The following is a 111,124-nucleotide window of genomic DNA, read 5'->3' as shown; positions in this document are numbered from 1 at the left end:
TGACGATGACCATGATCGGATTGTCGGTGAGCCGCGCGAGCATTCTGTGGAATTCGATGTGCCTCTCTGCGCGGCCCGCGAAGTCGCCCCGGCGCCGGGCTTCCTGCGCTTCGTCGATATTGCGGTTCAGCATGTCGATGTCTGCTGCCGTTGCGCGCCGGCAAGCTTCCCGGACCACGACCGATTCGAGCCAGATGCGGGCCTCGGTCAATTGTGCGGGCTGGATGGTACCGACGTGGTACATGTCCATCAGCCCGGTCGCGATAGCCTCATCGCTGTGCTGGCTGATGAAAGCGCCCCCGCGGGCGCCCTTCTGCAGGCGGATCAGACCGGCATGCTCGAGCGAGCGCAAGGCCTCACGAAGGGTATTGCGAGAGACGCCAAATTGCTCCGACAGCGCCCGCTCGGATGGCAGACGGTTGCCGACCGCAAGCCTGCCGGAGGAAAGCTCCGTTCGGATCTGAGCGGCAATCTCGTCGAACGCGCGGGACGATCTAATTCGTTGGAACTGCGCTATCGGCGCAGCCTCTGTCTTGGATTTGGCCGGCAATTGTGAAGGGCTCATATCCACCCGGATGGTTCGAAGCTGCAACGACATATAGGCGAAGCTGACGATTCTCGCCATAGCGCGTTGGCGTTGACCCGGACTTCTTACAAAAGTAGAATGGTAGGACCAAACTGAAGGGAATGGCCACCAGAATGCTGCGAGAGTTGCCGTCGGACGAGGATCGCCAGATCCTGCAAGAAGCTGTCCGGGGATTCTTTGAGGACCAGTCGGAAAAGGCCGCTCAGGTGACCCCACGGCTCTGGAAGCAACTGGCCGCTCAGGGCTTGACCCAGATTGCTGCGTCTCCTGCCGAAGGGGGCTTGCGCGAGATCGTGCTGGTCCATGAAGAGGCCGGCCGCGCCGCCTGCCGTGCACCGCTCGCGGATGCAGCCTTGATCAACCTCATGCAGCTTCGAGCCCGTGGCGATGCCGGTGTCTTAAGGTCGCTTGTAGATGACCTCCATAGCGGTGACGCGGTGGTCGCCCTGTCTTTCGGAGGCTTCGACCATGACGGAGCCGCAGGCTGGGCGAAAATGGAATCGGACCGCCTGATTGCGGAGTTGGGCTTCGTCGAATCCGCGGACATCGTTACGCATCTGGCCGTATTCGTACCCGGCCCGGCGCTGGCCATCGTCGAGACCAGCGACGGGGTTGCCGCTGAGCCGGCCCCGATGATGGGAAAGGCTGGTTGGTGGCGGGTTCGGATCGATGCAGTTCCGATCGTCCTGGTGCCGTTCACGGATGCCGAGGTCCGGGACCTGCTCACAGTCGCGGCGCTGGGTGAGACCGCGCGGGCGCTCGGTGCAGCCCGGCGCGCATTCGAGCAGGCCGTTGCCTATGCGGGCGAACGTCGGCAGTTCGGGCAACCCATCGGGCGCTTCCAGGCCATCCAGCACAAGCTCGCGAACTGCCACATCGCCTTGCGCGCGGTTCAGCTCACGATTGCAAATGCCGCCGCTCAATATGACCTGGAAGCCGGGCAATGGCACTGGTTCGCAGCCTCAGCCCAGGCTACCGCGGCTGGTTCTCTTCGCCAGGTATCGCTCGAGACCCAGCACGCCTTCGGCGCGATCGGCTACAGCGAGGAGCATGAGGCCCCGCGGCACTTCAGGCAGGTCCATTTCAGCATGCTTCGCCATGGCGGCCAACGCCCGCCGGTCGAGCAACTCGCGAGCCATTTTCTCGATCACGACAGCGGTGCGTTTCCCGAATACGATTTGGGGGCGTCCGGAAATGCCTTCCGCGACGAGGTTCGCACTTGGCTCGACGGGTATTGGTCAGGCGAGCGCCGCGCGCGCCACGAGCAACTCTCCTTTCGCGAACGGGAATATGACCGTGAATTCGCCAGGGCGCTCGGCCAGACCGGCTGGATCGGACTCAACTGGCCGAAGCGGTTCGGCGGACAGGAGCGTGGCGCCTTCGAGCAGCTTGCCTTCATGGAGGAGATGGAGCACGCCGAAGCCCCGCGTGCCGGCGCGCCCGTGCAGGCGGCCATGCTCCAGGTCTACGGCACGCCGGAGCAGCAGCAGCGCTACCTGCCGGAAATCCTGCGGGGGGAAGCCATCTACGGCATGGGCTACAGCGAACCCCAGGCCGGCTCCGACCTAGCGTCGCTGAAGACCCGCGCGGTCCGCGACGGCGACCACTATGTGATCAATGGACAGAAGATCTGGACCACGACCTATTGGGGCGAGTACATGCTGCTCGCGACCCGTACCGATCCGAACGCGACACCGCCTCATGCAGGCATCACCATGTTCATCGTTCCGATGATGACGCCCGGGATCACGATCCGCCCGTCAGAGACGATGTATGGCGGCACCTTCGCCAACATCTTCTATGACGACGTGCGGGTACCTGCCGAAAATCGGATCGGTGCCGAGGGCGAAGGCTGGAAGGTCCTGACTGGGGCACTGGCGACCGAACGCGGCTTCATCGGCGGCGGCATCGTCTTGAAGGTCGCCCACATGTTCGAACTGCTGTGCGAGCATATCCGGACCGCCGAGCGCCGCGGCAGCCCAATGCGGCAGGATCCGCTCGTGCGCGCCAGGATCGGCACGCTCGCGGCAGAAATCGAAGCCGGCCGGCGCATGATGGTCTATTGCGCCGAGCAGGTCGACAAGGGCGAGACGCCGCCGGACGAGGCTGCCGTCAGTAAGGTCTATTCCGGCGAGCTGATGGAGCGTTTCGGCGAGACTGCGCTGGACCTGCTGGGGCCGGAGGCGCTGCTCAGCGAACACAGCCCGGGCGCAGTCTTGCGCGGGCGCATTGAACAGATGCTCCGACATTCCCTGATGTGGGTTATCAGCATTGGCACCAATGAAATCCAGCGCAGCCTGATTGCCCAACGCGGGCTCGGACTGCCGCGATAGCTGTTTGCCCCGGAGGTGACATTTGACCGCGACAGGCCGTCCCCAGCTTCCGCCGCCGCGCCCGAGAGCGCCTGGCGCGCCCTCCCCGCTTCAGGGGTTGCGTGTCATCGACTTTTCGCACTTCATTGCGGGACCCATGTGCACGCTCTTCCTTGCGGATATGGGCGCCGACGTGATCAAGATCGAGAACGCGGCGAACGGGGACGATTTTCGCCGTTTCCAACCCCACCTCGGCGGTGAAGGCGTGCCGTTCCTCTGGGTCAATCGTAACAAGAAGGGCATTGCGCTCGATCTTACGAACGAAGCTGCGCAAACAATCGCAACTGAACTCGTCGCGTCAGCCGACATCCTGGTGGAGAATTTCTCGCGCGGGGTGATGGAGCGGTTCGGCCTCGGCTACGATGCGATGCATAAGCTCAACCCTCGCCTGATCTACTGCAGCGTCTCGGCCTATGGCCGCGACGGCGCAATGGCCGATCGTCTGGGCTTCGATCCGGTGATCCAGGCGGAGACCGGTTTCATGTCGATGAACGGTTTCCCGGACCAGCCAGGTGTCCGCACCGGCCCCGCGATCATGGACATCTCCACCGGCATGACGGCGGCCATCGGCGTGCTCGGCGCGTTGACCGCACGCCAGAGCACTGGACTCGGGCAGCGTGTCGAGACAGCGTTGTTCGATACCGCCGCGTTGATGCTCGGCTTTCACGCGATGAATTATCTCGCGACGGGTCGCAATCCGACCCGCGCCGGTAACCGCAGCGCCGATAGCACTCCGACCGGCACCTTCCAGACGGCAGACGGCCCGCTCTACATAACCTGCGCAAATGATCGAACTTTCCGTCGCCTTGTCATCAACGTGCTGGAACGGCCTGAGCTGGCCGAGGATCCTCGTTTCGTGAACAACCGCGACCGGATGGCGCGTCGCGACGAGTTGACCGCCATCATCGAACGGATTCTTGCGGGCGACTCCAGCGAACGATGGGCCGCCAAGATGCAGGCCGCAGGCGTCCCGGCCGGCGTCGTCAGAACGATCGAAGATGCTTTCAGCTCCTTTGAAATGGCCGAGCGTGCGCTCGCGTCGTCCATTCCGCATCCGACAGCAGGCGAGATACCAAACATCGGATCCCCATTGCGCTTCAGTGAAACGCCTGTTCTCGACCCGGTCGCCGCCCCGACTCTCGGGCAGCACACGACCGAGGTGCTGGAGCACGTTCTCGGTTATGGGCCCGAGCGCATTGCTGAACTGAGAACGGCGGGCGCGTTCGGATCGTCAAGCTGACCCGCTCTCGCCGATGCGCAATGGCTTCCGGTCACAGCCAAGCAGGAACACCAATATCCGAGAAGCGATGCGGCCGCAGCGTGCTGCGGAAAGATAGCCGTCAGATGCGCCGGCCCGTGTCCTTCCAGAAGGGTTCCTTGAGCCGGCGCTTGAATATCTTTCCACTTTCCTCGCGCGGAAGCGCTGCATGGAAATCGATCCGCCGCGGCACCTTGTATTTGGCGATACGTTCGGCGAGATAGGCGCGCACCTGCTCCGTCGTGAGTTCACAACCCGGTTCGAGCTCGATTGCGGCAGCCAGGGACTCGCCGAACTCATCGTCGGGAATGCCGAACACGGCACAGTCGCGGACGCCGGGACATTGAATCAAAGCCGATTCAATCTCGGCAGGATAGATGTTGACCCCGGCCGAGATCACCATGTCCGACCGCCGATCGCACAGATACAGCCGGTCGTTCTTGAGATAGCCGACGTCGCCGACGCTGATCAGCCCGTCCCGCTCGACTGATTTTCGCTTCGCGGCGTCGTTGAGGTAGACGAAGTCCGCCAGCGAGTCCTGACGAACGTAGATCTCGCCCACCTCGCCCGGCGCAACCGGCTTGCCATCGTCGCCGTAGAGCGCAATCCGGGCGCCCGGCGTGAGCCGCCCGACGCTGCCAGGGTGAGCCAGCCAATCTTCCGGCGTGCTCAGCATGACGGCTCCAACCTCCGTCCCGCCGTAGGTCTCGTAAATGACCGGCCCCCACCAATCCATCAGCGCCTGCTTGATCTCCGGCGCACAGGGCGCGCCCGTGTGGATCACCCAGCGCAGCGAGCTCACATCGTATCGGCGGCGGGTCTCCTCCGGCAGACGCATCAGGCGGACAAACATGGTGGGAACCATGACCGCATGCGTGATCCTTTCCCGCTCGATGAGCGCCAGCGTTTCTTCCGGCTCGAACTTGGATTGGAACGCGATGATATCGGCCTGCACGATGGCCTGACGCAAACAGGCGTTCGGAGATGCGTGGTAGAGCGGACCGCCGATCAACACGCGCACGCCGGGTGCTATGCCGTAGACCGCCCGCATCAGCTCCCCATAGGCCTTGGCCTGCTCGGCCGTCGCAGGTTCGCGCTTCACGCCTTTCGGGTGTCCCGTCGTGCCCGACGTGTAGATCAGCGTAGCGCGGCTGCGCGGCGGAGCGCTGCTCCAGGGCTGGAATTCCGCCAGCCAAACCGGCCCACTGCGGTCCGATACACTCGGCTTCTCGGCACCTGGTGGAACGCCGAACTGCCGAACGAGCTCGGGCGGCGTCGGTACGCTCAGCACGAGAATGCCGTCCAAGGTCTCCTTGAGCTCGTCGCGGACGGCCGCGAGCAGATCGGCATGAGCCACCAGGACCTTGGGCTTCGCGTCCTTGAGAATGTAAGCGATTTCCTGCGCCCGACCGTGCCAATTGATCGGCACGCAATAGGCGCCGATCAGGGAGGCCGCCTGAGTCGCCTCGACAAAGACGAAGTCGTTGCGCAGCAGAAGCGCAATAGTATCCCCTTCGGAGACCCCAGAAGCATGCAGCCCGCTGGCCGCACGAGCGGCGTGGATCAGCACCTCTTCGCGCGCGCGCGCCGTTCCATCGAGAAAAATCAGTGGCGAAGTCATCATTCCTCTAACTATGTTCTGCCTGGGGCGTGGGATCGCTTCTGGTGAAGCGATTGAGTTTTCGCGGCCGGCTGCCCGATGATCATTCTGCAAACGAGCGGCTACTGCATTGTCAGCTTGCAGTCTGGATTTGCAGCCTCCGACATCAACTCTTCGGCTTTCATACGCCGGACGATCTTGAAATAGTCCCACGGGGCATTCGATTCCTCCGGCGATTTGACCTGAACCAGGAACATGTCCCGCAGGACGCGGCCATCGGCCCGAATCCTGGCCGAAGACGTCGTGAGGTCCGAAATCGGCAGTTCGTGCATCTTCTTTGCTACCTCAGGTCCGGATGTCGAGCCCGCCGCCTTGACGGCCTTCAGGTAGTGCGTGACCGAGCTATAGACTCCCGCCTGCAGGGCGGAAGGCGGTCGTCCCATTTTGTCACTGAACCGCTTTGCAAACCTGCGGGTGTTGTCGTCCGTATCCCAGTAGAACGCTGTCGTCGTATAGATGCCTTTCATGCGATCCAGCCCCAGGCTGTGCACGTCGGACTCGAACAACATCAGGCTCGCGATGCGCATCCCGTTCTGCAGCAGGCCGAATTCGACGGCGTTCTCGATGAGAAGCACCCCGTCGTGGCCGGCAAAGGACGAGGCAATCGCGTCCGGTCGCGCTTCCTGCGCGGCCAGAAGGAGCGAGGCATAATCCGACGTCCCGATCGCCGCGCGCCGCGTGCCGACCAGTTGTCCACCGGTCTCCTTCACCATGTCCGCGACCGCCCGCTCCATCTGGTGTCCGAAAGAATAGTCGGGGCCGACCACGAACCACTTCTTCACGCCGGATTCCGCTGCGCTCAGAACGGGGGCGCGCGGAAGCACGCTGGTGTCGAAGGTCCACACGAATCCCGTCGGCGAGCACGACTTGCCGTAGAGATCGAAGGTCCCGGCACCCGAGATCAGGGCGATCTTTCCCTTTGTATGGGCGAGATTTTGGATTCCGAGCGCGATGGTGGACACGGGTATGTCGGCAATGGCCTCAACATGCTCCTCGTCGAACCACCGTCGGGCGATGGTCAGGCCAACGTCCGGCTTCAGTTGGTGGTCGGCCGAGACGATCTCAATCGGTCGGCCAAGGACGGTGCTGCCGGCGTCGCTGACCGCCAGTTCCGCGGCAACGACCGAGCCGCGACCGACCGTATCGGCGATGACTCCGGACATGTCGGTCAAGACACCGATCTTCAACGGCTCGCCAACCGCCAGCCCGCTCCACAGGAATAAGCCCAGTCCCGCGGCCACGACTCGCCTTGCCATGAGCAGCTGCCTCCCACTTATTGGTTGTACCATTGATACACGGTGGCCATGATGACCGCAAGCCCATTCGGCCGAACATTCGGCCAGGCCTTTTGCCAGCCTCCGCCGGACGAAAAGGGGAGAAGACGTCGAGCGCAACCGGCATATTCCCGGCCTTTGGGCAGGCGGAACCCACAATTGTTATCGCGCCGAGGTTCTCCGCTGCAGGCCTCCCCTCGTCACCTTCGGCGAGCTGTGCGACCAATACCTAGCCCATATAAAGGCTATCGACCCGCGCACCGGCAGGCCCCGCAAGAGCAGTTGGAAAAATGACGAAGGTTACCTGAAGCGCCCCAAGGCGAAGTTCTGCAAGCGCGCTGTCGGATCGATTACACGCGGTGAGATCAGGGAGTTCCTAGAAGAGATCGCCAAGGCCTCGCCGTCGTCGGCGAACCGGACCCAGTCCGTTATCCGCACCATGTGGGGATATGCGAACGACCGGGAGATTCTGACGGAAAATTTCCTGCACGGCATGAAGAAGGTTGGCGGCAAGGAAATCGAGAAGGACCGCGTTCTAACCCTCGACGAACTGAAAGCCTTCTTTGGCGTCCTCGATGACGAAAAGGCGGGCATCACGGACGCGACGCGCTTGGCGCTGAAAGTCGTTTTGCTGAAAGCCCAGCGCCCGGGCGAAGTCGCGGGCATGATGCGTTCCGAGCTTCACGACCTCGAATGCGCCAAGCCGCATTGGATCATTCCGGCAGTGAGGACGAAGAACAAAAAGGCTGAACATACCGTCCCGCTCTCCCCGACTGCGGTCCGATTGATTGAGGCGGCCTTAGAGGCGGGCAAGCCCGAAGGTGAGGACACGAAGGACAGGCCGGTGTTCGCGAGCCGCTTTGAAAGCGTCGAGACGCTCGCGCGTCACTCCATGAGCCAGGCCGTCCGCCGCCTCTTGGGGGACGACGAAGAGGAAGGCATGGACCAGGCGGAAGACGGCGAGCTGGCCGCCTTCACGCCCCACGACCTGCGGAGAACAGCCGCGACAATCGTGCAGGCGGCGCGGCTGCCGGTCGATTACGTGAAGGCCCTATTGAATCACAACGACAAGGGCGTAACCGGCATCTATGCCCGTTGGCATATGTTCGAAGAGAAGCACGAAGCCGTGTCAGCAATTGAGCCTGCACTACTGCCCATCTTGGAGTGAAAGCCGGGAACAGCCGAAGCTTGAATATGACAGCTTGCGCGCCATGAAGCTGTCAAACTGTTCGGGCACGCAAGCACACAGGCTCCCTCGCACGACGGTGCGCGCACACACTGTCCGAAAGAGCCTGACAGGTTGGCCCGCCCAGCCGGGTACTAAATGGGTGTGTAGCACCCAGCCTGTCGTTCACGCTCCCACCCGCCTAGGCAATGCCAGCATGTACGAAAGCGTCCACTGCGATCACTGCAACGAAGAGTTCGCGCCAGAAGAATTGACCGTCATTGACCCACCGGCCGGGAACGGCGAGTCTATCTGCGTTCGGTGCATCGAAATCATGCTCCGTCGAGCCGTCGCGAAGCTACCGCTTGAATATCGGTGAAACCGTCTACTACCTAGGAAAAGGCGATTGCACCCCGCGCGTCGGAATGCCTGCGCGCTCGTAGGCTTTTCGGCCCGCCTCGAACACTTCCTGTTCTTTCGGGTCTGCGCGATCAAACCAAGAGCCGGGAGCATACGTCGCGATGCGCTTCGCAAAGAACGATTGCGGCTCCCAATCTTGCCCTTCGCGTTTCTCGAAAATGATGATTCCGTCACGGGTGAAATAGGTAGGCCCCGGAATCTTGCAGTCGACCGAAAGCTGAACGCGCCACAGGTCGCCTTTCGCGGTCTGCTTCTCGTCTATCTTCGGCAAGTAATCCACTCCGACCGGATCACCGATTGTGCAACGGCCGCGCCGCAGAAGATCGCCCAGCTTGCCTTGCGCAGTCGTCACGAAGTTGAAGTTAGCGGGATCATGCAGAAAGCGAAGGTTCACGCCCTTTTCGTCGTTTGTTGCTTCGTCAGCAATGAGCGACAGCGCGAACGCTTGCCAGCCTAATTCCATCGGCTTCGCGTACGGCGGCCCTAGCGTCATTTTGCCGTCCGATGCAACATCCCAACCGATAGTGTATTCGTCGTCCGCCTTATCTTCGCGGCGTTTGGCCCACGAAAAGAAAACTGGTTCGCCCGTGTCTGTCTTTTGACCGACCTCCCATCCCCTCGGAACGAAGTGGGCCACCTTCGAGGCCTTGGCGAATATTTGCTCTGCCGTCTCGCCGTCCTGCGCTCGCCAAGTTGACTTGATCATGTCAATAAGGGCGTTGTTGTCTGCACGGACTTCGCGGCTCGTAATGGCTGGCGCGCCAAAGCCGGTCAGCGCTAGAGCGAGCCCGAACCAAAGCGGACGCCTTCCCATCGTTTTCATCGTCATCTTGCCCCCACAATGCGAACTAACTCGCATCAGTTCGAAACCGGAGAACCTTTTCCAGTTTGCTTTTCGCTGCGGCCCTCTCGCCGCCGTAGCGGTGCAAAGTGTTTGAGACCGCGAGTAGCGCGGTGCTGGCCGACATTGGATCGAATTTCCAAAAGCTGACAAGCCGAACAGCGAAAGCTTCGTTAAGCGCAAAGGCGCGCATTCTGGCATCGCGTTCGGGAGCGGCGATCCGACCCGCGCGATCTGCTCGACGTTGATCGCGGAAGCCTTTCAGGCCGTACAATATCCGGTCCTTCCCGCGGTCGAGTATCGCGCGGCAGCGACCGAAGATTGTCCTGGTTGCGTCGACGAGATCATGCATATCCGTCACCACTCTCTGTTCGTTCCGCGCGATTTCGACGTATCGCCCTACTTTCGCATCATCAAGCCGACGATCGAAAGCAGCTTCGATTTCAGAACGCTCAAATGGGACTGAAGGGAACCGCGACGCCAGCCGGCTAAGCAGGCAACTCTGTCACTTCGCCGCGCGCCGGGTAATTATTCTTCAGGACATAGTCGATTGCGGCAAGAATGTCGGAGAAGTGTGGGCGCGCAAATGGCATGGTTTGCACGCTGCCAAAGTACAGCGTGCCGTCCGGTCGGATCAGATAGAGCGCCGGCTCAGAGAAACGCGCGGGCTCTTCGACGCCCGTCGATGTCATTCCACGCCCCGTCGAGATGAACAATCCCCAGCGGCGCGCCGAAGCGAGGTCGAGACCATAGCCGAGACGCAGCCGCGTCAATCCCCAGGCCTGCCTGGTCTGCTCCGCGCGCTCCCTCGAGTCGGAGGATACGGCCACCACCGCAACGCCGCGCTTGTCGAATTCGCCGAGCTTGGACTCGAGCTCTCGGAGCTGGGTCTTGCAAATGGGGCAGTGAAGGCCGCGATAGAACACGATGAGCGTGAAGCTTACGGGCTTCTCCGCTGCGATATCGAAGGTTCCGCCGTTAGCCAGTCCGACATCGAGCGGCGGAACGGGTTGTCGCGGAAACAGTGTCACGAGATCTGTCATGTCGGTCATCCTCTTTCGTCTTTCTCCTGGATCAGAATCGCGTCGTGAGCCGAGTGAGCCACATCGGAGAGATGTCGACCAGCAACGCTTCGAGTTCCCTGTCGAGCCCGGTCAGGATCAAAAACCCCACAGCGAACAACAGGACACCAAGGACAGTCACCCCGCCCTGGCCTGCTCGCTGCAGCTTGTCTTTCCATCGCAACATCGCCTCCCGGGAAACGAGGCCCAAGAGAAGCAGAGGCAGCGCCGCGCCCACGCCGAACGCGACCATGACGATTGCGACTTCTCCGAGGTTCTTGCCCTGAGCTGCCAGGACCGAAGCCGCGCCAAGCGTCGGACCGACACAAGGGCTCCAGACGGCGCCGAGCAACAGTCCAACCGCGAATTGGCCTTTCAGTCCGGTTGTTGCAGCACCGCCAAGGCGACTGTCGGTCCAGCCGCTCACTGACCCCCCTGCGACCGCCAGTCGAACCTGTAGCCGCGGGACCATGAGGACGAGGCCGACCGCCAGCAAGAGCAGCGCGGCAACGCCGCGGAAGATGCCCGCATCCATTCCGATCGAGAATCCGATCGTTGCGACGAACAGTCCGACGGCGACGAATGAAACGGCGAGGCCCGCGGCCAGCGCTGCCGGCCCCAGGCGGTGCTCGGAGACGGCGGCGCCGAGCACAAGCGGCAACAACGGCAGGACGCAGGGCGACAGCGTCGACAGGACGCCAGCCAAGAGCGCGAGTAAACTGGCACCATTTGCCATTACGCTGTCCTCATTTGCCTGAGGTGGACTGGACGAGGGCCGCGATCGAGCCCGGGTCGGTATCGCCGACCGAGCGAGCCGTCTCGGTCTTGCCCCGGTACGCGATCAAGGTGCTTTGACTCTGCGCGCGGAGCTGTCGGACGATCGGCTTCTGGCTGTCGAAATCGACCGAGAAAATCACGAGATCCTTGTTCGCTGGCTGCTGGGCGAGCGAATCGATGATCGGCTTCTGCGCTTTGCAGGTCGGGCACCACGTCGCCGAAATATCAACGAGAATACGCGCACCGCGTTGCTGCGCCGCCTCGAAGCTTGCAGCGTCAAATACCTTGCGTTCCGCCGCACTCGCCGCGGACACCATCAACCAGGAAACCAAGGACCCGCCGAGCGCTAAAATGAGGAACAGTCGTCTTTGCATCATTTTCTCCTGCTGCAGGCTGCGTAAGTGGTCGTGCGCCGATCAGCGACACGTTGCTTTATCTGACTCGCACTGGATCCTTTTGCCCACGAAGTGCACTCCTGCGCCCTTCGGGGCTTCAGTCTCTGGCATCGAACGTCCGTGGCGCGACCCATCGGAACATTGTTCGGCCGAACACGCCCGCCAAACTGACGAACAGGACCGCCGTTCCGAGATTCCACATCAGGATCATCACCGTGGCATCGATGGTGTGAAACAGCGACAGCGCCGTCGCTGTAATCGCAGCCACAGCCAGACTACCCATCAAGGTAACGGCCGTTGGACGGAGCGGAGCCGCGTAGCGCAACATGACGAGCATCGCGAGCGACAAAGGCAGACTGGTGAGCACGAGCGTTGCAAAGCAACGCGCGGCCTCTCCGAAGCTAACGCCGTTGGGTCCGATGTCGATCCATTGAACCAAGCATTGATAGCCGATGTTCGACAGCCAGAGGACGAGAGCTGGCATGGGCACAAGCAGCCAAAGGCGCGACCGGTCCGGGAGACTTAATAGAAACGCAGCGTTTGCCGCCAGCACGCCGGTGAGCAGCGAGGCCGCCATGCTGATGGCAAAGACAGGGTCCTGCAGTCGCTGTGCCAAATCGGGGCGAAGCCCTTGGCTGATTGCCAGCAGCGTCAGTATCGCAGCCGCGAGCACAAGCCAGCAAGCTGCCCGCATCCCGGGCGGCCGCAGCCGCCGTACCGGCGTTACATTCGCGGCAAGTGACGCGATGAGGTCCGGTGTCTTGATCACGGTTCGCTCCGATCGACCAGCATTTTACGCAGGCTCTTCAGGGCGCGGTGTGTGTTGACCTTGAGAGATGTGATGGACATCCCGCTCGCCACCGCGGCCTCCTTCAATGACATCTCCTTGAGTTTGAGCAACCGGATGGCCTGCCGTTGCCTGGGAGGAAGATTGTCGATGGCTCCCTCGAGCTCGTGCCGATTGGTGCTCTCTTCCAGGTTCGCTCGGGCCTCGCAAAAGGTTTCATGTTCGGTGGTCAAAAGCGTCTCTTGGGCCCGGACGCGGCCCTGCCGGCGCAGCCGATCGATGAATCGCCGGTTGGCGATCGTGACCAGCCACGGCCCGAACGGCCGAGCCGGGTCGTAGGTCTGCCGGATGGAATGAATGGTCAGAAGAACGTCCTGGACCGCGTCTTCCACGTCGCTTGGATCACGGTGCCGCCGCGCCGCGAGCGAACGCAGGTAGGGCACGATGTCCTGCAAAAGCCGGTGATAGGCGGCTCCGTCGCCATCCTGGGCGCGGGCCATGAGAATGCTCCAATCAACGTCTCGGATGATCGGTTCCGCACGATTTGCGCCGCATGCGCCGCCGCTGCTGTCACTCTCGACGAGCTTCAGCGACGGCGGGGGGCTGCGCGGGTTCTGGGTCATCGGCAACAGACTCCGCATTGCAGCCCGGCAAGAACGTGCATGTCGGTATCGCCACGCCGCTCGAAGCGAGCAGGCATTACGTGCCTCCTTGCGCGATTCGAGGGCGACGTCGCATGTCGATCAGATGGTCGAGCGACAGCGTGCCTGGGCCGAGGGCGATCGTGGCGACCGCGAGCGCCGCCCATGGCAGATGGAAATTCGCCCAGCCCTCCGGGACGACGAGCTGTATGACGCCCGTCATGATCAAAAGCCCGAGCGCGCTGAAGCGGGTCGCCAATCCAATGACCAGCAGCACGGGGAGAACGATCTCGGCAACTCCGTCGAGGAATGCGACTGCCGTGGGCAAAGGGAACTCGTAGGCTTGGCCGAAGATGTGCAGCTTGAACTCGTCCTCGAACAGGAAGACCGCGGCCGGCGACAGCGACAGGAAGCCGTCCCACTTGGTCAGCCCGGATTTGAAGAAGGGCACGGCCAGCGCCAGACGGAGAAGCGGCGGCGCCACGATCAGGGCCACCCGGCCGAGCCACCCGGCAATATCCTGTATGGCGCGTTCCACGTTGGTCACGTTCACAAACGTTTTGACCGCGGTCATGATCGCCTCGCCGATCTCGATGATATCTCTTCCTGGGCGAAGGTGTAACCGACCAGGGCGCCCGCCTGCATGAGCCCCGAAAGATTGGCCGACAGGTCGAAGCCGGGATCAACCGCAATCGCCGCCTTCAACGCGGCAAGGACCGTCGTGCCCACGGCCAGCGCTCGAATAAACTCCAGACCACCCCCGGGAATAGACCGGACTTCAACGTCGGCCTCAGGGCGCGCGATGAGCACATCCTCGCCGCCCGCGGCGAGGTCGACCGGCGCCGGGACGCCGTCCCCGACATTCATCCGCCAGATCGTGAGCGCTGGAAATTGCGACCGGACGACACGGACGGATGGGTGCAGCAGGAGACGGATCCCGGGAAGCTGCTCGGGCTCGACAGCCTTGAACGCTCTGGGGTCGAGCGGCGCCGCCTCGGGCGAGTGGTAGGCCTCCGTCCAGGCTCGCTCGATGCGTGCGACATCCGCCAGGTAAGGCAGGCTCGCAGCTGGTTCGAAATGTCTGATGAAATCCGGGAAGCCAGCTCCATAGTCCAAAAGGATCGGCGATGGCGGCGGTTCGATCACGACATAGGTACGCGCCATGGCTTGGAAGAATTCTGTCCCGACGATGCGGTGCACCGCCGGGAAGGCGTCCTTCAGAGTTTCCGTCAGGCCGACCACGACATTGTTTCTGTAGACGGCAAACCGCTTTGGGCTTGATTCTCCGTCCGGACCGACAAGACCTTGCGGCACTGGCAGCGCGGCATCCAGAATCGCCGCAGCAAAGCTTCGTTGCCTCTCAGAGAGCGGCTGCATGACGCTTGGGCTCCGCTTGAGGGACGAGCATGATTGCTTCGGCGCGTAGCGCTTCCTGTTGCAGCGTCATCCAGGTTGGCAAGTCGGCGTCCCACTCGATGAGTGTGGGAATCGGGCCGATCCGCGCGAGGGTATGCGCGAAGAGATTCCAGACGATTTCGTCGACCGGGCGATTATGGGTGTCAATCAGAAGCGGCCGCCCCTTTTCGTCGGCTTCCCTCGTATGACCGGCCAGGTGAATCTCCTGGACATGGGCCAGCGGGTAGGCGTCGATATAGGCGATCGGATCCCAATTCTGATTGGTCGACGCGACGTAGACGTTATTGACGTCGAGAAGGAGCCCACACCTGGTGCGTTGCACCACTTCAGCAATGAAGTCGATCTCCGAATAAGTGCTTTCGGTGAAAGTAAGATAGGTTGACGGATTCTCCAGCAGCATTGGCCGGCCAAGAAATTCCTGTATCTGATCGATGTGCTCCGAGACGCGCGCGAGCGTCTCCGTGGTGTATGGCACCGGCAGCAAATCGTTCAGAAACCCGGTGTCATGGGATGACCAGGCCAGATGTTCGGAGAATAGGCCCGGTTCGTAACGTTCGATGAGTTGCTTGAGGCGCTGAAGATGATCGAGATCGAGCGGCCGATCGGCGCCGATCGACAATCCGACGCCGTGGAGTGACAGCGGATAGTGTTCCCGAATGGCAGACAAATAGCGATGCGGCGGGCCGCCCGCCCCCATGTGGTTTTCCGCATGAACCTCGAAGAAGCCTATGTCGGGCCGGGTCTCGATGATCGTGCGGTAGTGCTCGGCCTTGAGGCCGACGCCCCCACGCGGCGGAATGCGATGGTTTGCGAAAGAGGATGAAAGCGACACTGCGGCCTCCCACCGACGTGAGATGCGGGCAGGCTGCTTGCGCGGCCTGCCCGATTCAATCCGTAATCAAGCCTTCTTCGCGGTCAGGCTTCCCGGCCCTTTTGGCGTCTGCATGGTCGTGCAGGTGCCCTTGGCCTCGAGTTTGAACGCGTTGCCCTGATAGTCGGCCGTGCTGGTCCCGGCGCAGCTGGTGCCTGCTCCCGCATAGCAGTCGTTCTGGCCCTTCAGCGCTACGCCGTAGCACTTCTCCATCTTGCCGCCTTCCAGCGCCTTCATCGTCTTTGCTTGGTTTTCCTTCATCATTTTTTCCATGTCGCCCTTGCTCATCTGGGCCGTGGCCGACGTTGCGGCGAGCGTTCCAATGGCCGCGGTGAAGGCGCCGGCGACCAGTGCGGATAGCATGCGATTGGACATTTGTTCCTCCGATTGCGGGTTAGCTGTGCGACTGACGCAGTCGCCCCTGAGGCGGGCCGATCAGCCCACCTGACAGCAAATTCGCCCCAACGAGCGGAAAGGTTACGCCTCGGCAAATCGGGTTCCGGCGGCGATCTCCAGAATGGCGAGCCAATCTGGAGCCCGCACCCCATAACGAAGCTTACGCTCGGCTTCGCGCCGCCAGAGTGCCAGCTCAACCGGCGCAGCAAGACAGCTTTGCGACGTCCTTGCCGAACGACAACGCCGCCAGCTTCAACCCCTCGACGGTGGTGAGATAGGGAAAGATCGTTTCCGTAAGGTCTGCGATTGTAAGTCCCTGCCGGATCGCCAGTGCGGCGGTCTGGATGCTGTCGGCACCTTCCGGCGCCAGGATATGCGCGCCAAGCAACCGTCCGGTGTCTGCGTCGGCCACGAGCTTGATGAGCCCGCGGGTGTCGCGGGCGGCCAACGCGCGCGGCACCTGGTCGAGACCGATCGTCGAGACCTGAACGGGATATCCGGCATGACGCGCCGCAGCCTCCGTGAGCCCGACGCTCGCCACCTGCGGGTCGGTAAACACGACGGCCGGCATGGCGCTATTGTCGTAACGCAGGCTGTCGCCATTGAGAGCGTTCTTGGCGGCGAGCTTGGCGCCGTGGGCGGCCATGTAGACGAACTGGTCGCGGCCGGTGACGTCGCCGGCAGCATAGACGCCGGCTCGTGTCGTACGCATGCGGTCGTCGACGACGATGCCGCCTTTCGGCGAAAGCGCGATGCCGTGCTCGGCAAGCCCAAGGCCTTCGATGTTGGGCGCACGCCCGGTGCTAATCAGCACCTGATCGGCCTCTATCGTCGTGTCACAGCCGTCGCGTGCAACGTCAAGCGCAATGCCGGTTTCGGTTTTGCGGATCGCACAATAGGCGATGCCGGAGATCACGGTAATGCCTTCGCCATCGAAATATCCCGTCAGCGCCTCACCGATCTCGGGCTCGGCCTCCGGGAGCAGGCGGGTCCGGCACACGAGCGTCACCTTGACGCCGGCCCGGGCGAACATCTGGGCAAGCTCTGCTCCGATATAGCCACCACCGATGACGAGCAGCGACCGCGGCAGTTCTTCGAGGTCAAGCGCCGTCGTGCTCGTCAGATACGGGACGGTCGCGATACCGGGGATGGCGGGCACCGCTGGCCGCGCGCCGGTCGCAATGATGATCTTGCCGGCGGGAATGCGCGCGCCATCCGCTTCGACGCCGCCGTCCACAAGGCGCGCTGGGCCCTCGCGGTAGCCGATGCCGTTGTAGGCCCGCAGCAGGTTGATGTACTTGGCCTGGCGGAGCTGCATGACCAGCGCATCCTTCTGACGGACGGTTGCCCGCCAATCGGTTACTGCGGCCCCGGCCGAGATGCCCGCGAAGCGTGCTGCCACGCGCGCGTTGTGGAGCGATTCCGCAGCGCGGATCAAAGTCTTTGACGGAACGCAACCGATATTGACGCAGGTACCGCCGATCGTGCCGCTGCCGATGAGCGCCACCTGCGCGCCTTGCTCGGCCGCCGCGATCGAAGCCGAGAAACCCGCCGAGCCGGCGCCGATGACAATGAGGTCGTAGGCGCCTCCGCCATTGGGACCGCTCGCGCGGAACGGGCGGTCCGCTGATGAGCCGATCTTCGATGCCGAGCCGACCGACAGTCGTGAGGCCGTATCGAGGCCAGCAAGGCTCGGTCCGAAGAGCGCCCGACCGGCCTCGAGCCCTTCCTCGATCGACAGCCGAAATCCGGGCTCGTCTGCGGCACACTCGCGGCGCCAGGCGGAAAGATGGTCGTCCGAACAGAAGAAGGCGGTCGTCGCGCACAGTGAGTTGGCGGCGCACGCGCCTTGATAGCGAACGCTTTGCCACATGACGGCCGTTGCCGGCTCGATCTGGGCGAGCGTCCGCCCTCGATCCCGCGTATTGATCCGGATCGGCGCGCCGCAATGACGGCAGCGCGACGCGATCGCAATATCGCGATCGGTCATGGCGCCGACGCCGAGCGCGTCAACGGCGCACATCGCATTGAGAATACGCCCGTCCAGTGTGACCCGGTGCCCTGTATCCCGATCAGCGAAGGGATAGGCGCCGACGATCCGTTCATTATCGAGCACGACGAGGTCGCGCCGGCGGAGCTCTTCGAGCAGCGGATGAATGGCTGTCTCGCTCGACCCTGCACGCTCTGCAAGCGTCTCTGGGGTCGGGGCTCGTCCGTCCTCGGTGTAGAATCGGAGCAACGCGACGCGAACGCGGTCCGTGGCGGGATCGTAGCCGCTCCAGCGATCGAACACATGGTCGGAGCCGACCATGGCCTGCAAGGCGTCCCGAACCGCCGGCGATATGACCACTGACCAGTCTGGAAACGTCACGCCTGGCCGCACAGCGTAGCTCGGCAACGTCGCGGATGTGGAAGCCACAGCCTCGGTCCCGGACGACGAAGATGCGCAGCAATCGTTCATGGCTTCACGCTCTCCCTGTGAACCTTGGTCTCATGGGCCGCGCCTGTTGCCTGGCGATGATGGCGCCCCACGCGACGAGACCGAGAGCCGCGAGTAACAAGGGAAGCATCGCCAGACCCGCGCCCGCCGGCCGCGCGCCAACACCGGCCAAGGGCAGGCCCACGACGAGGAGCGGCGCCGCGCACCAGATCGTGGCGAGGATGGCACCCGCCGCGCCGACGCGAATCGGCGCGCGGTCATTCATCTCAACTCCCCTCTCTCAGGTGCGCGGGATAACCCGCATTCATGCTGGCGGCTGCGATGGCGTCGGAGGTTGTCTTCGCGTCGTCGAACGTTACGGTTGCGGTCTTGGCTTTGAACGAGACAGCCACGTTTGAGACACCGGGCACCGCCGCCATCGAGGTCCGCACAATGTAGGGACATGAGGCGCACGTCATGTTGTCGACTGCGAGGGTGATCGTGCGCTCACCGGCGAATGCGGCCGGCGCGGTGGTCAGCGAGGCGATCAGGGCGAACGCGCTCAAGGTCGTCTTCATGATAAGTGGTCTCCTCTTGATCTCAGGCGCGAAGCAGCAGCGGGGCGATGTACTCGAAGGCGAAGGCGGACATGACGATCACCGTCGCGATCCAGAGCGCGAGTTGAACGATGCGGCTGGGAATGGGACGTGCGCAGGCAGCACCGTCGGCGCAGGCGCGCCTAGTCTTCCAGTAGACAAGATAGAAGCCATAGCCGAGCAGGCCTGCCGTCCCGGTGACGAAGAACGGCTTGTAGGGTGCGAGCGCGGTCAGATTACCGATCCAGGCGCCGCCGATGCCGAGGCTGAACAGAATGAGCGGGACGATGCAGCACGAAGAGGCGGCGAGCGCACCGAGAATGCCGCCGACCGCGACCAGCCGCTGCCGTCCCACCTCGCCCCGCTCGGAGGAAGGAACATCAGCCGCGCCTACCACCGGAGTTTGGAGTTGCGATGCAACCATGTCCGCACTCGCTTTCCTTGCCGAAATCGATCGTGAGGGGTAGGATGAAGTCTGTAGTAGCTACAGGCTCAAGTGGAACGTTGTGATGCGCGATCAAGCTGTTGTGAAGGGCATGCAGCGGGCAGAACTGGCCCGGCGGACCGGCAGCAATCTGGAGACCGTGCGCTACTACGAAAAGGTCGGTCTCCTGCCGGAGCCGCCGCGCACCCCGGGCGGCTATCGCAGCTACGACACGACGCATGAGCGCCGTCTTCGCTTCGTGCTGAGGGCGCGCGAGCTTGGCTTCTCCCTGGACGAGATCCGAGCGCTGCTGCGTCTCGTCGACGAACGTGATCAGCCCTGCGCCGAGGCACTTGCGGTTGCAGCGACCCACCTCCAGGAGATCCGCGCGAAAATCGCCGATTTGAAGCGCTTGGAGCGCGTCCTCAAGGACGTGGTCGTCCAATGTGGCGATGGCACGCTGCCTGAGTGTCCGCTGATCGAGACGCTCTTCGGCGATTGAGCTGCCATCCTGGCAGTCGATCGGTTCGTCGTAATAAGCTATGCAGCACACTGGTGCTCCCCGCGTGCAGCTTGTCCGGCCTCCCATTTGAGGACGATATCGCCACTTCGATCGTGCCTCGCCGTCTCAACAGCGGCAGCGACCAGGCTTCGTGGAAACCCGGCTTGGTCTCGACCGCGATCACGCGTTCCATCGGCCCGATGCCGTCAGGCAAGAAGCTGTCGTACAGGAACGGCTTTTGCCCTCTCGCGTCATCTCCGACATACGGATTGGTGCCGTAGTTGCGTGCGGCGGGTTCGTTCGGGATCAGCACTTGCCCGTGGGGGAAACGTTGACGGAAGCACCGTCACTTGGATGCAGCTTCGGAATCTCAATAGCTCTTCTGCAGAGGGCCTTGTTGCCTCAGCACCTCCGACTCGCGATCTACTCGAATTCTCTATTCGCTCGATCGCCCGAAAAGGTTACGAGCCATGGGTCGGCGAGATCCCCTACATCGCGGCGAAGAGTACCCTGAAGACCGGCACCGCCATCAACCTGTTCGTCGGCGACCTCCAGCTGTGCCACACCTCGATGCCCTCGCGACGCATGTTCCCGCTTTTCGAAGTCCAGTTTGCGTGGCACCATTCCTTTGAAACGACGGGAGAGCTGCCATGCGCTGGTGTGTCTCGATCGGGGCGGCGCTGATCGTGGGGACGATGGCCGGGGGTGCCGGCAGTGCCGCGCCCAACACAAGATCGCAGCTGGCGGACGTCAACAACAGTCCGCCATCCGTCGATGTTGAACTCGTTATCGCGGTCGACGTTTCCTATTCGATGGATCTGGACGAACTCGCGGTCCAGCGCGAGGGCTATGCGCAGGCCATCGTCTCGAAAGATTTCCTTCAGGCGCTGAAGAACGGTCCGACCAGCAAGGTAGCCGTAACCTATTTCGAGTGGTCGGCATCGACCGACCAGAAGATCATCATTCCCTGGCGAGTGATCGACGGCCCGGAGACGGCGGACGCCGTCGCCGGCGAAATCATGAAGGCGCCGGTTCGTCGGGGCTCGCGCACCTCGATCTCTGGCGCGATCAATTTCGCGGTGCCGCTATTCGACGAAAATCCTTATCGGGGCTTAAGGCGCGTCATCGACATTTCCGGCGACGGCCCGAACAACAACGGCGAGCCTGTCACCGGCGCTCGCGATGTGGCACTAGAGAAGGGCATCATCATCAACGGACTCCCGATCATGGTGAAGGAGCCGTCCTATTCGACAATGGATATCGACAACCTCGATTTTTATTACGAGGACTGCGTCATTGGTGGACCGGGCGCTTTCGTCGTGTCGATCAAGGATCGTGATCATTTCAAGGAAGCGATCCGCGCCAAGCTTGTGCTCGAGGTTGCGGGCCGAACGCCAGAGCACCGGATCGTTCCGGCCGCCGAGAAAGAGCCGCGGATACCTTGCCAGATCGGTGAAAAAATGTGGCAGGACCGTTGGGGGCGATAACCGTCGAAATCTAATGAGAGCAACAATCCACGCGGCGCAATGAAGGGGCCGAACCGCCGCCGGGCGAGCGATGGGACATAGCCTTTGAAAGAGACTGTGAGAAAATCTGCAGCAATGAACTGAGCGCTGCTGATCGAGAGCGAGGGTTTTCAGTCAGAAAACAAGAGATTGCAACTAAAAAAGCCGGCTTCGACTAAAGCTCATAGACTTCGCGCCGCGGCGATGCGCGCCCTAAGTTTCCGAAGGATTTTTTGAGGGTCTCTACTTCATACCCTAGCGCTGATGTTCGAGCGCGCCGCCCCCTGTGGCGCAGAATGCCGTACGCCGTCACTAAACTAGACTAAGACTAGCATGCCAATTCAAGGCCGACGCGCCCGGCTCGCATCCGCGCTGGCGGCGACCGGCCCATGACGCGAATTCCGCATCGGGGTGCGTGCGTTCGACCCGCTGGCTAACCCGCCCGGCATGCTGCGTTGCAACCGCGCGTTGCCCCTTTGAACAAAAGGGTCCCCCCTCGTTTTTATCATTCCCACGAACTGCGCCGAGAGACCGGCGTGGCAATGGGAGACAAGGAAACGGAGGGGCAACAATGACGAAAATCGCAATGTTCGCGGCTGTGGCCGGCCTGCTTCTCGCATCCGCATCGACTGCCGATGCGCGTAGCATGGGTGGCGGAGCCAGCTTCGGAGCTTCAGCTTTCGCTCCCGGGCAAGAGTTCCGCGCGCATGGATCCGTCGCTGGACATCTGGGCGCATCCGGCTATGCGCCGGGTCACTTGATGAGAGCGCACGGTAGCTTGCGCGGGCATCCCGGCGCTTCGGGCTTTGCCCCGGGACATCGGTTCGTCCATCGGATGCGCTAGGACCTGATCCGGAACAATGGCAACCGGCGCCGCAAGGCGATCATCTGTGCAACAAGCCAAGGGCTCGGTAAGGCATCCCTGCGATTTGGAAAAGGAAAACCGCCCTAGTTTGGAAACCGAGGCTAGTTCGCCAAGCGATTGTAATGCTTCTTAAAATTGGTCGGAGCGAGAGGATTTGAACCTCCGACCCCTAGTCTCCCAGACTAGTGCGCTAACCGGGCTGCGCCACGCTCCGAATGCCGTTCCATTAGCTAGGATCGCCGCTTTGCGCAAGGAGCGATACCAAATTGGTGACGGCTCAAATCTCCGGAACTCACCGTAAAGACGACGGAATGCGGCGTCAGCCGTCCTTCAGCGCCAAGTCCAGCATCTCCCGGCAGGCAACGAGGTCGCCGAGCGCCCGTCCCAGCCGTTCCCGGTCGAGGGCGCTGGGCCCGGCCGGCGGTGCGGTGCCGCCCTTGCGGTAGGTGGTGAGGATTTCCTCGTCGTCGGTCTCTGAAAAGCGGAAGTCGATGCCTTCCGCTTCCTCGCCCTGGTAATCGTCATCGTCGGTGTCGAGGGTGCCGCGGACGCCCGTCTCTCCCTCGGGCTCCAGCAGGCTATGTCCGATGGCGTCCTCGATCGCCCCGAACGAGACGGCGGCCGAGCTATCGGCCAGGCCCTGCACCGACTTGATGCCGTGCTCTTTGAGGATCCGCTGCACCCCGCGGATGGTGTAGCCCTCCCCGTAGAGGAGACGGCGGATGCCCTTGAGCAGGTCGACGTCGTCGGGGCGATAGTAGCGGCGGCCGCCGCTGCGCTTCATCGGCTTGATCTGGGCGAATCGGGTCTCCCAGAACCGCAGCACGTGCTGCGGAATGTCGAGTTCCTGCGCTACTTCGCTGATGGTGCGGAACGCATCCGGCGCCTTGTCCAAATGCAAAATCCTTTGCGAGGGCGGTTACGCCTCCGGTTGTACCTTGCTGCCGTCGCCATTGGTGCGGTGCTGGGCGTTGATGCGTTGCTTCAGGATCGCGGATGGCTTGAACACCATCACCCGGCGCGGCGAGATCGGCACCTCGGTGCCGGTCTTCGGGTTGCGGCCGATGCGCTGGCCTTTCTTTCGCACCATGAAGGAGCCGAACGAGGACAATTTCACCGTCTCGCCCTTCTCCAGGCAGTCGGTGATCTCCTTCAACACGAGTTCCACGAACGCGGACGATTCCGTGCGCGACAGGCCTACCTTCTGGTAGACGGCTTCGCACAGATCAACACGCGTTACGGTTTTGCTTGTATCGGTCATCGCCCTGCCCCACATCACGGCGAACAATTGTTGTCTGAAATTATGAGGTTACGATACTGCGGTCAACACCGCTCATCAATGCAGACGCATCGATAATCGTCGCTGATTCGGGCAAAATTTTATCGACTGTGGCTTACCAGCGCACCAGCGCCGAACCCCAGGTGAAGCCGCCGCCCATCGCTTCCAGCAGAACCAGGTCGCCGCGCTTGATGCGGCCGTCCTTGCGCGCCACCGACAGCGCCAGCGGGATCGAGGCCGCCGAGGTGTTGCCGTGACGGTCGACCGTCAGCACCACCTTCTGCGGCGCGATATGCAGCTTGTGCGCGGAGGCGTCGATGATTCGCTTGTTGGCCTGGTGCGGCACGAACCAGTCGATGCTTTCGGCATTGAGCCCGGTCGCCTCGAAGGCGTCGACGATCACGTCGGTGATCATGCCAACCGCGTGCTTGAAGACCTCGCGGCCCTCCATGCGCAGATGACCGACAGTCTGGGTCGAGGACGGCCCGCCGTCGACGAACAACTTTGCCTTGTGCCGGCCGTCCGAACGCAGATGCGTGGTCACCACGCCGCGATCGGTCGCGGCTTTGCCCGGCTGCTCCTGCGCTTCCAGCACGACCGCGCCGGCACCGTCGCCGAACAGCACGCAGGTGCCGCGATCGTTCCAGTCGAGGATGCGCGAGAAGGTCTCGGCGCCGATTACCAGCGCACGCTTGTAGGTGCCGGTGCGCAGGAAATTGTCGGCGGTGGCGAGCGCAAACACGAAACCCGAACACACCGCCTGGAGATCGAACGCCACGCCATGGTTGATGCCGAGCGCGTGCTGCACGGCAACGGCGGTTGCAGGGAACGTGTTGTCCGGCGTCGAGGTCGCGAGCACGATCAGCTCGATCGACTGCGCGTCCACGCCGGCATCGGTGAGCGCGGCCTGCGCCGCCTTGATCGCCAGATGCGAGGTGAACTCGCCGTCGGCCGCGATGTGCCGCTGACGGATGCCGGTGCGCTGCACGATCCACTCGTCGGACGTGTCGATGCGCGTCGCCAATTCGGCATTGGTCACCACCTGCTCCGGCAGATAGGCGCCGCAGCCCAGCACGACCGAACGAATTTTGGTCACGAAACAGCCTCCTGCGCGGTTGGCGCGGAACTAAGCGCACCTCCGTCGCGGTTGAGCATCTGATTGATCTTGTTCAGGAGATCGAATTTGACCATTTCATAGCCAACATCGATTGCATAGGCAAAGCCTTCGGCGTTGGTTCCGCCGTGGCTCTTGACCACCACCCCGTTCAATCCCAGGAACACGCCGCCATTGGACTTGTTGGGGTCCATTCTCTCACGCAGGGTCTGGAAGGCGCGGCGTGCAAAGAGATAGCCGATCCTCGACATCCAGCTTTTGCGCATCTCGTCACGGAGCAATGCCGCGATCTGCCGCGCGGTTCCCTCGGCGGCCTTGAGCGCGATGTTGCCGTTGAAGCCCTCGCTGACGATGACGTCGGCCAGCCCCTTGCCAATGCCGTCGCCCTCGACGAAGCCGATATAATCGAGCTGCGGCAGGTTCATTGCACGCAGGATTTCCGCGGCCTCGCGGATCTCCTCGTGACCCTTGATCTCCTCGACGCCGATATTGAGCAGGCCGACGGTAGGACGCGGCTTGTTGAACAGCACGCTCGCCATCGCTGCGCCCATCACAGCGAGCGAAACCAGATGGTGCGCATCGCCGCCGATGGTGGCGCCGAGGTCGAGCACGACGGAATCGCCGCGCATCGTCGGCCATATCGCGGTGATCGCCGGACGGTCGATGCCCCGCAGTGTACGCAGGTTGAAGCGTGCCATCGCCATCAGCGCGCCGGTGTTGCCGGCGGAGACCGCGACATCCGCCTCGCCCTTCTTCACCGCGTCGATGGCGAGCCACATCGAGGAGGTCTTGCGGCCGCGGCGCAGCGCCTGGCTCGGCTTGTCCTCCATGCTGACGGCAACGTCAGTATGGACGATCCTGGAGGCGGCCTTGAGCGCGGGGTGCTTCTCGAGCTCGGGCTCGATTTTGGCGCGGTCGCCGACCAGCAGGAATTCGGTCTCGCGGTGCCTGCCGAGCGAGATGGCGGCGCCTGGAATGACCACGGCGGCGCCGACATCGCCCCCCATGGCGTCAAGCGCGATGCGAACCTTACTTGGCATAAAAGTCCTGGAAACCTGGTCTGATGCGGTCGTCAACTAGCGGGACCGCGAAATGGATTCGCCATGGATATGGCGATCGGCGAAAGCGCCACGCTGCGCCCCGACCGGGGCGCGACAATAGCGTTTTGTCATCCCGAAACAACCTCTTGCCCCCAGCCTTTTGCATTCGGGGCGATCCGGTCCACGATGCCAGATTTGCGGCAAAATGCATATAAAACAAACGGATAAGCCAGTCTCTCAAACCATCGAGGCAAACGCTTCGCGTCCCGTCGCAGAAACGACCCTGCCCGGAATGGCCGCCTATTCGTCTTTCTTCTTGTCCTGAAGCGCTTTTAGCACTGCGAACGGATGATCCCCGGGATCGGAGGTCGTGACCTCAGCCTCGAACACTGCGCCGGACTTGCGCGGATAGGGATCGATCGCCAGGAACAGGGCATCGGTGGCGAGCCGGCCAAGGTCGATGACGCCGCCAACGATCGCCTCCGGCGGATCGGCAATTTCGGGCGGCTCCTCGTTGTCCTGCCCCTCCTCGATCAGGTCGGCCAACCGCCGCACCTCGGCTTCAGGCGCGAACATCAGGTCGATCTCCTCGTCGATCTCGTTCTCGATCGGATCGAGCGTCACCACGCAGGTCTGGCCGACTCGGGCCCGCACGTACCCCGTGACATGGACGCGGCCTCCGCTTTTCGGCGTGACGTCAAAGGCGGCCTGGGCGGACAGGATCTCGCGCAGCCCGGCGAGTTCAGCCATCGCCCGCCGCTCGGCGGCGGAAGCCTCGAGCTTGCGATGCAGGCCGGTGTCGGGGACGTGTGCGACGGTAATGGGGACCCGCCAAGGGTCTGGTCCGGCAGTGGGTCGGTTCATGGCGTGACATCCTCGGGAAGCGCCGGTGGAAACGCAAAGGTGGCGTCCAGAAGCGCCACCTCACTGGTCCGGGCCAGATCGCCCCCCGTTGCCTGGGCGTAAGCCGCCAGCTGCCGCGCCTGATCCATTCCAGCACCATTCAAGATATTCTTGCAGATGGCCGTTGCCAGCGCCTCGCCGCCATCCTCCATCGCCTCGTCATAGGCCTTCGCCCGGCCATAAAAGGCCTCGCCGAAGGCCCGCATCCGCTTCGGCACGGTTTGGTCGCCGACGCCCATCTCGCGCAGATTGTCGTCCATGTCCTCGCAAAAGCGGTCGAACAGCACCTGTGACAGCTCCGCACCGCCCGAAACAGTGCGCAGGCGTCGCAGCAACAGCCACAAATGCAGCAGCAACAGGTCGAAACGCCCGTTAACCGTATCCGGCACGCCCAAGTCGCGGTAAAATATAGGTTCTCGCGCCTGGGTCACGATCATGCCATAGATGGCCTCAATGGTGCCGCGCGGGGCGAGCCGGGGTTTCCTGAAGTGATTGAACGGCCAAAGCATTGTGGTTTCCGCAAGCGGGCGCGCGCGTGTTGCATTCTGAGCCTCCGCCCGGTACTTCAGCGCCTCGCGCGACGCAAGGGGACGGAATCGGTTCCGCAATGACGATAGCTAATCAGAACAGCCAGCGCGCGGACAAGCGCTGCGGCCTTGTTGCGCGGTGGCGCGTGGTCGTGGCCGCAGCCGTGATCGGGACGGCGCTCGCGGGGTGCACCGGCGAGCAATTCCAGAAGGGCTACATCCTGCCGCCCGGCGCGCTCGAGCAGATCCCGATCGGTGCAAGCCAGGATCAGGTGCTGATCGTGATGGGCACGCCCTCCACCGTCGCGACGCTCGACGGCGAGGTGTTTTACTACATCTCGCAGCGCTCGGAGCGCATGGTGGCCTTCATGAACCAGAAGGTGGTCGACCAGCGCGTCATCGCGGTCTATTTCGACAAGAACCGGCGTGTGCGCCGGCTTGCGAATTATGGCCTCCAGGACGGCAAGATCTTCGACTTCATCAGCCGGACGACGCCAACGTCGGGCCAGGAGATGAGTTACCTCACACCCATCTTCAAGCTGCTCAGCTTTAACTGAGCCATCAGCCTGCGGCGTCGTGCCGCCCCGCCCGACTTGCCGTCGCACGCGGCGTTCCCTACGCTCGCTGCAAAGCAAGAAGCTGGGGAGTGGATTCGTGCCCAAAACTTTGATGTCCCGTCGTCGCATACTCACCGGTGTCGCCGGCCTTTCGGCAGCGGCCGTCCTGCCGCGCGCGAGTCTTGCTGACTGGAAGCCCACCGAGAACGTGCGCATCGTCGTGCCGGCCGCGGCCGGCGGTTCGACTGACGTGATGGGCCGGCTGCTGGCCGCCCATCTGCAAACTGCCTGGGGACAATCCGCCGTCGTGGAAAACCGCTCCGGCGGCGGCGGCACGATCGGCACGGCAGAGGTGGTCCGCGCCAGGCCTGACGGCCACACCATCCTGATCGGCAATCCCGGTCCGAACGCGATCGCCTACAGCATCTTCAAGAACCTGAACTACAAGCAGGACCAGCTCCAGCCGGTCTCCAACATGATCCGGATCCCGAACATCGTCTCGGCGCATCCGAAGACCGGCATCAAGTCGATCGCCGAGCTGATCGCCTTCCTCAAGGCCAACCCGGACAAGCTCAGCTACGCCTCCTCCGGGGTCGGCCAGAGCCCTCACCTCACCGGTGCCTGGTTCTTGCAGCTCACCGGGCTGAAGATGACGCACATTCCATTCCGCGGCGCCGGCCCGGCGCTCCAGGCCGCGCTGGCCGGCGACATCCAGATCCTGTTCGACAATCTCTATCCGAGCCTGCCACAGGTGCAGAACGGCACGCTCAACGGCCTCTGCGTCACCACGCCGGAGCGCAGCGACCTCGCGCCGAACCTGCCGACCATGCGCGAGAGCGCGCCGGAACTGGCCAATTTTGACGTATCGTCGTGGTTCGCCGTGTTCCTGCCGAAGGGCGTCCCCGCTCCGGTCCTCGAAGCGCTGAACCTCCAGGTCAAGGCGATGCTCGAGCGCGACGACATCAAGAAGAATATCCTCGCGATGGGCGCCCGCGCCGACTACGGCACCCCGCAGCAGTTCGCCGACTTCGTGGACGCCGAGACGAAGAAGTTCGCCGGCATCATCCAGAAGGAAGGGCTGCAGATGGACGTGCAGTAGCGCGCTCGGTCGTGGCGCGCCAGACGGCTTGACCGCACGTATCGACCGAACGTGCGTGCAACGTCGCTCCCGATCGTCCCGACGGGAGCCTGCTTGCTTATTGTCTCGATCAGCCGGCTCTCCGGCACGGCTGCGTTGCCGACGGCGCAAAAGCTCGCATCGGCAGGCCCAAATGTCTCTTGACTTAGAGTGCGCTCGAACTCGTAGTTTCCGTGCGTCGTGATGAGAGACAGGCATGAAGATCGGCGAACTCGCGAAGCGTTCCGGACTGACTGCCCATACGATCCGCTACTACGAGCGGATCGGACTGTTGCCTTACGCCGACCGAGATCGATCCAGCCGACGTGACTACGATGCCTCGATCCTGGTGTGGATCGAGTTTCTCGGCCGACTGAAGACGACTGGTATGCCGATCCGGGACATGCTGCTTTACGCGGAACTCCGGGATCGAGGCAGCGGCACCGAAGCCGAGCGGCGCGCGCTGCTGGAGCGGCACCGTGAAAGCGTGCGTGCCCACGTCGACGAACTGAATGCCTGTCTTCTCGTCCTCGACACCAAGATCGGCGGTTATGCCGAAACGGAACAGAGGATGAAGGATTATGATGCAACACTTCCCGAACGCCGGCGAAAGCCGGTTGGAGCGCGGTCGCCGCGCACTCGCTGAGATCGACGGAGAGGCCGGCCATAAGGTCGTGGCGGCGCTTGGTGACATCGCCCCGGACTTCGCCACCTATATATTCGAATTTCCATTTGGTGACATCTACTCACGGCCCGGGCTCGACGTCCGTTCGCGCGAAATCGCAACGATCGCGGCGCTCGCGGCCATGGGAAACGCCGCACCTCAGCTCAAGGTGCATATCGAGGCAGGTCTGAATGTCGGGCTCGGCCGAGAGGAGATTATTGAGATCCTCATGCAGATGGCCGTCTATGCCGGCTTCCCGGCTGCCCTCAACGGCCTGTTCGCAGCGAAGGAGGTATTTGCGCAAAGAACCGTGGACGGATCGGAGCCGAAAGCCTGAAGCTCCACCGTCGAACCCTGTTTTGACGTGCAGCCGGATTGCGCTGCCCCTGACAAAAAGCCCCGCGGCTCGCGCCGCGGGGCTTTGTCTTGTCTCGTCTGCGCCGTTCAGTGCGCGAGGATCGCCAGCAGCAGCAGCGCCACGATGTTCGTGATCTTGATCATCGGGTTCACTGCCGGTCCCGCCGTATCCTTGTAGGGATCGCCGACGGTGTCGCCGGTTACCGCCGATTTATGGGCGTCAGAGCCCTTGCCGCCGAAATGGCCGTCCTCGATGTACTTCTTGGCGTTGTCCCAGGCGCCGCCGCCCGAGGTCATCGAGATCGCAACGAAAAGGCCGGTCACGATCACGCCGAGCAGCATCGCGCCGACGGCGGAGAACGCCGCCGACTTGCCGGCCGCACCGCCGCCCGCAATCGCGTAGATCAGGAAATAGACGACGATCGGCGACAAGACCGGCAGCAGTGACGGGATGATCATCTCCTTGATCGCCGCCTTGGTCAGCAGGTCGACCGCCTTGCCGTAATCCGGCTTGTCGGTGCCCTGCATGATGCCCGGCTTTTCGCGAAACTGACGCCGCACCTCCTCGACGATCGCGCTGGCCGCACGGCCCACAGCGGTCATGCCCATCGCGCCGAAGAGATAAGGCAGCAGACCACCGAACAGCAGGCCCACCACCACATAGGGGTTGTTGAGCGAGAAGTCCGGATTGACGCCGGCGAAATAGGGGTGATGCGCCGAGTCCGCAACGAAGAACTTGAGGTCCTGGTTGTAGGCCGCGAACAGCACCAGCGCACCGAGACCGGCGGAGCCGATCGCATAGCCCTTGGTCACCGCCTTGGTGGTGTTGCCGACCGCGTCGAGTGCGTCGGTCGACTTGCGCACCTCCTTGGGCAGGCCCGCCATCTCGGCGATGCCGCCGGCATTGTCGGTCACGGGCCCGAACGCATCGAGCGCGACCACCATGCCGGCGAGCGCCAGCATTGTGGCGGTCGCGATTGCGATGCCGAACAAGCCGGCGAGGCTGTAGGTGACGAGGATGCCGGCGATGATGACGAGCGCAGGCAGCGCGGTTGCCTCCATCGAGACGGCGAGGCCCTGGATCACGTTGGTGCCGTGGCCGGTCACCGAGGCCTGGGCGATCGACTTCACCGGGCGATAGTCGGTGCCGGTGTAGTATTCGGTGATCCAGATGATCAGCGCGGTGACGACGAGGCCGACGATACCGCATTCGAACAGCGACATGCCGGTATAGTCGACACCAGCGAGCTTGCCGAAGCCGATCAGGCTGTAGATCACGCCGGCGATGCCGATCAGCGACAGGACGCCGGTTGCGATCAGGCCCTTGTAGAGCGCGCCCATGATCGACTGGCTCGGCCCGAGCTTGACGAAGAAGGTGCCGATGATCGAGGTGATGATGCAGATACCGCCGATCGCGAGCGGCAGCGTCATCATGTTCATGAGGATCGGCGTCTTGGCGAAGAAGATCGCCGCGAGCACCATGGTAGCGACCGCCGTCACCGCGTAGGTCTCGAACAGGTCGGCCGCCATACCGGCGCAGTCGCCGACGTTGTCGCCGACGTTGTCGGCGATGGTTGCCGGATTGCGCGGATCGTCCTCGGGAATGCCGGCCTCGACCTTGCCGACGAGATCGCCGCCGACGTCCGCACCCTTGGTGAAGATGCCGCCGCCGAGACGGGCGAAGATCGAGATCAGCGAGGCGCCAAAGCCGAGCGCCACCATGGCGTCGACGACGACACGGCTGTCAGGCGCGAGCTTCAGCGAATAGACCAGGAAGCCGAAATAGAGGGTCACGCCGAGCAGCGCGAGACCCGCCACCAGCATGCCGGTGATCGCGCCCGCCTTGAAGGCGAGTTCGAGGCCGCCGGCGAGCGACGTCGTCGCGGCCTGGGCGGTGCGCACATTGGCGCGGACCGAGACGTTCATGCCGATGAAGCCGGCCGCGCCCGACAGGATCGCGCCGATGGCGAAACCAATGGAGACATAGATCCCGAGGAAATAGGCAAGCAGCAAGAAGATGACGATGCCGACGAGACCGATCGTGGTGTACTGACGCCGCAGGTAGGCCTGCGCGCCTTCGCGCACCGCTCCCGCGATCTCCTGCATGCGCGGTGACCCCGCATCCGCGCTCAACACCGAAGACGTCGCCCAGATCGCGTAGACGACGGAAAGCACTCCGCAGAGCACAATCAACCATAATGCTGTCATGTGATTTTTTGCCTCAGATCCCTTGATGTACCCCCGGCGCCTTTTATTGTCCGTCGTGCGGTGCGGCGCCTTGATTTCGAACAAGGCCGCCCCTTTGCCCGGAGGGGCGGCCTTGTTCGGCAGCGACCTTGCCAAAATCAGAATGCCGGTGCAACGCCGTAAGCAGCTGAAAACACCGATCTTGGCAGGTATTTAGGCCTATCCTAAGAGCCCAGGCGCCGGTTTGGCGGAATTGCTAGAAATGGCTGTAGGACAGCCGCTTCAAAGTCAGTTCCCGGCCGTGCTCATCAAGGAAGCGCGGCCGCGCGTCGCCCTCGACGATCGTGCCGATCGCCGTAACGCCGAGGCCCACAGCCCGCCCTGCGGCGATCAATGCGTCGCTTTGCGCGGCCGGAACGGTGCACAGCACCTCATAGTCGTCGCCCCCGGCCAGCAGCGTCTCAACGCTGACAGCGTTGCGCGCGACCAGGCTTGCCGCCACAGCCGAGAGCGGCACACTTGCCACGTCCACTGTGGCCGAGACGCCCGATGCCGCACAGAGTTTTGTCAGATCGCCGGCGAGCCCGTCGGAAACGTCCATCGCAGCCGTCGCGCGGTTGCGCACGGCCTGCGCAATCACGTTGCGTGGCTGCGGCACGCGATAGCGCGAGACCAGCATCTCTCGTGCGTGCGGGTCGGAGGCCAGCGCTCCAGCCACCGCACTGCCCGTGAGCACGTCGAGGCCGAGCGCGGCATCGCCGATCGTGCCCGTCACCAGGATGCGGTCGCCCGGCCTTGCACCGGTGCGGCCAACCATCCGGCCGTGGGGTACGCGGCCGAAGGCGGTGATCGAGATCATCTGCGGCCCCGGCGTCGACACAGTGTCGCCGCCAAGGAGCGGGCATCCGAAGGCCTTGGCATCCTCGCCCAGCGCGTTCGCGAACGGACTGAGCCAGGCATCGTCCCTGCTGCGCAGTGCCAGCGTCAGCACGAAGCCGGCGGGCACAGCGCCTTTGGCGGCAAGATCGGACAAATTCACCCGCAGCGCCTTGCGCGCGATGGTCTCGGGCGGATCACCGGCAAGATAATGCACACCCTCGACCACGGCATCGGTGGTGACAACGATGTCCTCGCCGAGCGATTGCAGGATGGCGGCATCGTCGACCAGCCCCAACGCGCCGGGATCAGTCGCCAGCGGCTTGAAATAGCGCGCGATGAGGGAGTCTTCGCCGGAAGTTTCTGGTGCGTTCGTCATCGGCGCTAGCCCCAAACTCCACTGTCATCGCCCGGCTTGACCGGGCGATCCAGTACGCCGAGACGCCCGATATCAATAACCGCTGCCGCGGCGTACTGGATCACCCGCCTTCGCGGGTGATGACAGCGGAATGTATGACTACCCCCGCCCGAACTCGTCACCGCGAAACTGACGGCCGATCTGGTCGAGCACCGCATTCACCATGCCGGTCTCCTCACGGTCGACGAAGGCGTTGGCGACGTCGACATATTCGGACACGACGACGCGGCCCGGCACGTCCTTGCGGTGCTCCAATTCATAGGCCCCCGCCCGCAGCACCGCGCGCAAAATCGCTTCGATGCGCTTCAGCGGCCAGCCCTTCGACAGCGCCTCGTCGATCAGGGGATCGAGCTTCTTCTGGTCGCGCACGACACCCGAGACGACGTCGCGGAAAAAGGCCGCTTCCGCAGGCAGATAAGTGTCGCCCTCGACCTCGTTGCCGAGCCAGTGGCTCTCGAACTCTGCGAAAATGTCGTTGATGCCGGCGCCCCCGATGTCCATCTGGTACAGTGCCTGCACGGCCGCGAGCCGCGCAGCACCGCGCCGGTTCGCTTTTTTCTCGGCGCCAGCCGGCGGCTTTTTGCTGTTGTCGACCATGATCAAACCCGCGCCAGCCGGCGTTTGATGCGCAGCATCGCAAGTGCCGCGCGTGCGGCATCGCCGCCCTTGTTGAGCTCGCTGGCGCGCGCCCGCGCCCAGGCCTGTGCCTCGGTGTTGACGGTGAGGATGCCGTTGCCGAGCGGCAGTTTTCGCGACACCGCGAGGTCCATCAGCGCGCGGGAGGATTCCTGCGAAACGATCTCGAAATGGATGGTATCGCCGCGGATCACGCAGCCGAGTGCGATCACCGCGTCATAAGGCTTGCCGCTCGCCGCCGCGGCATCGATCGCGATCGCGACCGCCGCTGGAATCTCCAGCGCGCCGGGAACCGTGATGACGTCGTGCGTCAGGCCGGCCGCCTTCAGCTCGGCCACCGCACCGTCCAGCAGCGCGTCCTGGAGGTCGTCATAGAACCGTGCCTCGACAATCAGCGCGCGCGCGCCGGAGATGTCGGTCTGGTCCTTCAGGGGTGCGCGCCGCGCGTCTGCCATCGTTCAACCTTACTTTGTCATTGCCGGGCTTGACCCGGCAATCCATCGGGCCAAGCACCTCTTAAGAGCATGGATGCGCCGGTCAAGCCCGCGCATGACGAACTTTCTCCGCCGTCACTTCATTTCAGTCAGCCGCGCTGCGTAGCGGGCCATCAGGTCGACCTCGATATTGACCTCGGCACCTGCCTTCCAGCCACCGATCGTTGTGACTGTCAGGGTGTGCGGTATAATCAGCACCGAAAAGGTCACGTCTTTCACCGTATTGATCGTCAGCGACACGCCGTCGAGCGTGATCGAGCCCTTGGTGGCGACGAACCGCGCCAGCTCCCGCGTCGTGCCGAGCTCGAACCGCGCCATGTCCGGCAAATCCTCGCGGCTGATGATGGTCGCGATCCCATCGACATGGCCGGCGACAATATGGCCGCCGAGCTCGTCACCGATCTTGAGCGCGCGCTCGAGATTGAGCCGCGTTCCTGCCCTCCAGTGCTTCGCCGTGGTCAGCGCCAGCGTCTCGGCCGCGGTATCGACATCGAACCAGGTTGTGCCGCTGTCCACGCCCGAGGCAACCACCGTCAGGCAGACGCCGTTGCAGGCGATCGAGGCGCCGTCGGCAATGGTGGCGCGATCGTAGCGGCAGGCGATGCGCAGACGATGCAATTGGCCCTGCGCCGTCGGCGTCAGGCTGACGATCTCGCCGATATCGGTGACAATGCCGGTAAACATGTTAGGTGCGCTCATAGGTGGTGAGAGTATCGTGGTCGAATGTCTCGCTAGCATGAACGCGGAAGCGCTGCGACTGCGTGATTTTCGACAGGGGCAATGCATCGAGCGCATCCACGCCGTCGCTGCCCACCTCTTCCGTTCCGCGGAACAGCCAGATCTCGTCAACCAGATCGGCGGCCACAAACGACGCCGCAATACGGCTGCCGCCCTCGACCATCAGCCGCGTAATGCCCTTCGCGGCGAGCGCATGCAGAACAGCCGGAAGATCGAGTCCGGATGCGCGCCCCGGCGGTACGCGGATCACCTGCGCGCCGGCAGCGCCGAGCCGCATAGCAGCTGCAGCTTCGGCGAGCTCAGAACCCATCACCCAGAGCGGCGCCTCGCGCGCGGTACGCAACAGCTGGCTCGAGGCCGGAATGCGCAGGCTCTGGTCGAGCACCACTCGCACCGGCGAGCGCGCCGCCATCCCGGGCAGGCGGCAGGTGAGCTGCGGATCATCCGCCAGCACCGTGCCGATGCCGACGAGGATGGCGTCACTCTGCGCGCGCAACAGGTGCACGCGATTGCGGGCGGCTTCACCCGTGATTGCGACCGGCTTGCCACCGGCGGCGCCGATCTTGCCGTCGGGTGAGACCGCGAGCTTCAGGATCACATGCGGGCGCTTTTCGCGGACACGGCTGAAATGCCCGGCATGATCAAACGCGGCCTCCGCCGCGCACAGGCCCACATCCACCGTGATACCGGCGGCGCGCAAGCGCGCATGGCCCTGCCCCGCCACTTCCGGATTGGGATCCTCGATCGCCGCCACCACGCGCTTGATGCCGGCTGCGATCACCGCATCGGCGCATGGCGGCGACTTGCCGAAATGCGAGCAGGGCTCGAGTGTGACATAGAGCGTTGCGCCGCGCGCTGCCTCTCCGGCCCGCCGCAGCGCCTCGGGTTCGGCATGCGGCCGCCCGCCTGCTTGAGTCCAGCCGCGGCCCAGGATCACCCCGTCCTTGACGATGACGGCGCCGACGGCCGGGTTGGGCCAGGTCCGCCCCTGCCCGCGCCGTCCCAGCGCGAGCGCAAGCTGCATGAAGCGGCGGTCGGCGTCCTTGGACTCGCGCGCCTTCTGCGCGAACTGATCCTCCAGGATCCGAAAGATCATTTGCGGATCGCGGCGAGCCGCGCTTCCTCCTCACCGGAGAGCTCACCGAGCACGTCGGCGAAATCCTTCGCCTCGCGGAAATTGCGATAGACCGAGGCGAAACGCACATAGGCGACGTCGTCGAGCGTGCGCAGATGCTCCATCACGGTCTCGCCGATCACCTCGGAGGAGATTTCGGCTTCGCCCCCGGTTTCAAGTTCGCGCACGATGGTGGAGACCATCTTCTCCACCCGCTCCGGCTCGACCTGCCGCTTGCGCAAGCTGATCGACACCGAGCGCATCAGCTTGTCGCGGTCGAACGGCACGCGGCGGCCATTGCGCTTGATCACGGTGAGCTCGCGCAGCTGCACGCGCTCGAAGGTGGTGAAGCGGAAATTGCAGGCGACGCACACGCGCCGCCTGCGGATCACGGAAGAGTCCTCGGTCGGACGCGAGTCCTTTACCTGCGTATCGAGACTGTTGCAGTTCGGACAGCGCATCCGCTTGGCCCAGCCTTACTGATAGATCGGAAACCGATCGGTGAGCGCCTTGACCCGTTCCTTGATCGCGGCTTCGACCAGCGGCGCCTTGCCGTCGGACGACTGCGCGATCGCGTTCAATACCTCGGCGATCATGCCGCCGACCTGCTGGAATTCAGCGACACCGAAGCCGCGAGTGGTCGCAGCCGGTGTGCCGAGCCGAATCCCGGAGGTCACGAAGGGCGATTCGGGGTCGAACGGAATACCGTTCTTGTTGCAGGTGATGGCGGCGCGGACCAGCGCCTTCTCCGAGGCGTTACCCTTCAGGCCCTTTGGCCTGAGGTCGACGAGCATCAGATGATTGTCGGTGCCACCAGAGACAATATCGAACCCGTGGCCCTTGAGCGTCTCGGCCAGCGCCTTGGCGTTCTCGACGACGTTCTTCGCATAGACCTTGAAGTCCGGCCGCAGCGCTTCGCCGAAGGCCACCGCCTTCGCCGCGATCACATGCATCAAAGGTCCGCCCTGGAGGCCCGGGAAGATCGCCGAGTTGAGCTTCTTAGTCAGCGTCTCATCATTCCACAGCATCAAACCGCCGCGCGGGCCGCGCAGCGACTTGTGCGTCGTCGTGGTGGTGACGTGCGCATACGGCACCGGCGAGGCATGCGCGCCGCCGGCGACGAGGCCGGCAAAGTGCGCCATGTCGACCAGCAGATAGGCGCCGATGCTGTCCGCGATCTCGCGGAAGCGCTTGAAATCCCAGGCGCGCGAATAGGCCGAGCCGCCGGCGATGATCAGCTTCGGCTTGATCTGCTCGGCCTGCTTCGCGACCGCGTCCATGTCGATGATCTGGTCCTCGCGGCGCACGGTGTAATGCGCGGCCTTGAACCACTTGCCGCTCATGTTGACGGGCGAGCCGTGGGTGAGATGGCCGCCGGCCGCAAGGTCGAGGCCCATGAAGGTGTCGCCGGGCTGCAGCAGCGCCAGAAACACCGCTTGGTTCATCTGGCTGCCAGAGTTCGGCTGCACGTTGGCGAAGTTCGCGCCGAACAGCTTCTTGGCGCGATCGATCGCGAGGTTCTCGGCGACGTCGACCCACTCGCAACCGCCGTAGTAGCGCGCGCCTGGATAGCCCTCCGCATATTTGTTGGTCATCACCGAACCCTGCGCTTCCAGCACGGCACGGCTGACAATGTTCTCGGAGGCGATCAGCTCGACCTCATGGCGCTGCCGGCCGAGCTCGCCCTTGATGGCGGCGGCGATTTCCGGGTCGGCCTGGTCGAGCGGGGCGGTGAAAAACGAATCGGGCGCGGAGGCGGACGCTGCAGAGTTCTTGGCGAAGGTCATCTTGCGAATATCTCCACCGCCGCAGCCTTTTAGCGGGCTACGGGCGGTCTGGTGTGGCGATCGGAAGCGGCGAGCGCGATCTACCACATCGCCCGCCCCCGGCCAAGTAGTTGCGGGTCGGGACTGATATTTATGCAAGATATGGTGGGGGCTCCGAGAATTCGGAGGCGCCAGGCGGTCCTGTCGAACACCCGGTCGCGCACCGTCCGAAAAGGTCCGCTTTGGACCTTAAACGCCGCGCGGCAGCCGATGGCCCCGGCCAAAGCCCATTACAGGCCGGTATACCCCGCCTTCACCGGGTCCACGCTGCCGTCGAGCTGGCGCAGATAGGTCAGGCCGCACACCGTCAACCTGTGGGTGTCCTTCTCGCCGGCTTCCATCAATGTATTGAGGTAGTTCGTCACCTTGGCCCGCGCCTCCTCGCTCGCCGCGGACGTGCGGTTTGCGAGCAGGTCATAGGTCTGCATGATGCGGTCAATGGCAGCTTCCATGGCACCCTCTGGTTCTTGCCGAGTTTGGGAATTTTGATCAGGCAACCGCTTTGGCCTCGGATTGCGCCTCGAACCTGACGATGGCCTTGTTGGCCAGCCTGATCTTGTTGAATTCGCCGTTCTGGAACAGTTTGACGACGATCTCGAGCAGGTATTCGTCGGTGATGAGGGTGTCGGGAATCGCGCCGGAGCGGCGAAGATAGTTCGCGGCGATGGCATAGGCCTCGCTCACGAGTTCCACGTTCATCGCCCCCAAGCCACGCTCGACCAGCATCGTCAGCCTCCGATCCGGAGGGGATAAGCGCCGGGCCGGGAACTCGTTCCTCCTGGCCAGTGATTTTTTTCGCAACCGCGAAAAGACAAAACGCACCGGTCCGGGCAAAGCCGGCCGGCGCGCTTGGGGAAGTGAGGCACGTTCGGGAGGTTTGCCGGTCTTGTATGGGCCGGCTTGGCCTTACCGTCGACAAGAACTCAGAGACGATACAGGATCTGGTCGGTCCAGAAGCGCTCGAGGCGGTGCAGCGACTTGTTGAGGGTCGAGAACTCCTCGCCCGAGATGCCGCCGACCTGCTCCACCGTCTTGACGTGCTTCTGGTAGAGAGAGTCGACGATGCGGCGGACTTCCTGGCCCTGCGGGGTCAGGCGGATGCGCACCGAGCGGCGATCGACGCGCGAGCGCTGGTGATCGAGGAAGCCGAGCTCGACGAGCTTCTTCAGATTGTAGGAGACGTTGGAGCCGAGATAGTAACCGCGCGTGCGCAGCTCACCCGCGGTCAGCTCCTTGTCGCCGATGTTGTAGAGCAAGAGCGCCTGCACCGAATTGATGTCGGCGCGACCGCGGCGATCGAACTCGTCCTTGATGACGTCGAGCAGGCGGCGATGCAGCCGCTCCACCAGAGTCAAAGCTTCCAGATAGAGCGTCTGCACCGAGCCCTGCTGGCCGGAGACGCGTTCTGCGGTATCTGCCGCGGTTGCGACGGCTTTCATCATGACACTTCCCCTGTTGTCGTTTTTATCGACACTTATTCGACGAAACTTGTGTCCCGTCTGATAGGTGCAACTTAAGGGGGCCCGTTTGAAGATCCGCTTAAATAAGAGAATAAAGAGATCATGAATTTAAGACAGTGAATTGCGGATTAAGCCTGTCCCGCAAGGACTTTTCGCAACCCTCTGTTGACCGTCGCAAGGTCCTGTTCACCCTCCGTCCGCCGCCTCTGTCGCATTCCAGTACAGGCCGCCCCGTTTCGAAACGCGCGCGTAACAGCTGTGGCGGAATCCACGAGGTCAATGAAAAGTTACCACGAATTTTAGGCAACCAACGGTCAACCAAGAGCAACACTCTCGTGTCCCGGACAAGCGGAGCGCACAGCCGGGACCCAGATGCCATACAACGGATCGTGGAGAGAAATGGGCCCCGGCTCTGCAGCGCATCACGCCGCAAATACGGCGCGCTGCGCTGCGTCCGGGGCACGAGAGAGTTTGCGTCGAGCGATCAACAGGCGCTACGGCGGTCGCTCGCGCGCGGCCATCCAGGCGAGCGCGAGATAGGCAGCGAGCATGAAGGCTTCCACGCCGACGACGATCAGGCTGCCACCATAGATTCCCGGGAACATCAGTTCGATCACCGCCATCGACACGACCGTCGTCAGCCAGACCACTGCGCCCCAGGGCGTTGCCAGCCACAGCCCGACGGCGGCCACGAGTTCGATCACGGCGAAGTAGATGGTCGAGGCCTGCCAGGCCATCGCCTGGTTCTCGAACGCCTCGTCCTCGCCGCCAACGAAGCCGGTGACCTGTGCCCAGTGATAGAGGCCCTTGAGGATCGACAGCAACGCCATCACCCGCAGGAACAGCACCAAGCGGCGCGTCCAGACATTGTCGTCGGATTCCTGGCGCTCCGACGAGATCGCAGCCACCGACATTGCGCTGTCTCTGGCATTGTCTCTGACAGCGTCCCTGGCATTGGCGCTGTCGCGGGCCGCGTCGCGGGTTGAGATCTCGGACATGGCCCCTTCTGGCTGCTTCGCCCCGCAAAATCAATCGGCTGCCATCCCTTGCGGCAGGTCAAGCCGCGGTGACGGGAACCATGTGAGCTGGTATAAGAATAATTCCAGTCGGAGGAAGTCTAATGGCGATCAAATACGGGCGTCCGATCGAGCTCCGCGAGATTTCGCGCCGGGATGGCGCTGCAGCCTCCCCTGCCCTCGATCTGACCGTCCGGCCGCGCCGCAACCGCAAGGCCGAATGGGCCCGGCGCATGGTGCGGGAGAACGTGCTCACCACCGACGACCTGATCTGGCCACTGTTTTTGATCGATGGCAACGGCAAGCGCGAACAGATTGCCTCGATGCCGGGCGTCGACCGGCTCAGCGTCGACCAGGCCGTGCGCGAGGCCGAGCGTGCCATGAAGCTCACCATCCCCTGCATCGCGCTGTTTCCCTACACCGACCCTTCCTTGCGCGACGAGGAAGGATCGGAAGCAACCAACCCGGACAATCTGGTCTGCCGGGCCGTGCGCGCGATCAAGAAGGAGTTTCCCGATCTCGGCATTCTCTGCGACGTCGCGCTCGATCCCTTTACCAGCCACGGCCATGACGGCCTGATCGCCGACGGCAAGATCCTGAACGACGAGACGGTCGCAGTGCTGGTGCGCCAGGCCTTGATGCAGGCCGAGGCCGGGTGCGACATCATCGCGCCGTCGGATATGATGGACGGCCGCGTGGCCGCGATCCGCGAAGGGCTGGATCGCACAGGGCTGCTCGACGTGCAGATCATGGCCTATGCGGCAAAGTACGCCTCCGCCTTCTATGGCCCGTTCCGCGATGCCATCGGCTCGGCCAAGACGCTCACCGGCGACAAGCGCACCTACCAGATGGACAGCGCGAACACCGACGAAGCGCTGCGCGAGGTCGAGCTCGACATCTCCGAGGGCGCCGACATGGTGATGGTGAAGCCCGGCATGCCCTATCTCGACGTGGTGCGGCGCGTGAAGGATACATTTGCGATGCCGACCTTCGCCTACCAGGTCTCCGGCGAATACGCGATGATCGCGGCAGCCGCAGGCAACGGCTGGCTCGACGGCGATCGCGCGATGATGGAGAGCCTGCTGGCCTTCAAGCGCGCCGGCGCCGACGGTGTGCTCAGCTATTTCGCGCCGAAGGCTGCGGAGAAGTTGAGGACGTTGGGCTAAGGTACTTCGCCGGGACGGCACGGGATGTAGCGGCAACAGGACGCCCCCTTTCCTTCTCACGTCCCCGCCCCCGAATCGCCGGAATATTTCGGCTTGTTAATCCCGGCGCCCTTGGCACGCGGACGGCCTGTCACCATGTCCTGCCATGGGAGTTTCCCTTCGGGAGGACGGACCATGTCGTATTCGGACTCGGGCAATTCAGGTCCCCAAGCGGACGCTTGGCGCAGTGACGGCGGGGTTCACGCCTACGATCCCTATTTGCATCCGGAACTGTTCCGCGGCGTCGCGACCCGGCGGGTGTTTGCATTCCTGATCGACATGGTCGTGATCTCGGTGCCGGTCATCCTTGGCTACCTCTTCATCGCCGTGTTCGGCGTGGTCACGCTCGGCCTTGGCTGGATGTTGTTCTGGCTGGCCTGGCCGGCCTCCGTGATCTGGGCCATCGTCTATTACGGCGCCTGCATCGGAGGTCCCCACTCGGCGACGCTCGGGATGCGGGTCATGGATCTGGAGTTGCGAACCTGGTACGGCGCACCCGGCTATTTCGTGCTTGGCGCCACGCACGCCGTGCTGTTCTGGGTGACGGTCTCGTTCCTGTCACCCTTGGTGGTCCTGGTCGGGCTGTTCAACGGCCGCCGGCGCCTGCTGCATGATTTCGTCCTGGGAACGGTCATCATCAACAATTCCGTTCGGGCGCCCCTGCCTCAGGCCGCCAGGAGCTACTGAGTAAGCGCTACTGATCAGGAGCTACTGATCAAGGACCTATCAACCAGGACCGACTAAACTGACTGATCTGACCTGCTGAGCAGACCGATTGACCGAGAGCTTTCGTAGCGCGATGCTGATACCCATTTTGGAGGCCCACGACGTCCCTTGACCCAGCACTCGCGCGATACTCCGCAGTTTTACCTCACGGCGCCGTCCCCGTGCCCCTATCTGCCGGGCCGGCATGAGCGCAAGGTGTTTACGCACCTCGTAGGGGAGCGTGCCGGCGACCTCAACGACCTGCTGACCCATGGCGGCTTCCGCCGCAGCCAGTCGATCGCCTACCGGCCCGCCTGCGACCAGTGCCGCGCCTGCGTCTCGGTCCGGGTAATTGCCAACGAGTTCCGCCCCTCCCGCAATTTCCGCAAGGTGATCGCCCGCAACGCCGACATCATCGGCGAGCAGCGCAGCGCGGTGCCGACTTCCGAGCAATATTCGGTGTTCCGGGCCTATCTCGATTCCCGCCACCGCCACGGCGGCATGGCCGACATGACCGTGCTCGACTACGCCATGATGGTCGAGGACAGCCACGTCGAGACCCGCATCATCGAGTACCGAAAGCGCGGTCCCGACAGCGGCATCACCGGCCGCGGCGAGGAGCTCATCGCGGTCGCGCTCACCGACGTGCTCAGCGACGGCCTGTCGATGGTCTATTCGTTCTTCGAGCCAAGCCAGGTGAGCCGCTCGATGGGCACCTTCATGATCCTCGACCACATTGCCCGCGCGCGGCGTCAGGGCCTGCCTTACGTCTATCTCGGCTATTGGATCGATGGCTCCAAGAAGATGGACTACAAGGCCCGCTTCCTGCCGCAGCAGCGCCTCGCGCCCTCAGGCTGGCTGCGCGTCGACGCGCAAGGGGATGCTGCGTCCGAGCCGCAGGATTGATCGGCGCGCCAATCTTTCTGGCGTCGAATCATCGCCAAGGCCGAAGGCGCGAGCGGATAAGGAGGCATCCTTGTCGAGCCAGACCTACGACTTAATCGCCCAAGCGATTGTTGAACGATTCCAGGTACTCTGCTTCTATCAAGGGTATCCGCGCGCAATCTGTCCCGCGTTACTGGGGCATACGAACGGCGAGGAATACACACTCGCCTTTCAGTTCGCTGGCGGCTCAAGCAAAGGCCTTCCTCACACGGGCGAATGGAAATGCTTGAAGATCGGCGAGATGAGCAACGTCGAGCTTCGCGCTGGAGAGTGGCACGCTGGCTCGAGCCATCGCGAACGTCAGCAATGTGTGAAGGACGTGGATCTCGACGTGAATCCGCTCAGCCCCTACGACCCGCGACGTCGCCACAGGCGTTGATCGCTCACCCGAACAGCGTATCCGCCAGAAGCTTCAGGTTGAGAACCACGATCACGCCCGCCACGATCCACGCGATCCCAGCGACCCACGCGGGAATCGCGAACTTGCCCATCTTGCGGCGGTCGGAGACGAAGCGGACCAGCGGGACGACCGCGAAGGGCAGTTGCATCGACAGCACGACCTGGCTGAACACCAAGAGATCGGCCGTGCCGCGTTCGCCGTAGATCGCCGTGACGACGATCACGGGAATGATGGCGATGCCGCGCGTCACCAGGCGGCGCGCCCAGCTCGGCAGGCGCAGGTCGAGAAAGCCCTCCATCACGATCTGGCCGGCGAGCGTCGCAGTGACGGTTGAGTTGAGGCCCGAGGCGAGCAGCGCAATCGCAAACAGCGTCGAGGCGATGCCGAGGCCGAGCAGCGGCGAGAGCAGCTCGAAAGCCTGGCCGATCTCGGCCACATCCGAATGGCCGCTCCTGTGGAAGGTCGCGGCCGCCACCACCAGGATCGCGGCGTTGATGAACAGCGCCAGCATCAGCGCGATGGTCGAATCCGTCGTCGCCCATTTGATCGCCTCGCGCCGGCCGGTGTCGCTGCGCTCATAGGCGCGCGTCTGCACGATTGACGAGTGGAGATAGAGATTATGCGGCATCACGGTCGCGCCGATGATGCCGATCGCGATGTAGAGCATCTCCGGATTGGTGAAGATCTCCGTCGATGGCACGAAGCCCTTCAACATCGCGGCAACCGGCGGCGCGGCCGCGGCAATCTGGATCGTGAAGCAAACCGCGATCACGACCAGCAGCGCGATGACGAAAGCCTCCAGGAAGCGGAAACCACGATTCATCAGGATGAGAAGCAGAAAGGCGTCCAGCGCGGCAATCAATGCGCCGCCGATCAGGGGAATACCGAACAGGAGTTTGAGCGCAATCGCGGTACCGATGACTTCGGCGAGGTCGCAGGCGATGATCGCCGCCTCGCAGGCGAGCCACAGCATGAAGTTCACGGCCGGCGAATAGCTCGCGCGGCAGGCCTGCGCGAGGTCGCGATCGGTGACGATGCCAAGACGAGCCGCCAGCGACTGGAGCAGGATCGCCATCAGGTTCGAGAGCAGGATGACCGAGAGCAGCGTGTAGCCGAACTTCGATCCGCCGGCGAGGTCGGTGGCCCAGTTGCCGGGGTCCATGTAGCCGACCGAGACGAGATAGCCCGGACCGACGAAGGCGAGCAGCCGCCGCCACCAGCGCCCGGCGGCGGGAATGGGGACCGTGCCATTCACCTCGGCGAGGCTCTTGGTGGTGGGGGCATCGGAGCGCCAGCCGGCGCCGTCACGGGTCAAGTCGGGAGATAGGGCATCCATGGGGCGAGAATACCGAAATCGAATCTTATTGCAACTCATTTGCAACTGCATCTAGCGTTATCAGCTTCCCTCGCGGACGCACTGTCGGGAAGCGGGTGGGTTTGGCCGGGCTCGGAGGTTGATACTGGCGCAAACGCGACTTTGCAGGATATGCGCCATGTCAACGACGCCCAGTCTTCCCGACACCTTCAACCGCCTCGCCTGGTCCAACCTCGCGGCACAATCGGCCGAGCAGATCGCACTGGCCGCAGCCCCGATCGTCGCCGTGCTGACGCTCGGCGTTGCCGAGGGTCAGACCGGCCTGTTGCAGACCGCCCTCACGCTGCCCTTCGTGCTGTTCGCCATTCCGGCCGGCCTGCTCGCCGACCGCATCTCGCGCCGCTCGCTGATGGCGGGCGCCGAGGCACTGCGGGCCGCCGCGCTCGCGGCTATCGTGTTCTTGCTTGCACTGGGTGCCCTCAACCTGCCGCTGCTGGCGCTGCTCGGCTTTGCCGCCGTGTGTGGCACCGTCGTCTACAACGTGGCCGCGCCGGCCCTGGTGCCCTCGCTGGTGAGTTCGGACCTCTTGCCCGCGGCCAATGCCCGGATCGAGCTGGCGCGCACCATCGCCTTCGCCAGCGGGCCCGCGCTCGGCGGCGCCTTGGTCGGCTGGTGGGGTGCCAGCCCCGCCTTCAGCTTTGCTGCGGCCCTCTCGGCGATTGCGGTGGTGCTGCTCTCCGGCATCTACGAGCCTGCCCGCGCACCGACGCCGCGTCGCCATCCGTTGCAGGACATCCGCGAGGGCGCGGCGTTCGTGTTCCACCACAAGCTGCTGCGGCCGGTATTCATCACGCAGTTCATCTTCAACACCGGCTGGTTCCTCCAGATCGCGGTGTTCGTGCCCTACGCCGTCCGCCATCTCGGTCTGACGGCGGCCGGGGTCGGCACGGTCCTGACCATGTACGGCGTCGGCATGGTGATCGGCGCGCTGTTCGCAACGCGGGTGATGCAGCGCATCGCCTTCGGCACCGTGGTCGGACTTGGCCCCGTCACCGGCTTCGTCGCTTCCGTCGTGATGGCACTGACGGTGCTGGTCCCCTCGCCCTGGCTCGCGGGCCTCAGCTTCTTCCTGCTCGGCGTCGGCCCGATCCTGTGGGTGATCTCGACCACCACCTTGCGCCAGTCCGTGACGCCGCCGCGCCTGCTCGGCCGCGTCTCCGCCATCAACATCATGAGCTACGGCGCCCGCCCGCTCGGCTCGGCACTGGGGGCCATCGTCGGCGGTTTCTGGAGCGCGGAAGCCTGCCTCTATCTCGCGGCTGCCGTGTTCGGCGCACAGGCGCTGGTGATCCTGCTGTCGCCGGCGGTGGCACTGGACCGGCAGCCGGAGATGGTGGAGGACGCAGTGCCGGTGCGGTGCTAGCTGAAGCCTTCTGCCGTCGTCCTGGATTTCGCCAGGACGACATTGGTGGCGCCTAGCCCGCCAGATACCGCTCGTAGCTCCCCGTCACCGGCTCGTTGCTGTCGACGTCCGGATCGAGCGTGTAGAGATCCTGCGCGCGGCCGATGCCGCGGAGCGCGTAGCGGCCGGTCGAGACGAGATAGCGCCGGCCGGCGGCGTCGAGCCCCCTGTAGAACTCGGCCGATGCCAGCAGTTCGCGATCGACCGAGCGGCTCATTGAGGCAATGCGGCTGACCTCGTTCACGGTCGGCCCCACCACCGTGAAGTCGAGCCGGTCCGCGCTGCCGATATTGCCATAGAAGACCTCGCCGACATGCAGGCCGATATAGGCCGACGTGGTCGGCCGGCCGGCGGCCTCCCGCCGCGCGTTCAACGCCGCGACGTTCTTGCGGAACAGATGCTCGGCGCGCAGCGCAGCGCGCCGCGCATCCGCCATATCCTCGCCCCAGAACATCGCGAGCACGCCGTCGCCGATCAGTTTCAGCACGTCGCCGCCGGCGTCGTGGATCGCATCGATCACGGCCTGCGCATAGTCGTTCAGGAACGGGATGATCTCGTCGGGCCCGATGCTCTCGCTGATCCCGGTCGAGCCGCGCAAATCCGAGTACCACAGCACGGCGTTGATGCGCTCGGTGACGCCGCGCGAGATGCGTCCGCGGAGCACCTGCTCGGAGGCATCGCGCCCGAGATAGACGCGCCCCAATGTGCGCGCGATGTCGACCTGTTGCGCCGACTTGATCGCGAGCCCCAGCACCGGCACGAGATCGCGCAGAGCTTCGAGCTCGGCCTCCGCAAAGCCGTCGGCGCGCCGCGTCGTCCAGTAGGAATAGAGGCAGTCCATCTGCCCGAGCGCGCCGTTCTCGCCGAAGCGATGCACGAAGGCGAGAAAATGCCGATGGCCCTTCTCGGCGAGCTCGCCGATTTGCGAAAAATCAAGCGAAGCAACGTCGGCGAGATCGATCACCATCTCGTCCTGGCCGTGCTCGAGCAGATGGAAGAACACCGAACGGCGCCAGTTCTTGTTCGGATCGCCCTCGGCAGTCGAGCCGTACTCGAAATTGTCGCTCTCATTACTGGAACGATCGGTCCAGCGGAACCCTCGGCCTTCATAGATCGGATGCAGCGTATCGATGAAGACCAGCCCGCGCGACAGATCGAGCCCTTCGGCACGGCAGCGCTCACAGAAGCCGCGGAGCAGTTCGGCTTCAGGCAGGCCGGTGAGCCCTTGGCTGGCCAACCAGTTCATCAGCGCCAGGCGCGAGGACAATTGCATACGCCATTATGGCGTGCATTCGTGACGAACGAAAGGCCGCACGGACCGACTGCAACCAAGGCTCCCGGCCGCGGCAGGTCGCGTATGCCGCGGACGCTGTTGACGTGCTCTCGCCGCGGCTGCAAATGGAACCGATGACACCGCCATCGAGCAGAAATACGAGGACATGAGCCAGCGCCAGCTTCCGATCATCCTGGCGCTCGGCACCACGCAGACCCTGGCCTGGGCCTCTAGCTACTATCTGCCAGCGCTACTCGCCGACCCCATGGCGCGCGACCTCGGCGTCTCCTCGAACTGGATCTTTGGCGCGTTCTCGGCCTCGCTCGTGATCTCGGCGATGCTCGGCCCACGCATCGGCCGGCAGATCGATCTCGTCGGCGGCCGGCAGGTGCTGTCGGCCTCCAATTTGACGATCGCGGCCGGCCTCGTGCTGCTCGGCTTCTCGCAATCGGTGGCCGTGATGACGATCGCCTGGCTGGTGCTCGGCATCGGTATGGCGATGGGCCTCTACGATGCCGCCTTCGCAGCGCTCGGCCGCATCTACGGCACCGAGGCGCGCCGCTCGATCACCGGCATCACGCTGATGGCGGGCTTCGCCTCGACCATCGGCTGGCCGCTCACTGCCTGGGGCCTGTCGCATATCGGCTGGCGCGACACCTGCTTTGCCTGGGCCGCCGCCAATATCCTGATCGGCCTTCCTCTCAACTTCTTCGTGCTGCCGACGATCAAGGGTGCCAGGCAGGCCGCGGCGACGGCGGAAAAGCCGCACGTGCCGCTCGACCGCGCCATGATCCTGCTCGCCTTCGTCTTCGCCGCGGTCTGGACCGTCACCGGCGCGATGGCCGCGCATTTCCCGCGCATCCTGGAGACCACGGGCGCGACCCCGGTCGAAGCGATCGCAGCCGGCGCGCTGATCGGGCCGGCGCAAGTGGGCGCGCGCATTCTCGAAGCGGGCTTCCTCAGCCGCTTCCATCCGCTGTGGTCGACGCGGCTCGCCTGCCTCACCCACCCGATCGGCGCGGTGGTCGTCGCGATCTTCGGGGGTGCCGCGGCCAGCGCGTTCGCACTGTTCCATGGGTCGGGCAACGGCATCCTGACCATCGCGCGCGGCACGCTGCCGCTGTCGATCTTCGGCCCGAAGGATTTCGGCTATCGCCTCGGCGTCATCGGCGCGCCGGCGCGGATGGCGCAGGCTGTGGCACCGCTGGCCTTCGGCCTGCTCATCGATGTTATGGGAGCCAAGGTGTTGATCGTCTCGTCCGCGCTCAGCCTCTCGGCGCTGGCCGCGTTGTTTCTCGTCCGCGCGGAGCGGCGACCGGATTGACCGCGCTGCCGCTTTCGCGCACAAGCCGGCCATGAGGAACGACGATACCGGCCCGCCCCGCACATTCAAAGGCCTGCTGCGCTGGGCAACCACGCCGCCGCAGGCCTGGGGCGTCTATCTCCTCGCCATCATCCTGGTCTGGCTGCTGTCGTTCTACGCCGGCACGCTGAAGCCGAAGAAGACACCGGAAGGCGGACCGCCCACGGCGACCGCGCCGAAAGGCTGAGGACATGAGCCGCGTCGCGGTGCTGCGGCTGATGCCGCTGGATCTCAACCAGGTGCACGTTGATCGTGCTCGATCGCTACCACGGGGCGCCGAGAAATGAGCGAAAACATCCGCCTCGAGGATAGACGTTCCCTTACGAGCGTCGTTCGCCTGCGTTTTCTGGAGGTATCCGCGGATCGTACTCTAAAGGCTGCCCTGCGGTGATCTCCTGAATAGGCAATTGCGCGGCAGCCTTTAGAGCTGCTCCCCGGGCTTCTTCAATCCGTGGCAGCAAAATACGCTCAAGCATCAGCCCTGAGAGACGATGCCATTGCTCCATCTGAGAGGGATCGAACAGGACTAATTGTGCACTGAGAGTGGAAATCCCGATGACCTTCTCGTCGCGCACCAGAACTCCGGCCTGTGTACGTTCGAATGGATTAACGGAATGAGCGATCAACTTGTTCGCCTGGTTGATCAAGTAATCATGCATCTCAAAAACCCTGCCGTCGAATAGCGCCAGATCTGCACGTTTGACGCTGTTTCTGACGCCCGAATTGAAGCACCTCCTGTAGCTTATTAACCCGCTCGAAAACAGTGATCGCATCACCAGCATGTCTTTCTCACCGGCTATCAGGCGGCGCGTAATGTCTACGACCATCCGCAGATCATTCGCGACACTCTCAAGGTCGGCCAGAGCAATGAACTGTGGCAACGAACATGCGTGAATGGGAACTTCGCTCATGTCTTCGCCTCCTCACCGGATAATAGTATGGACCGGCGGTAGTCGCTTGGCGAGCGCGCTCCCGCCGTGAGCACGCTTGAACCCCGGCGGAGGCGCCACCGCTCGCGCGGATCACGTCAATGCGGACAGGTCTCGACTTCGACTGTGACGTGGCTGAGGCCCTTCAGGCCCGCGAGCCGCTTCTTGTAGACGGCCGGTTGCTTCGGCTTGTCCGACACCACCGAGACCAGCACGGCGCAATGGCCGGGACCGACCTGCCAGAGATGCAGATCGGTGACGCGGTCGTCTCCGACTTCCATGCGTGCGCGAATGGTGCGCTCGAGCTTCTCGTCGGCGCGCACGTCGAGCAGTACCGCGCCGGAGCTCTTGATCAGCCCGAACGCCCAGCTCGCGATCACCGCGCTGCCGATCAGTCCCACAGCGGGATCGGCCCAGGCCCATCCCGAAGACATCGCGACGGCGAGCGCTGCGATCGCCAGCACCGAGGTCGCGGCATCCGCCATGACATGGACGTAGGCCGCGCGGAGATTGTTGTCGTGATGAGGATGGTGATGATCATGGTCGTGATGATGATCATGGTGGTCATCATGAGCATGCCCGTGACCATGCCCGTGGTGATGATCATGGCTGTCGCGCAACAGCCACGCGCTGGCGAGGTTGACGCACAGCCCGAGCGCGGCGACCGCAATGGCCTGTCCATAGACGATCGGCACCGGCGTGATCAGCCGCAGCACGCTTTCGTATGCGATCTCGACCGCGATCAAGCCCAGAATGACTGCGCTGGCGAAGGCGGCGAGATCGCCGAATTTGCCGGTGCCGAAGGTGAAATGCGCGTTTCCCAGATGCCGGCGCGCAAAGCGGTAGGCGAACGCGGCGATGCCGAGCGCCGCCGCATGGGTTCCCATGTGCCAGCCGTCGGCGAGCAGCGCCATCGAGCCGAACAAGGAGCCGGCGACGATCTCGCCGACCATCATGACCAGCGTCAGGACGACGACCAGCCAGGTGCGCCGCTCGTTCTCGTCGTGCTTCTCGCCCAGAAAGGCATGGTCGTGGGTCCACTGTTCGATGGAATGGGAATGCATCGAAAATTCTCCGATAGGTCCGGCTCGTTGACCCGCAATATAGACCTGCGGGTCTTCCAGGCAAAATCAGCGAAACGAGTCGATTGACAGGTCGGTGCCGATTCGGTGTAATGAATCTCATGGGGATTTGAGCGATCTCCCCACGAGGCGACATGCCCAAGTATCGCGTCCCGTTTGATTTTACGAGGGCGCATCATGTCTTCCTACACGACGATATCATCTGACAAACTGGTACGGCTGATCGGCACGGCGAATGCCCCTGCCCTGATTGACGTGCGCACGGACGAGGATTTTTCCGCCGACCGGCGGCTGATCCCCGGTTCGATCAAGCTCAGCCACGAGAAAGTCTCGGACTGGGGCGCCGGCTTCGCCGGCCGCTCCGCGATCGTCTCATGCCTGCGCGGCGAAAAGCTTGCGCAGGGCACCGCGGCCTGGCTCAGGCAACTCGGCATCCGCGCCGAGACGCTGGAAGGCGGCTTCGAGGGCTGGAAGGCGGCAAAACTGCCGCTGCTCGACACCCGCAAGCTGCCGCCGCGCGACGGCAGGGAACGCACCGTCTGGGTCACGCGGGCGCGGCCCAAGGTCGATCGCATCGCCTGCCCCTGGCTGATCCGCCGCTTTGTCGATCCCAATGCGGTGTTCCTGTTCGTGGCCCCCTCCGAGGTGGTCGCCGTCGGCGAACGCTTCAACGCGGCGCCGTTCGACATCGAGAACGTGTTCTGGAGCCATCGCGGCGAGCTCTGCACCTTCGACGTGATGATCGAGGAGTTCGGGATCGCCACCCCGGCCTTGCTCCGGCTGGCAACACTGGTGCGCGGCGCCGACACCGCGCGGCCAGATCTCGCGCCGGAAGCCCCCGGCCTGCTCGCAGCCTCGCTCGGGCTGTCGCGGATGTATGACGACGATCTCGAACAACTCGAGGCCGGCATGCTGCTCTACGACGCCTTCTACCGCTGGTGCCGCGACGCCACCGGCGAGACCCACAACTGGCCGACCAACAAGGCGAAGGCGTAATGGATACCCGTACTATCGAAACAGGAGCTGATGCCGGTCACGGCATCAGCTTCAGCGAAGCGTTTCGCGTCTGGCTCCGCGTCGCCTGCCTGAGTTTCGGCGGGCCCGCGGGCCAGATCGCGGTGATGCACCGCATCCTGGTCGAGGAGAAGAACTGGATCTCCGAAGGCCGGTTCCTGCATGCGCTGAACTACTGCATGCTTCTGCCGGGACCGGAGGCGCAGCAGCTTGCGACCTATATCGGCTGGCTGATGCACCGCACCGCCGGCGGGCTGATGGCGGGCGGGCTGTTCATCCTGCCCGGCATCATCGCCATCATGGGCCTGAGCTACATCTATGCCGCCTTCGGCAATGTCAGCTTCATCGAGGCGCTGTTCTTCGGGCTGAAGGCCGCCGTGCTCGCCATCGTCGTCGAGGCCGTGGTGCGTGTCGGCAAGCGCGCGCTGAAGAACCGCATCATGATTGCGCTGGCCGCAATCGCCTTCGTCGCCATCTTCTTCTTCGCCGTTCCCTTCCCGGTCATCATCATTGCCGCCGGCGTGATCGGCTATGTCGGTGCCAAACAGGGCCGCCCCGAGTTCGCGCCGGCCGGTCACGGCAACGGCGGCAACGGCGCCTTGGTCGACAGCATGCTCGGCGAAGCCGTGCCCGATCACGTCCGGCCCGACACCGGCCGCACGATCCGCGTCGGCGCGTTGTGGCTGGCGCTCTGGCTCATTCCGGTGATCGCGCTAGTTCTGGTGCTCGGACAGGCCAACGTGTTCAGCCAGATAGCACTGTTTTTCTCCAAGATGGCGCTGGTCACGTTCGGCGGCGCCTATGCGGTGCTGGCTTACGTCGCCCAGCAGGCAGTCGAGCATTATCACTGGCTCAAGCCGGACGAGATGCTCGACGGCCTCGGAATGGCGGAGACCACGCCCGGCCCGTTGATCATGGTGCTCCAGTTCGTGGGCTTCATGGCGGCCTATCGCGATCCAAGCGGGCTGTCACCGATGCTCGCCGCGACGCTCGGCGGATTGCTGGCGACCTGGGTCACATTCATCCCCTGCTTCCTCTGGATTTTCGTCGGCGCTCCCTATATCGAGCGGCTGCGCGGCAACAAGGGCCTCGCTGGTGCGCTCAGCGCCATCACGGCCGCCGTCGTCGGCGTGATCCTCAACCTCTCGATCTGGTTCGCGCTGCACACGCTGTTCCGCGAGACCGCCCCGGTGCACGCCTTCCCGTTCGCCTTCGACATGCCGGTGCCGACGAGCGTCGACGCTCCTGCGCTCGTGCTATCGATCGCGGCTGCGACCGCGATCTTCCGGCTCAAGCTTGGCATGCTCACCGTGCTCGCCGGCAGTTGCGCGGCCGGCGTGGCGCTGCGGCTGGCCGGCGTGATCTAGGACATGGACTCATAGGTTCGTCGCGTCCGGTTTGCTATTGGAAGACGATGTTGAAGCCGACACGGCTGCATGGCGGCCGTGGGCCAAATGCCGGCATGCAGCAGCTACTTGCGGCGATAGCGAAGCGCATCGACAAGTAGCGAGAACGCCGGTGAGGGTTGGCGGCGGCTCGGATAGTAGAGGTGATACCCCGAGAACGGTGGGCACCAATCTGACAAAACCCTGACTAGCTTTCCGCCGGAGATATGAGGTTGCACGTTGCCCTCCGTGAGATACGCGAGCCCCAATCCGTTCAAGGCTCCTTGCAGGAGCAACCCCGCGCTGTTGAGCACCAGTTGCCCCTCCACCCGGACATTGAGCTCTCGCCCGTTCTTTTCGAACTCCCAGGCATATAAAGTGCCGCCGTGGGTCGGCAGGCGAAGGTTCAGGCAGTTGTGGTGTGTCAGATCCTGCGGCGTCTTTGGCCGCTTGTGTTCGCTGAAGTAGGACGGCGAGCCAACGACGGCCATCCGGAGGTCGGGGCTGACGCGGACCGCGATCATGTCCTTGGCAACGAGTTCGCCGGGGCGAATGCCCGCATCTACCTGCTGCGCGACGATGTTGGTGAGCCCGTAGTCGATGATCACCTCGACGTGGATGTCCGGGTACTGGGGAAGAATCTTCCCCAGCGCCGGCAGCAGGATCTCGGCGGCGGCATACTCCGTTGCGGTCAACCGCACGATTCCGGCGGGTTTTTCCCGTAGCTCGCTGAGGGCAGCGAGATCGGCATCCATCTCGGTGAATTTGGGCCCGACGCTCAGGAACAGCCGTTCTCCGGCCTGAGTTGGAGTGACGCTCCGGGTCGTTCGGTTGAGGAGGCGGACGCCTAGCCGTTCCTCCAAGTTTCGAATGATCTGGCTCAGCGCCGATTGCGTCATACCAAGCTTGGCTGCGGCACGCGTGAAGCTGCGTTCCCTCGCCACGGCGAGGAACGCCAGGATATCGCTGGCGTCTTCCCGGTTCATTGATAAGCCTGTCTAATGACTGCATTCGGATTTTATCACCTAATCGGACGGACGCGGAAGCCTTAGTTTCCCATCAGCAATCAGGCGGCCCGTCTAAGAGACGAGTGGACCGGTAGCCCGCGTCGACGGCAAGGAGGATGGGGCAAATGAGAGACGCATTTGATGGCCTCACCAGGCGTCGATTTGCCGCCGCTCTGGCGGCCCTCGTCTCCGCAACGTCATCGGCCTCCGCGCAGACGAAATTCGATGACGAGAGACAAGGAGGAAGGGCGCCCATGCGTATTCGCTGCCGTTTCGAGGAGAAGGCTTTCACGGTTGGCTTGCTGGATAATCCCTCCGCTCGCGATCTGGCGACGATGCTGCCACTTGATCTCGTCGTCCAGGATTTTTCGACGAACGAGAAAATCGCCTACCTGCCGCGAAAACTGACGGAAGAAGGCAGCGGTCCGTTCTCGAACGAAGCAGCAGGCGATCTCTGCTACTACGCGCCATGGGGCAACCTCGCCTTCTTTTATGGCGGCTACAAATATTCGAGCGGCCTGATCCGCATCGGCCGCCTCGATGATGGTCCACAACCGCTGCTCACGCGAGGCAAGTTCGCGCTGCGCATCGAGCTTCTTCCACCAGCCTGACAGGAGAAATAGTCATGTTTGCCACAGTCATGTACGGGCCGGGAGACGTCCGTTGCGAACAAGTCGACGACCCGAAGATCCTCAAGCCGACGGATGCCATCATAAAGTTGTCGGCCACCTGCATCTGCGGGTCCGACCTATGGCCGTATCGCGGATTGCAGCCGACGGACGGTCCGGCCCACATGGGTCACGAATACTGCGGCATCGTCATCGAGGTCGGCAGCGAAGTCAGAACCGTCCGCCCTGGCCAGTTCGTCGTCGGCTCGTTCTGCCTGTCCGACAACACCTGCCCGCACTGCAAGTTCGGCTTTCACTCCTCCTGTATCCAGCGCGAGTTCATGACGGGAGCGCAGGCGCCGTACGCGCGGGTGCCTCTGGCCGACGGAACGCTTATCGCCACCGCCGAGGTGCCGGAAAAGCACCTCGTTCCGCACTTGCTGGCGACGTCCGATGTTCTCGGGACGGGCTGGTACGCCGCCGATGCCGCCAACGTTCGGCCCGGATCGACGGTAGCCGTCGTCGGCGACGGGGCCGTAGGGCTGATGGGCGTTCTGGCAGCCAAGGAGATGGGGGCTGAACGCATCATCGCGATGAGCCGGCACAAGAGTCGGCAGGAATTGGCACGCGAGTTCGGTGCGACGGACATCGTCGCCGAACGCGGGGGTGCGGGCATCGAGCGCGTGAGAGAGCTTACGCGAGGTGTCGGGGCGGACTCCGTTCTGGAATGCGTCGGCACTCAGGAATCCATGACTCAAGCCATCGATTCCGTGCGTCCGGGCGGCTCGATCGGTTATGTCGGGGTACCTCACGGCGTGACTTTCGACGGTCAGGCGATGTTTTTCGCGCAACGTCGAATGCTGGGCGGACCGGCGCCGGTCCGTCGCTTCCTGCCCGATCTGATGGATCGCGTTCTGAAGGGCAGGATCAAGCCCGGCAAGGTGTTCGATCTCACGCTGCCTCTGGCCGACGTCGCGGAAGGCTACCGCGCGATGGACGAACGGCGTGCGATCAAGACGATGCTCACGGTGTGAGCAGAGGCGTCATTGCATGCCGGTAACAACGCTCCGAACGCGCGCCACGGTGCAGAGCCTCGCGGCAACCTTGCTGCCGATCATGGGGGTGGTCTTCGTCGCCTTCCTCGTCATCGGCATCGCGATGCCGGTCCTTCCCCTTCACGTTCACGGTGGATTGGGGCAGGGAACGTTCGTGGTCGGCCTGGTCGCCGGCAGTCAGTTCGCGGCGTCTCTGGTCTCGCGGCCCTGGGCCGGCAACTTTTCGGACAGCAAGGGCGCCAAGCGCGGCGTGATCGTCGGGCTGCTCGCTGCCGCTGCTTCGGGGTTGCTGTACCTCGCTTCGCTTTATTTTACTGCGGTCCCCCTGGCCTCCGTGGCGATACTGCTGATGGGGCGAGGACTTCTGGGCGGCGCCGAGAGCTTCATCATCACAGCGGCGGTGAGCTGGGGGCTGGCGCTCGTCGATTCCGGCAGCACGGGCAAGGTCATTGCGTGGATAGGCATGGCGATGTTCGCAGCGTTCGCGATCGGCGCGCCCGCTGGCTCCGCCCTCTACGCGAATTACGGCTTCGCTGCGATCGCGGCCGCGACCATCGCGGCGCCTCTTGTCCCTTTGATGCTCGTTGCGCGGCTTCCTGCTGTTGCCCCCACGCACCACGCCCGCTTCTCGTTCGTCGAAGTGATCGGCGCCGTCTGGGTGCCGGGCCTCGGCTCGGCTCTCGGGAGCGTGGGATTCGGAGCCGTGACCACGTTCGTCGCGTTGCTGTTCGCGAACCACGGATGGGACAACGGATGGCTCGCGTACACTGCCTACGCGGTTGCCTTCATCACGGCCCGGATATTCTTCAGCCATGTGGCTGATACGGTCGGCGGCGCCAAAGTCGCGCTGGTGTGTACCGGCATCGAAGCCGCAGGACAGGCGCTGATCTGGATGTCCTCTAGACCCGAGATGGCGTTGCTGGGCGCCGCGCTGACCGGCTTCGGCTTCTCGCTGGTCTATCCGGGGTTTGGCGTCGAGGCTGTCCGCCGCGTTCCGGCGCACAGCCGCGGCCTGGCCATGGGCGCCTACACTGCATTTCTCGATCTCGCCCAAGGGCTCGCCAGCCCTGCGCTCGGATTGATCGCAGCCGGGGCGCGATTGAACGTCGTGTTTCTGGTTAGCGCGGGGGCCGTGCTCTGCGCAGCACTCGTCGCTTGGTGGCTGATGGCGCACCCGACAGATCTGGAAGGATCCACGCAATGAGAACGGCCGCAGCGGCCTTGTTTTCGTTCTGCCTGTCTGCTGGCGGCCCGGTCGTCGCCAGAGACGCATCCACCGAAGGAGCAAAGACCATGTCAAAGCCGGCAGACGTCCGCGCGGTCGCGCCAGCGCTCGAAGGCTATGCGCAGAAGTTTGTCCACGGCGATCTGTGGAAGCGACCGGGGCTCTCGGCTCGAGACCGCAGCATCGTCACGGTCGCAACTCTCATCGCCCGTGATCAGACAGTGGAGCTGCCGTACTACGTGATCGAAAAGCGACCGCACTGAAAGAACGATAATGCCTCGCTCGACAAGCCCGCTCGCGATCGGCCATGAGCGGAGGCATGCCGTGATGACACGTAGAGATATACTCGTCGGCGGAAGCGCCTCCGCGATCATTGGACTTCAACGGGCCCCGGCGCTCGCGTCCGAAGCAAAGGAGATTGCGATGGACATCGATATTAAGAGAAACGGATCCCGCCCTTCGCAGAAGGGTCCCGAAGACTGGTTCACCGGGACCGTCCGCATCGACCCGCTGTTCGCGGCTCCCGAGCCTGCACGCGTCAGCGGCGCTCAGGTGACTTTTGAGCCTGGCGCCCGCACGGCCTGGCACACGCATCCGCTCGGGCAGACGCTGATCGTGACAGCAGGGCTCGGTTGGGTGCAGCGGGAAGGCGGCGTGGTCCAGGAGATCCGGCCCGGCGATGTCGTCTGGTTTCCCCCGGGCTTGAAGCACTGGCACGGCGCGTCGGCCACCACGGCCATGACTCACATCGCGATCCAGGAATTGCAGGACGGCCGCGCCGTCGACTGGATGGAGAAGGTCGGCGACGAGCAGTACCGAATGTAGGAGACACTGCATTCCAGTCGCACATCATCTGAGCTGGGCGAGCGCGCCCTGCACATTGGAAGATTTTTCATGAGCGCGTTTCATAACACTAACGCATCATCATCCGCGCAATCGCCTCGCCGATCACCACCGTGGTGAAGTGGGTGTTGGCGCGGCAGTCCGACGGCATGATCGACGCGTCGGCAACGCGCAAGCCGGAGATACCCTTCACCGTGCCATCGGGATTGACCACGCCATCGGCATCCCCAAACCCAGTCATGCGGCAACTGCCCGCGGCGTGCTGGATGTCGCCGGTTTCACGGCGCAGCAGCGCATCGAGCTCGTGATCAGGCAGCGCCGCGGCTTGTGGCAGCGTCAGATCGGTGTCAGCCAGGCGGATCCAGTCGGCGATGCCAGCCAGTGCCGGCTGCGAGGTGATCACGGCCAGACGTCTCACCGCATCCATCATCCGCAGCATGTCGCGGGGATCGGCCAGCATATTTTCCTCGATGACCGGATCGACCTCGGGGTCGATCGAGGCCAGCCTGAGCGAGCCACGCGAATAGGCATTGAACAGCCCGGCGCCGATCGCCCCGGGCACGCCGATGCCGCGGTGGTTGAAGGCGATCAGGATCATGTCGCGCTTGCCGCCGCCGGCCAAGCCGGAGGAATAGGTTACACAGCAATTGGTGTGGCGGGTGTCCGGATCGATGGGCCGGAGATCCTCGCGGAGCTGGATCGTTGCGCGAAACAGCGGGTGGTCGAAGAAGTGCCGGCCGACCGGCAGGTCCTGTTCGACCGCGATCCCCATCGCCTTCAGCTCGTCGGCTGGTCCAATGCCCGAACGCAGCAGGATCGCGGGACTGTGGATGGCGCCGGCGCACAGCACGATCTGGCGTGCGCTGATCTCGCTCGTGCCCTGTCCCTCGATGTGAACGCGGACCCCGGTCGCCCGGCCGTCCTTGATGATCACGCGATCGACCAGCGCCTTGCCACGGATCTCCAGATTGGTGCGGCCGCGCGCAGGCTCCAGATAACCCTCGTTGGTCGTAATGCGGCGGCTGTCGCGGCTATTGATGGGATAACAGGCCACGCCCTCGCCGTCCGGACCGTTGAGGTCGGCGCACCAGGGATAGCCGGTGGCCAGCGCCGCATCGCGCAAGGCCCGGTCGATCGGGCCCCATTTTTCGGTCGGCGCGCGGTAGACCGGCAGCGGTCCGCCGCGTCCATGGCCTTTGGCGTCGCCAAATTCCAGATCATCCTCGATCACCGAGAACAGCGGCATCACCTCCCTGGCCGACCAGCCGGTGCAGCCATTGGCGGCCCATTCGTCGAACGCATCGGCGACGCCGCGGATGGCGATCTGACCGTTCATCATCGATGAGCCGCCCAGCCCCTTGCCGCGCCAGTAGAAGCGCGGCTCCTGCCCCGCCACCCGGCGCGTCAGGAGATCGGGCCACTGCCATTTTTCCTGAAACTCGCGCTTGTGGATGATCGGTATGGGATTCGGCGTCATCACCTCCCAGGGCGCCTCGTCGGCGCGCCAGTCGAGCCCCGCTTCGAGCAGCAGGACGCGCCTTGCGGGATCCTCGGAAAGCCGTGCCGCAACAGCGGCGCCGGCGGAGCCGCCGCCGACAACAATGACATCGTACATCGCGCTACTTCTCAACGTTCCAGAAAACCGGGATGGCGGAAATGAGCGAGATTGCGCCATCTGGCCGATAGCCGGCCGACGGAGCGAACAGGCCCCTCAGAATCGCCGGTGCTCGATCGTACATGACAGCCTGGGTCTCGGAAGCGTTGTTCTTGCGACCCCCTTCAGCGCCTACCTCGCCTCCCATCTTGCCTGGACTCCCCTGTACCCATGAAAGACGGTAAGAAGGTCAGCTCGAGGGGGCGGAGCCGTGGAATCGCTTTCGGATCACAACGCGAAGCTGGGCCGAAGACCCGTCGTGGTGCTTTTGCTTCTGTCCCTGCTGCTGGGCGTTTGCTTTGGCGCCATGTACTACGCGGGCGATCTGTCGAGACTTCAGCGCGATCATTCCGCGCAGGAGACGCGCACCGCCTTGCGCGATGTGGCCGACCCCGAACAGCTCGATCAGGCGGTCAAACTCCACCCCTCGAACAAGCTCCTCAGACTCCTCGCCCTCGCAAGCAAGGACGCAAGTGAGATCGAAGCCGTCGCCCAGAGACTGTTGAACGAAGCCGAACAGAAACCATTTCCGAAGCTCAGCGCCCTCGGCGCGTCAGGCCGCAGCGACCTTGAGGCGTTGCGCCGCGATCTAAAGAGTGCGGAAAGCAATGCCGCAAGCGTCGCACCGCGCTATGCCGCGCAGATCAAGACCACACGAGACCAGGTGGAGAAGGACGCCCGATCACTCGGCGTCGGGGACGACCGGCTGTCCGGTTTCATGGCGATGATCGACGAACAGCATGCAGCCTGGATTGCGCTCACCTCCAAGGTGCTCGGCGCGCGCGCGGACTACTACGACGCCTACGAAAAATGCGTCGCCCTGCTGCTTCGCGACTTCGGAATCTACAAGGTCACGAACGGTCAGTTCGTCTTTCCCTTCCAGTCCACGGCAGACAGCTACAACCGCGCCGCGATCGCCATGACGGCCGCGGCCGAACGGGCGTCCGAGCTCGACGGCGAAAGGACGACCCTGCGACAGTCCCAGCTGAGCAGATTGAAAGCTTTTGTCGGCGATTAGCGCTTCTCGCCTCACTCGCACGCCGTCACCGCTCGCGACCCGGCCGCCGGGTCGCGAGGAATGCTGCGGTGCACGTGGCGGGAGCGCGGCCATGATCAAAAGCCTCGCCAGCGCACCCGCCAAATGCCGGGGCCCTACCCGATCTCCCGTCCGAACTTGTTCGATTTCGGGAAACCCTTCGGCGGTAGACGGCCGGCATCACCGCGGTTGCCTTGCCACTCTGCGAGCTCCTTCATGGTCGCCGAGAATTCCCGCCCCGCGGAGTCCTTCCAGGTCAGGCCCGCCTTGGCGTCAAACACGGCGATGTCGGAGAGACCGCCATCCTTGTATTTCTGCAGTCGCGTACCGCGACCGCGCGCCATTTCGGACACCTGGTCGAGCGGGAAGACCAGCATCTTGCGGTTCTCGCCGATGACCGCGACGGTATCGCCGAGCACCTCGGTGATCGCGCGCGCCTCGTTCGGCATGTCGACGTTGAGGACCTGCTTGCCCTTCTTGGTGGTGCCGACGCAATCGTCCTCGTTGACGACGAAGCCCTGGCCTTCGTGGCTCGCGACCAGGAATTTGCGGCCGCCTTTGTTGACGAACAGCGCGACGGGTGCGGCCTCCTGCTCCATGTCGATGAACATGCGGATCGGCTCGCCGTGCCCACGCCCGCCCGGCAGTTTGGCGACATCGAGCGAGTAGAATTTGCCGTTGGTGGCAAACAGCAGCAACTTCGAAGTGGTCTCGGCGAAGAAGGCGAAGCCGAGCTTGTCGTCGGTCTTGAAGGCGAGCCCCGACAGGTCCTCCATGTGCCCCTTCATGGTGCGGATCCAGCCCTTGTCGGAGACGACCACGGTGACCGGCTCGCGCTCGACGAAGGCTTCCTCGATCGCCGCCAGATCGTGCTCGGGTGCATCGGCAAAGGTGGTGCGGCGCTTGCCGAGCGGGGTCTTGGGTCCGAACATGTCGCGGACCTTGCCGACCTGCTCGCTGACCTTCTTCCACTGCTCGGGCTCCGAAGCGAGGAGCGCGTTGACGCCCTTGAGCTCGTTGCGGAGGTTCTTGTCCTCGGTGCGTATCTCCATTTCCTCGAGCTTGCGCAGCGAGCGCAGCCGCATATTGAGAATGGCTTCGGCCTGCACCTCGGTGAGCTTGAACTCCTTCATTAAGGCCGGCTTCGGTTCATCCTCGTTGCGGATGATCTTGATCACCTTGTCGATGTTCAGATAGGCGATCAGGAAGCCGCCGAGGACTTCCAGCCGGTGCTCGATCTGGCCCTTGCGGAAATTGGTCCGGCGGATCAGCACGTCGCGCAGATGGTCGAGCCATTCGCGCAGGGCTTCGGCAAGGCCGACCACCCTGGGGATGCGCCCCTTCATCAGCACGTTGAGGTTCAGCGGGATCTTGTTTTCCAGCTCGGTCAGCCGGAACAGCGATTCCATCATCAAGGCGGGATCGACATTTTTCGACTTCGGCTCGATCACGAGACGAACGTCCTCGGCCGACTCGTCCCTGACATCGCCGACCAGCGGCAACTTCTTCTGGTCCAAAAGCTCGGCGATCTTTTCGACCAGGCGCGATTTCTGCACCAGGAACGGAATCTCGGTGATCACGACCACCCAGGTGTTGCGGGCGCCCTCCTCCTGCTCCCACCTGGCGCGCACGCGGAACGAGCCGCGGCCGGTGGTGTAGGCCTCGGCGATCGCCTGCTTGGAATCGACGATGATGCCGCCGGTCGGGAAATCCGGACCCTTGACCCATTTGAGCAGCGACTTCGATTTCGCGTCGGGCTTCTCGATCAGATGCAGCGCGGCGTCGCAGAGTTCGGCCGCATTGTGCGGCGGGATCGACGTCGCCATGCCGACCGCGATGCCCTGCGCGCCGTTGGCGAGCAGGTTCGGGAAGCCGCCCGGCAGAACGATAGGCTCCTTCGACTGACCGTCGTAATTGGGGCGGAATTCGACCCCGTCTTCGTCGATACCGTCGAGCAGCAGGCGCGCGACGTCGGTCATGCGCGCTTCGGTGTAGCGGTAGGCGGCGGGGTTATCGCCGTCGATATTGCCGAAATTGCCCTGGCCGTCGACCAGTGGATAACGCGAGGAGAAATCCTGCGCCAAGCGCACCATGGCGTCGTAGATCGCCTGGTCGCCGTGCGGATGGAACGAGCCCATCACGTCGCCGACGATCTTGGCGGATTTCTTGAAGGCCGTGCCCGGATCGAGCCTAAGCAGGCGCATGCCGTAGAGGATGCGCCGGTGCACCGGCTTCAGGCCGTCGCGCGCATCCGGGAGCGCGCGGTGCATGATGGTGGAGAGCGCATAGGCGAGATAGCGCTCTTCCAGCGCGTCGCGCAGTTGCACCTCGTGAATTTCGGCCGGCTCCTCCGGCGGAATCAGTCGTTTTCCCATGCCGCCCGGTTAAACCGTGGAAGCGAATCGGGCAAGGATCGATTGGTTCCCTGTGGGCGGCTACTGGCCAGCCCAGCCGGCGGTCACGGCTTGGATCTGCGGCTTTTGGGCCTGCGCGGTGGTCGGAGCAGTGGTCAAGCAGCGCCGGGCTGTCTCGATCTCGGCTTCCGTCGCGCCCTTCGACCGTGCCCATGCCTCGGCCGCTGCGGCCGAATATTTGGCGACATAGAACCTGACGACGGTGCAGGAGGCGCGGCGAACCAGTCCTGGTTGTTCACCGGCGATTGCGTCGGGCGCCAGCGCGATCAGCGCTGCCGATACGATAAGTCCTTTGATCATCAGGTTATCCCCGGGATGGAACCCGAGGGCAAGTCCGCGAAACCCGGTTTGGTTCCGGGCAAGTGCCATCTTATTAAGCAATGCAGCGGCGCAACAACGTCATGGCGCCGGAATTGCCGCTCTCGCCTGTTGCCGCGTCAGCGCGTTGATAAAGCCGGCCCGCGCATCAGAATGCCCCTGCCCACGCGGCTCCAGCACGTAGCGCAGCAGGAACAGGCCGGTCAGTCGAAAGCCGTCCTGGAGATCCTGGTCCGTGAGCTCGCTCGTGGTTTCGCCCTGGCGCAGGAACGGTGGCAGCCGCAACAGCCGGTCGCGCCACGGCTCGCCGGCGGTACGCGATACTGCACCGCCGGATTTGGGCGAGACGTAGATCAGGTCCGTGGTCTCGCCGGTGACGGCGCAGTTCTCCAGCCCCAGCCGGAAGCCGAGCTCAGAGAGCATCGCCAGCTCGAAATGGATCACGTGTACAGCCGCGCTGCCGATGTCGTCGAAATCGTCGAGCGAATGCTCGAGCATCGCATAGATCTCTTCGTGCGGATCGCGTTCCGGCAGCAGCCGCGCGAGCGAGCTGAGGTGGGTAACGCCATAGACGCCGTGGGAGGATTCCAGCAGCGTCGCCGCGCGCAGCTTCAGGCCCTCGATCGCATAGGTGCCGAGATGCTCGTCAAGCCGCGCCCGCCAAACCGCAGTGACGCTGTTGCCGGGCTGCAGCAAGGGTCGTATCCGCGAACCGGCGCCGCCGCGGACGAGGCCGAGATGCCGGCCGTGCGCACGCGTCAGCAGTTCGACGATGGCGCTGCTTTCGCCATGCCGCCGCACCCCCAGCACGATGCCTTCGTCGGTCCATTCCATGGAGCTGAATACTACAGGATTCCGGTGCCAAGTGCACTTGCCCGTGCCCCGGACGCAACGCAGCGCGCAAGCGATGCGCTGCTGAGCCGGGGTCCATATCACCGCGCATTTCGTACGTAGTCCCGGCTCTGCGGCGCAGCGGTTACGCGCCGCACCTTGCCGGGACACTAGATCTCACGCGTTGAACCAACCCCGGGCGTTGCCGGTGAAGGAGAAATACAATCCCATCGCCGTCAGCACGCAGGAGACGATCTCGATGGCGCTGTCGAGCTCCATGCCCTTTTCCCCGATGATCTGACTGAGCGAAATCACTGACAGCACCAGCGCCGCCGCCAACACCCAACGCGGCCAGTTCTTGCGTGAATGCGCCGCGAGCCGGACGAAATAGACCAGCAGCAAAATCATCCCGCCGGCGAGCAGCGTCGCCGTCATGATCATCTGGTCGGTCATTTCAGCCGTTGGTGAGCGGTCCTGGACCGCCACCGACACGGCGTCCAGCATCAGCGAAGCATAGAGCAGCGCTTCGAAGCGCTGGACGTTGCTGGGTACGCTCATCAGATACCGATCTTTTCTTGGCTAGCCCTTGGGGAATTCAAGGCCCATTTCGCGATAGCGATCGGGATCGTCGCCCCAGTTCTCGCGCACCTTGACGAACAGGAACAGATGCACCGGCACGCCGAGGATCTCGGCGATTTCCTTGCGCGAGTCCGCGCCGATCGACTTGATGGTGGCGCCGCCCTTGCCGAGCACGATCTTGCGCTGGCTTTCGCGCTCCACGAAGACCGTCTGTTCGATACGCACAGATTTGTCCTTGCGCTCCTCCCACTTGTCGGTCTCGACCGTGGACTGGTAGGGCAATTCCTGGTGCAGCTTGCGATAGATCTTTTCGCGGGTGATCTCGGCCGCAAGATGCCGCATCGGCGCGTCCGACATCTGGTCTTCGGGATAGAGAAACGGGCCCGGCGGCACCATTTCGGCGAGCGTATTGCGGATGTCGTCGACACCATCGCCTGAGATCGCCGAGACCATGAAGGTCTTCACGAACGGCATGCGCTCGTTGGCGGCCTGCGCCAGCGCGAGCAGCTTCTCGCGCTGAACCAGGTCGACCTTGTTCAGCACCAATATCTTCTCGTGATTGACGCTCGCGACCTTGGCGAAGATCGCCTCGGCCTCCTCGTCGATTCCGGTCTTGGCGTCGAGCAGCACGCAGACGAGATCGGCATCATGCGCGCCGCTCCAGGCGGTCGAGACCATGGCGCGGTCGAGACGGCGCTTGGGCAGGAAGATACCGGGCGTGTCGACCAGGATGATCTGCGCGTTGTTCTCGATGACGATGCCGCGGATCAGCGCGCGCGTGGTCTGCACCTTGCGCGAGACGATCGTGACCTTGGCTCCGACCAGCGCATTGACCAGCGTGGACTTGCCGACATTGGGCGCGCCGATCAGCGCCACGAATCCGCAGCGCGTGGCGGCGGGCGTCTCGCTGCTTGCTTCAACCGTCATTGCTGCCGCCAACACCTTCGCGTTCGATCATGACGGAGGCCGCCACCTTTTCCGCCGCCCGCTTGCTGCCGCCGATGCCTTCGGCCGGCGCAAGCCCCGGCAAGTCGACTGCGACGCGAAACTGCGGATCGTGATGCGGACCTGTACGCTCGACCTCACGGTAGACCGGCGTCGGCAATCCCTTCCCCTGTGCCCATTCCTGCAGCACGGTCTTGGGATCGCGTAGCGGCCGCCGCGGCTTGTGCATGCGCTCGGTCCAGTTGCGCTTGACGAACTCGGAGGCCGCCGCGTAGCCGCCGTCAAGGAAGACGGCGCCGATCACGGCCTCGCAGATGTCGCCGAGTATGGACTTGCGCAGGCGGCCGTCGGCGCTGGGGCCGACCGAGCCCAGCTTGATGTCGTCGAGCAGACCGAGCGACTTGGCAACATCGGCGCAGCTCTCCTTGCGCACGAGTTCGGCAAGGCGCTTGGACAGCTCGCCCTCATCGGCGTTCGGAAAGGCGTGATAGAGCATGTCGGAGACGACCAGCCCGAGCACGTGGTCGCCGAGAAATTCCAGCCGCTGATAGCTGTCGCCGCGCTTGCGCCCTGACTTCAGCGCCGAGACGTGCGTGATGGCCTGCATCAGCAGGTTCGGATCGGCAAAGCCGTGCCCGATACGCGCCTCGAGCGCCGCATTCGCGTCCGCCACCTTGGCCTTGCCGCCCCGCACCCGCTTCTTCTTCGCAGGCGTCTTGGTCGTAAGCGTCTTGGTCGCAGCTTCGCCGTCAGGGCCCGCTTGCGCCTCGATTGGTTGGATCGTGATGTCCTTGGCTTCGTCTTTCATCGGACGATATTGAAGAAGCGGTTCCAGCGCACCGCCCACGGCCAGCGCCAGAACATCCAGGCATGCTCGCCTTCGGCGATCGAGAAGAAGATCATCTGGGCGCGGCCGATCAGATTTTCCTGCGGCACATAACCGACCTGGCCGAGGAAACGGCTGTCGGTCGAGTTGTCGCGGTTGTCGCCCATCATGAAGAAGTGGCCGGGCGGCACGTTATAGACGTTGGTGTTGTCCATGTAGCCGTTGTCGGCGCAGTCCAGCGTCTCATAGGACACGCCGTTGGGCAGCGTCTCCTTCCAGCGCTTCACCCGGGAGACGCCGCCGCCTTCGGAGCCGCAAGGATCTTCGCCGACATATTCGCTCATGCGCTGCCGCTCGACCGGGGTGTCGTTGATGTAGAGTAGCCCGTCCCTCATCTGGACGCGGTCGCCGGGAAGGCCGATCACGCGCTTGATGTAATCGGTCGAATCGTCCTTCGGCAGGCGAAACACGACGATGTCGCCGCGATTCGGATCCGAGCCCCAGATCCGTCCCGAGAACAGCGGCGGCGAGAACGGGATCGAGTAGTGGCTATAGCCATAGGAATATTTCGAGACGAAGAGGTAGTCGCCGACCAGCAGGGTCGCCTTCATCGAACCGGATGGGATGTTGAACGGCTGGAACAGGAAGGTGCGGATCACCAGCGCGATCAGGAGAGCATGGATCACGACGCGGATCGTTTCGCCGACGCCGCTCTCAGTTTTCGTTCCCGAAGTCACGCTCATTGCTCTCTCAATTCCGGCCGGCGATCACAGAGCGCCCTCCTGCCGCGAACAGCCCATCGCTACGCAGCCCAAGGAGATTGTCCTGATTCTGATAATGAGGGCCAATTCCGGCGTAAAGCCGAATTCGCCCAGCCTGATTTGCGTTCGCGGACTTTTAGACGGTTGTCGCAGGCCACGCAATCAAGGATCGCATCAAAAACCGATAAGGTGCTGATTTCTAATGAGAATTATAAATTACCACCAATCCTTCAGGGCTTGGCCGAGGGGACAGCGGAAATGATGACAAAGGCCTGCGCCAACGGCCAGTCGTCGGTGATCGAAAGGTCGATCTGCGCCTCGCACCCCTCCGGCGTCAGGGCCTGGAGCCGGGCCAAAGCGCCCCCGGTCAGCCGCATGGTCGGCCGCCCACCCGGCAGGTTGACCACTCCCATGTCGCGCCACCAGACGCCGCGCCGGATGCCGGTGCCGAGCGCCTTGGAGCAGGCCTCCTTGGCAGCGAAGCGCTTGGCATAGGTCGCGACCACCATCTTCTCGTTCTTGGCGCGGCGCTCCGCCTTGGCCCGTTCGGCTTCCGTGAAGATGCGGTCGAGGAAACGCTCGCCATGACGCTCGATCACCTTGGCGACGCGGGTGATGTCGATCAGGTCGGAGCCGATGCCGATGATCATAGCCGGCTCCGGCCGCGGTCCATCGCCGCGCGCATGCTGCGAACCGTCTCGGCAAGCCCGACGAACAAGGCTTCGCCGATCATGTAGTAACCGATGTTGAGCTCCATGATCTCCGGCAGGCCTGCGATTTTCTCCGCCGTCACGTAATCCAGCCCGTGCCCGGCGTGCACCTCCAGCCCCGCTGCCTTCGCGAGCTTGACCCCCGCCACGATCCGCTGCCATTCGGCTTCGGCCTTCTCAGTATGGCCGTCGACTACGGCGTCGCACCAGGCGCCGGTGTGGATCTCGATGACGGGGGCGTGCAGCCGCGCCGCCATCTCGATCTGCGCGGGATCGGCTGCGATGAACAGCGACACCCGAATGCCGGCATCGTTCAGCCGCGCGATATAGGGCGCGAGCGCGTTGTGCTGGCCGACCACGTCGAGCCCGCCTTCGGTCGTCACCTCCTGGCGGCGCTCGGGCACCAGGCACACCGCATGCGGCCTGGTGGCGAGCGAGATCCGCATCATGTCGTCGGTCGCCGCCATCTCGAAATTGAGCGGCTTGGAGATCTCGGCTTTCAGCCGCGCCATATCCTCGTCGCGGATATGCCGGCGATCCTCGCGCAGATGCGCCGTGATGCCGTCGGCGCCGGCCTCGATCGCAAGCAGCGCGGCGCGCACCGGATCGGGATGGCGGCCGCCGCGGGCGTTACGCAGGGTCGCGACATGATCGACATTGACACCGAGGCGAAGCGGAAGTGCAGGCATTCTGGGCCTCACGAAATCATAGGGACAGACGAATACGACACACGTCTATCCGTTAACACGTTCGACGCGGGCGACGACCGCCTTGGCACGCAGCTGAGCCAGGATCGCGCTCAGATGCTTCAGATCGTAGACTTCGAGATCGATTGTCGTCTCGGTGAAATCGGGCGAACGGCGCTGCATGCTGATATTGTCGATGTTGCCATCGTGCTCGGCGATCACGGTCGCGATCTGCGCCAGCGCGCCAGGCTCGTTGACGTTCTCGACCTTGATGCGGGCCGGGAAGCGCTGCGGCATCGAATCCTCGATGTCCCAGCGCACGTCGAGCCAGCGCTCCGGCTCCTCCTCGAAATCCTTCAGGGCCGGCGACTGGATCGGATAGATGGTGATCCCCTCGCCTGGCGTGACGATGCCGACGATGCGGTCGCCGGGTACGGCGCCGCCATTCGGCGCGAACTTGACCGGCAGGTCCGAATTGATGCCGCGGATCGGAATGGCGACCCGGCTGCGCGGCGTCGGCGCCACCCTCTCCTTGAGCTTGGCAGCGAGCCCCTTCTTGATGCCGTAGCGCGCGACGCGCTCTTCCTTGTAGTCGGGATACATCGCGCGGGCGACGTCGGAGGCCTTGATCTCGCCGCGCCCGACCGCCGCCATGACGTCCTCAATCGAGGCCCGCGCGAGCCGCGGCAGCGCGCCCTTGAGCTTGTCGTCGGCGTATTCCATCTTGGCGCGCTCGAACAGGCGCTCGACGATGCGCCGGCCGAGACCGGCATATTGATCGCGCACGGCGGTGCGCGTGGCGCGACGGATCGCGGCGCGCGCCTTGCCGGTGACCGCGAGCGATTCCCAGGCCGACGGCGGCGCCGATTGCGCTTCCGAGGTCAGGACCTCGACCTCGTCGCCGTTCTGGAGCTCCGAGGACAGCGGCGCGAACTTGCCGTTGATCTTGCAGCCCACCGCACTGTTGCCGACGTCGGTATGCACGGCATAGGCAAAATCGATCACATTGGCATGGCGCGGCAGCGCGATCAGCTTGCCCTTCGGCGTGAAGCAGAACACCTGGTCGTGGAACAGCTCGAGCTTAGTGTGCTCGAGGAATTCCTCGGGGTTGGCGCTCTCCGAGAGGATGCCGATAGTGTGGCGCAGCCATGCGAAAGCATTCGACTCGCGCTTGAGGAACTCGGTCGGCGAGCCCTCCCCTTCCTTGTAGAAGACGTGCGCGGCGATGCCGCGCTCGGCGATCTGGTCCATCGCCTCGGTGCGGATCTGAAGCTCGACGCGCTGGTTGCCCGGGCCGATCACGGTGGTGTGGATCGAGCGATAGTCGTTCTGCTTGGGCGTCGAGATGTAGTCCTTGAAGCGCCCGGGCACGACCGGCCAGGTCGTGTGGACGATGCCGAGCGCACGATAGCAGGCCTCGATATCGTTGACGACGAGGCGGAAACCGAAGATGTCGGACAGTTGCTCGAAGCCGATCGACTTGCGCTCCATCTTGGTCCAGATCGAGAACGGCTTCTTGCGGCGGCCATAAACCCGCGCGCCGAGGCCGCGGTGGCGCAAATTGTTGGAGAGCTGCGCCTCGATCTCGCCGATCAGGTTGCGGTTGCGCTCAGCGAGCGCGTCGAGCCGCTGCATCACTACCGAATAGGCATCGGGATCGAGGGTGCGGAAGGACAGATCCTCCAGCTCCTCGCGCATTTCCTGCATGCCCATGCGGCCCGAGAGCGGCGCATAGATGTCGAGCGTCTCCTCGGCGATTCGCCGGCGCGATTCCGGCGGCACGAAATCCAGCGTCCGCATGTTGTGCAGGCGATCGGCGAGCTTCACCAAGAGAACGCGGACGTCGTCGGCAATGGCCAGCAACAGTTTGCGCAAATTCTCGGCCTGCTTGGCCTCGCGCGACACCAGCTCCAGCCGCTTCAGCTTGGTCAGGCCCTCGACCAGCGCGCCGATCTCGGGACCGAAGATCTGGTCGATCTCGGCCCGCGTCGCCTCGGTGTCCTCGATCGTGTCGTGAAGCAGCGCGGCCACGATGGTCGCATCGTCGAGCTTCAGGTCGGTGAGAATCGCCGCCACCTCGAGGGGGTGCGAGAAATACGGGTCGCCCGAGGCGCGCGTCTGCGAACCGTGCGCCTTCATGGCGTAGACATAGGCCCGGTTCAGAAGATCTTCGTCGGTGTTGGGATTGTAGGACCTGACACGCTCGACGAGGTCATATTGACGCATCATGCGCGCGCGCGGCTTCGCCGGGCGCGTCACCGGCGCAGTCGGGGCCACGGCAACCGTTTCGGTTGCGGCCTGCATCTGCATTGGTCTGCGGCGCCGATACACCATTCCGTCCTGCCTTCAAACGGACCACGAGACAGCCCGTTGTATACATCTTAGCTCGATCGCGCGCGCGTCCGATCAATTCGGTGACAGCGCGCGGGGCCATCCGACGACGCTATGGTAACCACGAAAACGCCAACAAAAGCAAAGGCCCGAACACGGGTTCGGGCCTTCGATAAGATCACAAGAAGTCGACGACTGCGACGGAACGATTTACTCGTCCTCCTCGGGCTGCTCCTCGGGCGGCGCGAGGCCTTCGAGCCCCTTCAGGAGCTCCTCTTCGGTCATGCGTTCAACGGCAACTTCGGTATCGTCGGCATCGACGCTCGCGCCGGCGGAACCGATCAGCGGCACCGTATCTGGCTCGGGCTCGTCGACCTCGACGAACTTCTGGAGCGAGTGCACCAGCTCCTCGCGAAGGTCCTCCGGCGAAATGGTCGTCTCGGCAATTTCACGCAAAGACACAACAGGGTTCTTGTCGTTATCGCGGTCAACCGTTAGTTGTGAACCTGACGAAATCATGCGGGCCCGGTGGGCGGCCAGCAGGACCAGGTCAAACCGGTTGTCGACCTTGTCGATACAATCTTCTACGGTGACGCGAGCCATGGACTGTCGCTCCGTTGTGGGTGGGACGAATTATGTGGATGATCTGGGCTAGTTATAGGGGCCAGGGCGGTTTCGCAAGACCATTTTGTGATTTGGCCTCGCCAAACGGCTCTGATAACCCCACATTGGGGCTGGGATGGCCGGTATCCCGGGCTGCCATTGAGGGCGGCGCCGGGTATCTGCAGGATTGCCATAACTATACCTTGATTGCCCCGACTTCTCCGGATTTGCGGTTTCGACGGGTTTCGGCAGCACTCTGAAGGGCGCGCTTGCTGCCGCGGCGCCAACAATAAACGATCAATCACGAACACTACGCGAGCAAACTGAATGTCACCTTCCTCTACCGACAAGATCGCGCTCTTCATCGATGGAGCCAATCTCTACGCGACGGCCAAAACTCTCGGCTTCGACATCGATTACAAGCGCCTGCTGAAGGAATTTCAGAGCCGCGGAACGTTGTTGCGGGCGTTCTACTACACCGCGATCATCGAGGATCAGGAATACTCCTCGATCCGTCCGTTGATCGACTGGCTCGATTACAACGGCTACACCGTCGTCACCAAAGCGACCAAGGAATTCATCGACGCCTCCGGCCGCCGCAAGGTCAAGGGCAACATGGACATCGAGCTTGCCGTCGACGCCATGGAACTCGCCGAGCACATCGACCAGATGGTGCTGTTCTCAGGTGACGGCGACTTCCGTTCCCTGGTCGAGGCCGTGCAGCGCCGCGGCGTGCGGGTCACCGTGATCTCCACGATCGCCAGCCAGCCGCCGATGATCGCCGACGAGCTGCGCCGCCAGGCCGACGTCTTCACCGATCTCGTCGAGCTGCAATCCAAGCTCGGCCGCGATCCATCCGAACGCCCGGCCCCGCGCGATCGCGGCGAGCGCGAGGCGCGCCACCACGCCCCGCAATTCCTCCAGCGCGCGACCACGATGGCGCCAAGGGGCGATGACGACTTCGAGGAGTGAGGCGGCCCGGTCAATCCGCCGGGCCCCCATCCTCGTACCTGACCGTGACTGTCCGCTCTGTCCGCGCCTGGCCGCCTTTCGCGAGGCGAACCGCGCGCGCGAGCCGTTATGGCACAATGCTCCGGTAGCCCCCTTCGGCGACATCGGGGCGCGGCTTTTGATCGTCGGCCTTGCGCCGGGGATGCAAGGTGCGAACCGCACCGGCCGTCCCTTCACCGGCGATTATGCCGGCGATCTGCTCTACGCCACGCTGCTCGAATACGGCTTCGCCAAGGGGACCTATCAGGCGCGGCCCGATGACGGCATGAAGCTGGTCGACTGCCGGATCGCCAACGCGGTGCACTGCGTGCCACCGCAGAACAAGCCGTTGCCGATAGAGATCAACACGTGCCGCCAGTTTCTCGAGGCGAATCTCGAGACCATGCCGAATCTGCGCGCCATCGTCGCGCTCGGGCGGATTGCGCACGATAGCGTGCTCAAGCCGCTGAAACTGAAGGCCTCGCAAGCCCCTTTCGGCCACGGCGCGGTGCATCAGGCCGGCGCGTTCAGGCTGTACGACAGCTATCACTGCTCGCGCTACAACACGAACACCGGGGTCCTGACGCCAGAGATGTTCCGCTCGGTGTTTGCCAAGGTGAAGGCCGGCCTCGGCTAGTCCTTGGCGGGATTGGCCTTCAGCCAGTCGAGGACGTCGCCGGCATTCCGGTCGGGCGGGAATACCGGATAGAACACGTGCGTGACCTTGGCGTCGTCGATGATCAACGCAAGGCGCTTGATCAACGTAAGTCCTGCGACCTCCATGGTCGGCAGGCTGAGGGCGCGCGTGAGCGCCAGTTTCTCGTCGGAGAGCACCGGGAACGGCAGATGCAGCCGCGACGCCATCTCGGTCTGGTATTCGTTACTCTGGGTCGAGAGCCCGAACACGTGTGAAGCGCCGGCCGCCCTGAGCTCGGCGAAGAGATCGCGGAACGCGCAGGTCTGCGGCGTGCAGCCGCGTGCCCCCGGAATCATGTCCCAGTCGTCGACCAGCGCGATCTTGCCCGGCTCGCCGGTGCGGGGATAGGCGAATACCACGGTGCGCCCGGATTGTGCCGACAGCATCACTGACGTATCGTCGGTCGCGAGCAGGCTGATCGAAGGCAGCGTCATGCCGGTCAGATGCGCGGCGCCGCCGTCGTCGGTGGGTGCGGGAATCTGACTCCAATCGACCTCGAGCAGGTTCCGTTGATTCATCGCGCTATCCCCTCGCCCGCAGCAGGCGGCCCTTCTCCCGGCTCCAGTCGCGCTTCTTCTCGGTCTCGCGCTTATCGTGCAGCTTCTTGCCCTTCGCTACTGCCAGCTGCAATTTGGCGCGGCCGCGCTCGTTGAAATAGAGCTTGAGCGGGATCAGCGTCATGCCCTCGCGGTCGACCGCCCCCATCAGCTTGTTGATCTGCTTGCGGTGCAGAAGCAGCTTTCGCGGCCGCTTGGGCTCGTGGTTGAAGCGATTGCCCTGGAGATATTCGGGAATAGTGGCGTTGATCAGCCAGATCTCGCCATCCTTCGAATCGGCATAGGATTCCGCGATCGTGCTCTTGCCGTTGCGGATCGACTTCACCTCAGTGCCTGTCAGCGCAATGCCGGCCTCGACCGTGTCCTCGATCGCATAGTTGAAGCGGGCCTTGCGATTTTCCGCCATGACCTTGATCGGGCGTTCGTTCTTGTCGGCCATCGTGGAAAACCCTAATCAAGATGCGCGAAAATGCTAACAGTTTGGATGAAGCGCGCGCGTCAAGACTTCTTGAGGACGTCGCGGATCTCGGTCAGCAGCTCGACTTCCGCCGACGGCTTCGACGGCGCGGCTTCTTCCTTGCGCTTCAACGTGTTCATGGCACGGATCACCAGGAACAGCACGAAGGCGACGATGATGAAGTTGATCGTCAGCGTGAGGAAGCTGCCCCAAGCCAGCACGGCGCCTTGCTTTTTCGCATCGGCTAAGTTGGTGGCGGTGACCGCCTTCGACAAGGGGGTGAAGTAGTTCGAGAAGTCGAGGCCGCCGGTGACCGCGCCGATCATCGGCATGATCACGTCGCCGACCAGCGAGTTGACGATGGCGCCGAAGGCCGCGCCGATGATGACGCCGACCGCGAGATCGACGACGTTGCCCTTCATGGCGAACTCGCGGAACTCCTTGAGCATCCGCCTACCCTTGTCGTCGACGCCCATGAAAAGCTCCCCGGAAGCTACTGCGTCAGCTGATCAGCCCGGCGTGGACCATGGCGCTGCGCACGGCAACGCGCGTCGGCTCGGACACCGGCACCATCGGCAGCCGCAGCGTCTCGTCCATCTTTCCGAGCAGCGACAGCGCGTACTTGATCGGCGCCGGATTGCTCTCGATGAAAAGGTTGTTGTGCAGCGGCATCAGCTTGTCATGCAGCTTCAACGCCGTGGCGTGGTCGCCCTTCTGCCAGGCGGTGTGGAACTCCGAGCACAGGCGCGGCGCGACGTTCGATGTCACCGAGATGCAGCCATGGCCGCCATGCGCCATGTAGCCGAGGATGGTCGCATCTTCGCCGGACAGCTGGTTGAAATCCTCGCCCATCGCCGCGCGCTGCTGCGACACGCGGACCATGCTGGCGGTGGCGTCCTTGACGCCGGCGATGTTGTTCAGCTCCCATAGCCGCGTCATGGTGTCGACCGACATGTCGATCACCGAGCGCGGCGGGATGTTGTAGATGATGATCGGAATTCCGATCGCATCGTTGATCGCCTTGAAGTGCTGATACAGCCCTTCCTGGGTCGGCTTGTTGTAATAGGGCGTCACCACCAGTACGGCGTTCGCGCCGGCCTTTTCGGCGTGCTGGGCCAGCTCGACCGCCTCCTTGGTCGAATTGGAGCCCGCTCCGGCGATCACCGGCACCCGCCCCTTGGCTTCGCCGATGCACCACTCGACCACTTTCTTGTGCTCGTCGTGGCTGAGCGTCGGGCTCTCGCCGGTGGTGCCGACCGGGACCAGGCCGTTCGTGCCCTCGGAAATCTGCCAGTTGACCAGCGAGCGGAACGCCGCCTCGTCGAGCGAGCCGTTCTTGAACGGCGTGACCAAGGCGGTGAACGATCCCCGGAATTTCGTCTTGGCTGCCATGGACTTCCTCCGTACGCGGCGAGCTTGAGAGCAAGGCCCTTCTTATCGGGTCTATACCGCCCATAAAAGGGCCGCTGCCGACCGGCCCACCGTTTAGGCCGCGATTTTGCCGCGGTGGTGGTGCAAAGCGGGCCACGGTAAGCGGCTGTTGGTATTTTATCCGCATATTCAATCAAATACAGCCAAGTCTTGTACAACCAGGTCTTGAGCCACTTGACTGATTCGGGGCGACGTAACGCCGTGACCTCCTTTCCTCGTGCCGCATGGCGATCCACCGGTCTGATCATGTGCCTGATGGCAGGGCTGTCGGTCGGCTGCGCCGCCTTGGCCAAGTCCAATGACAAGTCCAATGAGCCGACCGCGGACGGCACCAAGGACGCCGCGAAGCCAGCTGCCAAGGACGCAGCGAAGGGACCTGCCAAAGGGCCGGCCAAGGGGACAGATAAGGGAACGGGCAAGGAAGCAGCCAAAGGGTCGACTAAGGGAGCCGCTCCCGTCTCGGCCAAGGATGCAGCGAAGAAACCTGCCAAGGATGCCGGCAAGAATGCCAGCAAGGAACCCGCGAAGGACAAACAAAAGCCCGCGGCAGCGGCCCCCGCGCCAAAACCACGGCCGACCGCGAACGGTTCGGCCCCGGTGACGGCACCCGCGCCGGCCGCGACGGCCACCGTCAGACCGGCCGCTCCGGCTGCCGCCAGACCGGTCGCCGCCCCCGTGCTGGCCCCGGCCACGCGCCAGCACGCGGCGCCGCGCAAACCGGTCGCGCCCGCCGCGGTCGCCGCGACCTCGTCGACCTCCCAGGCCGACAAGGACACGCTGGAGAGCGTCATCGAGCTCGTGCGCAAGCGCAAAGCGGGCGACGCCACGAACGCTGCAGCCACCATCTCGGACCCCGTCGCGCGAAAACTTGCGGAATGGATCATCCTGCGCAGCGAGGACAATGGCGCGACCGTGGAACGCTACCGCGCCTTCCTCTCCGCCAATCCGAGCTGGCCGTCGCAGACCTTCCTGCGCCGGCGGCTCGAGGCCGCGATGTGGGACGACCGGCGCGACGACCAGGTCGCGTGGTCGTGGTTCGAGAACGAATCCCCGGTCTCCGCCAAGGGGCGCTTCTCGCTCGCCAAGGCGATGCTGGCGCGCGGCGACCGCGCCAATGCCGAGCGGCTGGTGCGCGAGGCCTGGCGCAGCGATCCGATGTCGGAGGATACCGAGAACAACGCGCTCGACCAGTTCGGCGCCCTGCTGACGCCGGGCGACCAGAAGGCGCGGATGGACACGCTGCTCTATGGCAGCGAAAACGAGGCGGCGCTGCGCGCGGCCAAGCGCCTCGGGGCCGGCTATGTCGCGCTCGCCAAGGCCCGCATCGCCTCCCTCAAGAAAGCGCCGAACGCGCGTGCGCTGCTGGAGGCCGTGCCGCGCGAACTGCACAATGATCCCGGCTTTATCTTCAGCAAGATCCAGCTGCTGCGCCGCGAGGAGAAGTTTGCCGAGGCAGCCCAGCTCATGCTGTCGGCGCCGAAGGATTCGAACCGGCTCTACAATCTCGACGAATGGTGGATCGAGCGGCGTCTCTTGGCGCGCAAGATGATCGACACCGAAGAATTCCGCAGCGCCTATCTGATCGCGCGCGATGCGGCGCTCCCCTCGCGCGATATCTACAAGACCGAGCAGGAATTCACGGCGGGCTGGATCGCGCTGCGCTTTCTCAACGATCCCGCGCTGGCTACGCAACATTTCGCCCGCATCGGGGTCGGCAGCGTCAATCCGACCACGCTGGCGCGTGCCGGCTATTGGCAGGGCCGCGCGGCGGAAGCGGCGGGCCGCCAGCAGGAGGCGCGCAACGCCTATGCCCGCGCTGCCGAGCAGTCGACCAGCTATTACGGCCAGCTCGCACGCGCAAAACTCGGCCTGCCGCAGATCGAGCTCAACAGCCAGCCGCGCGGGCGCGGCGCCGAACGTCTGGAGATCGTGCGCGCCGCGCAGTTGCTGTACGAGCTCGACGAGCGCGAGATGGCCGTGCCTGTTCTCGCCGACATGGGCGAGAACGGCGATCCCGAAGCCCTCACCGGCCTCGGCGAGCTCAGCCAGCGCTACGGCGATGCGCGCGGGATGCTGCTGGTCGGCAAGGCCGCGCTCAATCGCGGTCTGCCGTTCGACTTCTATGCCTACCCCGTCAACGGCATTCCGCAGTTCACGCCGATCGGCCCGCAGGTCGAGCGCAGCATCATCTACGCCATCGCGCGGCAGGAGAGCGCGTTCAACCCCTCAGTGGTCTCGCCGGCGCAGGCCTATGGCCTGATGCAGGTGACGCCGGACGCGGCGCGCTATGTCTGCAAGCGGCACGGTGGCACCTACGATCTGTCCCGGCTGAAGAACGATTCGGCCTACAACGCCACGCTCGGGTCGGCCGAGCTCGGCGGTCTGCTCGAAGACTATCGCGGCTCCTACATCATGACGTTTGCCGCCTACAATGCCGGACGCGGCAGCGTGAAGAAGTGGGTCGATCGCTACGGCGACCCGCGCGACCCGAAGGTCGATGCGGTCGACTGGGTCGAACTGATCCCGTTCTCCGAGACACGCAACTATGTGCAGCGGATCATGGAGAATCTGCAGGTCTACCGCGCCCGCTTCGGCGGCGGCACGCGATTGCAAATCGAGGCCGACCTGCGCCGCGGTACCGCCAGCGTGGAGTAGAGACCCCTTTCCCCGATCGCTCCCGGCAGCATCGGCGGCAAACGCCGTACATGCGCCATCGCCGGCTTGAGGCGGCAGAGGACGAGCTCAAGCCAAACCGGCACGAAGCCAGATAAATCAATCACTTATTGGGATTTTTTGGCGGAGACGGAGGGATTCGAACCCTCGATAGGCCTTTACAAGCCTATAACGGTTTAGCAAACCGCCGCCTTCAGCCACTCGGCCACGTCTCCAATATGCGGGGTATGCCCGACCCGGCGGCGAGCCGCAAGCGGCAGAATTGAGGTCGGCGCGTTCTTTCACCTGAAAGCCGCCATTGGCCGGCCGCGCAAGCCTGACCAAAGCATCTGCGGGCCGCGAGCGCAGCCCGATTCGTGCTCTACTCCTCCGTCGACTTGCGCCGGCGGAACGCTCTGGGGCAAGACGCCCGATTTGTGCGGCCGTCCGAGTTCCAGATCGCATTCGTCGGCCACGACCTGAATCGGCACCCTCTGGCCAGTCCTGTCGGGCCTGTCGCCACCCATGCTGCGTTGGGGCTGGGCGGCAGCACCGTGAACGAACTTGTTTCGGCGCGACCAGGCCCACCCGTCAAAAGTACGGAGCCCGATGCGCTTCTCCGCTCAGTGCGCGCAGACCCACGCCCTCGCCTCGCGCTGCGCGGTCGAGATTTCGGCGTCCGACATCTGCCCGGCGATTTCCTGGCGTAGTTCCACGGCGTCCTTGCGGCCCTTCAGCGCGGCGAGATTGAACCATTTGTGCGCGGCGACGAGATCGACGAGGCCGGAGCGGCCGCTTGCCCAATAGATCCCGCGCTCGAACAGCACGTCCGACAGCGCGCTTGCGTCGATCGGCGTCGCCGTCTCCAGATCGAAAGTACCCTGAAACATCACGCATCCCCTTTTCTTGTGCCGCCTCGTTCCCCCGAGCGCGGCTCCCGTCCAACTCTGATTGGTGCATGATCCGTCCCGGAAAACCGGAAACCACTCTTCCGGGATCATGCGCTGTTCAACTCATCCCCGAGTCTTTTTGCCCATGCCGTTTGCCGGCTTGTTGGAGGCGATGATGGCGGGCAAATTTGAATGGCAGTTTAAGCATCGCGATGAAGGCAACGTAAACGCGCGAGTTCCACGCGCGAAAGCGGAATGCAAGAAGTCCGCAATTGACGGGCACTTCTGCGATTCGTCAGACTCGGTTTACCGTAGGATTTTGGGACAACGATAACCATCGCGCATGGTAACGTCCCTGCGCACTCGCTCGGCCTTCATGGTTCGAGACGCCCGCTTGGGGCGGGCTCCTCACCATGAGGGTCTAAGGTTTCACCGCACAACAAGACCTCATCCTGAGGGCCCGCCAGAGGCGGGCGTCTCGAAGGATCGCGACAACGAATACGGCCCACCGGTCTCTTTCCGTATGCGATAGCCCTGCTGCATGGGGCGCACGGACGTCGGGTACGACAAAGCCGCGGCTCTCGCCTGCCCCAGGCAGCGCTGCCACGTCACGGTTAGATCAGCAATGTCGGGAAAGGAAATGCCGGCAATGCCCCGGCCTCAAGGAACGAGGGCGTCGGCGAACACGTCAGGATCAGATTCCACGTTGGCCCGTAAGCCGCCTGTGAAATTGCGGACCCCGTGAAGGACACCCGCACCGAACGAAGAAAACTCGTTTCTTCTGCCGGACCGGACTTCGGCGGGCGAACCCGCGGAAGAGGACGATCCGACCGTTGACCTGATGTCTCGCCGACACCCTCTATCGTCGACCAGAACCTTCTAGGAGGCGCTGATGACGTGCCGGCTCTCTAGGAGCCGGCAACTTCAGAAGTCGAAGTTACTTCTTCTTCTTCGCGACCTTGCGGGTCTTCTTCGCAGTCTTCTTCACTGCGCTCTTCGCCTTCTTCGCCTTCTTCGCTTTCTTGGCCATGTTGCCCTCCGATGTGTGAGATGGCTTTAATCGCTGCATGCAGTCGGGGATCGAATGCACACTCATCCCGAATACACCAACACAACGAAAAAAACAGCGTCTCGCTTAAGGAAGTGTTGACGGAGAAAAGCGCGTGCGCTTGGCGCGCCCGATGCGGATGCACGAAGAGAGGCGCGCCTGCGATCGCAAGGAGTACCGGCAACACCGACGTCGTCGCGCACTGCGATTGCAAGAAAACACTATGCAGCAAGTATTTTTCTGCACTCGTGCTTCGCGTGCGATCGACGCAATGACGCGCGTCGCGCTTCGCTCTATCGACTCGAAAAGGCGCTTCGCGGACTCTGAGTCGCGGGTTTTGGCAACGAAAATATTTTCATGCTTAACGACGCGAGCGCTCGCCAGAGCGCGTCCAAGCCACCGTTTTGTGCGAATCGCACAGCGGCGATTCGCAGGTGCTACATGGATCGAGCGGGATGATGTTCGTCGTCGATGGTGCGCGCGAGCGCCGCATCTCGACCTGAAGCGAGGTGACGGAAAGCGTCCGTCACCTCGTTCGAACGCGCGACGTCAGATGCCGAGCTTGGACTTGAGCAGGTCGTTCACGCTCTGCGGGTTGGCCTTGCCGCCCGACGACTTCATGACCTGGCCGACGAACCAGCCGAGCGACTGCGGCTTGTCCTTGACCTGCGCGACCTTGTCGGGATTGGCCGCGATGATGTCGTCGACCACATTTTCGATCGCCGAGAGGTCGGTGACCTGCTTCATGCCGCGGCTTTCGACGAGCGCGCGGGGATCGCCGCCCTCCTGCCACACGATCTCAAACAGATCCTTGGCGATCTTGCCGGAGATCGTGCCCTCGCCGATCAGATCGACGATCGCAGCTAACTGCTCGGCGCTGACCGGAGAGCCCGTAATATCCCGGCCTTCCTTGTTGAGGCGGCCGAACAGCTCGTTGATCACCCAGTTCGCCGCCATCTTGCCGTCGCGGGCGCGATTGGCGAGCCTGTCCAGCACGGTCTCGTAGAACACCGCGCTCTCGCGCTCCGCGACCAGCACGCTTGCGTCATAGGCCGACAGGCCGAAGTCGGCGACAAAGCGCATCTTCTTCTGGTCTGGCAGCTCGGGCAGCTTTGCCTTCAACTCGTCGACGAAGCTTTGCGAAAACTCCAGCGGCAACAGATCGGGATCGGGGAAGTAGCGGTAGTCATGCGCCTCTTCCTTGGACCGCATCGAGCGCGTCTCGCCCTTGTTGGGGTCGTAGAGGCGGGTCTCCTGGTCGATCTGGCCGCCATCCTCGAGAATCTCGATCTGGCGCCGCGCCTCGTACTCGATCGCCTGCCCGATGAAGTTGATCGAGTTCATGTTCTTGATCTCGCAGCGGGTGCCGAGCGGCGCGCCGGGCTTGCGCACGGAGACGTTGACGTCGGCGCGCAAGCTTCCCTTCTCCATGTCGCCATCGCAGGTGCCGAGATAGCGCAGGATCGAGCGCAGCTTGGTCACATAGGCCTTGGCCTGCTCGGCGTCGCGGATGTCGGGCTTGGAGACGATCTCCATCAGCGCCACGCCGCAGCGGTTGAGGTCGACATAGGACATGTTCGGCGACTGATCGTGCAGCAACTTGCCGGCGTCCTGCTCCAGATGCAGCCGCTCGATCCCGATGGTCGCGGTCCTGCCGCCGTCCAGTTCGACCTCGACCTCGCCCTCGCCGACGATCGGCGACTTGTACTGGCTGATCTGGTAGCCCTGCGGCGAGTCCGGATAGAAATAGTTCTTGCGATCGAACACCGAGCGCAGGTTGATCTGTGCGTTCAGCCCCAGCCCGGTCCGGACAGCCTGTCTGACGCATTGCTCGTTGATGACGGGCAGCATGCCGGGCATCGCCGCGTCGACCAGCGACACGTGGCTGTTCGGCTCGCCGCCGAACGCGGTGGGGGCCCCGGAGAACAGTTTTGAATTCGAGGTCACCTGGGCGTGGATCTCCATGCCGATGACCATCTCCCAGTCACCGGTGGCGCCTTTGAGAAGCTTGTGCGTGGCCGTGCTCATGTCTTGCTCCCGAGCAGCGTGGCAGCGATCCGCTCCCACTCCGCCTGCAATGAATCCTTTGCCGTGGGCTGGCCGGCCTGGCGATACCAGTAGCCCGCATTGCCGAGATCGCCTTCGACGCGGTGCAAGTACGCGTGCACCCAGGCGGCCTCACGGCTGCTCTCGTCCTGGACGATCTTGTGCGCCTGGTCCCAGTCGCCCTTGGCGGCCCACCAGAGACCGGCAAGCGGCGCGCTGAGATCCGGCGCAGGCGAAGCGCCGTCGAGGCTGGCGATGTAGGCCGCCAGCGTCACCACCACCGCTCCGGCGTGAAGCGGCCTGCCGCCTGCTCGATCACCTCGCCGAGCGAGAACAGCGTCTCCTCGTCGAACGGGCGGCCGATCAGCTGCAGGCCAAGCGGCAGGCCCTGCGCGTCCTTGCCGGCGGGTACGGCAATGCCCGGAAGGCCCGCCATGTTCACCGTCACCGTGAAGATATCGTTCAGGTACATCTCGACGGGGTCGGCGCCACCCTTCTCGCCGATACCGAAGGCGGCCGACGGCGTCGCCGGGGTGAGGATCGCGTCGACGCCCTTAGCGAAGCAATCCTCAAAATCCTTCTTGATCAGCGTGCGCACCTTTTGGGCGCGCAGGTAATAGGCGTCGTAGTAGCCGGCCGAGAGCACGTAGGTGCCGATCATGACCCGGCGCTTCACCTCGGCGCCAAAACCTTCGGCGCGGGTGTTCTCGTACAGCTCGGTGATGTTCCTGCCCTGCTCGCGCAAGCCGTAGCGCACGCCGTCATAGCGCGCGAGGTTGGAGGAGGCTTCCGCCGGGGCCACGATGTAATAGGCCGGCAGCGCGTATTTGGTGTGCGGCAGCGACACCTCGACGAGTTCGGCGCCGGCGCTCCTGAGCCAGGCCGCGCCCGCTTCCCAAAGCTTTTCGATCTCGGCGGGCATGCCGTCGAGGCGATACTCCTTGGGGATGCCGATCCTCATGCCCTTCACGGACTTGCCGATCGCGGCCTCGTAATCCGGCACGGCAATGTCCACCGACGTCGTGTCCTTCGGATCGTGACCGGCCATCGAGCGCAGCAGCATCGCGGCATCGCGCACGCTGCGCGCGATCGGACCGGCCTGGTCGAGCGAGGAGGCAAAGGCGACGATGCCCCAGCGCGAGCAGCGGCCATAGGTCGGCTTGATGCCGACGGTCGCAGTGAACGCGGCCGGCTGGCGGATCGAGCCGCCGGTGTCGGTCGCGGTCGCGCCCATGCACAGCAGCGCCGCCACAGCCGAGGCCGAGCCGCCGGACGAACCGCCCGGCACCAGCGTCGTGTTGCTTCCCTCGCGCCGCCAGGGATTGCCGACCGGGCCGAAGCACGAGGTCTCGTTCGACGAGCCCATCGCGAACTCGTCGTTGTTGAGCTTGCCCAGCATCACGGCGCCATCGCGCCAGAGCTGCGAGGTGACGGTGGACTCATAGGTCGGCACGAAATTGCCGAGGATCTTGGAGCACGCCGTGGTGCGCACGCCCCTGGTTGCGAACAGATCCTTGATGCCGAGCGGGATGCCGGCGAGCGGACCGCCGTCACCTTTCCCGATCTTGATATCTGCCTCGCGCGCCATGGCACGCGCCTGGTCCGGCGTCTCCAGAATGAAGGCGTTGAGCGCGCGCGCGGCTTCGATCGCGGAAAGATGCGCGTCGGTCAGCTCGAGTGACGTGAAAGTCTTGGCCGCAAGGCCCTTGCGGGCCTCGGCGAGCGTCAGTGATGTCAAATCGGTCATTTATTGATCGGGCTACAGAAAAATGGAGACAGGGTCTTGTCGTTGGCCGGGTCGTCTTTCCTGGACGAAGCTTTCGCAGCCGCCTCGATCTCATCGAGGACGGCATTGACGGCCACATTGGGGTCGGCAGCCTTGCCCTGCCGCTCCATCTTGTCGAGATAGTTCATATAGGCCTGATAGGCCTTCTCATCGTCGCATAGCAGGCACATCGGACACGGTCCTGATTGAGGTAGTTACTCGACGACCTTCGGCACCAGGAAGAAATGGCCTTCGGTCGCGGGCGCATTGGCAACGATATCGTCGGCGATCTCGCCGTCGTTGACCAGGTCGGCGCGCTTCTTCATCTGCATCGGGGTGACTGAGGTCATCGGCTCGACGCCTGCGACGTCGACCTCCGAGAGCTGCTCGACGAACGCGAGCATGGCGTTGAGCTCGCCCTGCAGGTGCGGAACATCGTCCTCGGACACCGCAATGCGCGCCAGATGCGCAATGCGGCGGACGGTAGCAGCGTCGACGGACATTATATAAGGCCTCTCACGGCAAAACCTATCCGCCGTATAGCAGAGGCCGGTTTTGCGCCGCAACCGGCGCTCTAGAGCATGATCCGGAAAAGTGCGCAGCGGTTTTCCGAAAAGATCATGCTTAAACAATAACCTAAGGCGCGATGATCACTCTTCTCAATCTCATTGCGCCCTAGCCTGCCATCTGGCGCAGGCGCGCCAGGGCCGATTTCGCGAGATCCCGGGTCAATTCGGCCGCGGGGAGCTCCCGGCCCATGGCGATGGCCTGTCCGGCCCAGAGATTGGTGAAATCGACCCTGCCCTGCTTCTCCGCGGCCGCCTTCAGCGGCCCCAGCGCGGTCGCAGCATGGGGAAATGGCGGCGCATCCGGCGAGATCGGGCCGGCTTCGCGCATCAGGCGGTTCTGAACACCGCGCGCCGGCCGCCCGGTCATGACGTTGGTGATGACGGTGGAATCATCCCGCCCCGCGGCAAGCGCGGCGCGCCCCGCCGCGCTCACCTTGGATTCCGGACAGCGAAGGTAGGCGCTGCCGATCTGCACGCCGGCGGCGCCGAGTGCGAAGGCGGCTGCGATGCCGCGCCCATCCGCGATGCCGCCCGCTGCAATCACGGGCACCTTCACCGCATCCACCACCTGCGGCACCAGCGCGAACGTGCCGGGCTGCTCGTTGATGTTCTCGGTCAGGAACATGGCGCGATGGCCGCCCGCCTCCGCGCCTTGCGCGATCACGGCATCGGCGCCGTGCTGCTCGAGCCAGACGGCTTCCTTCACGGTCGTCGCCGAGGAAATCACGAGACAGCCGGCCGCCTTGACGCGCTTGAGCAGCGCCTGATCCGGCAGTCCGAAATGGAAGCTCACGACCTCCGGCTTCAGCTCCTCGACAACCGCACAGAAGCCGGCGTCGAACGGTGCGCGGTTGGCCGCATTGATCGGCGCGGCCGGATCAAGGCCAAGCTCCTTGTAATAGATCGCAAGACGCGCCTTCCAGCGCGCTTCCGCCGCCGCATCAAGCTCGACCGGCGTGTGGCAGAAGAAGTTCATGTTGACCGGCGCAGAGACGCGCTGGCGGATGATGTTGACCTGCTCGCGCGCCTTCTCGGGCGACAGCATCGCGCTCGGCAGCGAGCCGAGCCCGCCGCCTTCCGCGACGGCGATCACCAGCTCCGCGTCCATCACGCCGGCCATCGGCGCCAGCACGATCGGGAATTCGGTCTTGAAGAGATCGATCAATCGATGGTCAGGCCACATGGTTGCGTCTCTCGCTCTTACCCTCTCCCCTTGTGGGAGAGGGTGGCATAGGCGGCCTTCGCCGCCGTCCTTAGAACGCCGATGCTTCGCATCGGCTATGGCGATAGCGGCGAGACGGGTGAGGGGTTTGCATCCGCAGGAGACAGACCTCTCAGATTTGACATTATTCTCCGCGGATAGAACCCCTCATCTGGCGCTGCGCGCCACCTTCTCCCACAAGGGGAGAAGGGAAGGCACCGACCACCGAACTACGTTTTCCTTCCAGCAACTGCTCCGCCTCGGTCGCGATCCGCTCCACGATCTCTGCCGCAGGCTGGATATCATGAATCAGGCCGACGGCCTCGCCCGCGATCACGGCGGCAACGTCGAAATTGCCGGCCGCTTTTGCCGCAACATACTCCGCTGCGACTGCGGCAACATTCTGCATCAGCTCGATCTCGCGGCCGATCCAGCGCCTGGCATGATCGTTGACCAGGCATCTTCCGGTGAACGGCGCCGGCCACACATTGTTGCGGGAGAGATCGAAGATGATGCCGCGCACGGTCGAGCCGCTGGTCGCGGCGCAGATGCGCCGCTTGGCTTCCTCCGCGCCGTCAGCCTCCTGGCTCGCATAGAAGCGCGTCCCGAGCAGCACGCCGCTTGCCCCCAGCATCATCATCGCGGCAAGCCCGCGCCCGTCGGCAATGCCGCCCGCCGCGACCACCGGCACATGGCCAGCCGCGAGATCGACGATCGCGGGCACGAGATCGACGGTTGTGCGGGAGGCACCGTGGCCGCCTGCTTCCGTCCCCTGCGCGATCAGGACATCGGCGTCGGCATCGAGCGCCTGCCGCGCCATCGCCTCATCCTGCACCTGGCAAATCAGGCGCGCACCAGCCGACTTGATCTTTGATGCGAGCGGAGCGGGATCGCCGAAAGACAACATGATCGCAGACGGTTTTGCGGCGAGCGCGATATCGAGAAGCTCAGGCCGCTTGGCGAGACTCCAGGTGATGAAGCCGATCCCGAACGGCGCGGACATGCTGGCGAGCTTCGCCGTCTCTCGCTCCAGCCATTCCCTCTCGCCATAACCACCGCCCAGAATGCCAAAGCCGCCGGCGCGGCTGACGGCCGTCACCAGACGGCTGCCGGCAACCACGTCCATCGGCGCAAGCAGGACGGGATGCTTGATCCCCAGGAGCTGGGTCAGCGGCGTAGTGATCGACATGGCTCCTCCACTCTCGACAGCAACGCTAGGCCGGAATAGCATTCACGGAAATTGAATTCTAACGAACGCTGCTATCTCAAAAACGAAACGATGCCATGGAACTCAGCGACATCCACACCTTCGCCGCGGTGGCCCGCACCGGCGGCATCACCCGTGCCGCCGAAGAGCTCAACACGGTGCAATCCAATGTCACCCAGCGCGTGAAGGCGCTGGAGGCTGAGATCGGTACGCCTCTGTTCGAGCGTCACAGCCGCGGCATGAGCCTTACCGGCGCCGGCAAAAGGCTGTTGCCTTACGCGCAACGGATGACAGCGTTGTCGCGCGAAGCCGTGCTCGCCGCACGCGACGATGGCGAGCCCAAAGGACCATTGTCGATCGGCTCGATGGAGACCACGGCAGCGGTGCGGTTGCCGCCGCTGCTGGCCGATTTCCACCGCCGCTTTCCCGCCGTCCGGCTGAGCTTGCGCACGGCGACCACCGCCGACCTCGTCGCGGGCGTTCTCGAAGGCGCATTCGACGGCGCCTTCGTCGCAGGCCCGATCGCGCATGCCGACCTCACCGCGACAAGTGCATTCCGCGAGGAGCTGGTTCTGGTCAGCGCGCGGCGCTGGAGCTCGCTTGCCGAGCTGCGCGCCGGCACGCCGGAGTCCGGCCCAACCGCGCTGGTGTTCCGCACCGGCTGCACCTACCGCCAGCGGCTCGAACAGATTTTCGTCGAGTTCGGCTGGCCTTCTGCCGCACGCTTCGAGCTTGGCACGCTCGACGGCATGATCGGCTGCGTCGCTGCCGACATGGGCGTGACGCTGCTGCCGCGCGCCGTTGTCGAACGCAACGCGATGAACGGCAGCGTGTCGATCCACACGCTGAGCCCATCGCACGCGCGCGTCGAGACGCTCTTCATCCGGCGCGGTGCCGGACATCAATACACCGCGCTCAGTGGTTTCATCTCCTGCCTGAAGAAAAACGACGACGTCATCGCGGCCTGAACACATTCCAGCGCGCGAAATTCATCGACACAAATTCGTCACGTTTAAACCGATTGGCGGCGACGCATCGCAGCGCAGCACCGAAAAGCTTTTGAAGCGCGCGATGGTTCTACGTAGGATGCGCCACTGACCGGCGCGAGACCATAACGAAGCCAAACATCGGCAAAAAAACATTGGGAGGACTATCGATGCGCAATACGCTCGTGTTGTGCTGTGTCGCTGCGTTGTCGGCGACGATCCAAACAGCAAGCGCACAGGACTGGACCAAATCGAAATGGGGACCGAACGACGAGATCGGTGCTGCCAACTACATGACGCCCGAGCTCGTACTGAAGGCCGCGTCTCTGGTAAAGACCGGAAAGACTTATGCACTTGGCATCGCCGTCGATTCCAAGACCCCGGCCTATCCGCCGCGCACCTTCAAGATCACGGTGGTGCAGCCGGGACAGGCCGGCAGCCCCGGTCTCGGTCCCAACAAGGCAACTTACAATGACGATATCCTGGACACCTGGGTCGGCATCGGCAGCCAAATTGACGGGCTCGGCCATCTCGGTGTCGAGCACGTCTATTACAACGGCAACAAGCTCGCCGACTTCGCCGATCCCAACGGGTTGAAGAAGCTCGGCATCGAGAAGGTGCCGCCGATTGTCACCCGCGGCGTGCTGCTCGACATGGCGGCCTACTACAACACCGACGTGGTGAAGGAAGGCACCGCCTTCAACGTCAAGGAGATCGATGAAGCTGCCAAGAAGCAGGGCGTCGAGATCCGCCAGGGCGACGTCGTCATCTTCCACACCGGCTGGCTCAGCCTGATAGGCAAGGACGACAAGCGCTATTCGGCCGGCGAGCCCGGTCTCGGCGTCGAAGGTGCAAAGTACCTGACGAGCAAGGGCGTCGTCGCGATCGGCGCCGACACTTGGGCGCTGGAAGTGCTGCCGTTCGAGTCCAAGAACGTGTTCGAGGTGCACCAGATCCTGCTCGCGATGAACGGGACCTATATCCTCGAGAACATGGATACGGCCGCGCTTGCCCGCGACAAGGGATATGAATTCCTGTTCGTGCTCGGACAGCCGCGCTGGACCGGAGGCGTGCAGGCGATGATCAACCCGATTGCGATCCGCTGAGGCCCGACACGGGCCCCTTCGGAAGAAACGCGGGTGAGGGTCTTGCTGTGTCTCGACAGAGCACACCATGACCCTCGCCCGGATCGCTAGACACCGCGTCGGGTCTCGCTCTGCGCCTCCGCAAGCTACGTCATTCGCATCCGGCCGGTTCGGGAGCCGAAGCCCTAGATTCGGATGTCCTCATAGGATTCGATCCGACGCGGGCCGATCGAGGTCGCCTCGTGCGAATCCGCGTCGGCGAGATTGCCGAAATCGAGCTTGGTCAATTTCGCCAGGTCCGCAATCGAGACCTGAAACACGCTGACATCCTCTTCGGACATCCGCTCGAGCAGATCCGCCTCCTGGATCCGGTCGATCTCCATGACCAACTTCCTCTGGCTCATCAGGAATGCCGCCGCCTTGAGACCGCCGTCATCGCGTCGGACCAGCATCTTCCAGAAATATTTCGGAATCTGAACGCCGCCGAACCTCGGATCCGTGTGCGGCCGGCCGGCCGGATTGGGCAAATCAGATCCATCGGCATCCGGACCGTCGAACACCGGCCCGTTCATCACGATGCCTTTTTCCTCGCCGTCGAGCAGAACGTCGCGCGTGTAATCCTCGAGTCCTGCCCAGAGCTGCTTGCCCTGGTTGAATGAGAAGAACTGCGGCGAGCAATTGGTGAAATGGAAGGAATCGTCGCCGTGTTGTTTGGCCTCGGCGACGGTATCGCCCCAGGTCGCATCCAGGCGGCGGACGAGATGACCGCGGTCGAACGGGTTCTTGCTGCGATCCGCCTCGAAAGTGGCCTGCTTGCGGTAGAACTCGTCGCCGATCTGGGCATCGTCATCGATGCGCGGATCGCGCAGCCAGGAATCGCCTTCGCGCTTGCCGACATCCTGCTGCTTACCGCCGTCGATATTGACGCAGCTGAAGAACGCGAGCCTGCGCTCCTTGTTCATGACGACGCTATAGTTGAAATATTTCAATTCGGACTGCTTGGATCTTCCCTTCAACATCGCGACCCTGGATTTGAGGGAGGCGGGAATCTTCGGCAAGGCGACCGAGAATTTGCCGCTGCCGAGAAAATTCGCCTTGTATCCGGGACGCGATTTCAGCGTCGCCTGATCGATGTGAACGGCCTCCATGGGCAGGCCGTTCTTCGCGCTGATGCGGGGCAGCAGGCCGGCCGGCGGAGCGATCAAGGGCATGCTGCCGTTCTGCATGCCGCCGTTCGAAGCCCCGCCGCTGCGTCCCGCGGGGCTCGGCACGGGCGCCAGCGCAGCCATCGGAAGTTCCTTCCTGAACATCGGCAATGGCACGCGGATCGGTACCACCAGCGAGGTCCCGTCGAGAGATTGCTCGACCCAGACATTGGCTCCGTACGGAGTTGCGGCGGCCGGCGGCAGGACTCTCTCGACCTCGTGCCGGGTTGGCGGCTCTTCCTCGTCGAGCACTGGCCTGATCAAGGGATGAGAGCCAACCGCAATCTTGAGATCGGCGACGATCGAGCTGATCCGGATGCCCTCGTTGGCGATCCAATCGATCGAGGTTTCGTCCATCGACGCATCCCACACCTTGCCGTCCTTGGTCAACGTGCGGCCCTGCGCATCCTTACTCGGAACACCGCTGTGATGCAGCGCGACCACCTGCCAGAAGCGGTTGAACGCCGGCGAGCCCGATGACCCGGCGGTGGTATCGGTTTTGTACCAGAGGAAGTCACCGACGTATTTGAGCAACTTGTTCTCGCGGACGCAGACCTGCTTCATCTGCCCGCTGGGATGCTGGACGATGGTCAGGTACTCGCCGGGATCCGCCTTGCCCGGCGCGCCGCTGAGCGGCAACCATCCCCAATCTACGAGCCGCCCGTTCCCCGACAGCGACGTCGGCGCCACCGCGACGATCGAGAAATCGAGAGTGTCGTTGGTGTAGAAGAATTTGCCCGGCTCGAATGCGAATCTGACCGGCACACGCTCTTCTCCCGAAATGTCCAATTCGTAGTTGAAATCGGCGATCGAATTGGCTGCGTCGGCCGGCTTGCCGAAGACGTGATGATTCGTCAGCAGCAGGCCGGGCCCGATCAGAAAGCCCGACCCATAGCCGATCAGATTTGACTTGAGATCCCTGAGCTGAATACGGCAAACCGGACGCGAGGCGGCCGTACCCTTGGCGAGATAGTTGACGCTGTCGAGATCATTGCCCTGGATGATCCGCTCCAGGCCGATCTCGGCCGCCTGCACGTCCCGTGTCTCGGCGAAGAGCTGGCGCTGGCGTAAGCGCTTCTTTTCGACGGTCATCTCGATCGGACCGTCGCCCAATTTCCGGTTCAATGCATCGGGTGAAAACTCGGCTTGCTTGAATCGCCTTTCTGAGCCCGCGATCAGGCTTGGCTTGATGAGCATAATGACCTCTCGAAATCCAGAGCAATATTGGATGTGGCCGGCGCCTGAAAATTCGCGCCAAGGTTGCAGCACGGGCCGGGACTGCCTTTCGCTGCCGATCATTCTAGAAATCGGGGCGATGCGCCCCACACTACTTTAGACCTATATACTTAAAGCGTAACAACCAGAGCGTCAATGGATGAGCGCGACTGGGGACGCGACATCATGCCATAGTATGCGACTCCACCTTTGTGAGATTTGCCACAAATGATCGGTGCACTTGTCGCCACCATTTCCCACGTGCTTTCTCCGGCCGCAGGATGGTCCTACGGCTTCAGGCGCCGCCGCCGCAGCGCCACGACAGCCCAGATCGCCTCGACCACGCTGAACGGCCAAGCGCCCTGGATGAAGCCGTAGGCAGAGCCGAGCGCGCAAGACCCGGCGAACAGCAGCACGAACCAGTGGCTGCGGTCCTCCAGGGCATAGCAGACCAGCATCGCGGTCACGGCGAACAGGCCGAATAATGTCAGTGCATCCATTGTTCTGGTTCACTCCGCAGCGCGCCGCATGCTAAGCGCTGATGCCATGCCGGCTCTTATCCTGCCCCTGATCGATGCTGCAACCCACTGGCCCGAACGCGGCGGGCTGGTCGGCCTCGACCTCGGCACCAAGACCATCGGCGTCGCCGTGTCCAATCCGGACCGACGGCTGGCGACCGGCGTCGAGACCATCCAGCGCAAGGCCTTCAAGCAGGATGCCGCCCGCCTGCTCGCGATTGCGGCCGAGCGCAAGGCAGTCGGCTTCGTGCTCGGCCTGCCCATCAACATGGACGGCAGCGAGGGCCCGCGCGCGCAATCGACCCGCGCCTTCGCCCGCAACCTTGCCGGGCTGACCACGCTGCCGATCGGGTTGTGGGATGAGCGTCTGTCGACCGCCGCAGTGGAGCGCGAATTGATCGGCATGGACGTCAGCCGCGCCAAGCGCGCCGAGGTCATCGACGAGCACGCCGCGATCTTCATCCTGCAAGGCGCGCTCGACCGGCTCGCCAATCTTCGCGCAACTTCGGGGCCCAGCTGACCCATGGCCGTGGTGATCGCGGCGCTGCTGCCGGTCTTCATCCTCATCGTGCTCGGCGTCGTGCTGAAGCGCAGCTTGATGCGGCTGGATACGCAATGGCACGGGCTGGAGCGGCTGACTTATTTCGTGCTGTTTCCAATGCTGCTGATTCAGACGCTGGTGAGGGCGGACCTCTCCAAGGTGCCGGTGGCCGGCGTCGGCGGCGCGCTGCTGCTGTCGGTGCTCGCGATCTCGCTGTTGTGCCTCGCGCTCCGCCCTGCCCTGGCGCGGCTCGACATTGACGGTCCCGCCTTCTCCTCGATCTTCCAGGGCGCAACGCGCTGGCAGACCTATGTGGCGCTCTCGGTATCCGCCAACATGTTCGGCGACGTCGGCCTGGCGCTGGCCTCGGTGGCGATGGTCGCGATCATTCCGCTGGTCAACGTGTTCAGCGTCGCAGTGCTGGCGCACTATGCATCGCCTAAGAAGCAATCTCCGCTCGCAATCGTCATGACGGTGATCCGCAATCCCCTGATCTGGGCCTGCGCGATCGGCCTCTTCGTCAACATCGTTCATCTGCCGCTGCCAAGGATCTGGCACGAGGTCGCCGACGCACTCGGCCGCTCGTCGCTGGCCATCGGCCTGCTCGTCACCGGCGCCGGACTGCAGCTCAAAGGCCTGCTGCGCCCGAGCGTGAGTGCGTCGCTCGGCGTGGCGTTCAAGCTGGTGCTGATGCCCGTGCTGGCACTGGCGCTCGCCGCATGGTTCGGCCTATCCGGCGACAGCCTCGCGATTGTCGCGATCTGCGCGGCGGTGCCGACTTCGCCCAGCGCCTATGTGCTGGCCCGCCAGATGGGCGGCGACGCGCCGCTGCTGGCGCAGATCATCACGCTGCAAACGATTTTGGCAGCGATCACGATGCCCATCGCGATCGCGCTGGTGGCGTGAGCACTAGCTAGACGTACGGTCCACCCAAAAACAGGACAGCCATATTCATGGCTGAATGAGCCACAACTGTCAGCCAAGTGGAATTGGAACGAAGGCGAAAGTAACCGAGTACGAGACCTTCGACGAATATCCAGGAGCGCTCATACCAACCGTACTGACTGTGCAGCACCGCCCATAGCACCGACGTAAGCAGGATCGCACCGATCGGACGCAGGAACGACTGAGACCACCCTCGAAACATAAATCCACGAAATACGAATTCCTCAACGATCGGAGCAGTTAAGCAGATGATCACAGCGAATATGATCAGTCCCGTTGCACCTCCAACTTCGAAACCTGAGCTGGTTTGAGGTCGCGTTAGTCCAAGTTTGATCGTTACGAAGGCTTCGACAGTTAAAAAAATTGTCATGATGCCAAGAACAGATACGATGTCGTCTCTGCTTGGCCAATTCAGAGCCAAATACTCGGTGAATTCCCTTCCCGCCCGTCGGATTGCAACCCAAAGTACGGCGATCGCAACCGGAGTCGCAAAAATCACCGCCGCGCCCTGCCGGTGCGGTTGTTTCCACAATAGCTCGACCTGCTCCGACGATAACCCGTTCATGAAAGCCGGTAAGCTCAATATGATCGTGAGCTGGGCTGCGAATAGGAACACAGCATAGGTTATCAGGGCGACCAACAAGGTCTCGAAGAAATCGAATGTGCGGGGTTGCGGGGATGGGTCCGCCCCTAGGGGGCGAGCATTTTCGAGTTCGGACATACTGACTTCCGCGACAACTTCATAGCGAGATTGATCATCACCTCTACCTAACATACGAAATGAAATTGCGCCCGGCAATTGCCATTCTGTCTGCAGTTCAGGGCGGACTGCCAAAGCAACGACATTGCGGGCGCAGCTCTCTCACCGTCGTCATTACGAGGAGCCCTTGCGACGAAGCAATCCAGTCTGTTTCCGCAGAGGTAGTCTGGATTGCTTCGCTACGCTCGCAATGACGGAATGTGAGGAAACCGCCGGGCTAGCTCCCCAGCCACATCGTCAGCACCACCGCCGTCATGTTGTTCAGCGCATGCAGCACGACGGTGAGCCACAGCGAATTGGCGCGATAGCGCATGTAGCCGAACCACACGCCGATGGTGAAGACCTCGGCGAGAAAGTACATGTCGTACTGCAGATGCACGCCTGTCCACACCAGCGACGACAGGATGATCGCGCCGGGCACGCGCAGGAAGCTTGCCGACCAGCCGCGATAGAGGAAGCCCCGCGCCAGCACCTCTTCCGACATGGGCGCCGCCACGCTGAAGGCGAACAGCAGCAATAGCGCGGCGCCCTTGTCGCGGCCCGATTTCAAGAGATCGGTCATGAAGCCCGGCGTCGCTTCGCGGCCGAGGCTGCGCGACATCGCCTCCCAGGCCACGACAAGCAGGATGAGGCCGACGGCGCCGAACAGGATTTGCGTCCAGGCCGGCCAGCGCAGCGCGAGGTAGTCGACGAAGGAGGTCTTCTTGATGCGGATGGCGAGCCACACTGCGACAAGCGTCGCGGGCAATCCCATGGTCACCGAGAGCGCGAGCGCCTGCGGCTCGCTGCCGACAATTTGAATCGAGGCCATGTTGATCGGAATGCCGCGAAGTACCACCAGCAGCAGGATGGCGCCGATCTGACCGACGAACATCGCGGCGAAGATCAGCAGACCCCACAGCGCCGTGCCCCAGAATTTCCAGACGTCCGGCCTGTGGTCCGCAGGCGTCATGATCAGCGGCGGATGGTCGGGATTGAGGGTGTCCATCAGATGGCTTTCGTTAGGCGCGCAAACTATCGAGAGGCCGTCATGCCCGGGCTTGTCCCGCCTGCGCGGCCGAAGCCGCTTCGGCGAGGCGAAGGCCCGGGCATCCACGTTCTTCGTGCCGCGCGGCAAGACGTGGATGGCCGGGTCAAGCCCGGCCACGACGAGTGGTGAGAGTACGCCCCGATCAAAGGAGCGCCCGCTCCAGCAGTGCACGCATGTCACCGCTCTCCAGCTCCACCGCGCCATACATGCTGGCGTGGTTGGCGCCGAGCCGCGTGGCGGCGAACAGTTCGGCATGGCGGGGCGACACAGCGTTGAGCGCGGCGGCTGCGGCAAGCAGGGCCAACTTCTCGACCGCTAGCCGCGCCACGCGCTCGCCATCCGCGCGGCGGAAGGTCTTGCCGATGAAAGCGGTCGCCTCGCCTGCTCCGGACAAGCCTTTCGTCTCAGCGGCGAGACTTTGCAGCACCGCCATCGCTGCCTCCGGCTCGCGCGCCAGCGCGCGCAGCACGTCGAGGCACATGACGTTGCCGGAGCCTTCCCAGATCGCGTTCACCGGCGACTCCCGGAAGTGCCGCGCCAAAATGCCGTCCTCGACATAGCCGTTGCCGCCGAGGCATTCCATTGCCTCGTACAGGAACGCCGGCGCACTCTTGCAGGTCCAGTATTTGATCGCGGGCGTCAGCAGCCGCATATAGGCGGCCTCCGCCGCATCGTGCGGGGTGCGGTCGAAGGCGCGGCAGAGCCGCATCACCAGCGCTACGCTGGCCTCGACGTGGAGCGCCATGTCCGACAGCACGGCCTGCATCAAGGGCTGATCGGCAAGATGTTTCTGGAACACGCTGCGGTGACGGGCATGATGCAGCGCGTGCGCAAGCCCCGAGCGCATCAGGCCGCTGGAAGCAATCGCGCAATCCTGCCGCGTCAGCTGCACCATCTGGATGATGGTGCGGATGCCCTTGCCTTCCTCGCCAACCCGTTCGGCATAAGCGCCGACGAACTCGACCTCCGATGAGGCATTGGAGCGATTGCCGAGCTTGTCCTTCAGCCGCTGGAACTGGATCGCGTTGACCGATCCATCCGGCGCGAAGCGCGGCATGAAGAAGCAGGTCAGCCCCTGCTCGGCCTGCGCCAGCACCAGGAACGCATCGCACATCGGGGCCGACATGAACCATTTGTGTCCGGTGATGCGATAGGCATCCCCGTCGGGCACCGCCCGCGTCATGTTGGCGCGTACGTCCGTGCCGCCCTGCTTCTCGGTCATGCCCATGCCGAGCGTCATGCCGCGCTTGTCCCACCACGGCGCGAAGCCGGGGTCGTAGCTCCTCGTCGACAGCACCGGCATCACGCGCGCGAGCAGGTCCGGCTGCAGCGCCAGCGCCGCGACAGCGGCGCGCGTCATCGTGATCGGGCAGAGATGGCCGGTCTCGACTTGCGAGGCGATGTAGAATTTGGCCGCGCGAACAACCTCGGCGGCATCGCCCGCCGGCCGGCCGTCGGCGGTCCAGGTCGAATTGTGCACGCCAGCATGGGCGCTGTGCGCCATCAGCTCGTGATAGGCCGGATGAAACTCGACCTGGTCGCGACGGTTGCCTTTTGCGTCGAAGGTGCGCAGCTTCGGCGTGTTCTCGTTGGCCACGCGCCCGCGCTCGGCCATCGCCGCCGAGCCCCAATGCCTGCCGAACTCGGACAGCTCCCGTTCCGCCGCCGCGCCGCCATTGGCCTTCACGGCCTCGACCAGCGGCCGGTCCAGAGCGAACAGATCGACGTCTTCAAAAGGCGGCGACTGGTTGAAGACTTCGTGGGTTGCGAAGCTCGGCTGGGTCATCTTGTTGTTTCCTCGGCGCGGAATCAGTTCCGGCGCGGCGGGATCGGGAAATCATAGGCTGCTCCGCCCGCCCCCGGCAGGGAAAAATGCCACCACTCCTTCGAATAGTTCACAAAGCCTTGCTTCGCCATCGCAGCCGCCAGCTGCCTGCGCCAGGCGCGCTGGTCCGGCGTGATCGAGGCTGCGGCGGTGTGTCCCTTTGCATCCGTGCAATCATACCCAGTGCCCATGTCGACGCTGCCTTCCGGGGTTCGCGCCTCGACCGGCGCCGTGCAATCGGCATAGGCCTTCCCTGGATCGTATTTGGCGGAATTGTCGGCTTTGAGATCGACCAGGGTCAGGTCGAGCGCGGCACCGGTGGAATGCTGCGAGCGGCTCGCGATGTAGCCGAGGCGAAACAGCTCGGTCTTGGGAATTTTGGGATTGTAGCGGCGCTCGGCGGCGGTCTCGCGGCCGTTCTGCGACCACGCCACCATGTCGCGCGATGCCCGCGCCGGTCGGTAGCAGTCGAACATCTTCAGCGACAGGTTCCGTGCCGCCAGTTCCTGTTGGACCGCCTTGAGCCGCATCCCCACCTCCCGCGTCACCACGCATTCGCCGGCGCCGTAGCCGCTCAGCGGACGGCCGACGAAATTGTTTGATGTGGCGTAGCGGATATCCTGGATGATGCTGGGATCGATCTCGCGCAGATAGACGAAGCCGCCGGGGAGCGATTGGGCATGGGCGCTGCCGATGATCATCGCAGCCAAGAGCGCAATAAGAGCTGTCTTCAACGGAAGCCCCCCACGACGTCATGGCCGGGCTTGTCCCGGCCATCCACGTCTCTTTTTTACGCTAAATGCGATAGAAGAACGTAGATGCCCGGGACATCTAGCGCGAAGATGCGCTTCGCGCTTCTGCCCGGGCATGACGGAGGACGTAGAACCTGACAGATCAGGGGATAAGTCTCTCCCCGCCGTTTGGCCCTTGCCCCCTCGGCCATCCCCGCCTATAGCTCTCGCTTTAATGACATCGAAATCGACCTTCGTCCTCGGCCACCGGCATTTGCTGGGCATCGAGGGCCTTTCCGCTGCCGACATCACCGGCCTACTCGACCTGTCCGAAGAATATGTCGAGCTCAACCGCCAGGTGGACAAGAAGCGCACCGTCCTGCGTGGACGGACGCAGGTGAACCTGTTCTTCGAGGCCTCCACCCGCACCCAATCCTCGTTCGAGCTCGCGGGCAAGCGCCTGGGCGCCGACGTCATGAACATGTCGGTGTCCTCCTCGTCGATGAAAAAGGGCGAGACGCTGATCGACACCGCGGTGACGCTGAACGCCATGCACCCGGACATTCTGGTGGTCCGGCATCACGCCTCCGGCGCCGTGGAACTGCTGGCGCGCAAGGTTGACGGTTCCGTGATCAATGCCGGCGACGGTGCGCACGAGCATCCGACCCAGGCGCTGCTGGATGCGCTTACCATCCGCCGCAACAAGGGCCGCATCGAGGGCCTCGTCGTCGCGATCTGCGGCGACGTGCTGCATTCGCGCGTCGCCCGCTCCAACATCATCCTGCTCAACACCATGGGCGCGCGCGTCCGCGTCGTCGGGCCCTCCACGCTGCTGCCCCCCGGGCTCGAGCGGATGGGTGTCGAGGTCGCCCGCGACATGCGCGCAGGGCTGGAGGGCGCCGACATCGTCATGATGCTGCGGCTCCAGCGCGAGCGCATGAACGGCTCCTTCGTGCCGTCGTCATCCGAATATTTCCATTATTTCGGGTTGGACCAGAAGAAGCTCGCCTACGCCAAGCCTGACGCGCTGGTGATGCATCCCGGCCCCATGAACCGCGGCGTCGAGATCGATACGGCGGTCGCCGACGGCGCGCAGTCCCTGATCCGTGAACAGGTGGAGATGGGGGTCGCCGTGCGCATGGCGGTGCTCGAAGCGCTCGCCCGCAACCTGCCGAACGCGTGATGGCCATGCTGATTGATCGACGTCCCATCCTGCTTGCCAATGCCCGCGTCGTCGATCCCTCCCGGGATTTTGACGGCATCGCCGACGTCCTGATCGCCGACGGTACCATCCGCGAGACCCGCCGCGGCATTAGCGCGGCCGGCGTCCCGGAAGGCACCGACATCGTCAACTGCTCCGGCAAGATCGTGGCCCCTGGTCTGGTCGACATGCGCGCCTTTGTCGGCGAGCCCGGCTTCAGCCATCGCGAGACATTTGCGTCGGCGAGCCAGGCGGCGGCGACCGGCGGTGTCACCACCATCATCTGCCAGCCCGAGACCGAGCCTGTCATCGACAATTCGGCAACGGTCGACTTCGTGATGCGCCGCGCCCGCGACACTGCCATCGTCAACATCCTGCCGATGGCGGCGCTCACCAAGGGAATGCACGGCGAGGAGATGACCGAGTTCGGTCTGTTGAAGGCCGCAGGTGCGGTCGCCTTCAGCGATGGCGACAGGAGCGTCACCAACGCACAGGTGATGCGCTGGGCGCTGACCTATGCGCGCGATTTCGACGCGCTGATCGTGCATCATACCGAGGACCCCAAGCTGGTCGGCGAAGGCGTCATGAACGAGGGCGAGTTCGCCACCAGGCTCGGCCTGATGGGCATCCCGAACGCGGCGGAGGCCGTGATGCTGGAGCGCGACATGCGCCTGGTCGCGCTCACCGGCGGCCGCTATCACGCAGCCTCGCTGTCCTGCACCGACTCGCTCGACATCCTCAAACGCGCCCGCGATGCCGGGCTCCCCGTCACCGCCTCGGTCTCGATCAACCATCTGGCGCTGAACGAGAACGACATCGGTCCCTACCGCACCTTCCTGAAGCTCTCGCCCCCGCTACGCTCGGAGGACGACCGCCGCGCACTGGTCGCCGCCGTCGCCTCCGGTCTCGTCGACGTCATCATGTCCGACCACAATCCGCAGGACGTCGAGGGCAAGCGCCTGCCGTTCGCGGAAGCCGCCCCCGGCGCGGTCGGGCTCGAGACCATGCTGCCGGCGGGCTTGCGGCTGGTGCACAATGGCGAGCTGGACCTGAAGACGCTGATCTCTGCGATGTCGACCCGGCCGGCCGAGATTTTGGGCCTGCCCGGAGGAACCCTGCGCGTCGGCAGCCCGGCGGATGTCATCGTGATCGATCCCGATACGCCCTGGATCCTCGATCCCGCCGATCTCAAATCGCCCTGCAAGAACACGCCGTTCGACGAAGCCCGCTTTACAGGCCGCGTGGTGCGGACCATCGTCGGCGGGCGGACGGTGTTTGAGCATGTCTAAGGCGGAATGGCTTCGTATTGAGGCGATCGGGCGGCAGGTAACCTCTCCCGCTTGCGGCGGAATCGCCTACAGAAAGAAACCGGCGCCGCGTTTTCGCTGTGGCCCATCCTTCGAGTCGCGCGCGAAGAAGCGCGCTCCTCAGGATGAGGTTCTGTTTCTCGGCGACATCTTAGACCCTCATGGTGAGGAGCCCGCCGAAGCGGGCGTCTCGAACCATGAAGGCCGAGCATGGAGGTTCAGCCATGGGTCTTGAAATGTTCCTGCCGGTGGCGTTGGTCATCGGCTATCTGCTCGGCTCGATCCCGTTCGGCCTGATCCTGACCAAACTCGCCGGCACGCAGGATCTGCGCTCGATCGGCTCCGGCAGTATCGGTGCCACCAACGTGCTGCGCACGGGACGCAAGGGCCTTGCCGCGGCAACCCTGCTGTTCGATGCCCTCAAGGGCACTGCGGCAGTGGTGATCGCGTTTCGCGTCGGCGGCCTTAACGCGGCGCTGCTAGCCGGGCTTGGCGCCTTCCTCGGTCATCTTTTCCCGGTCTGGCTCAAATTCCGTGGCGGTAAGGGCGTCGCAGTCTATATCGGCATCCTGCTCGGTCTCGTCCCAGCAGGCGCACTGGTGTTCTGCGTGCTCTGGCTCGCGACCGCCTTCACCACCCGCTATTCGTCTCTTTCCGCACTGGTGGCAGCCTTTATCACGCCACTCTTCCTGTGGTGGTGGCTCAGCGAGCCCAAATTGACGTCGCTGTTTGTAGTCCTGACGCTGTTGCTGTTCTACGCGCACCGCGAGAACATCAAGCGGCTGCAATCGGGCAGGGAAAGCCGGATCGGCGAGAGGGCATAAGCCGGAAAAAAGTACGGATACCGCCGCACCCTTTCCCCATTATGTGCCAAATCCCGTTCGCAACTTGCAGCCGAATCACGGCTGTATTGGCGAGTGGATTCCAGGCCTGTCATCCCCGAATGGGATGGCCTTACGCGGTTGCTCAGAATGAGCGAGAAGATTGCCGGCGCGCATCATGACGGTGGTTTGCATGGTGCTGCGCGCACCGCGGCGAGCCGGCTGCTCTTCGCAACGGACATCTGGTCCGGTGCTCCTTCGCCGCCTCCCGCCGTGGATCCGCCCCCTGTCTCGCCGCCAACGCGGACGCCAGATCCCCTCGTGCAAGCCCCGGCCCCGGTCGTAACAACTCCCGTGCCTGTTGCGCGCGACCAAGGCCGTTCCGAGCAATGGCCGCCGCGAAAAGTGTCGCTAGCCCTCCAGGGCGGCGGCACCTTTGCCGCCTTCACCTGGGGTGTGCTGGAGCGGCTGCTGGAAGAGCCTTCCGTCGAGATCGACACCATCAGCGGCGCCAGCGCCGGCGCGATCAATGCGCTTCTGCTCGCCTCCGGCTTCGCCGAAGGCGGCCGCGAAGGCGCCCGCGCCCGGCTGAGCCGGTTCTGGATCCGGTTGATGCACGAGGCCTCGTTCCGCTCGCTGATGCTGATCGGCGGATTTTCCCCGGTCGGAAGCTCGGTCGCGTTCGGGCCGACGCTGCGCTCCGGCCAGTTCGATCCGTTCGACCTCGATCCGCTGCGGCAGGCGCTGTCGCGCGACATCAACTTTGCGGCGCTCTGCGATGCGAAGTGCCCAAGACTGCTGATCGCGGCGACGCGGATCCGCGATGGGCAACAGCAGATCTTCCGCAACGACGCCATCACCGCCGATGTCGCGCTGGCCTCGACCTGCCCGCCTTTGGTTCACTGCGCCGTGGAGATCGACGGCGAGGCCTATTGGGACGGCGGCTTCGGCGGCAATCCGCCGCTGCTGCGGCTGGTGCAGGAAACGGGGACGTCCGATTTGTTGCTGATCCAGACCACGCCGGCACGCGACAATTACGTGCCGATTACGCTCGCCGCGATCGACCGCCGTCTCGACCAGATCGCGGCGAATGCCCCGCTCAATGCCGAGGTTGCGGCGATCGAGTGGGCGCAATCCGGCACGGCGCCGGCGCTGCGGCTGTCCAGGATCGCGGCGGAGGATTCGGTCGACGGCCTGGCGCAACGCTCATCCGCCGATCTCGGCCGCGGCTTCATCCGCCTGCTGCACCGGAGCGGCCGCGAGGCCGCCGGGCGTTGGCTCGGGCAAGGCACGGTCGGCACTGAGGCCCAACGCGCGCTGCCCGCCGCCGAACCGGCGCTGCTCTGAGTTTTCAACTCAGGCGGCGAGACCGGCCCCCGTCTGCGCAAGCGCCTCGCTCAGCGGCTGGATCGCCATCCGGTAGCCGCGCAGACGCGCCACCGGCGCAAGCACCGCGAACAGCAGCTTCTGAAGCCAGATCGGCACGCCCGCGAGATAGAGGTGATCGCGGTAGGTGTGCAGCACGAGCGCGATCAGGAGGAAGTTCGGATCGCCCGCGCTCGAGAACCAGGCGGGCTGCCTCACGGCGAGCGTGGCGAAATTGGCGAAGAAGCGCAGATGCTGTTGCGCCGGGGTGAACGAGATCTCGAGCACAGCATTTCCGTCGCCGGCATTGGCAAAAAAATGCGGCCGGCCGCGAGGCACGACGGCGGTGCCACCCGCCTCGACGAGCTGCTCGCGCCCGTCGACGACGACCTTGATGCGACCGCTCTTGACCGCAAAGTGCTCATCCGCACCGGGATGAACGTGCACCAGCGCATTGCCGCCGCCCGAACCGCCCTTTTCGAGGATCACGCCGAAACGCGCGACGTCGGCGTGGTCGAGCGGTCCGGAGAAAACAAAAGTCTCCTTGTTGAAGGCATTCCGCAGCCGCGTGCCGCGGGCGATCTCGGTCGGCATGTTTTGCATCTCCTTGCAATCCAGGGAGACGCGCTGGTAGCGGCCTAGGCGACGAACGTATTGTAAAAATCCGACACCCCAAGCCCGGCGTTCCAGGCTTGCACGCTGTCGGTCGCGGCACGCCGGCAGAATGCGTCCGGCGAAGCACCCGCGAGCGTGCGGAAATCGCGGATGAGATGCGCCTGATCGGTGAAGCCGTTCGCGTGCGCGACATCGGCCCAGTCGGCACCGACGCGGCGCGCGGAAATCGCCTGCTGCATCCGCTCGATCCGCGCGAACTGCTTTGTGCTCGCGCCGGTCTCGGCCTTGAACCGCCGCTGCAAGCTGCGCTCGCCGATATCGAGGCGATCGGCGAGCCTGCGCATGGAGATTGCCGGATTCTGCTTGATCGCTCGCATCGCTTGCACAACCAGCGAATCGAGGCGAGCCGGCTCCATCCTCTGCTGGAGGAAGTTTCGCATGCAAGCCACGCGCACAGGCGCGCCGCCAGCTTCGGCAAGCTGTTCCTCAAGTAACGCCGAGGCTCTGTCGCCAAACACGTCCGAGATCTCGACGCTCGCGTCCAGAAGCTCCGCCGGCCTGACGCCGAGCACGCGGTCCGCCGCGTCTGCCTTCAGCCGCACCAGCACGGCGCCGAGCGGACCACTCGGCTTCAGCGCTGCGGCGCGCGTGTGCATGCCGTTGACGGTACGCTTGTAGACGCCGCGCTGCGAGGCCATCGGCGCGCGGTAATGCACGATCAGGACCGGCGACGTCGTCGGCAGCACCTTGATCGTCCGTGCGCTGGCCGCCGCGGCGTCGTCGAGCTCGGCATCCCAGAAGGACTCGACGATATCGCCCAGCGCTTCGCCCGCACTGAAGAATTGAGAACTGCGCTTGATGTGTTTGTCCGGGAGAGGCATGAGTTCAGTTGGTAGTTCAGTTGGTCGGCCCAGCCGCGGCTCGGTTGCACGCGCCGCGCTCACATAAAATTGAGTTACGTGGACCGCTCAGGCCCGCGCCAGTGCATCCTCCAGGAACCATGCCGCCGCCAGTGCGCCCGGATCGTTGCCGAAGCGCGCGATCACCTGCACGCCGATCGGCAGGCCATCGACCTTCAGCACCGGCACGTTGACGCAAGGGTTGCCCATCAGCGTCCACAGCCGGTTGTAGCGGGGGTCGCCGGTGGAGGCGAGCTCCTTGGCCGGTGCGGTGCCCGGCGCCGAATAGGTCAGCAGCACGTCGATGCCCTCGAACAGCGCACCGAGTTCGCGGCGGCCGCGGCGGCTGATCCGGCGCGCCTCGTCATATTCGTTCGGGGTCAGGCCGACCGTTGCATCGAGGCTGGCCCGCAGCATCGGCGCGATCTCGTCATGATGCTCGGAAAATTCCCAGGCCAGCGCACGATGCGCCTCAAAGTCCTGGACGATTGGGTGGATGCGCCAGGCCTCCTGCACCGCCTCGGGCAAGTCGATCGTCTGTACGCTGGCGCCAGCGCGCTCGGCCGCCTTGATTACGGCTTGCAGCCCCTGCTCAGCCGCAGGCTCAACGGCGCCGGCGAATTCCTGCCTGACCACGCCGATCCGCGGCGATTTTGCTGCGACGATGCCGGAAAATTCGGTGCGACCGGTCATCGCCAACAATCCGCGCGCGAGATCCTCCGCGCGGGCCCCAAACAGCCCGACCGTGTCGAGCGCCCACGAATAGCATTTGACGCCGACGGTCGGCAGCATCCGGAACGACGGCTTGATCGCGGCAGTGCCGCAATAGGCGGCAGGCCGGATCACCGAGCCGCCGGTCTGGGTGCCCAGCGCCAGCGGGATCATGCCAGCGCCGACGGCCGCCGCCGAACCGGAGGACGAGCCGCCCGGCGTATGGCCAAGATTATGCGGATTGAGCGTCAGCGTCGGATCGCGCGAGGCAAACGCCGTGGTCGTGGTCTTGCCGATGATGGTGGCCCCTGCCCGCTTCAGCATCATCACCACAGGCGCGTCGCTGCGCGGCTGCCAGCCGCGGTAGATCTGCGAGCCCATCTCGGTCGGGAAGTCCGCGGTGTCGATGATGTCCTTGATCCCGACCGCGATGCCGCGCAACGGACCGGAGCCTTGCGCCTTGGCGGACGTGTCGCGGCGGACGAAGGCGTGGACGTCCTTCTCTTTGGTCTCGATCGCCGCGAGCGATTGGGCGATGGCGGCATCGGGCGAAAGCTCCCCGCTCTCGATGCGGCGTTGGAGGTCGGCAAGTGAGATCATGGCAAAACCCTTCTAATTGCCATCGCTTTTAGCATTGCACCGAAGTCGCGCAAGCGCACGGAGCTGCTGCCCACGCCCTCAGGTTGTTTCATGCTGTCCCTAGAGACGCCGTGGACGCCATCAATCCGAGCGAGAGGTCGTCGGACCAAAGATAGATCGCGATGGCCGGTCTGATGCACGCGGGTCCAAGGAGCCTGGCTTGACCTAAATCAACGAAGCAAATGACGCAGGGGACCACGTTGCTGCGGCGGTTGCGGCTCTCTGGCGCAACCTGTCCCACAATCGTCTGGTCGGCGGGCTGGAGGAATGCGGTTTTAACCGTGAAAGGACAAGTAACATGTCACGTCGAGCGATCTTCTCGTTGGCCGCGTCGGTCATCATTGGCATCGGGTGCGTTGCTATGATTTCAACTGATGCGTTCGCATATCGCGGCGGGCGCGCTGGTGTTGGCCGCGCTGGCGTCTATCACGGCGGCGCCTATCGCGGCGGTGTTTACCGTGGCGCAGCAGTACGCCGCGGAGTGGCGGTAGGCGTCGGTGCTGCTGCCGTCGGTGCCGCTGCGTACGGAGCTTACGGAGCGCAACGCTGCGGATACTATCCCTACGGACCTTGCTACTAGCAACTGTTGGAGAGCCTGCTCTCGCCGAATGCAGATCGGGGACGTACGCGCCTGACGTTCGGCGCTCATTGACGTCGGCTTTTTTCATTCAGCCTTGAGGAAGGCGGCAGCGCGCTGCTCCATTCCTTCTCGCGTAAACGCACGAAGCTGTTGCGCAACGCCCTCAGGTTGTTCCATGCTGCGCCTGCAAGGAGACGCCGTGTGGACGCCATCAACCCAAGCGTGGAGCTGACCGAAGCCGACCGGGTCGACCGGCTGCGGCTGATCCGCTCCGACAATGTCGGCCCGCGCACCTTCCGTTCGCTGGTCGATCATTTCGGCACGGCGCGCGCGGCGCTGGAGCGGCTGCCGGATCTGGCGCGCCGTGGCGGCGCGGCGCGATCGGCGCGGATCTGTAGTGCTGACGAGGCGAAGGCCGAACTCGCCGCAAGCCGAAAGCTCGGCATCGCCTGGCTCGCGCCCGGCGAGGACGGCTATCCGGCGCGGCTGGCGACGCTCGACGACGCGCCACCGCTGCTCGCCGTACGCGGCGATGCCGCGACCTCGATGCGGCCGACGATCGCGATCGTCGGCTCGCGCAACGCCTCCGGCGCCGGGCTGAAATTCGCAGGCCTGCTGGCGCGCGAGCTTGGCGAGGCCGGTTTTGTGATCATCTCGGGCCTCGCCCGCGGCGTCGACCAGGCCGCGCACCGCGCCAGCGTCGCGAGCGGCACGATCGCTGTGCTCGCCGGCGGCCATGACTGCATCTATCCACCCGAACATGGCGATTTGCTCGCGGCGATCCTCGACCAGAACGGCGCGGCCATTTCCGAGATGCCGCTCGGCCACGAGCCGCGCGCCCGCGATTTCCCTCGCCGCAACCGGCTGATCTCCGGCGCCTCGCTCGGCGTGGTCGTGGTGGAGGCGGCGCACCGCTCGGGCTCGCTGATCACCGCGCGCATGGCCGCCGAACAGGGCCGCGAGGTGTTCGCCGTCCCTGGCTCGCCGCTCGATCCGCGCGCCGCCGGCACCAATGATCTGATCAAGCAGGGTGCGACGCTCGTCACCGAAGCCGCCGACATCATCAACGCCGTCCAGCCGATCATGGAGCGGCCGGCGATGCGCACCGCAGGCGAGCCCGACAGCGAACCGTTCGAGAGCGATCCGCAAGGGCACGACCGCGACCAGATCACCGGCCTGCTCGGCCCGGTCCCGATCGGCATCGACGATCTCGTGCGGATGTCCGGCGCCTCGCCCGCAATCGTGCTCACGGTGCTGCTGGAGCTCGAGCTTGCAGGCCGGCTCGAACGCCACGGCGGCGGGCTGGTGTCGTTGCTCTAGTCTTGCTGCGTCATGAGATCCTCATGGTGAGGAGCGCGAAGCGCGTCTCGAACCATGAAGGCCCCAATCGATTTCGTCCGGGGCCATCCTTCGAGACGCGCGTTCCGCGCTCCTCAGGACGAGGAGAAGAGTGGGTTTGATGCAGTCAAATTAACCGTCGTTGCGCTCGTCGAAGCGCGCTCGCGCCGCGGCGATCTGCTGCTGGTGCTTGATCGCCCATTGCCCGAGTGCCATCACCGGCTGCTGCAGCCCGCGACCGAGATCGGTCAGCTCATAGTCCACGCGCGGCGGAATGGTCGGGAAGATGGTGCGCGTGACGAGGCCGTCGCGCTCGAGCCCGCGCAGCGTCAGGGTCAGCATCCGCTGCGAGATGCCGTTGATCATGCGCTTGAGCTCGTTGAAGCGCTTGGGCCCATCGCTGAGCATCGTGATGACGAACACGCTCCATTTGTCGCCGACGCGGGACAGCACGGAGGCGACCCCACGGCAATCCGCATGGTTCGGATCGGGCCTCTGATCAGGCCTCGGGGGAGCGGGCAAATCAATGTGTGCAGGTTTCAGGGATGTGCCCATGGCTCAAAAAAGTGCGCTCTTGCGGGGTTTTCGGCAGTCACTCATGTAGTGCGGGTTACAAATCTATACCAGAGGTGACCCCCCAATGAAACTCCTCCATATCGACTCCAGCGTGCTCGGCCCCCACTCCGTCAGCCGGCAGGTCTCCGCCGCCATCGTCGACCGGATGCGGCAGGCGACGCCGGCGCTCGACATCGTCTATCGCGATCTGACCCAGACCCCGCTTGCACACCTCTCCGGACCCCACCTCGCCGCCGCACAAGGTGCACCGGCTCCGGCGGAACTCGGTCCCGACCTTGCCGCGAGCGCGGCCGCGCTGGACGAGTTCCTTGCCGCCGACATCGTGGTGATCGGCGCGCCGATGTACAATTTCACCATTCCGAGCCAGCTCAAGGCCTGGATCGACCGGATCGCCGTGAGGGGCAAGACGTTCAGCTACGGCCCCAACGGACCGCAGGGCTTGGCCGGCGGCAAGCGGGTGATCATCGCGATCTCGCGCGGCGGCTACTACGGCGAAGGCTCGCCGGCCGCAGCGCTCGAGCACTTAGAGACGTACTTGCGCAGCGTGTTCGGCTTCATCGGGATCAATCCCGAATTCATCACGGCCGACGGCATCCAAGTCGGGCCTGAGCATCGCGAGAAGGCGCTGGCCGGCGCACTCCACGCCGCAGCGAGCCTCCGCGCAGCCTGAGGCGACGCCGATATCATCAGCCGCCAAGTGCGTGCGGCGGCTGATGGACGGTCCAGATGTGGCGAAGCTAAAACCAGACGCCCTGGATGCCCAGGATCACGGCAATCAGCGAGACGAACAGGCCGATGCCGGAGAACAATGCGATGGCCACGAGTTCGGATGTGCCGGAGCGCTTCGCCGGAATGGCGGATCGTTCGGTGTAAATAGACGGTGATGAAATCGGTGAAAGAATGCGAGCTGCCTTTGGCATAACGGGCTCCCTTAAAATGGGCCTTATGACCCCCGTGCCCGTAAAAGGGTCTTGGCAGCGCGCGCGAAGGTTCAACGCTCCCTGCAAGGTTTCGAGAATACAGCCCGCAAGACCCCGGAACCGGCTGGCGCAACCGCCCTGCGCGCGCCAACCGATTCAATTTTTCACTTCACTTGATCAACCGCGATAGATCGGCGCGCCGGCCGGCGAGGCAACCGCGCCGCCGTCGACGAAGATCTCCTGGCCCTGCACGTGCGCAGAATCGTCCGAGGCGAGGAACAGCACGGTTTTCGCAACGTGATCCGTTTCACCGATGCGGCCGAGCGGCGTCGACAGCGCGATCCGCTTCTCGAACGCCTTCTCGGCTTCGGGCGTCGCGGTCGCAGGTCCCCAGATCGGCGTGCGGATCGCACCGGGCGCGACGACGTTGACGCGGATGCCGCGCGGCGACAGCTCCGAGGCCATGATCCGCGCCATCGCGCGCACGCCGGCCTTGGCGGCGCCATAGGCCGAGTAACCAGGAATCCCCATCACGGAGATCACGGAGCCGTTGAGGATGATCGAGGAATTGTCATTGAGATATGGCAGCGCTGACTGAACGGTGAAGAACACGCCGGTCAGGTTGGTGCTGATGACCTTCTCGAAGGTCGCAAGCGTCGCTGAGCCGAGCGGCGTGCCGCCGGCGATCCCGGCATTGGCGAAAACGATGTCGAACTTGCCGAACTTCTCGGCGCCCTGCTTGACCGCAGCTTCCGTCGCAGCGATGTCGGTGGCATCGGCGACGACTGCGAGGGCGTTCGGACCGAGTTCTTTCGCGGCGGCCCCGAGCGTCTCCTTGTTGCGCCCGGTGATCACCACCTTGGCGCCTTCCGCCGCGAACAGCTTTGCCGCCGCAAGGCCAATGCCGCTATTGCCGCCAGTGATCAATGCCGTCTTGTTCGTCAGTCTCACGCTCGCCTCAAGTGGTTGCATCATAAAACTAGGTTGCCTTCTAGGGCACATGGTTTTATGATGCAACCACACAAGCGCGTGATCGCTGCCGACCGGGACTGGACCAAACGATGGTGAAACGAACGAGCTTCGAGGGCGATTCCTGTCCGATCGCGCGCTCGCTGGAGGCGATCGGCGATTGGTGGTCGCTCCTGATCATCCGCGAGGCGCTGTTCGGCCTGCGCCGGTTCGGCGAGTTTCAGAGCAAGCTCGGCATGGCGAAAAACATCCTGGCCGTACGGCTGCGCGCGCTGGTCGACCATGGCATCCTGACGACGGCCCCCGCCTCCGACGGCAGCGCCTATCAGGAATATGTGCTGACGCCGAAGGGCCGCGGCATCTTCCCGATCCTGGTCGCGCTCCGGCAATGGAGCGAGGAATTTGACGACCGCCCCGCGGAGATCACGACCATACTGGTCGATCGCGCCAAGGGCCGCCCGGTGAAGAAGCTCGAGCTGCGCGCGGAGGATGGGCGGTTGCTCAGCCAAGCCGACACGACGCTGAAGCCGCGCCCGGGGCGGCGGCCGAGGTCGGCCTGATGGAAGTGCGTCGCGTAGCCTGGATGGAGTGAAGCGCAATCCGGGAGTGCGTCCGCGGCACGCGTCCCCGGATTGCGCTTCGAGACTGGGCAAGAATTTCATCTTCATTTGAGCAAACGAGGGTACGATTCGGCATGGCGAATCGCACTTTCAAGACCGGCATCAGCCGGGATCAGCCAAGCTTCCTTCCGCCACGTGTGGACGATTA

113 protein-coding genes, 2 tRNA genes and 1 pseudogene (1 of these 116 cut by a window edge) are annotated in these 111,124 nt (G+C 63.9%); 38 read left to right on the top strand and 78 right to left on the bottom strand.

What is annotated here, in order from left to right:
• Positions 1-625: the 5' portion of a GntR family transcriptional regulator gene (locus GWG65_RS26205; protein ID WP_275198439.1), read on the bottom strand. It extends 257 nt beyond the left edge of the window; 625 of the gene's 882 nt are visible here — the first part of the coding sequence; it begins with the start codon at positions 623-625; its stop codon lies beyond the left edge, outside the window.
• Positions 626-687: 62 nt separating this feature from the next.
• Between GWG65_RS26205 and GWG65_RS26200 the strand changes: the two genes are divergently transcribed.
• Both GWG65_RS26200 and GWG65_RS26195 read left to right on the top strand, forming a co-directional pair.
• Positions 688-2,919, top strand: a complete 2,232-nt coding sequence (locus tag GWG65_RS26200; RefSeq protein ID WP_275198438.1) for an acyl-CoA dehydrogenase — start codon at positions 688-690, stop codon at positions 2,917-2,919.
• Between the two features lie 22 nt (positions 2,920-2,941).
• Positions 2,942-4,198 carry a CoA transferase gene (locus tag GWG65_RS26195; protein ID WP_275198437.1) on the top strand — a complete coding sequence of 419 codons (1,257 nt, stop codon included), beginning with the start codon at positions 2,942-2,944 and terminating at the stop codon, positions 4,196-4,198.
• Between the two features lie 100 nt (positions 4,199-4,298).
• Here GWG65_RS26195 and GWG65_RS26190 read toward each other — a convergent pair whose 3' ends face one another.
• A complete protein-coding gene (locus tag GWG65_RS26190; RefSeq protein ID WP_275198436.1) occupies positions 4,299-5,837 on the bottom strand; it encodes an acyl-CoA synthetase in 1,539 nt (512 codons plus the stop codon).
• Between the two features lie 101 nt (positions 5,838-5,938).
• Positions 5,939-7,117 carry an ABC transporter substrate-binding protein gene (locus GWG65_RS26185; protein ID WP_275198435.1) on the bottom strand — a complete coding sequence of 393 codons (1,179 nt, stop codon included), beginning with the start codon at positions 7,115-7,117 and terminating at the stop codon, positions 5,939-5,941.
• Positions 7,118-7,589: 472 nt separating this feature from the next.
• On the opposite strand from GWG65_RS26185, the gene GWG65_RS26180 reads away from it, so the two are divergent.
• Positions 7,590-8,318, top strand: a complete 729-nt coding sequence (locus GWG65_RS26180; protein WP_275198434.1) for a site-specific integrase — start codon at positions 7,590-7,592, stop codon at positions 8,316-8,318.
• 385 nt (positions 8,319-8,703) lie between these two features.
• Here GWG65_RS26180 and GWG65_RS26175 read toward each other — a convergent pair whose 3' ends face one another.
• The 14 genes from GWG65_RS26175 to GWG65_RS26110 all read right to left on the bottom strand — a co-directional run bounded on the left by GWG65_RS26175 (position 8,704) and on the right by GWG65_RS26110 (position 19,359).
• Entirely contained in the window at positions 8,704-9,564 is an 861-nt protein-coding gene (locus tag GWG65_RS26175) for a nodulate formation efficiency C protein (RefSeq protein ID WP_275198433.1), read from the bottom strand.
• 19 nt (positions 9,565-9,583) lie between these two features.
• Entirely contained in the window at positions 9,584-9,928 is a 345-nt protein-coding gene (locus GWG65_RS40480) for a hypothetical protein (RefSeq protein ID WP_342760666.1), read from the bottom strand.
• A gap of 136 nt (positions 9,929-10,064) precedes the next feature.
• Complete coding sequence (locus GWG65_RS26165) at positions 10,065-10,619, bottom strand: peroxiredoxin-like family protein (protein ID WP_275198431.1); 555 nt, start codon at positions 10,617-10,619, stop codon at positions 10,065-10,067.
• A gap of 31 nt (positions 10,620-10,650) precedes the next feature.
• Complete coding sequence (locus GWG65_RS26160) at positions 10,651-11,373, bottom strand: cytochrome c biogenesis protein CcdA (protein WP_275198430.1); 723 nt, start codon at positions 11,371-11,373, stop codon at positions 10,651-10,653.
• Positions 11,374-11,383: 10 nt separating this feature from the next.
• Complete coding sequence (locus GWG65_RS26155) at positions 11,384-11,788, bottom strand: thioredoxin family protein (protein WP_275198429.1); 405 nt, start codon at positions 11,786-11,788, stop codon at positions 11,384-11,386.
• 118 nt (positions 11,789-11,906) lie between these two features.
• Entirely contained in the window at positions 11,907-12,578 is a 672-nt protein-coding gene (locus GWG65_RS26150) for a DUF1109 domain-containing protein (RefSeq protein WP_275198427.1), read from the bottom strand.
• On the bottom strand, positions 12,575-13,219 hold the full coding sequence (locus GWG65_RS26145; RefSeq protein WP_275198426.1) for a sigma-70 family RNA polymerase sigma factor: 645 nt from the start codon (positions 13,217-13,219) through the stop codon (positions 12,575-12,577). Before GWG65_RS26145 ends, GWG65_RS26150 begins: the two co-directional genes overlap by 4 nt.
• 76 nt (positions 13,220-13,295) lie before the next feature.
• The gene (locus GWG65_RS26140; RefSeq protein ID WP_275198425.1) at positions 13,296-13,811 is read right to left on the bottom strand and encodes a DoxX family protein; all 516 of its coding nucleotides are present in this window, start codon (positions 13,809-13,811) and stop codon (positions 13,296-13,298) included.
• Positions 13,808-14,614: a DNA-binding domain-containing protein gene (locus GWG65_RS26135; RefSeq protein ID WP_275198424.1), complete on the bottom strand. Its 807-nt coding sequence runs from the start codon at positions 14,612-14,614 to the stop codon at positions 13,808-13,810. The genes GWG65_RS26140 and GWG65_RS26135 overlap by 4 nt, the downstream gene beginning before the upstream one ends.
• Entirely contained in the window at positions 14,598-15,485 is an 888-nt protein-coding gene (locus GWG65_RS26130) for a DUF692 domain-containing protein (protein WP_275198423.1), read from the bottom strand. Before GWG65_RS26130 ends, GWG65_RS26135 begins: the two co-directional genes overlap by 17 nt.
• Positions 15,486-15,551: 66 nt before the next feature.
• Positions 15,552-15,899, bottom strand: a complete 348-nt coding sequence (locus GWG65_RS26125; RefSeq protein WP_275198422.1) for a DUF2282 domain-containing protein — start codon at positions 15,897-15,899, stop codon at positions 15,552-15,554.
• 214 nt (positions 15,900-16,113) lie between these two features.
• Positions 16,114-18,381 carry a bifunctional organomercurial lyase/mercury(II) reductase MerBA gene (merBA, locus tag GWG65_RS26120; RefSeq protein WP_275198420.1) on the bottom strand — a complete coding sequence of 756 codons (2,268 nt, stop codon included), beginning with the start codon at positions 18,379-18,381 and terminating at the stop codon, positions 16,114-16,116.
• A gap of 245 nt (positions 18,382-18,626) precedes the next feature.
• A complete protein-coding gene (locus GWG65_RS26115; protein ID WP_275198419.1) occupies positions 18,627-18,917 on the bottom strand; it encodes a cation transporter in 291 nt (96 codons plus the stop codon).
• Positions 18,918-18,939: 22 nt separating this feature from the next.
• Entirely contained in the window at positions 18,940-19,359 is a 420-nt protein-coding gene (locus GWG65_RS26110) for a mercuric transporter MerT family protein (RefSeq protein WP_275198418.1), read from the bottom strand.
• An 85-nt stretch (positions 19,360-19,444) separates the two neighbouring features.
• Between GWG65_RS26110 and GWG65_RS26105 the strand changes: the two genes are divergently transcribed.
• Positions 19,445-19,861 carry a helix-turn-helix domain-containing protein gene (locus GWG65_RS26105; protein ID WP_275198417.1) on the top strand — a complete coding sequence of 139 codons (417 nt, stop codon included), beginning with the start codon at positions 19,445-19,447 and terminating at the stop codon, positions 19,859-19,861.
• A gap of 650 nt (positions 19,862-20,511) precedes the next feature.
• Positions 20,512-21,348, top strand: coding sequence for a DUF1194 domain-containing protein (locus GWG65_RS26100; RefSeq protein ID WP_275198416.1), 837 nt, complete (start codon positions 20,512-20,514; stop codon positions 21,346-21,348).
• Positions 21,349-22,367: 1,019 nt separating this feature from the next.
• Here the strand turns inward: GWG65_RS26100 and GWG65_RS26095 are convergent.
• The 7 genes from GWG65_RS26095 to GWG65_RS26065 form a co-directional block, all read right to left on the bottom strand.
• Positions 22,368-22,445 (bottom strand) — tRNA-Pro (locus GWG65_RS26095).
• A 105-nt stretch (positions 22,446-22,550) separates the two neighbouring features.
• Positions 22,551-23,126, bottom strand: a complete 576-nt coding sequence (locus GWG65_RS26090; protein WP_275198415.1) for a MerR family transcriptional regulator — start codon at positions 23,124-23,126, stop codon at positions 22,551-22,553.
• Between the two features lie 24 nt (positions 23,127-23,150).
• The gene (locus tag GWG65_RS26085; protein ID WP_028171641.1) at positions 23,151-23,492 is read right to left on the bottom strand and encodes an integration host factor subunit alpha; all 342 of its coding nucleotides are present in this window, start codon (positions 23,490-23,492) and stop codon (positions 23,151-23,153) included.
• A gap of 133 nt (positions 23,493-23,625) precedes the next feature.
• Complete coding sequence (locus tag GWG65_RS26080; protein ID WP_275198414.1) at positions 23,626-24,606, bottom strand: beta-ketoacyl-ACP synthase III; 981 nt, start codon at positions 24,604-24,606, stop codon at positions 23,626-23,628.
• Positions 24,603-25,664, bottom strand: coding sequence for a phosphate acyltransferase PlsX (plsX, locus tag GWG65_RS26075; protein WP_275198413.1), 1,062 nt, complete (start codon positions 25,662-25,664; stop codon positions 24,603-24,605). Before plsX ends, GWG65_RS26080 begins: the two co-directional genes overlap by 4 nt.
• Positions 25,665-25,964: 300 nt before the next feature.
• Positions 25,965-26,528: a DUF177 domain-containing protein gene (locus tag GWG65_RS26070; RefSeq protein WP_275198412.1), complete on the bottom strand. Its 564-nt coding sequence runs from the start codon at positions 26,526-26,528 to the stop codon at positions 25,965-25,967.
• On the bottom strand, positions 26,525-27,076 hold the full coding sequence (locus tag GWG65_RS26065; protein ID WP_275198411.1) for a ubiquinol-cytochrome C chaperone family protein: 552 nt from the start codon (positions 27,074-27,076) through the stop codon (positions 26,525-26,527). The genes GWG65_RS26070 and GWG65_RS26065 overlap by 4 nt, the downstream gene beginning before the upstream one ends.
• A gap of 98 nt (positions 27,077-27,174) precedes the next feature.
• On the opposite strand from GWG65_RS26065, the gene GWG65_RS26060 reads away from it, so the two are divergent.
• The 4 genes from GWG65_RS26060 (at position 27,175) to GWG65_RS26045 (ending at position 29,769) form a co-directional block, all read left to right on the top strand.
• Positions 27,175-27,651 carry an outer membrane protein assembly factor BamE gene (locus tag GWG65_RS26060; RefSeq protein WP_275198410.1) on the top strand — a complete coding sequence of 159 codons (477 nt, stop codon included), beginning with the start codon at positions 27,175-27,177 and terminating at the stop codon, positions 27,649-27,651.
• A gap of 97 nt (positions 27,652-27,748) precedes the next feature.
• Entirely contained in the window at positions 27,749-28,750 is a 1,002-nt protein-coding gene (locus GWG65_RS26055; RefSeq protein WP_275198409.1) for a tripartite tricarboxylate transporter substrate binding protein, read from the top strand.
• Positions 28,751-28,985: 235 nt separating this feature from the next.
• Positions 28,986-29,414 (top strand): MerR family transcriptional regulator, encoded by a 429-nt coding sequence (locus tag GWG65_RS26050; protein ID WP_212432257.1) that lies wholly within the window; start codon positions 28,986-28,988, stop codon positions 29,412-29,414.
• Entirely contained in the window at positions 29,353-29,769 is a 417-nt protein-coding gene (locus GWG65_RS26045) for a carboxymuconolactone decarboxylase family protein (protein ID WP_275198471.1), read from the top strand. Before GWG65_RS26050 ends, GWG65_RS26045 begins: the two co-directional genes overlap by 62 nt.
• Positions 29,770-29,876: 107 nt before the next feature.
• On the opposite strand, the gene GWG65_RS26040 is transcribed toward GWG65_RS26045, so the two are convergent.
• The 12 genes from GWG65_RS26040 to GWG65_RS25985 all read right to left on the bottom strand — a co-directional run bounded on the left by GWG65_RS26040 (position 29,877) and on the right by GWG65_RS25985 (position 40,536).
• A complete protein-coding gene (locus tag GWG65_RS26040; RefSeq protein WP_275198408.1) occupies positions 29,877-31,997 on the bottom strand; it encodes a sodium-translocating pyrophosphatase in 2,121 nt (706 codons plus the stop codon).
• A 235-nt stretch (positions 31,998-32,232) separates the two neighbouring features.
• Positions 32,233-33,231: a thiamine-phosphate kinase gene (thiL, locus tag GWG65_RS26035; protein ID WP_275198406.1), complete on the bottom strand. Its 999-nt coding sequence runs from the start codon at positions 33,229-33,231 to the stop codon at positions 32,233-32,235.
• 138 nt (positions 33,232-33,369) lie between these two features.
• Complete coding sequence (gene nusB, locus GWG65_RS26030; RefSeq protein WP_247390012.1) at positions 33,370-33,867, bottom strand: transcription antitermination factor NusB; 498 nt, start codon at positions 33,865-33,867, stop codon at positions 33,370-33,372.
• A 2-nt stretch (positions 33,868-33,869) separates the two neighbouring features.
• Positions 33,870-34,361, bottom strand: a complete 492-nt coding sequence (gene ribH, locus GWG65_RS26025; RefSeq protein WP_275198405.1) for a 6,7-dimethyl-8-ribityllumazine synthase — start codon at positions 34,359-34,361, stop codon at positions 33,870-33,872.
• Between the two features lie 114 nt (positions 34,362-34,475).
• On the bottom strand, positions 34,476-35,084 hold the full coding sequence (locus GWG65_RS26020; RefSeq protein WP_275198404.1) for a riboflavin synthase: 609 nt from the start codon (positions 35,082-35,084) through the stop codon (positions 34,476-34,478).
• A 1-nt stretch (position 35,085) separates the two neighbouring features.
• Positions 35,086-36,234 (bottom strand): bifunctional diaminohydroxyphosphoribosylaminopyrimidine deaminase/5-amino-6-(5-phosphoribosylamino)uracil reductase RibD, encoded by a 1,149-nt coding sequence (gene ribD / locus GWG65_RS26015; protein WP_275198403.1) that lies wholly within the window; start codon positions 36,232-36,234, stop codon positions 35,086-35,088.
• Positions 36,231-36,713: a transcriptional regulator NrdR gene (nrdR, locus tag GWG65_RS26010; protein ID WP_007603426.1), complete on the bottom strand. Its 483-nt coding sequence runs from the start codon at positions 36,711-36,713 to the stop codon at positions 36,231-36,233. The genes ribD and nrdR overlap by 4 nt, the downstream gene beginning before the upstream one ends.
• Positions 36,714-36,728: 15 nt before the next feature.
• Positions 36,729-38,039: a serine hydroxymethyltransferase gene (gene glyA, locus GWG65_RS26005; protein WP_275198402.1), complete on the bottom strand. Its 1,311-nt coding sequence runs from the start codon at positions 38,037-38,039 to the stop codon at positions 36,729-36,731.
• Positions 38,040-38,308: 269 nt separating this feature from the next.
• Complete coding sequence (locus GWG65_RS26000; protein WP_247432596.1) at positions 38,309-38,530, bottom strand: hypothetical protein; 222 nt, start codon at positions 38,528-38,530, stop codon at positions 38,309-38,311.
• A 37-nt stretch (positions 38,531-38,567) separates the two neighbouring features.
• The gene (locus tag GWG65_RS25995; RefSeq protein ID WP_275198401.1) at positions 38,568-38,804 is read right to left on the bottom strand and encodes a hypothetical protein; all 237 of its coding nucleotides are present in this window, start codon (positions 38,802-38,804) and stop codon (positions 38,568-38,570) included.
• Positions 38,805-39,001: 197 nt separating this feature from the next.
• On the bottom strand, positions 39,002-39,520 hold the full coding sequence (locus GWG65_RS25990) for a MarR family winged helix-turn-helix transcriptional regulator (protein WP_007603420.1): 519 nt from the start codon (positions 39,518-39,520) through the stop codon (positions 39,002-39,004).
• Positions 39,521-40,032: 512 nt separating this feature from the next.
• Positions 40,033-40,536: a DUF6163 family protein gene (locus GWG65_RS25985; protein WP_247390005.1), complete on the bottom strand. Its 504-nt coding sequence runs from the start codon at positions 40,534-40,536 to the stop codon at positions 40,033-40,035.
• Positions 40,537-40,658: 122 nt separating this feature from the next.
• Here GWG65_RS25985 and hemB point away from each other — a divergent pair, with 122 nt between their 5' ends.
• The 4 genes from hemB (at position 40,659) to GWG65_RS25965 (ending at position 43,788) form a co-directional block, all read left to right on the top strand.
• Positions 40,659-41,720, top strand: coding sequence for a porphobilinogen synthase (gene hemB / locus GWG65_RS25980; RefSeq protein ID WP_275198400.1), 1,062 nt, complete (start codon positions 40,659-40,661; stop codon positions 41,718-41,720).
• Between the two features lie 174 nt (positions 41,721-41,894).
• Positions 41,895-42,446, top strand: coding sequence for an RDD family protein (locus GWG65_RS25975; RefSeq protein ID WP_275198399.1), 552 nt, complete (start codon positions 41,895-41,897; stop codon positions 42,444-42,446).
• Between the two features lie 147 nt (positions 42,447-42,593).
• Positions 42,594-43,370, top strand: coding sequence for an arginyltransferase (locus tag GWG65_RS25970; RefSeq protein ID WP_275198398.1), 777 nt, complete (start codon positions 42,594-42,596; stop codon positions 43,368-43,370).
• Positions 43,371-43,440: 70 nt separating this feature from the next.
• Entirely contained in the window at positions 43,441-43,788 is a 348-nt protein-coding gene (locus tag GWG65_RS25965) for a hypothetical protein (RefSeq protein ID WP_275198397.1), read from the top strand.
• Between the two features lie 4 nt (positions 43,789-43,792).
• Here the strand turns inward: GWG65_RS25965 and GWG65_RS25960 are convergent, their stop codons facing one another.
• Positions 43,793-45,145 carry an Nramp family divalent metal transporter gene (locus tag GWG65_RS25960; RefSeq protein WP_275198396.1) on the bottom strand — a complete coding sequence of 451 codons (1,353 nt, stop codon included), beginning with the start codon at positions 45,143-45,145 and terminating at the stop codon, positions 43,793-43,795.
• A 157-nt stretch (positions 45,146-45,302) separates the two neighbouring features.
• Here GWG65_RS25960 and GWG65_RS25955 point away from each other — a divergent pair, with 157 nt between their 5' ends.
• A complete protein-coding gene (locus tag GWG65_RS25955; protein ID WP_275198395.1) occupies positions 45,303-46,547 on the top strand; it encodes an MFS transporter in 1,245 nt (414 codons plus the stop codon).
• A 52-nt stretch (positions 46,548-46,599) separates the two neighbouring features.
• On the opposite strand, the gene GWG65_RS25950 is transcribed toward GWG65_RS25955, so the two are convergent.
• On the bottom strand, positions 46,600-47,859 hold the full coding sequence (locus GWG65_RS25950) for an adenylate/guanylate cyclase domain-containing protein (RefSeq protein ID WP_275198394.1): 1,260 nt from the start codon (positions 47,857-47,859) through the stop codon (positions 46,600-46,602).
• Between the two features lie 166 nt (positions 47,860-48,025).
• Here GWG65_RS25950 and GWG65_RS25945 point away from each other — a divergent pair, with 166 nt between their 5' ends.
• Together GWG65_RS25945 and GWG65_RS25940 are read left to right on the top strand one after the other, a co-directional pair.
• Positions 48,026-49,183, top strand: a complete 1,158-nt coding sequence (locus GWG65_RS25945) for an MFS transporter (RefSeq protein ID WP_275198393.1) — start codon at positions 48,026-48,028, stop codon at positions 49,181-49,183.
• A 31-nt stretch (positions 49,184-49,214) separates the two neighbouring features.
• Positions 49,215-49,409 carry a hypothetical protein gene (locus tag GWG65_RS25940; protein ID WP_275198392.1) on the top strand — a complete coding sequence of 65 codons (195 nt, stop codon included), beginning with the start codon at positions 49,215-49,217 and terminating at the stop codon, positions 49,407-49,409.
• Between the two features lie 133 nt (positions 49,410-49,542).
• Here the strand turns inward: GWG65_RS25940 and GWG65_RS25935 are convergent, their stop codons facing one another.
• Both GWG65_RS25935 and dmeF read right to left on the bottom strand, forming a co-directional pair.
• Complete coding sequence (locus tag GWG65_RS25935; protein ID WP_275198391.1) at positions 49,543-50,133, bottom strand: hypothetical protein; 591 nt, start codon at positions 50,131-50,133, stop codon at positions 49,543-49,545.
• Between the two features lie 116 nt (positions 50,134-50,249).
• Positions 50,250-51,215, bottom strand: a complete 966-nt coding sequence (gene dmeF, locus GWG65_RS25930) for a CDF family Co(II)/Ni(II) efflux transporter DmeF (RefSeq protein WP_275198390.1) — start codon at positions 51,213-51,215, stop codon at positions 50,250-50,252.
• 195 nt (positions 51,216-51,410) lie between these two features.
• On the opposite strand from dmeF, the gene GWG65_RS25925 reads away from it, so the two are divergent.
• Together GWG65_RS25925 and chrA are read left to right on the top strand one after the other, a co-directional pair.
• Positions 51,411-52,229, top strand: a complete 819-nt coding sequence (locus GWG65_RS25925; RefSeq protein ID WP_275198389.1) for a chromate resistance protein ChrB domain-containing protein — start codon at positions 51,411-51,413, stop codon at positions 52,227-52,229.
• Positions 52,229-53,614: a chromate efflux transporter gene (gene chrA, locus GWG65_RS25920; RefSeq protein WP_275198387.1), complete on the top strand. Its 1,386-nt coding sequence runs from the start codon at positions 52,229-52,231 to the stop codon at positions 53,612-53,614. The genes GWG65_RS25925 and chrA overlap by 1 nt, the downstream gene beginning before the upstream one ends.
• Before the next feature lie 104 nt (positions 53,615-53,718).
• On the opposite strand, the gene GWG65_RS25915 is transcribed toward chrA, so the two are convergent.
• Entirely contained in the window at positions 53,719-54,618 is a 900-nt protein-coding gene (locus tag GWG65_RS25915) for a LysR family transcriptional regulator (RefSeq protein ID WP_275198386.1), read from the bottom strand.
• Between the two features lie 194 nt (positions 54,619-54,812).
• Between GWG65_RS25915 and GWG65_RS25910 the strand changes: the two genes are divergently transcribed.
• The 5 genes and pseudogenes from GWG65_RS25910 to GWG65_RS25890 all read left to right on the top strand — a co-directional run bounded on the left by GWG65_RS25910 (position 54,813) and on the right by GWG65_RS25890 (position 58,352).
• The gene (locus GWG65_RS25910; protein ID WP_342760667.1) at positions 54,813-55,250 is read left to right on the top strand and encodes a cyclophilin-like fold protein; all 438 of its coding nucleotides are present in this window, start codon (positions 54,813-54,815) and stop codon (positions 55,248-55,250) included.
• 14 nt (positions 55,251-55,264) lie between these two features.
• Complete coding sequence (locus GWG65_RS25905) at positions 55,265-56,281, top strand: zinc-dependent alcohol dehydrogenase family protein (RefSeq protein ID WP_275198384.1); 1,017 nt, start codon at positions 55,265-55,267, stop codon at positions 56,279-56,281.
• Positions 56,282-56,297: 16 nt separating this feature from the next.
• The gene (locus GWG65_RS25900; protein WP_275198383.1) at positions 56,298-57,506 is read left to right on the top strand and encodes an arabinose transporter; all 1,209 of its coding nucleotides are present in this window, start codon (positions 56,298-56,300) and stop codon (positions 57,504-57,506) included.
• Positions 57,503-57,745 (top strand): annotated as a pseudogene (locus GWG65_RS25895) (4-carboxymuconolactone decarboxylase); the annotation flags it as partial. The gene GWG65_RS25900 and the pseudogene GWG65_RS25895, both read left to right, overlap by 4 nt.
• Positions 57,746-57,956: 211 nt before the next feature.
• Complete coding sequence (locus GWG65_RS25890; RefSeq protein WP_275198470.1) at positions 57,957-58,352, top strand: cupin domain-containing protein; 396 nt, start codon at positions 57,957-57,959, stop codon at positions 58,350-58,352.
• Positions 58,353-58,440: 88 nt separating this feature from the next.
• On the opposite strand, the gene GWG65_RS25885 is transcribed toward GWG65_RS25890, so the two are convergent.
• The gene (locus tag GWG65_RS25885; protein ID WP_275198382.1) at positions 58,441-59,985 is read right to left on the bottom strand and encodes a GMC family oxidoreductase N-terminal domain-containing protein; all 1,545 of its coding nucleotides are present in this window, start codon (positions 59,983-59,985) and stop codon (positions 58,441-58,443) included.
• A gap of 250 nt (positions 59,986-60,235) precedes the next feature.
• Between GWG65_RS25885 and GWG65_RS25880 the strand changes: the two genes are divergently transcribed.
• Positions 60,236-61,042, top strand: coding sequence for a hypothetical protein (locus GWG65_RS25880; RefSeq protein ID WP_275198380.1), 807 nt, complete (start codon positions 60,236-60,238; stop codon positions 61,040-61,042).
• A 134-nt stretch (positions 61,043-61,176) separates the two neighbouring features.
• Here GWG65_RS25880 and parC read toward each other — a convergent pair whose 3' ends face one another.
• The 11 genes from parC to rpoZ form a co-directional block, all read right to left on the bottom strand.
• The gene (gene parC / locus GWG65_RS25875) at positions 61,177-63,435 is read right to left on the bottom strand and encodes a DNA topoisomerase IV subunit A (protein ID WP_275198379.1); all 2,259 of its coding nucleotides are present in this window, start codon (positions 63,433-63,435) and stop codon (positions 61,177-61,179) included.
• 60 nt (positions 63,436-63,495) lie between these two features.
• The gene (locus GWG65_RS25870; RefSeq protein ID WP_275198469.1) at positions 63,496-63,777 is read right to left on the bottom strand and encodes a hypothetical protein; all 282 of its coding nucleotides are present in this window, start codon (positions 63,775-63,777) and stop codon (positions 63,496-63,498) included.
• Between the two features lie 96 nt (positions 63,778-63,873).
• Positions 63,874-64,626, bottom strand: coding sequence for a DNA repair protein RecO (recO, locus tag GWG65_RS25865; protein ID WP_275198378.1), 753 nt, complete (start codon positions 64,624-64,626; stop codon positions 63,874-63,876).
• 174 nt (positions 64,627-64,800) lie between these two features.
• Positions 64,801-65,181: a hypothetical protein gene (locus tag GWG65_RS25860; RefSeq protein WP_275198377.1), complete on the bottom strand. Its 381-nt coding sequence runs from the start codon at positions 65,179-65,181 to the stop codon at positions 64,801-64,803.
• Positions 65,182-65,202: 21 nt separating this feature from the next.
• The gene (gene era, locus GWG65_RS25855) at positions 65,203-66,129 is read right to left on the bottom strand and encodes a GTPase Era (RefSeq protein WP_275198376.1); all 927 of its coding nucleotides are present in this window, start codon (positions 66,127-66,129) and stop codon (positions 65,203-65,205) included.
• A complete protein-coding gene (rnc, locus tag GWG65_RS25850) occupies positions 66,119-66,955 on the bottom strand; it encodes a ribonuclease III (RefSeq protein WP_275198375.1) in 837 nt (278 codons plus the stop codon). Before rnc ends, era begins: the two co-directional genes overlap by 11 nt.
• A complete protein-coding gene (lepB, locus tag GWG65_RS25845; RefSeq protein WP_148743730.1) occupies positions 66,952-67,716 on the bottom strand; it encodes a signal peptidase I in 765 nt (254 codons plus the stop codon). Before lepB ends, rnc begins: the two co-directional genes overlap by 4 nt.
• A gap of 248 nt (positions 67,717-67,964) precedes the next feature.
• On the bottom strand, positions 67,965-68,384 hold the full coding sequence (gene acpS, locus GWG65_RS25840; protein WP_275198374.1) for a holo-ACP synthase: 420 nt from the start codon (positions 68,382-68,384) through the stop codon (positions 67,965-67,967).
• Positions 68,381-69,133 (bottom strand): pyridoxine 5'-phosphate synthase, encoded by a 753-nt coding sequence (locus tag GWG65_RS25835; RefSeq protein ID WP_275198373.1) that lies wholly within the window; start codon positions 69,131-69,133, stop codon positions 68,381-68,383. The genes acpS and GWG65_RS25835 overlap by 4 nt, the downstream gene beginning before the upstream one ends.
• Before the next feature lie 45 nt (positions 69,134-69,178).
• Positions 69,179-71,464, bottom strand: a complete 2,286-nt coding sequence (locus tag GWG65_RS25830; RefSeq protein ID WP_275198372.1) for a bifunctional (p)ppGpp synthetase/guanosine-3',5'-bis(diphosphate) 3'-pyrophosphohydrolase — start codon at positions 71,462-71,464, stop codon at positions 69,179-69,181.
• Positions 71,465-71,671: 207 nt separating this feature from the next.
• Positions 71,672-72,064, bottom strand: a complete 393-nt coding sequence (gene rpoZ / locus GWG65_RS25825; protein ID WP_007603391.1) for a DNA-directed RNA polymerase subunit omega — start codon at positions 72,062-72,064, stop codon at positions 71,672-71,674.
• Positions 72,065-72,391: 327 nt separating this feature from the next.
• Here rpoZ and GWG65_RS25820 point away from each other — a divergent pair, with 327 nt between their 5' ends.
• Positions 72,392-73,036: an NYN domain-containing protein gene (locus GWG65_RS25820; RefSeq protein ID WP_045008001.1), complete on the top strand. Its 645-nt coding sequence runs from the start codon at positions 72,392-72,394 to the stop codon at positions 73,034-73,036.
• Entirely contained in the window at positions 73,017-73,691 is a 675-nt protein-coding gene (locus tag GWG65_RS25815; protein WP_275198371.1) for a uracil-DNA glycosylase, read from the top strand. Before GWG65_RS25820 ends, GWG65_RS25815 begins: the two co-directional genes overlap by 20 nt.
• Here GWG65_RS25815 and GWG65_RS25810 read toward each other — a convergent pair.
• From GWG65_RS25810 to dapA, 4 genes are read right to left on the bottom strand one after another with little or no spacing between them, the layout of a single operon-like run.
• The gene (locus GWG65_RS25810; protein ID WP_275198370.1) at positions 73,688-74,269 is read right to left on the bottom strand and encodes a peroxiredoxin; all 582 of its coding nucleotides are present in this window, start codon (positions 74,267-74,269) and stop codon (positions 73,688-73,690) included. The two genes, GWG65_RS25815 and GWG65_RS25810, sit on opposite strands and share 4 nt — an antisense overlap.
• Before the next feature lie 4 nt (positions 74,270-74,273).
• Entirely contained in the window at positions 74,274-74,747 is a 474-nt protein-coding gene (smpB, locus tag GWG65_RS25805) for an SsrA-binding protein SmpB (protein ID WP_148743736.1), read from the bottom strand.
• Positions 74,748-74,806: 59 nt separating this feature from the next.
• The gene (gene mscL, locus GWG65_RS25800; RefSeq protein ID WP_275198369.1) at positions 74,807-75,241 is read right to left on the bottom strand and encodes a large conductance mechanosensitive channel protein MscL; all 435 of its coding nucleotides are present in this window, start codon (positions 75,239-75,241) and stop codon (positions 74,807-74,809) included.
• Positions 75,242-75,266: 25 nt separating this feature from the next.
• Positions 75,267-76,157: a 4-hydroxy-tetrahydrodipicolinate synthase gene (dapA, locus tag GWG65_RS25795; protein WP_275198368.1), complete on the bottom strand. Its 891-nt coding sequence runs from the start codon at positions 76,155-76,157 to the stop codon at positions 75,267-75,269.
• A 294-nt stretch (positions 76,158-76,451) separates the two neighbouring features.
• Between dapA and GWG65_RS25790 the strand changes: the two genes are divergently transcribed.
• On the top strand, positions 76,452-78,851 hold the full coding sequence (locus GWG65_RS25790) for a lytic transglycosylase domain-containing protein (protein WP_275198468.1): 2,400 nt from the start codon (positions 76,452-76,454) through the stop codon (positions 78,849-78,851).
• A gap of 139 nt (positions 78,852-78,990) precedes the next feature.
• Here the strand turns inward: GWG65_RS25790 and GWG65_RS25785 are convergent.
• The 9 genes from GWG65_RS25785 to GWG65_RS25745 form a co-directional block, all read right to left on the bottom strand.
• Positions 78,991-79,084: transfer RNA gene (locus tag GWG65_RS25785), tRNA-Ser, on the bottom strand.
• Between the two features lie 387 nt (positions 79,085-79,471).
• A complete protein-coding gene (locus GWG65_RS25780) occupies positions 79,472-79,738 on the bottom strand; it encodes a hypothetical protein (protein ID WP_275198367.1) in 267 nt (88 codons plus the stop codon).
• A gap of 1,597 nt (positions 79,739-81,335) precedes the next feature.
• Positions 81,336-82,814, bottom strand: a complete 1,479-nt coding sequence (gene gatB, locus GWG65_RS25775) for an Asp-tRNA(Asn)/Glu-tRNA(Gln) amidotransferase subunit GatB (protein WP_275198366.1) — start codon at positions 82,812-82,814, stop codon at positions 81,336-81,338.
• Positions 82,811-83,113, bottom strand: coding sequence for a hypothetical protein (locus tag GWG65_RS25770; RefSeq protein WP_275198365.1), 303 nt, complete (start codon positions 83,111-83,113; stop codon positions 82,811-82,813). The genes gatB and GWG65_RS25770 overlap by 4 nt, the downstream gene beginning before the upstream one ends.
• A complete protein-coding gene (gene gatA / locus GWG65_RS25765) occupies positions 83,104-84,579 on the bottom strand; it encodes an Asp-tRNA(Asn)/Glu-tRNA(Gln) amidotransferase subunit GatA (protein ID WP_275198364.1) in 1,476 nt (491 codons plus the stop codon). Before gatA ends, GWG65_RS25770 begins: the two co-directional genes overlap by 10 nt.
• Positions 84,576-84,788: a hypothetical protein gene (locus GWG65_RS25760; RefSeq protein WP_275198363.1), complete on the bottom strand. Its 213-nt coding sequence runs from the start codon at positions 84,786-84,788 to the stop codon at positions 84,576-84,578. Before GWG65_RS25760 ends, gatA begins: the two co-directional genes overlap by 4 nt.
• A 24-nt stretch (positions 84,789-84,812) precedes the next feature.
• On the bottom strand, positions 84,813-85,100 hold the full coding sequence (gene gatC / locus GWG65_RS25755) for an Asp-tRNA(Asn)/Glu-tRNA(Gln) amidotransferase subunit GatC (protein WP_275198362.1): 288 nt from the start codon (positions 85,098-85,100) through the stop codon (positions 84,813-84,815).
• Between the two features lie 172 nt (positions 85,101-85,272).
• Positions 85,273-86,349, bottom strand: coding sequence for a nitronate monooxygenase family protein (locus tag GWG65_RS25750; protein ID WP_275198361.1), 1,077 nt, complete (start codon positions 86,347-86,349; stop codon positions 85,273-85,275).
• 163 nt (positions 86,350-86,512) lie between these two features.
• Positions 86,513-87,556: a nitronate monooxygenase gene (locus GWG65_RS25745; protein ID WP_275198360.1), complete on the bottom strand. Its 1,044-nt coding sequence runs from the start codon at positions 87,554-87,556 to the stop codon at positions 86,513-86,515.
• A 95-nt stretch (positions 87,557-87,651) separates the two neighbouring features.
• On the opposite strand from GWG65_RS25745, the gene GWG65_RS25740 reads away from it, so the two are divergent.
• Both GWG65_RS25740 and GWG65_RS25735 read left to right on the top strand, forming a co-directional pair.
• Positions 87,652-88,542, top strand: a complete 891-nt coding sequence (locus tag GWG65_RS25740; protein WP_275198359.1) for a LysR family transcriptional regulator — start codon at positions 87,652-87,654, stop codon at positions 88,540-88,542.
• Positions 88,543-88,730: 188 nt separating this feature from the next.
• Positions 88,731-89,666, top strand: coding sequence for a cyclase family protein (locus tag GWG65_RS25735; protein WP_275198358.1), 936 nt, complete (start codon positions 88,731-88,733; stop codon positions 89,664-89,666).
• A 164-nt stretch (positions 89,667-89,830) separates the two neighbouring features.
• On the opposite strand, the gene GWG65_RS25730 is transcribed toward GWG65_RS25735, so the two are convergent.
• Positions 89,831-92,047 (bottom strand): DNA/RNA non-specific endonuclease, encoded by a 2,217-nt coding sequence (locus GWG65_RS25730; protein ID WP_275198357.1) that lies wholly within the window; start codon positions 92,045-92,047, stop codon positions 89,831-89,833.
• Positions 92,048-92,352: 305 nt separating this feature from the next.
• Positions 92,353-92,565: a hypothetical protein gene (locus GWG65_RS25725; RefSeq protein WP_275198356.1), complete on the bottom strand. Its 213-nt coding sequence runs from the start codon at positions 92,563-92,565 to the stop codon at positions 92,353-92,355.
• Positions 92,566-92,611: 46 nt separating this feature from the next.
• On the opposite strand from GWG65_RS25725, the gene ruvX reads away from it, so the two are divergent.
• Positions 92,612-93,103, top strand: a complete 492-nt coding sequence (gene ruvX, locus GWG65_RS25720) for a Holliday junction resolvase RuvX (protein ID WP_275198355.1) — start codon at positions 92,612-92,614, stop codon at positions 93,101-93,103.
• A gap of 3 nt (positions 93,104-93,106) precedes the next feature.
• Positions 93,107-94,030 carry an AEC family transporter gene (locus GWG65_RS25715; RefSeq protein ID WP_275198354.1) on the top strand — a complete coding sequence of 308 codons (924 nt, stop codon included), beginning with the start codon at positions 93,107-93,109 and terminating at the stop codon, positions 94,028-94,030.
• A 7-nt stretch (positions 94,031-94,037) separates the two neighbouring features.
• Here GWG65_RS25715 and GWG65_RS25710 read toward each other — a convergent pair whose 3' ends face one another.
• The 4 genes from GWG65_RS25710 to GWG65_RS25695 form a co-directional block, all read right to left on the bottom strand.
• Positions 94,038-94,790, bottom strand: a complete 753-nt coding sequence (locus tag GWG65_RS25710; RefSeq protein ID WP_275198353.1) for a CPBP family intramembrane glutamic endopeptidase — start codon at positions 94,788-94,790, stop codon at positions 94,038-94,040.
• 256 nt (positions 94,791-95,046) lie between these two features.
• Positions 95,047-95,817: a type II CAAX endopeptidase family protein gene (locus GWG65_RS25705; protein ID WP_275198352.1), complete on the bottom strand. Its 771-nt coding sequence runs from the start codon at positions 95,815-95,817 to the stop codon at positions 95,047-95,049.
• 184 nt (positions 95,818-96,001) lie between these two features.
• Positions 96,002-97,645 carry an acyl-CoA dehydrogenase family protein gene (locus GWG65_RS25700; protein ID WP_275198351.1) on the bottom strand — a complete coding sequence of 548 codons (1,644 nt, stop codon included), beginning with the start codon at positions 97,643-97,645 and terminating at the stop codon, positions 96,002-96,004.
• A 23-nt stretch (positions 97,646-97,668) separates the two neighbouring features.
• Complete coding sequence (locus GWG65_RS25695; protein WP_275198466.1) at positions 97,669-98,385, bottom strand: M15 family metallopeptidase; 717 nt, start codon at positions 98,383-98,385, stop codon at positions 97,669-97,671.
• Positions 98,386-98,650: 265 nt separating this feature from the next.
• On the opposite strand from GWG65_RS25695, the gene GWG65_RS25690 reads away from it, so the two are divergent.
• The 4 genes from GWG65_RS25690 (at position 98,651) to GWG65_RS25675 (ending at position 103,091) form a co-directional block, all read left to right on the top strand.
• A complete protein-coding gene (locus GWG65_RS25690) occupies positions 98,651-99,598 on the top strand; it encodes an aspartate carbamoyltransferase catalytic subunit (protein ID WP_148743755.1) in 948 nt (315 codons plus the stop codon).
• Between the two features lie 5 nt (positions 99,599-99,603).
• Positions 99,604-100,905 carry a dihydroorotase gene (locus GWG65_RS25685; protein WP_275198465.1) on the top strand — a complete coding sequence of 434 codons (1,302 nt, stop codon included), beginning with the start codon at positions 99,604-99,606 and terminating at the stop codon, positions 100,903-100,905.
• Positions 100,906-101,147: 242 nt separating this feature from the next.
• The gene (gene plsY / locus GWG65_RS25680) at positions 101,148-101,747 is read left to right on the top strand and encodes a glycerol-3-phosphate 1-O-acyltransferase PlsY (protein ID WP_275198350.1); all 600 of its coding nucleotides are present in this window, start codon (positions 101,148-101,150) and stop codon (positions 101,745-101,747) included.
• A gap of 147 nt (positions 101,748-101,894) precedes the next feature.
• Positions 101,895-103,091 (top strand): patatin-like phospholipase family protein, encoded by a 1,197-nt coding sequence (locus GWG65_RS25675; RefSeq protein ID WP_275198349.1) that lies wholly within the window; start codon positions 101,895-101,897, stop codon positions 103,089-103,091.
• Positions 103,092-103,100: 9 nt separating this feature from the next.
• On the opposite strand, the gene GWG65_RS25670 is transcribed toward GWG65_RS25675, so the two are convergent.
• The 3 genes from GWG65_RS25670 to GWG65_RS25660 all read right to left on the bottom strand — a co-directional run bounded on the left by GWG65_RS25670 (position 103,101) and on the right by GWG65_RS25660 (position 105,934).
• On the bottom strand, positions 103,101-103,703 hold the full coding sequence (locus GWG65_RS25670) for a cupin domain-containing protein (protein WP_275198348.1): 603 nt from the start codon (positions 103,701-103,703) through the stop codon (positions 103,101-103,103).
• Positions 103,704-103,747: 44 nt separating this feature from the next.
• Entirely contained in the window at positions 103,748-104,605 is an 858-nt protein-coding gene (locus GWG65_RS25665; protein ID WP_275198347.1) for an AraC family transcriptional regulator, read from the bottom strand.
• 87 nt (positions 104,606-104,692) lie between these two features.
• Complete coding sequence (locus GWG65_RS25660) at positions 104,693-105,934, bottom strand: amidase (RefSeq protein ID WP_275198346.1); 1,242 nt, start codon at positions 105,932-105,934, stop codon at positions 104,693-104,695.
• An 820-nt stretch (positions 105,935-106,754) separates the two neighbouring features.
• Here GWG65_RS25660 and dprA point away from each other — a divergent pair.
• Complete coding sequence (gene dprA, locus GWG65_RS25655; protein ID WP_275198345.1) at positions 106,755-107,873, top strand: DNA-processing protein DprA; 1,119 nt, start codon at positions 106,755-106,757, stop codon at positions 107,871-107,873.
• A 150-nt stretch (positions 107,874-108,023) separates the two neighbouring features.
• On the opposite strand, the gene GWG65_RS25650 is transcribed toward dprA, so the two are convergent.
• On the bottom strand, positions 108,024-108,446 hold the full coding sequence (locus tag GWG65_RS25650; RefSeq protein ID WP_275198344.1) for a helix-turn-helix domain-containing protein: 423 nt from the start codon (positions 108,444-108,446) through the stop codon (positions 108,024-108,026).
• 85 nt (positions 108,447-108,531) lie between these two features.
• Here GWG65_RS25650 and GWG65_RS25645 point away from each other — a divergent pair, with 85 nt between their 5' ends.
• Positions 108,532-109,137 (top strand): NAD(P)H-dependent oxidoreductase, encoded by a 606-nt coding sequence (locus tag GWG65_RS25645; protein ID WP_275198343.1) that lies wholly within the window; start codon positions 108,532-108,534, stop codon positions 109,135-109,137.
• A gap of 67 nt (positions 109,138-109,204) precedes the next feature.
• Here the strand turns inward: GWG65_RS25645 and GWG65_RS25640 are convergent, their stop codons facing one another.
• Positions 109,205-109,387, bottom strand: coding sequence for a hypothetical protein (locus tag GWG65_RS25640; RefSeq protein ID WP_275198342.1), 183 nt, complete (start codon positions 109,385-109,387; stop codon positions 109,205-109,207).
• A gap of 177 nt (positions 109,388-109,564) precedes the next feature.
• Complete coding sequence (locus GWG65_RS25635) at positions 109,565-110,338, bottom strand: SDR family oxidoreductase (RefSeq protein ID WP_275198341.1); 774 nt, start codon at positions 110,336-110,338, stop codon at positions 109,565-109,567.
• Positions 110,339-110,448: 110 nt separating this feature from the next.
• On the opposite strand from GWG65_RS25635, the gene GWG65_RS25630 reads away from it, so the two are divergent.
• On the top strand, positions 110,449-110,916 hold the full coding sequence (locus tag GWG65_RS25630; protein WP_275198340.1) for a helix-turn-helix domain-containing protein: 468 nt from the start codon (positions 110,449-110,451) through the stop codon (positions 110,914-110,916).
• The last annotated feature ends 208 nt before the right edge of the window (positions 110,917-111,124 follow it).

Origin of the sequence: Bradyrhizobium sp. CSA207, from assembly GCF_029051685.1 — a bacterium.
Taxonomy (GTDB): Bacteria; Pseudomonadota; Alphaproteobacteria; order Rhizobiales; family Xanthobacteraceae; genus Bradyrhizobium.
Note: the sequence above shows the minus strand (reverse complement) of the source record. Positions and strands in the feature narration are given on the sequence as shown.

What these genes read in the sequence shown, in the direction of transcription:
- GWG65_RS26065 (WP_275198411.1), bottom strand. Translation starts at nt 27,076, where the DNA reads ATGCTTTGGCCGTTCAATCACTTCAGGAAACCCCGGCTCGCCCCGCGC.
- ruvX (WP_275198355.1), top strand. Translation starts at nt 92,612, where the DNA reads ATGCCGGCTCTTATCCTGCCCCTGATCGATGCTGCAACCCACTGGCCC.
- GWG65_RS25985 (WP_247390005.1), bottom strand. Translation starts at nt 40,536, where the DNA reads ATGTCCGAGATCTCAACCCGCGACGCGGCCCGCGACAGCGCCAATGCC.
- glyA (WP_275198402.1), bottom strand. Translation starts at nt 38,039, where the DNA reads ATGACCTTCGCCAAGAACTCTGCAGCGTCCGCCTCCGCGCCCGATTCG.
- GWG65_RS25885 (WP_275198382.1), bottom strand. Translation starts at nt 59,985, where the DNA reads ATGTACGATGTCATTGTTGTCGGCGGCGGCTCCGCCGGCGCCGCTGTT.
- GWG65_RS40480 (WP_342760666.1), bottom strand. Translation starts at nt 9,928, where the DNA reads ATGCATGATCTCGTCGACGCAACCAGGACAATCTTCGGTCGCTGCCGC.
- GWG65_RS26135 (WP_275198424.1), bottom strand. Translation starts at nt 14,614, where the DNA reads ATGCAGCCGCTCTCTGAGAGGCAACGAAGCTTTGCTGCGGCGATTCTG.
- GWG65_RS26115 (WP_275198419.1), bottom strand. Translation starts at nt 18,917, where the DNA reads ATGAAGACGACCTTGAGCGCGTTCGCCCTGATCGCCTCGCTGACCACC.
- GWG65_RS26060 (WP_275198410.1), top strand. Translation starts at nt 27,175, where the DNA reads ATGACGATAGCTAATCAGAACAGCCAGCGCGCGGACAAGCGCTGCGGC.
- GWG65_RS25690 (WP_148743755.1), top strand. Translation starts at nt 98,651, where the DNA reads ATGACATCGAAATCGACCTTCGTCCTCGGCCACCGGCATTTGCTGGGC.
- rnc (WP_275198375.1), bottom strand. Translation starts at nt 66,955, where the DNA reads ATGAAAGACGAAGCCAAGGACATCACGATCCAACCAATCGAGGCGCAA.
- GWG65_RS25945 (WP_275198393.1), top strand. Translation starts at nt 48,026, where the DNA reads ATGAGCCAGCGCCAGCTTCCGATCATCCTGGCGCTCGGCACCACGCAG.
- GWG65_RS25685 (WP_275198465.1), top strand. Translation starts at nt 99,604, where the DNA reads ATGCTGATTGATCGACGTCCCATCCTGCTTGCCAATGCCCGCGTCGTC.
- GWG65_RS25760 (WP_275198363.1), bottom strand. Translation starts at nt 84,788, where the DNA reads ATGTGCCTGCTATGCGACGATGAGAAGGCCTATCAGGCCTATATGAAC.
- GWG65_RS25640 (WP_275198342.1), bottom strand. Translation starts at nt 109,387, where the DNA reads ATGCCAAAGGCAGCTCGCATTCTTTCACCGATTTCATCACCGTCTATT.
- GWG65_RS25740 (WP_275198359.1), top strand. Translation starts at nt 87,652, where the DNA reads ATGGAACTCAGCGACATCCACACCTTCGCCGCGGTGGCCCGCACCGGC.
- GWG65_RS25905 (WP_275198384.1), top strand. Translation starts at nt 55,265, where the DNA reads ATGTTTGCCACAGTCATGTACGGGCCGGGAGACGTCCGTTGCGAACAA.
- GWG65_RS25990 (WP_007603420.1), bottom strand. Translation starts at nt 39,520, where the DNA reads ATGATGAAAGCCGTCGCAACCGCGGCAGATACCGCAGAACGCGTCTCC.
- GWG65_RS25830 (WP_275198372.1), bottom strand. Translation starts at nt 71,464, where the DNA reads ATGGTGTATCGGCGCCGCAGACCAATGCAGATGCAGGCCGCAACCGAA.
- acpS (WP_275198374.1), bottom strand. Translation starts at nt 68,384, where the DNA reads ATGATCATCGGCATCGGCTCCGACCTGATCGACATCACCCGCGTCGCC.
- GWG65_RS26200 (WP_275198438.1), top strand. Translation starts at nt 688, where the DNA reads ATGGCCACCAGAATGCTGCGAGAGTTGCCGTCGGACGAGGATCGCCAG.
- ribH (WP_275198405.1), bottom strand. Translation starts at nt 34,361, where the DNA reads ATGGCAGACGCGCGGCGCGCACCCCTGAAGGACCAGACCGACATCTCC.
- gatA (WP_275198364.1), bottom strand. Translation starts at nt 84,579, where the DNA reads ATGACCGATTTGACATCACTGACGCTCGCCGAGGCCCGCAAGGGCCTT.
- hemB (WP_275198400.1), top strand. Translation starts at nt 40,659, where the DNA reads ATGGCGATCAAATACGGGCGTCCGATCGAGCTCCGCGAGATTTCGCGC.
- plsY (WP_275198350.1), top strand. Translation starts at nt 101,148, where the DNA reads ATGGGTCTTGAAATGTTCCTGCCGGTGGCGTTGGTCATCGGCTATCTG.
- GWG65_RS25660 (WP_275198346.1), bottom strand. Translation starts at nt 105,934, where the DNA reads ATGATCTCACTTGCCGACCTCCAACGCCGCATCGAGAGCGGGGAGCTT.
- recO (WP_275198378.1), bottom strand. Translation starts at nt 64,626, where the DNA reads ATGGAATGGACCGACGAAGGCATCGTGCTGGGGGTGCGGCGGCATGGC.
- GWG65_RS25935 (WP_275198391.1), bottom strand. Translation starts at nt 50,133, where the DNA reads ATGAGCGAAGTTCCCATTCACGCATGTTCGTTGCCACAGTTCATTGCT.
- GWG65_RS26050 (WP_212432257.1), top strand. Translation starts at nt 28,986, where the DNA reads ATGAAGATCGGCGAACTCGCGAAGCGTTCCGGACTGACTGCCCATACG.
- GWG65_RS25960 (WP_275198396.1), bottom strand. Translation starts at nt 45,145, where the DNA reads ATGGATGCCCTATCTCCCGACTTGACCCGTGACGGCGCCGGCTGGCGC.
- GWG65_RS26165 (WP_275198431.1), bottom strand. Translation starts at nt 10,619, where the DNA reads ATGACAGATCTCGTGACACTGTTTCCGCGACAACCCGTTCCGCCGCTC.
- GWG65_RS26190 (WP_275198436.1), bottom strand. Translation starts at nt 5,837, where the DNA reads ATGACTTCGCCACTGATTTTTCTCGATGGAACGGCGCGCGCGCGCGAA.
- dapA (WP_275198368.1), bottom strand. Translation starts at nt 76,157, where the DNA reads ATGGCAGCCAAGACGAAATTCCGGGGATCGTTCACCGCCTTGGTCACG.
- GWG65_RS26000 (WP_247432596.1), bottom strand. Translation starts at nt 38,530, where the DNA reads ATGGAAGCTGCCATTGACCGCATCATGCAGACCTATGACCTGCTCGCA.
- GWG65_RS26145 (WP_275198426.1), bottom strand. Translation starts at nt 13,219, where the DNA reads ATGACCCAGAACCCGCGCAGCCCCCCGCCGTCGCTGAAGCTCGTCGAG.
- GWG65_RS25810 (WP_275198370.1), bottom strand. Translation starts at nt 74,269, where the DNA reads ATGAATCAACGGAACCTGCTCGAGGTCGATTGGAGTCAGATTCCCGCA.
- GWG65_RS26125 (WP_275198422.1), bottom strand. Translation starts at nt 15,899, where the DNA reads ATGTCCAATCGCATGCTATCCGCACTGGTCGCCGGCGCCTTCACCGCG.
- GWG65_RS25630 (WP_275198340.1), top strand. Translation starts at nt 110,449, where the DNA reads ATGGTGAAACGAACGAGCTTCGAGGGCGATTCCTGTCCGATCGCGCGC.
- GWG65_RS25915 (WP_275198386.1), bottom strand. Translation starts at nt 54,618, where the DNA reads ATGAACCGGGAAGACGCCAGCGATATCCTGGCGTTCCTCGCCGTGGCG.
- GWG65_RS25670 (WP_275198348.1), bottom strand. Translation starts at nt 103,703, where the DNA reads ATGCCGACCGAGATCGCCCGCGGCACGCGGCTGCGGAATGCCTTCAAC.
- GWG65_RS26105 (WP_275198417.1), top strand. Translation starts at nt 19,445, where the DNA reads ATGCGCGATCAAGCTGTTGTGAAGGGCATGCAGCGGGCAGAACTGGCC.
- GWG65_RS25860 (WP_275198377.1), bottom strand. Translation starts at nt 65,181, where the DNA reads ATGAGCGTACCCAGCAACGTCCAGCGCTTCGAAGCGCTGCTCTATGCT.
- GWG65_RS26180 (WP_275198434.1), top strand. Translation starts at nt 7,590, where the DNA reads ATGTGGGGATATGCGAACGACCGGGAGATTCTGACGGAAAATTTCCTG.
- GWG65_RS25665 (WP_275198347.1), bottom strand. Translation starts at nt 104,605, where the DNA reads ATGCCTCTCCCGGACAAACACATCAAGCGCAGTTCTCAATTCTTCAGT.
- GWG65_RS25645 (WP_275198343.1), top strand. Translation starts at nt 108,532, where the DNA reads ATGAAACTCCTCCATATCGACTCCAGCGTGCTCGGCCCCCACTCCGTC.
- GWG65_RS26070 (WP_275198412.1), bottom strand. Translation starts at nt 26,528, where the DNA reads ATGAACCGACCCACTGCCGGACCAGACCCTTGGCGGGTCCCCATTACC.
- rpoZ (WP_007603391.1), bottom strand. Translation starts at nt 72,064, where the DNA reads ATGGCTCGCGTCACCGTAGAAGATTGTATCGACAAGGTCGACAACCGG.
- GWG65_RS25705 (WP_275198352.1), bottom strand. Translation starts at nt 95,817, where the DNA reads ATGGACACCCTCAATCCCGACCATCCGCCGCTGATCATGACGCCTGCG.
- GWG65_RS25695 (WP_275198466.1), bottom strand. Translation starts at nt 98,385, where the DNA reads ATGATCATCGGCAGCGCCCATGCCCAATCGCTCCCCGGCGGCTTCGTC.
- GWG65_RS25820 (WP_045008001.1), top strand. Translation starts at nt 72,392, where the DNA reads ATGTCACCTTCCTCTACCGACAAGATCGCGCTCTTCATCGATGGAGCC.
- GWG65_RS26160 (WP_275198430.1), bottom strand. Translation starts at nt 11,373, where the DNA reads ATGGCAAATGGTGCCAGTTTACTCGCGCTCTTGGCTGGCGTCCTGTCG.
- GWG65_RS25815 (WP_275198371.1), top strand. Translation starts at nt 73,017, where the DNA reads ATGACGACTTCGAGGAGTGAGGCGGCCCGGTCAATCCGCCGGGCCCCC.
- parC (WP_275198379.1), bottom strand. Translation starts at nt 63,435, where the DNA reads ATGGGAAAACGACTGATTCCGCCGGAGGAGCCGGCCGAAATTCACGAG.
- GWG65_RS26040 (WP_275198408.1), bottom strand. Translation starts at nt 31,997, where the DNA reads ATGACAGCATTATGGTTGATTGTGCTCTGCGGAGTGCTTTCCGTCGTC.
- GWG65_RS25780 (WP_275198367.1), bottom strand. Translation starts at nt 79,738, where the DNA reads ATGTTTCAGGGTACTTTCGATCTGGAGACGGCGACGCCGATCGACGCA.
- thiL (WP_275198406.1), bottom strand. Translation starts at nt 33,231, where the DNA reads ATGACGAACGCACCAGAAACTTCCGGCGAAGACTCCCTCATCGCGCGC.
- GWG65_RS25710 (WP_275198353.1), bottom strand. Translation starts at nt 94,790, where the DNA reads ATGTCCGAACTCGAAAATGCTCGCCCCCTAGGGGCGGACCCATCCCCG.
- GWG65_RS25995 (WP_275198401.1), bottom strand. Translation starts at nt 38,804, where the DNA reads ATGCTGGTCGAGCGTGGCTTGGGGGCGATGAACGTGGAACTCGTGAGC.
- nrdR (WP_007603426.1), bottom strand. Translation starts at nt 36,713, where the DNA reads ATGCGCTGTCCGAACTGCAACAGTCTCGATACGCAGGTAAAGGACTCG.
- era (WP_275198376.1), bottom strand. Translation starts at nt 66,129, where the DNA reads ATGACGGTTGAAGCAAGCAGCGAGACGCCCGCCGCCACGCGCTGCGGA.
- lepB (WP_148743730.1), bottom strand. Translation starts at nt 67,716, where the DNA reads ATGAGCGTGACTTCGGGAACGAAAACTGAGAGCGGCGTCGGCGAAACG.
- GWG65_RS25725 (WP_275198356.1), bottom strand. Translation starts at nt 92,565, where the DNA reads ATGGATGCACTGACATTATTCGGCCTGTTCGCCGTGACCGCGATGCTG.
- merBA (WP_275198420.1), bottom strand. Translation starts at nt 18,381, where the DNA reads ATGAACGATTGCTGCGCATCTTCGTCGTCCGGGACCGAGGCTGTGGCT.
- GWG65_RS26110 (WP_275198418.1), bottom strand. Translation starts at nt 19,359, where the DNA reads ATGGTTGCATCGCAACTCCAAACTCCGGTGGTAGGCGCGGCTGATGTT.
- GWG65_RS25700 (WP_275198351.1), bottom strand. Translation starts at nt 97,645, where the DNA reads ATGACCCAGCCGAGCTTCGCAACCCACGAAGTCTTCAACCAGTCGCCG.
- plsX (WP_275198413.1), bottom strand. Translation starts at nt 25,664, where the DNA reads ATGCCAAGTAAGGTTCGCATCGCGCTTGACGCCATGGGGGGCGATGTC.
- GWG65_RS25790 (WP_275198468.1), top strand. Translation starts at nt 76,452, where the DNA reads ATGGCAGGGCTGTCGGTCGGCTGCGCCGCCTTGGCCAAGTCCAATGAC.
- GWG65_RS25715 (WP_275198354.1), top strand. Translation starts at nt 93,107, where the DNA reads ATGGCCGTGGTGATCGCGGCGCTGCTGCCGGTCTTCATCCTCATCGTG.
- GWG65_RS25900 (WP_275198383.1), top strand. Translation starts at nt 56,298, where the DNA reads ATGCCGGTAACAACGCTCCGAACGCGCGCCACGGTGCAGAGCCTCGCG.
- GWG65_RS26175 (WP_275198433.1), bottom strand. Translation starts at nt 9,564, where the DNA reads ATGACGATGAAAACGATGGGAAGGCGTCCGCTTTGGTTCGGGCTCGCT.
- ribD (WP_275198403.1), bottom strand. Translation starts at nt 36,234, where the DNA reads ATGATCTTTCGGATCCTGGAGGATCAGTTCGCGCAGAAGGCGCGCGAG.
- GWG65_RS26045 (WP_275198471.1), top strand. Translation starts at nt 29,353, where the DNA reads ATGCAACACTTCCCGAACGCCGGCGAAAGCCGGTTGGAGCGCGGTCGC.
- GWG65_RS25650 (WP_275198344.1), bottom strand. Translation starts at nt 108,446, where the DNA reads ATGGGCACATCCCTGAAACCTGCACACATTGATTTGCCCGCTCCCCCG.
- GWG65_RS26085 (WP_028171641.1), bottom strand. Translation starts at nt 23,492, where the DNA reads ATGACCGATACAAGCAAAACCGTAACGCGTGTTGATCTGTGCGAAGCC.
- GWG65_RS25955 (WP_275198395.1), top strand. Translation starts at nt 45,303, where the DNA reads ATGTCAACGACGCCCAGTCTTCCCGACACCTTCAACCGCCTCGCCTGG.
- GWG65_RS25735 (WP_275198358.1), top strand. Translation starts at nt 88,731, where the DNA reads ATGCGCAATACGCTCGTGTTGTGCTGTGTCGCTGCGTTGTCGGCGACG.
- GWG65_RS25950 (WP_275198394.1), bottom strand. Translation starts at nt 47,859, where the DNA reads ATGCAATTGTCCTCGCGCCTGGCGCTGATGAACTGGTTGGCCAGCCAA.
- GWG65_RS26140 (WP_275198425.1), bottom strand. Translation starts at nt 13,811, where the DNA reads ATGACCGCGGTCAAAACGTTTGTGAACGTGACCAACGTGGAACGCGCC.
- GWG65_RS25835 (WP_275198373.1), bottom strand. Translation starts at nt 69,133, where the DNA reads ATGCCTGCACTTCCGCTTCGCCTCGGTGTCAATGTCGATCATGTCGCG.
- GWG65_RS25675 (WP_275198349.1), top strand. Translation starts at nt 101,895, where the DNA reads ATGAGCGAGAAGATTGCCGGCGCGCATCATGACGGTGGTTTGCATGGT.
- chrA (WP_275198387.1), top strand. Translation starts at nt 52,229, where the DNA reads ATGGATACCCGTACTATCGAAACAGGAGCTGATGCCGGTCACGGCATC.
- GWG65_RS25925 (WP_275198389.1), top strand. Translation starts at nt 51,411, where the DNA reads ATGTCTTCCTACACGACGATATCATCTGACAAACTGGTACGGCTGATC.
- GWG65_RS25940 (WP_275198392.1), top strand. Translation starts at nt 49,215, where the DNA reads ATGAGGAACGACGATACCGGCCCGCCCCGCACATTCAAAGGCCTGCTG.
- GWG65_RS26155 (WP_275198429.1), bottom strand. Translation starts at nt 11,788, where the DNA reads ATGCAAAGACGACTGTTCCTCATTTTAGCGCTCGGCGGGTCCTTGGTT.
- gatB (WP_275198366.1), bottom strand. Translation starts at nt 82,814, where the DNA reads ATGAGCACGGCCACGCACAAGCTTCTCAAAGGCGCCACCGGTGACTGG.
- dmeF (WP_275198390.1), bottom strand. Translation starts at nt 51,215, where the DNA reads ATGCATTCCCATTCCATCGAACAGTGGACCCACGACCATGCCTTTCTG.
- mscL (WP_275198369.1), bottom strand. Translation starts at nt 75,241, where the DNA reads ATGGGCGTCGACGACAAGGGTAGGCGGATGCTCAAGGAGTTCCGCGAG.
- GWG65_RS26020 (WP_275198404.1), bottom strand. Translation starts at nt 35,084, where the DNA reads ATGTTTACCGGCATTGTCACCGATATCGGCGAGATCGTCAGCCTGACG.
- GWG65_RS25750 (WP_275198361.1), bottom strand. Translation starts at nt 86,349, where the DNA reads ATGTGGCCTGACCATCGATTGATCGATCTCTTCAAGACCGAATTCCCG.
- GWG65_RS25745 (WP_275198360.1), bottom strand. Translation starts at nt 87,556, where the DNA reads ATGTCGATCACTACGCCGCTGACCCAGCTCCTGGGGATCAAGCATCCC.
- gatC (WP_275198362.1), bottom strand. Translation starts at nt 85,100, where the DNA reads ATGTCCGTCGACGCTGCTACCGTCCGCCGCATTGCGCATCTGGCGCGC.
- smpB (WP_148743736.1), bottom strand. Translation starts at nt 74,747, where the DNA reads ATGGCCGACAAGAACGAACGCCCGATCAAGGTCATGGCGGAAAATCGC.
- nusB (WP_247390012.1), bottom strand. Translation starts at nt 33,867, where the DNA reads ATGGTCGACAACAGCAAAAAGCCGCCGGCTGGCGCCGAGAAAAAAGCG.
- GWG65_RS26100 (WP_275198416.1), top strand. Translation starts at nt 20,512, where the DNA reads ATGCGCTGGTGTGTCTCGATCGGGGCGGCGCTGATCGTGGGGACGATG.
- GWG65_RS25730 (WP_275198357.1), bottom strand. Translation starts at nt 92,047, where the DNA reads ATGCTCATCAAGCCAAGCCTGATCGCGGGCTCAGAAAGGCGATTCAAG.
- GWG65_RS25975 (WP_275198399.1), top strand. Translation starts at nt 41,895, where the DNA reads ATGTCGTATTCGGACTCGGGCAATTCAGGTCCCCAAGCGGACGCTTGG.